A 111313-nucleotide genomic window follows, 5' to 3' on the forward strand; every position below is an offset into this window, starting at 1 on the left:
ATGACCCGAAGTCGCCGATCGCGGGCATGCCGATCATCGAGGCGTACAAGGCGCGCACGATCATCGTGAACAAGCGCTCGATGGCGGCGGGCTACGCGGGCCTCGACAACGAGCTCTTCTACATGGACAAGACCATGATGGTGTTCGGCGACGCGAAGAAGGTGATCGAGGAGATGGTGAAGGCGGTGGAGTAAGCGGGAGCTAAAGGACGAATCATGACGACTGAGAATAGCAATAGCGGTATCGCAGACACAACCGAGGTAGAAGTCGGGTATCTCGAAGCGGGCGGGGATGCTTCAAATAGTTCACGCCTGCATCAACGATCGGACGCTGCCCAGCGCGGTGGAAAGTCACCCCAGTGGGCATGGGCCGTCTGCCGCAGCGAATACGACTGGATGGACGTGCACTTGCCGTTCTTCACATCGGAATGGTTCTAATTGCTTTCTTGAAAAGCGGCATCGAGATCGCAATTTTCACAACTCGCTTGAACCGCTAGCACAACGCCTGACCGTTGGTCAGGCGTTGTGCATGGAGTTCGGTCTGGTAAGTTTCCGCGTGGACTGCAACGTGCCGTGCTCGAAGTTCCCGGCCGACTCGGTCTGTCTTGGTGAGTGTCCTCCTCGCCGTCGCCCAAAAAATCCGTTCGTCGCTTTACGGCTTCGGGTGCGTCTCGACGTCGCGGTGTCCCCGCTGAAAATTGCCTAACACAACGGCGCAAAAAAAACCTTGGCTCGGTGTCCCGCAGCCAAGGTCAAACTCCACACGCTCTCGCGAAGTGTGCCGGAGGAGAAATATGTGACCACTTTCGATCTTCTTGGTAGGCGTCTCGTGCGAACTCGCCCTCGGATCGAGGTATCCCAATTAATGCAACGATTAGTTCAATTAAATTCTCTGCGACCGCTGAAAAATGCAACTTCCTGTTTCATATATTGCAACTGTGTTCAAAAAGACGCACTAAAGCATTGACTGTCCGCCGTCCACACTGATAGTCTGCCCCGTTATGAAATTAGCGTCGTCACTACACAGAAATGCAACTGTTCGTCCAATATCGAGCTCAGGATCGCCGAAGCGGCCAAGTGCGATTTCACCGAGATAGCGCGTGCGTTCCTGGGGATTGGCTTCGAGGTAGGCTTCAGCGGCTGGCGTGAGCGCTGCCGGGCAAATGACGTTGACGGTAATGCCATAGGCACCCCATTCGCGCGCGGCAACACGTGAAAGTCCACGAATGCCCTCCTTGGTTGCGGCGTACGCGCCGAATCCCTTGAGCCCTTCGATGCCTGTGCGCGAGCCGAAGTTGACGATGGCGCCGCGGCCCTGTGCCTTCATGTGCGGCAATACGGCCTGCATGAAATACAGCGTGCCGTACAAGCCGGACTCGAGTGTGTTGCTCCAGTCGTCGTCAGTAACGGATTCGAGCGGCACACCTGGGCTGCTGCTTTGTGCGTTGTTAATAAGCGCGTCTACGCGACCGAAACGCTCAATGGCAAGTTCGCCCGTGCGCACGGCGTCGGCTCGATTGCGCGTGTCACCAGGCACGACGAGCACTTGCGAGCCGAGGGCGCTCAATCCCTCGGCAGCATGCGTGAGTTTGCTCTCCGTGCGGCCAGTCAGCACCAGACTCGCGCCCTGGGTGGCAAGCGCGCGGGCAATGCCGAGTCCAACGCCTTGCCCGCCTCCGGTCACGATGACGACCTTTTCTGCCAGTTTTTTCGTGTGCATGTGTGATCCAGAAGTGAAGTTTGATGCCGCAGTTCGACACGCGAGCGTGCCACGTGGATGGTCCGGAAAGCGTTGCTCCCGCATTGCAATTTTGTGAACGTCGTTCAACTATATCTCAACCTTAATGCGGAGGCGCCCTGGCGTATTCCCGAATTCAGGCGGTGCAAAAGTGTGCCAAATTGTGATCGTTGTAAAACTATGTGAATAGTTCCCGTATAATCGATACAGTCAATTCATGGGGAAAATCATGTTAAAAGAGACCTCAGCGCCGGCGGACCGGGATGTCAGCGGGCCGCGCTCGCTGACCCGACTCCTCGGAATTTTCGATGTGCTGGCGAAGTCTCCGGAAGGGATGTCGCTGGCAGAACTGAATGTTGCCCTCGAGTCGCCGAAGAGCAGCCTGCTCAATCTACTGAGGCCTCTCGTGGCGGAAGGGTTTTTGATGCACGACGCAGGCCGCTATCGCCTGGGGCCTTCGATCTTCCGCTTGTCCGCCGGCGTGATGGCCGCGTGGAATTTCTCGAAGATGCTGCGCCCATTCCTGGTGGATCTCTCGAAGAGCACCAATGAAACCGTGTATATCGGCGTCCTTGATCACGAGCACAAAGAGATCACATATGTCGACGTGATCGAGAGCGAGCAATCCGTGCGCTATTCGATGCACATCGGTTTGCGTCGTCCGCTCTATTGCACGGCCGCGGGCCGCGTGCTGCTCGCCCATGCGCCGGACGCTTTCGTTGCCGACTACATGAAGACGGTCAAGTTCGAGCGCCGCACACCGCAAACGATCGCCACCAAGAAGGCACTGCGTGACGAACTCGATCACATCCTCGAATCCGGTTTGTCGGTGAGCCGTGGCGAATTGCTGCCGGACTCCGCGGGTGTGTCGTCACCGATCTTCGGGCCGAACGGTAACGTGATTGCGGCGATGGCGATTGGTGCGCCGCTCGAGCGTTTCGATCGCGAACGCCCGCAACTCGAGCAGAACATGATCAGGGTGGCGCAGCGTGCGTCTGCATTGGGTCAAGCCGAAGATGAGTGACCGGCCAGCGTGCCGAACATTGAAGCACATGCTTCAATGTTCGGCACGCAAGGCGAATTTGAAGAAGCGTTGGACCGGCGCGTAACAGATCGTTCGCAACGACGATCAACGGGCGTGACGCTTCGGCAGCATGCAAGCGATCAACAGTCCAACAATCGAACTGCAGGCAATGTAGACGAACACCGAAACATAGCCACTGTCGGCGGGAAACGACGCACCATCATGTTCCCCCGTCGCGCCGCGTAGCAGCACGAATACCACCTGGGCGCCTATCGCGAAGAAGCACGAGAAGAAGACATAGAGCATGCCCGTTGCCTCGCCTGTCTGATGCGCAGGGGTCGTTTCCACGATCTGGTTGTACAGCGCCGTGCTCGCGAAGGCGAGCCCGAACGAGCACAGGACCGCGCCTGGAACGAAGAGCAGCAGGCTGCGATGAAGCACGATCAGTGCGGCCCAGGCAAAGACCAATATGACCATGCCGATCAAGGCGGCGCGACGCGCCTTGTAGCGGGCCGCGACGCGGCCGCTCCACGGGCTCGCGACCATCGCGACGATGTTGACGCTGAACATCAGCAATCCGGCCGCTGTTGCGCTCAGCCCGAATCCGGCGTGCGTGCCGGCAGGCTGCTGGGCGAGCAGCGAGAAAACCTGTCCCAGTTGCATGGCGCCTGCCGCGAGGAATGCCATGCAGGCATTCGCCAGGATGACCTCGCGCGCCTTCAGCAGACGCACGTTGATGAGCGGATGACGCGCCTTGAGTTGATGCCGCGCCCATAGTCCCAGCACGACCATGCCGCCGACGATCAAACCCCAAAGCCGCGCATCGCCGAGCCCCCACGCGCGGATCTGTTGCACCGCGAAGAGGATCGCGCAGAGTGCTGGAGCGAACGCAAGGCTTCGAAGGTAGTCGATCCGGACGCTGGGATGCTGTGGCGACGCCGGCGTCCACGCGCGCACGGCAGCGACTGCCACGATGCAAAGCGCGACTTTGAACCAAAAGCCGCCTTGCCAGGAATAGTGATCCACGACGACGCCCGCACAAATGTAGACCAGCCCCGCGGATACCATGCCTGCAGCACTGATCAGGCCCACCGCGCCAGGCAGCCTCGCTGGTGGCAGGTTCTCGCGGACCAGGCCGATGGAGAGCGGCGTAATGCCTGCCGCGATCGATTGCATCGCGCACCCAGCGACGAGCATGCCGACATGGGTTGCACATGCGGCGACGACCGCGCCGGCGGCAGCGACCGACATCACCACGAGCAGGATGCGACGGTAGCCCAGCAAGTCACCGAGCCGCCCGCTCACCGCGGCGAAGACGGCCGAGCCGAGCCAGTATGCGGTAACCGTCCAGCTCACGGAGTTCGAAGCGGGAAAGGCTTTGTAGAGTGTGACCAGCACCGTATAGATAACGGTGATTCCCGACGAGGCTGCCACTGCGGCCAGCAGGATCGCCGTCGTGAACCCGCGCGGCGGACCGGCTACGGGTTGTGCTCGGTGTGCCTGCTGCGAGAGGACTTCAACTTGCATGAGCGTCTCCGGTTGTATGTATCGTTTCGAGTATACTCATATACGAACGATGTTCGTATTGATGATTTTCGGAGGATGCCATGTGCGAGCTTCGGAAATGGCGAGGGCGCCGACCGATATCAATTCGATATCGACGTTTCTGGGTTCGATATGAGAGTTTTTGGGCTGATGGCTTGAGCCGATACTTCTCTCAAGGGCGCACGTTCAGCAGCGCTCCCCCACAATCAGGAGAGAGTTCATGCAAGCGTATCAAGGGAAGATCTACGACGCGGACACGCACTTCTACGAAGTCGAGGACGCATACAGCCGCCATTTGCCCGAAAAGTTCAAGAAGGACTGGTCGTTTACCAGCCGTGTCACGGCCGACGGCAACCGCTGCATGTATGTCGGCGACCGCAAGGTGGAAATCAGCGAAGGCTACACCTCGGCCGAGGGGCACGTGCCGCCGCCGGGCAAGCTGCATGAATGGCTGCGCGCGATGAAGGACGGCAAGGACAACGTCGACATGCGTGTCGCCCCGACGCCGGACATGTTCAATCGCGACGCACGCCTGAAGAAGATGGACGAATTCGGCGTGGAGGCCTGCACGATGTACATCGGCGAAATGGTCGCGTGCATTTCGTACCTCAACGAGCCTGCCGCCGCAAATGCCGTGTTGCATGCGTATAACCAGTGGATGCTCGACGACTGGGGCTTCAACTACAAGGACCGGATCTACACGACACCGGTCGTCACGCTCGACGATCTCGACGCCGCTGTAGCCGAAGCAAAATGGCTGGTCGCGAACGGTGTCCGCGTAATCCTGATGCCGATGGGGCCGTTCAATGGCCGTGCGCCGGCCGACCCGTATTTCGATCCGTTCTGGTCGATCCTCAATGAAGCGGGCGTGCGTGTCACGTTCCACGTGTCGGAAGCGATCTACATGAAGGATCACATGGCGGTGTGGGGCGAGCCGGTGCAGCAGTCGCGCCAGCGTCAAACCGCCTTTGTCTGGATGCACGGTTACGGCGAGCGTCCGGTGATGGAAACGCTGTCATCGTTCATCTTCTACAATTTCTTCGAGCGTTTCCCGCGCGTCAAGCTGTGCAGCGCGGAAAACGGTGCCGAATGGGTGCCGTCGCTGCTCGTGAAAATGGACAAGTGCCGGGGCATGGCGAAGAATGGTTACTGGCCGTGCGGTCAACTGAAGAAGCGCCCGAGCCAGATCTTCAAGGAAAACGTGTTTGTAGTCGCGTATCCCGAGGACGACATCGGCCAGATCATCGCGCAAACCGGATCGTCGGACTTTCTGTTGATGGGCTCCGACTATCCGCACGCGGAAGGCGTGCCGGAGCCGAAAGACTTCGCGGCGGAAGCGCTCAATGGGCTTACCGAAGAAGACACGCGCAAGATCATGTACGACAACGGCCGCAGGTTCATTCCGCTGCAGGTGTAATCGAAGTCGCGCGGGGCGCCGGTGCAGCGGGAATCGCATCCGGCGTTTGCGCGGCGGCGCAACCCGTCGTCCCGCGCGGTCTCTTCTTTGTGAACAGGTAAGCCATGAATATTTCGGACTATAAGGCGTTAATGCTCGAACGCGACGGCGGCGTCCTGACCGTCACGCTCAACCGCCCCGAAACGCTGAATGCGTTTGACGAGCAGATGGACATCGAGATGTCGCGGCTCTTTCTCGATGTCGCGGAGGACGACGAGACCCGTGTTGTCGTGTTGACGGGCGCTGGGCGCGCATTCAGCGCGGGCGGTGATATCGAGCACATGCAGCAGGTCATCGACAACCCGGCGTTGTTTCTGGAAGGCATGCAGCGCGCCAAGAAAATCGTCTTCTCGATGCTCGATTGTCCGAAGCCGGTCATCGCGAAGATCAATGGTCATGCAATTGGTCTGGGCGCGACGATCGCGTTGTTCTCGGATCTGAGCTACGCGGCCAATCACGCGAAGATCGGCGATCCGCACGTGAAAGTCGGCTTCGTAGCGGGCGATGGCGGCGCGGTGATCTGGCCGCAGCTCGTCGGCTACGCGAAGGCCAAGGAATACCTCCTGACGGGTGACCTCCTCACCGCAGAAGAGGCGGCGCGTCTGGGGCTCATCAATTACGCCGTGCCGGCTGACGAACTCGTTGCCGTTGTCGATGCCATGGCGAAGCGGCTGGCAAACGGAGCCGCGCGTGCGATTCAATGGACCAAGGCTTCAATCAACATCGGACTCAAGCAACTCGCGCATTCGATTCTCGATGCGTCGATCGCCTACGAGGCGCTGTCGAATTTGACTGAAGACCACCAGGAAGCGGTCAACGCGTTTCGCGAGAAACGTGAGCCGGTTTTCAAGGGACGTTGATTTTTTCGCGCCCGAAGCGGCGAGGGAGTGATCGGACATGCAACGGGTAGTAGTGGTAACCGGTGGCTTCGGCACATTGGGACGCGCGGTGGGCCGGGTATTTGCCGACAATGGCTGGAAGGTCGCGCTGATCGACAAGGCGCCTGCGCCGGAGGGCGCGAGCGCGGAGCAACTACACGCCTCCTGGTGGCGAGGCGGCGTGGAACTGACTGACCTGGACGCGGCGCGCGCGGCGTTTTCGGCGACTGTCGAGCAGCTTGGCAAGCTCGATGCCGTCGTCAACATAGCCGGCGGATTTCGCTGGGAAACACTGGCGGACGGCTCCCTCGAGACGTGGGATTTGATGTATCAGATGAACGTGCGGACGGCCGCAACGGCATCGAAAGCGGCGTTGGACTATCTTGCTGTCGGCGCGCACGGCGGTCGCATTGTCAACATTGGCGCTGGCGCCGCACTCAAGGCAGGTATGGGAATGGGTGCGTACACGGCGTCGAAGTCGGGGGTGATGCGTTTGACGGAGGCGCTAGCCGAAGAGCTCAAGGATCGTTCAATTACCGTGAACGCGATCCTGCCGGGCGTTATCGACACGCCGCAAAACCGCAACGACATGCCCGATGCAGACTTTTCACGTTGGGTACGGCCCGAGGAAATCGCGAACGTGATTCTTTTTCTCGCTTCCGAAGCTGCGTCGGGGGTAACCGGTGCATTGATTCCGGTTACTGGGCGCACCTGAAGATTGGCAGGCCACCAACAGCAGTTGACGCCTGATACAGGGGCGTCAACTGCAAAACTGCATTTCAGGTGAGGCGCGCGAGCGAATCGTTGCTGAATCCGAGAAACGGCTCGCCAAGGCGGGCACGCCGGGCCCAGTTCGGGTCGTGCAGAAGCGAACGTCCTACGCCAACAAGGTCAAACTCGTTGCGCGAGAAACGATCCAGCAGTGGTGTTAGGTCGGGTTGTGCCGATGTCTCGGCTCCGGCCATGGAATCGTAGTATCCCTTATTAATGCCGATTCCGCCCACCGCCATAGAATACCGGCCGGTCACTTTCTTTACCCAGCCTGCGAGATTCATCTCCGAGCCCGGGAATTCCGCGCGATTGAAATAACGCGTACTCGCCTCGAAGATATCGACGCCAGCATCTGCGAGCGGTGCGAGGATCTGTTCGAGCTCGTGCGGATCGTTGGCGAGGCGCGCCCGGAAATCCTGCTGTTTCCACTGTGAAAAGCGGAATGTAATCGGCATCGTATAGCCGATCGCTTCGCGTATCGCGCGCACGACTTCGGCGGAAAAGCGGCTGCGCGCCACGAGATCCTTACCCCATTTGTCCGTGCGTTGATTGGTCTCAGCCCAAAGGAACGCATCGATCAGATAGCCGTGCCCTCCGTGGATGGCAATGCCGTCGAATCCGGCGGCCTTCGCAAAAGTTGCACTTCGACCGTAGGCGGCGATGACGTCCGCGATCTCGGTGTCGGTCATTGGCCGGGTTGGTGGCATCACCCGCTCCATGTAGCCCGCGTTGAGAGAAGTCGTGCATCCGGACGGCCCCCACAGTCCCGATGGCCGTAGTGGCGCGACGGCGGGGAAGGGCCCTGTGTTCGCCTCTTTCATCGGTCCCATATGCCACAGTTGCGGAAAGATGACGCCGCCGCTTGCGTGAACTTCATTCGTCACACGCCGCCACGCGGCAACCGATTCTGCTCCGGCGAGTACGGGAATTGAATTCTCGCCGAGTCCGGCTTCGCCCAGGGCTGCCGGATGATCGACACCAACACCTTCCGTGATGATAAGGCCAGTCTCGCCCTGCGCGCGACGCTTGTAGTAGGCGGCAACGTCACTGCCGGGCAGTCCATTGGGCGAAAAACCGCGAGTCATGGGTGACATGACGATGCGGTTGGCAAGCGTGACGCCTCGAACAACGAGTGGCGTAAAGAGCGATCCGATGTCCATATTCATTCAGATAATTGACTTGCGTACGAATAATGATACGCTATGTCTCGCCCATGAAAAAGCAATTATTGGTGCCGGTCACCTACGGCGCGAAGAGGAGAGTGGCATTGGAACAAGCACACGCACTGGCGGTAGAGGCGCTTGAAGAGAGCGAGGAAAAGCCCATTCCGGAGGGCTTTGCATTGATGCCGGAATTTGGCCCCTTCCATCAGATGTTCGGTCCTACTTATTTTCGCAAGAGCGAGCGTGGACACGTCGTCGGTATGTACGTGCGCGAAGCGCATCGGAATCTCGGCCAGATGATGCACGGCGGCGCCGTTTGCATGCTGGCGGATACGGCCATTACGTGGGCAAGCAAGTATTCGCGTCAACCGGCCGTAAGGGTGTTGACGACGGGCTTGATGGTCAACTTCATGGGCAACGCTGAACCGGGCGACTGGGTGGAAGCCCATGTCGACGTTCTGCGTTCTGGGAAACGGGTGATCTTCTCGGACTGCCGGATCTGGGCCAATGCGAAATGCATTGCCCAGGCATCCGGGCAGTTTCAGGTGATGGGGGAAGTCGGCAGCTAGTCTGCCGGCGAGGCAGGCGCGCGACGAACGTTACTGCATTGCCCTGGCCCGAACCTTATCGAGCGTTGCGCGATACTTCCAGGCGGTCAACAGGATCCGATGAATCCTCTCGGCCCTACGCTTGCGTTCAGCGCGCGTAGTCTGGATCGCAAGGTGCACTTCGGGGGCGCCAGTGACCAGCGTGAGGAGATCACGTGCCGCGTTCGCAGGATCGTCGATGTCGATCGTTCCATTGGCCGCTGCCGCTTCCAGAACGGCCGTAAGCGGCTCCAGCATCGTCACCACGAACTGCAGAAACTGCCTTGCGACATCCGGAAAACGTATCGCCTCGCCAATGACCATGCGTGAAGTGTGAATGCTGTCCGGTATTGCCATGTGTTCGACGAGCGCATCGATCAGGGATGCCAGGTTGGTCGAAAAATCGCGGCCGGGCTCCAGGTGCTGATCGATCTTGCCGCGCAAGTCGGACATACCGCGCCAGACGATAGAGCGAAAAAGCTCTTCCTTCGTGCCGAACTGGCGGTAAACGGTAGTTTTGCTGACACCGGCCAGTGATGCGATTTCATCGACCCTGGCGGCACCGAAACCTTCCCTCATGAAGACCGTTTTGGCGGCGTCGAGCAGGCGCTCGCGCAACTGGACCGCGTCGTCGTGGGTGGGCCGGCCGGCCGTTCGAGGTTTGCCCGCCGCAGCGAGCCGCGAGGCTCCGTCGGGAGCCTGAACTGCCATAGGTTTGGACATCGTTGAGCTTTTGATGACGGAATTAGTGCATCAGTATACTCACGAGCGCCAGGGGGTGCCAATACTGGCACCCCCTGGACCCCGCAGTTGCTCGCGGCCGAAATCAAACGTTGATCATCCCACGCACATACGATTCCATCGTGCCCGCGCAAGAGAGCTTGTCTTCGCCTTCTTCGAGGTCGGCATAGCGGCCGACCCGCCTGACCAGCGGTCCCTGGAGTCCGTCGGTGCTCCCCTCCGGCGAGAAGTCCACAGTGACTTTGTCGCCGGTGATGAAGCCGCCCCAGTATCCCTCGGCAAGCAGGTCAAAAAACGCGAAACGGCCCTCGGCAACGCCGCGCCCATCCGACGGATTCAGTAGTTGCTCGCCGGCTTTGTCGAGCACGAACGGAACGATCCAGGGGCAGATTGCGTAGCCCTGTGCCACCTCCGACCAGGGGCCAGTCCCGATCATTTCGGACATGCCATAGCTATTCTGGACGTTCTCCGGGCGGATGCCATAGAAGCGTGTGATCTGCTCCCGATAGTCGGTGGGTGCCGAGGTGCCCTTCAATCCGCCGCCGGTCGTGATCACCGTGTCGGGGTGGCAGATTCCATCGGTGATGCCGCGATGGCGGGCGCGCTCCACGAGCGTCCAGTGTAACGACCAGTTGCCCTGTACGAGAACGGGGACGTTGCGCTGCGCGACAAGCTTGTCGAGAAAGCTGTCGATCATCGCGCCAGTATGGCGCTGGCGCGCCACCGCATGCTCCTGAAAAGCCGCGACTTCACTGGGTTTGGCGGAACCGTCGGCGATTGCGCGACGCATGCGACCCATCGAGATCGTTGCGGAAGCAAGCACAGGTTCGTCGAACATCAGCGTGTTTTCGGCGCCAAGTCGCTTCGCAGCGCCAAGTACCGGTTCGATGTGACGATGCGCGCCGGCAGGCGGCATCATCAGGAATACGGGGCGCTTGCCGAAATCGCGGCGGATCAGTTCGTTACCGTGAACGCCGAGTTTCACACACGACTCGGTGACGTTCTCAAGATCGGCTCGCGTCTGGTTGATGAAGCTGCATTTCCCGGATGTGCCGCTCGAGCTGAACACGTAGTGCCCCGCTTCGCGCAACCGTTCCATCCACGCGTCGACGTCTTCCACGCCCGTCATATCCACTTCGCTCACCGGGGTGCTGGAAAGCGTCTGCAGCCAGGCCGCCAGGTGCTTCCAGCGGCCGTTGTCGATGAATTGCTCGGGGTAGCTCTTGTAGATCTGATGCGCGAACAGGAGAGGAACCATGTCCTCATGGCGGTTGATGGTTTCAACGCCCATATCGTCCGCGCGGCGGCGCAGCAGCCTGATCTGGTTGCGGCGCTCGGCGAAACGCTCCTTCATGGCGGCGAGCTGAATCTCGCGAAGGTTCTCAGGGTGATTGCGGAACGGATCGGCGTCACCGCGAAGCATTGCGTAAAATGAGTCCAGTGCGGACATGTCGTCTCCCGGGCAACGAGCTTCTGCGGCGTTAGTGATCAAAGTCAGTGGAACTCGACACGTCGAGCCACGCTTCAAGATTGTCCTGTACGGACGCGAGCTTCTTTCGGACGACGTCGACGGCATCCGGGCCGAGCGGCAACCGCAACGGCGGGTTCTCCGCAGACACCGCGCGCACGACGGCGGCGGCGGCCTTGGCTGGATCTCCCGCCTGCGTGCCGTGGTAGCCACCCATCATCTGGCGCATTTTGCCCACCGTTTCAGCGTAGGCAGGCGATTCGATCTCGCTCCATTTCAGCGAGCCACCCGCGAAATTCGTGCGAAAACCGCCGGGTTCGACGATGGTCACGTGAACTCCGAACGGCTTCAGTTCTCGTGCGAGCGATTCGGACAGGCCTTCGATCGCGTGTTTCGAGGCGCAATAGAAACTGCAACCCGTGATGCCGATAACTCCTGCCACCGAGGAAAAGTTCACGATATGCCCGCGCTTTCGCTCGCGAAAATGGGGCAGCACGGCGCGGATCACGTTGACCGTGCCGAACACGTTGGTATCGAAGAGCTGACGCGCTTCCTTGTCCGATACTTCTTCGAGTGCACCAAAGAGGCCGTAGCCCGCATTGTTCACCAGAACGTCGATGGTGCCCGCCCGGCCAAGGGCCTGCTCGACGGTGCAGGGCACCGAAGCGGCATCGGTGACGTCGAGTAACACGCCGTAGGCGCGCCCGGGCGCGAGATTTTCGAAAGGCGCTATCTGCGTGTCGTTACGCACGGTGCCTACCACCTTGTCACCGCGTGCGAGGACCGCTTCCGCAAGGGATCGGCCGAAGCCGGACGAAACGCCTGTGATGAACCACACGGCCGGATTTGTCGTTTGCTCAGTCATTGTTGAATAGGTCTACGTAGTATGGGGAGGAGTTGGCTCATTTCGCGGTACGGGCTTCGGTCATATCCGCGATCTCTCCGCGGACATAGGCGTCGATCGTTCCGGCACACGACAGCTTGTCATCGCCGCCGGGCAGATCCTTGTAGCGCACCACGTCGCGTATGACGGGTGTTCGCACGCCGTCGATGCCATGGCCGAACTCCACGGTGACCTTGTCCCCGCTGATGACACCGCCCCAGCGGCCGTCGGCGAGCAGATCGATCATCGCAAGCCGTCCTTCGACGACACCTTTTCCGTCACGCGGATTCAGCAACTGCTCGCCGGTGGAATCGAGCACCAGCGGGACGAGCCAAGGCGGTACCGTCCACGCCTTCGCTTCATGGAACCACGGGCAGAACCCCGATACTTCGCCCATGCCGTATCCATCGTTGAAATTGGTCGCGTTGAAATTGAAGAAGCGTTCGCACTGCTGCTGGAAATCTTCCGGCAAATTCGCACCCTTCTTGCCGCCGCCGATACTGATGATCGTGTCGGGGTGGAAGTCACCGTCGGGAATGCCTCGTTCGCGCGCCGTGGCTACGATCTGGTAGAGCATGCCCATCATGCCCATGATGAACATCGGTTCGTGACGCCGCTCGAGCAACTCGTCGATGAAGCGCCGGAAGTCGGCTTGCACACGCTCGGTGCGTTCACGATTTTCGTTCTGGAAGGCTTCGATTTCGCTAGGCAACGCGGTGCCGTCCGCAATCGCTCGACGCATGCGCGCCATGCGTGTGGTCTGGGCGGCGCTTTGTGGCACGTCCGACATGTAGTGAATGTCGCCCGGCAGGGCAATCGACTCGGCGAACTTCGCCATGCGCTCAGTGCCGGTGTAGGACCCGGAAGACGGCGTCAAAAGGTACGCGGGATAACGGCGCGACCGGTCGTGCATCGCGCTTGCCGCCCAGCGAATACCCTGGTCGAGCAGGCGCCAGCCGAGCTCACGGTCGGTTTCACTCTGGTAGATGAACGACTGCTTCCCCGAGGTGCCGCTCGAACTCATTACGTAGTGGCCGTTGCGGCGCAGCTCGTTGATCCAGCCGTCGAGATTGTCGACCTTACTGTAGTCGATCCCATCGATCTTGTTCGTCGTAAGGGTTTGAAGCCATGCCGTGAGGTGACGCCATTTGCCGTTTTCGATGAACGAATCGGGATAGCTCTTGTAGACGGCGTCGGCGAATAGCAGCGGAACTGCGTCGTCCAGCGTGCCAAGTTCCGTTACGCCTGCTTCGCTGGCCCGCTTGTCGAGAATGCGAATCTGTTGGCGGCGCTGCGCGAAGCGTTCCCGTACGGCTTGCAGCTGAACGGTATGGAGGTTCTCGGGCGCATTGCGAAAGGGGTCGTGAAGATCCGTGTATTGCAGGAGGGAGGAGAGGGCATTCATTATCGCGTCTCCTGCTGGTTCGGCCCCGATTCCTCCGAGACCCATTTCATGAATCGGTGGATCGGGAACATGCCGTCATGGGGGTAGCCACCCACGCCATCCGAAATCGATTCGCCCAAAGCGACCATGCGCTGTACGCCTGCGCATGCAAGGGCGTCGCGCACCTCGGTTACCCGATGCGGCGGATAGATACCGACGGTCTGCGTCGCGACAGTCGCGTAGCGCGCCCCGTCGCGCAAACTGCCCACGGGAACGACGTTGACGGTCTTGCAGATTGGGTGGAAGTCAACCATCTCGTCCGAGCGAATGACGAGACCCTTGCCGTCGTAGCCACCGAACACGCGATAAAGCGGCTCCATTTCACGCAGCACGTCGACGGCTTCGCGAATGTCGCTCGGCACCAGCGGGCCTTGGCCATCGCCATAACGGTAGTCCTCGCCGAGTGCGAGCGCGAGTTGCTCGCAGTAGCGGTCGGCGTCGTCTTCGCCGCCTTCGATGAACTGATAGCGGCTTGCATTGCACGCATCTTGGTTGAACGACAGCACATCGGCGGCGCCCGCACGTGCGACCTCGCGCAGAACCTCGTCGGAGCTGAACGCTTCGCGGCCGATCAGGGAGATGGACACCTTGGGGTCGAAGGCAACCAGTTCCAGACCCGGCCCCGCGTAGCGCATGACGTGGCGTACCGCGCTATCGCCTCCCCAAACGACGATCTTGTCGAAGTACTGCGGGCGATAAAGAATGGACTCGACGTTCTCGTCGCCTCCGCGCCAGTAGGCAGCGGAAAAGGACTGCGTGACGGGATGGTTCGGATCGATTTCGGCCATCGTGCGCAAAATCGCGGTGGCCGTAAACAGGTCGTTCGATGGCAGTTTGAGCAGATGCACGCCTTTCGTCAGCGCGGCGCGCATGACGGTCATAGCCGCGACCATCGGTGAATTTCCCGCCAGAATATGAACGAGCCTCGGCGGGAAGGCGCGCAGACGGCTAGGACGGCCGCGCAGCGTGCGTTCCACCCAGCCGTCGACGAGTCTCGCGTCGCCAAGGCTCACACGCAACTCGTCTTCGATTACCTCGCGCAAAAACAGGTTAGGTATGTCCCGATAGCAGTTTTCGAGGATCCGGCGTCCCAGGGGACTCACCTTGATCATCGATTCGAGTGCGGCCTGCATGAGCGGATTGACGTCGAGATGCAGGCGGGGACCGAGCTCGACGAGAAAATCAATAATCTGCTCGACAGGCACATCAAACGCAGGCCCCGACTCCGCACGCGGCCAGACGAGATCATCCAGTTCGATTTTGGGCGTGCAGAAACCCTGACCGAGATCTCGCGATACGTGCTTGATCGCATTTCCGGTGATCATACGGCCGCGGTAGACATGCGGAACCGGCAGCGGCGCGGAAGCCGACGCTTGCGTCGATGTCTCGGCCGGTCTTGCGGTCGTTTCAGTGTGCTCCATGAACTGCTCCTTTTTCAATTGGGTCAAGCGCTGAGCTTTGGAGGATTCGTCGCTCAATTCGGGCATGGACGTAGCCGTTCAGCTCAGGTTGACGATCATTCGCTCGAGAAGACGTTTGACGGTTGCGACTTCGTCCATCGTGAAGCCGTGAAGCTGGCGGTTGCTCGTTTCCACAATGTGCGGCAGGGTCTCGCGCAGCAATCCACGGCCGTTTGCCGTCAATGCGAGTTCGACGCTGCGTCTATCGGAAATGCTTCGGATGCGCTCGATCAATCCACGCTTCTCGAGTGAATCGAGCTTCCGGGTCATTGCCCCGCTGTCCGCGAGAAGAATGCGGCAGAGGGCGGTGGGCGTGCGTGCGCGCTCGTCGTAGAGCGCTTTCAGCACGCCCCACTGGAGAGCCGAAAGTCCGCTGGCGGCAAGCTTCCGGTCGATTTCGCTGCCCAGCAGAAGGTGAACCAGATTCATCTTGAAGGCCACGCTCTCTTCGGTTCGGTATTCCTCCGGGGCGAGCATTCTTGCTGGTTCGGCACCGGCGAAGTCATCGGCCAGTGTGGGTGAGTCAAGAAGATTCATCAGGTACCTGCCAAAAAAGTATCTGCATCTGGAGGCAACTATATGCACGCCATTCAAAATATGCAACGCTCGACGAGGTGTGGTTTTCCCCATGTTGCGGTCGAACGACTCTGTGCGCGACGATGCGCACGCGTCTTGCGTATCTCAATCGCCGGGGGGAAATCTTGTCTGCACTTGCTGTGATGAGTGACATGGCGTTGCCGGTCACGGTGGAAGGCGTGACCGCGCAATGGCTCACGTCGGCGCTCGCGTTTCGCTTCGTCGGCGTGGAAGTGACTTCGTGCAGCCACGTAGCCGTGCTGCCTGGAACCTCGACGAAAGTGCGCGTGGCGCTCGAGTACAACGATGTGGGCAGGGAGATGGCGCTGCCTTCGCGCATGATCGTAAAAGGTGGCTTTCAGGATCACAGCGAGTTAATGCAGGACATGTACCGCAACGAAATGCGCTTCTATCGTGATGTTTTGCCATTCATAAATATGAACGCGCCGAAATGCTTCTATGCGGGCGCGGATCCCGATCGATGGCAATCTGTCGTTGTGATGGAAGACCTCGAGCAGCGCGAAGCGCGCTTTTGCAGAGCGCAGCGATCGCAACGCTACGAAGAGGTGGGGCGGCGTCTGAGTGCGATGGCGCTCTATCACGCGCAAACATGGAACGGCGCCGAATTTGAAATGGGCGGCCGCTTTGATTGGGTCGGGGAGCGATTTTCCGACTGGTCGCTGGAATATCAGAATCGCTATCTGGAACCGGATGTGTGGGCCCACTACGTCTCGCTACCGCGAGGTGCCGCGGTGAGCCGATACCTGCACGATCGTGAATGGATGGTCGCAGCGCTCGCAGACATTGCGAGCCAGCACAAAGGCAAGCCGGTGTGTCTCATTCATGGCGACACGCATCTGGGCAACTTGTACGTTGAATCAGACGGAACGCCAGGCTTTTTCGATGCTCAGGTAAGCAGGGCGCCGTGGAGCCTGGAGGTCGCCTACCACATAGGCTGCGCGCTCGATATCGAAGACCGTCGCGCGTGGGAGCGGCCGCTGCTCGAACACTATTTATCGCAGTTGGCAGCCGGCGGAGTCGAGGCGCCCTCGTTCGACGAAGCTTGGGAGGACTATCGACGCGATCTCGCATACGGCTACTTCATCTTCGCCATCAACGAGACACGCTTCCAGACGGAGGCGGTGAACACGGCCTACGCGGCGCGCTTTGGCGCGGCATTGGTGGATCACGGCAGAGTAGGACCAGGTGATCGCATAGGCTGATAATGCAACTATATGTTGCATTATCAGCCTCATGAGACTAAGCTTGATCGAAAATGCCGACTCCAGCGCGCGCGGATGGACAGCCATACCGGGTACGTAAGCGCGCGAATGCTTTGAGTGGCGAGCGACCACATCATTCGACTACAGCATGCCTTCTCCAAAAGTCTTTTATCAGCGTTTGAGCGGCAAGATCGCGATCGTCACTGGCGCGGGGTCACTCGGGCAGGGTTACGGCACGGGCAAGGCTATCGCCTGTCTTTTTGCGGCTGAGGGCGCGTCCGTTTGCCTGGTCGATCAGCAGTACGAAAGGGCTGCCGAGACACTCGCGTTGATTACCGAATCCGGCGGCGAGGGGTTCGTCTGTACAGGTGATATCACGGACGCGGCCGTGTGCACGCGAATCGTCGAAGAGACTGTTGAGCGATATGGCCGCCTGGACATACTCGTGAACAACGTCGGAATTTCAGGTGCGCCGGGACGGTTGCAGGATATCGACGAGGCGTCGTGGGACCGTGTGATGAATGTGAACCTGAAGAGCGCGTTCCTGATGAGTCGCAGTGCGGTGCCAAAGATCGTGGCGCGCGGAGGCGGGGCAATCGTCAATATTAGTTCGGTTGCTGGCATACGCAGTCACGGGTCAGCCGCGTACGGTTCATCGAAGGCAGGCATGGTTGCGTTCACGCGCGAGTTAGCTGTGATGTACGGCCGTGATCATGTGCGTGCCAATGCCATCGCGCCGGGGCACATCTTTACACCCATGGTGCAGAGCATGCTCAATGAAAAGGCGCGCGAGCGGCGCCGCAAGATCGCACCACTTCCACTGGAAGGAGACGCGTGGGACGTTGCGTCTGCCGCGCTGTTTCTCGCCAGCGACGAGTCGCGGTTTATTACTGGCACATGCCTGCCAGTGGACGGCGGCGTGACGGAGGTTGCGGCACTTGCTGCTTACGACCTCGTTGGACAATAGCTGGGCCGTGCGCGCTGGGCGTGCACGCCGATTTGTTGTGTTGTTCTGCGGGCGGATTTTTCTGGTAACTTAGCGTTGCCGAAATGACCCCGCTACAGGAAACGGCACCTGTATGGCGTTGACGCGAGCCGTAGAGCTACCGATCACGTCATGTCGCCCATGGCTCGTTACGAGCATTTGCCATCTGGCACGCGGGTCTCGACCGATCGATGATGGTATGGGTGCCCGCAAGACCGCCGATTCACTTTTTGCCGCACTCGCGGACGCTACCCGGCGACAACTGTTGTCGTTGCTGGGCGCAGGCGCGCAAAGCGCGCCCGCGCTGGCGCGCGGACTGAACATATCGCGCGCGAGTGTGCTCGATCATCTGCGTGCACTCGACGAGGCGGGCTGGGTCGATGTGGCTCAGGACGATAGCGGCGAGGCGCTCTATTCGAAGCGCGCGCACGCCGAAGCGCAATTCCTCGCGGAGTGCGTCGCGTTGCAGACACCGGCAAGGCCCGAAGCAGGCGACGCCCTCGACGCTCAAGCCGCGGCGTGGGCGCGCGAGTGGCCGGCCGAAGACGCGAACGTCTATCTTATCGGGCAACGGCTGCTTCGGTTGTCGACACACATCGACCAGGCGCTCAAAGAGGCCGCCGCGAGCCAAGGCATCCGGGCCGCCGAGTTGTTGCTGCTGGACGCGCTGCTGGTTTCGGGGCCACCTTATACTCAGTCCCCGACGCAGCTTCAGAAGCCGCTGGCGATGACGCTTGGCGGCATCACGAAGTGCGTGAGCCGCTTGGAGCAGATGGGCTTGGTGGAGCGAACGCCGGACCCGGCGGATGGACGCGGAATTCTCGTGCGAATGAAGCCGCGAGCGCGTAAAGTCCTGGAGAACATTCTCCGCGAAGGGGCATACGGAACCGACTGGGTGGCGTCCAGCCATATGGCGCCGGCACGGCGGGCGGCGCTCTCGATTCTATTGCGCGAACTTCAGCTTTTCGCCGACGCGGAGGCTGCGCGTCGAAGCCGCGAGCGCCGCTGATATCTTCTCGTCGATCGCGGTCGCGCCAATATCTCGTTGTGCTGCGCAGCTGTTCGCTACGCAGCACTCACGCCGGCACCCTTTGCCGGCCATCTCCCTCATCTTCCTCCTGCCACGTTGAGCTGACCGGGCCTGCGCCGCATGTCTTTTGCAGCGCGATCGCTCGTCAGCAACAGCCGCCGAGGCGATTTTCCTACGCATTCTCCGTAAAAACACCTGGTGGAATCTAATTACTTTCCCAGTAAAGTAAATTCCATGTGCTCGACATGAGCAAATCACTCACGCAAAACGGAGATGCGATCGATGAGAGCCGCATATTTCACGGGCGTAGGTTCGCCGCTAGAAGTTAGGAGTCTTGCAGATCCAACCCCGGGTGTAGGCGAAGTTGTGTTGAAGATTCACCGCTGTGGGATTTGCGGATCGGATCTTCACATGACGGACGGGCACGCGCCGCACTTCACTCTTCCGGAAAATTCGACACTGGGTCATGAATTTGCCGGAGAAGTGATTGCGGTTGGAAAGGGTGTGGAGAAGCTGAGGGTCGGAGATCCTGTTACGGCGCTCCCGTTCACGGGATGCGGACATTGCGTTACCTGTCTTGCGGGAAAGCCTAACTTTTGTGCGGAGTTCAAGGGCGCCGCGGCGGGGTTTGCGCAGTATGCCGTCGTAGCGGAGCGTGTCGCGACGAAGCTTCCCAAGACGCTGAGCATGGAGGACGGTGCACTCATCGAACCGATGGCGGTTGGCTTGCACGGCGTCTCGCTCGCGAAACTGACGCCGGGCGCGAAGGTGCTGGTGATTGGCGCAGGCCCCGTGGGGCTCGCAGCGACTTTCTGGGCGCGGCGACTCGGAGCGGGGCGCATCGTTGCGACCGCTTCCTCACGACGTCGCGAGGCGCTCGCGCGGCATATGGGCGCCGATGCGTTCGTTGTACCTGACGCCGGGCAAGATCTGTCGACACTGGCCGCCGATGTGCTTGAAGGTGCACCGGACGTCGTATTCGAATGCGCGGGACAGAAGAAACTGATCGCGCAGGCGATTCAGTGTATCAAGCCGCAGGGCGACGTGATCGTGCTCGGCTTTTGCACGGTCCCCGATCAATTCATTCCCGCTGCGGCGGTGTGGAAGGAAGTGCGGATCCAGTTCGCTGTTACATACAGCATGCAGGAGTTCACGCATGTCGCGAACGTGTTTGACGCCGGCCATGTCGAACCGCGCATGATGATCACGGATCGCATTTCGCTCGACGCACTACCTGAAGCTTTTGAAGCACTGCGCAATCGCTCGACGCAATGCAAGGTGATGGTGAATCCATGGCTCAGCTGAAATCGTGGAGGGACTATCTTGCCAGGCTCGGCGAGGCCGAGAGTTTGCTCGAGTTGACCGAAACGCCTGACGACCCTCAAACGCGGGCGGATTTGTATCGTCAGTTCCAGATGAACCTCTCGCTTGCGTACTTCATCTATTTCCAGTCCGATCCACTTCATCCCGACTGGCTGCCCTTCCTGAACTCGGTGTTCATGCTGCAGCCAAATCCGGACGACACGTACTTCATCGCCCCACTACGCGGCGACCTGCGATACCGGCTGGTGGGAGAGCGTGGAAGCGTGCATCTGCTGACGCTCGATATCGGCCGCGGCACCATGGGAACCACCGACGAAATCCATCCTCCGCTCGGTCAATTCGATCTCGACGATCTGGAGATCGACGACGACGGGAACTTCGAGGTGCTGTTGAGTGCGGAGCGGCCGGCCGGTTACGAGGGTAACTGGCTACCGCTACATGGCGACGCCGACTTTGCGATGCTGCGCCAGCGTTCCTATGCGTGGGGTACGGAGCGCGACGCGCGTGTCGCCATCGAGTGTCTTGACGCCCCGTTCACGAAGCCACCGATGGGGTACGAGGACATCGCGCAGCGAACCGGCGAACTGATGAACTATGCGGGCCGGTTGTCACGCCGTTGGCTCACACATATGCAGCAACTGCGTACACGTAGCAAGGTGAACGAATTCGAGTTCTTTGCCTTCGGCGGCGGTCTCGCGAAACAGGCTTACTGGCAAGCGATTTTTGACTTTGGTCCCGACGAGGCGCTGATCCTTGAAACGGCATTGCCGCAGACACAACGCTACTGGAACGTGCAGTTGAATGACGCGCTATTCAACACGCTCGACTTTATCGATCATCAAAGCAGTCTCAATGGACATCAGGCTCACGTCGACGAAGACGGGCATTTTCGCGCTGTGATTGCTCATCGTGATCCGGGTGTGCCGAACTGGCTCGATACCTGCGGTATCAATCGCGGCACGGCGATAGGCAGATGGTATGCATGCAGTTCGGAGCCTGTCCCGACGCTCAAGCGTGTGTCATTGGCCGACGTTCGCAATTACCTGCCAGCGAAAACTCCTGTTGTTGACGAGAGCGAGCGTGAGAGGCGCTTGCGGGAACGGCGCATCGGCGCGCAGTTGAGGCGGCGTTGGTAAGTAGAACAAATGTTTTAAGGAGATGCCATATGTCATTGCGTGGACAATTCACAGGCGCGGAGGATGCGCTGCATGATGCCGCTAGTGGCGCAGCCGGCTTGAACGATTTCGGAGTCGGCGCGGAGTACATGCCGGGTCTGACGCAGCTTTTGATTGCGCTCGACGACGACGGTCCGCGCTTCGCACTCGGAGGGCGCGAGTTCGTCTGGAATGCGCTGGTCGGCGCGCTGATTTCGCGCCTGGTGCTCGTAGAGGGCTTACGCAAACATGCCGGCGCCGTGCAGAAAATTCCGCGGCGCCCGCTCGTCATAACCGGAATACCCAGAACAGGCACAACAGCGTTGCATAAGCTGCTCTCGGTGGATCCTCAGTTCCAGGGGCTGGAAAAATGGTTGACGGTCTTTCCGCAGCCTCGCCCCCCGCGGGAGACGTGGAGCGGCCATGCACAGTTCCAGGCGACCGCGGCCGGGCTCGAAGCCTTCTTCAACGCCGCGCCTGAAATGCGCGCAGCGCACAACATCGTGGCCGATGAGGTGGACGAATGTCTTGAGATCCTCAAGCAGGGATTCTGCAGCAACCTCTGGGGGTCGTCGTTCCGCGCGCCCCAATACGATAGCTGGTGGCGCGAGCAAAGTGAGTTGCCCGCATATCGCTACTTCGCGAGGGCCATCGGCTTGATTGGAGCGCGCGATAGCGAGAAGACGTGGCTGTTGAAGAATCCCGGTCACATCATGCAGTTGCCGACGCTCTTCGAGGTCTTTCCTGATGCTTGTGTCGTACAGACGCACCGCGACCCGATGCAGGCACTCCCTTCGCTCGCAAGTGTGCTGACGATGGCGCGCCGCGTCTCCGAGGGCAAGCGGGTCGACAAGCACGAGATCGGCCGGCGGGAAGTGGAGAACTGGGCGAGAGCGAGCGAAGCGGCAATCGAGGCGCGTGCGCATTTACCAAAGAAGCAGTTCATTGATATCCGGCAGAAGGACTTTCAGGTCGACCCGATCGGCACGGTGAGGCGGATCTATAGTCACTTCGGTTTCAGACTGAGCGCGGAAACAGAGCAAGCGATGCGCGAGCGTGTCAAGCAGAATCCGGAGCGTGCTCACGGCGCCCACGGCTACACACCTGACGAATTCGGTCTTGCAGCGGGAGCGATCAGGGAGCGCTTCTCCCGCTACATGGCTACCTACGGACTGGACAGATGAGCATTCCTTCCCTTTCACCATTTTCCGGTTTCCTCCAGATTGCCTATGTCACGACTGATGTGGACGAGGCGATTGCTCGCTTCGCTGCTGAACACAATGTCCCGGCATGGGCGCGGTTGCCGAGAATTGAAATCGAGTCGATGGGCGGGCGCCACTGCAAGCTGAATATCGCGCTCGCGTTCGTAGGACAGACGCAACTGGAGTTGATCGAACCGCTTTCCGGCGACGATCGTATTTACCGCGAGGCGCTGCCTCAAACAGGCTTTGCAATTCGCCACCATCACTTCGCGCAGTTAATCGAAAGCGAAGCCGCATTCGATACGCAACGTGAGCAAATGGCCGCGAGCGGCGTGCCCATCGTTGTCGACGGCCAGTCGCCGGGCGCGGCCCGCTACTTCTACACGGATCACCGCGCGACGCTGGGGCACTATATCGAGCACATCTGGTACACGCCCGCGGGCCTCGCAGGAATGAAGCAATTGCCGCGCAACGGGGAGGTGCGATGAACGTACTCGAAGAGGCGCTCGCGCTGGATGACGACCATCGTCTTGCTGCTCGCATCGCGACGGCGGCCGGGGATGCGTTGAACGCGATACGCGCATCGGCGGTGCTTGCCGGCAAACCGCTGGGTGCAGTCGGCGACGCTACGGCGAATGAGCTTATCGCGCGAATCATCGGCCACGCGCGCCCTGACGATGGTTTTCTCTCGGAGGAATTCGCGCCGGACCCGAAACGCCTTACTTGCGATCGCGTGTGGATCATCGATCCCCTCGATGGCACCCGCGAGTATGGCGAGCGCATCGAAGGGCGTAGCGACTGGGCGGTTCACGTTGCTTTGACTGTCGGCGGCATGCCGGACGCATGCGCGGTCGCGCTACCGGCCCTGGGGATGACGTTCGCAACCGGATCGCCCGCAACCTTACCCGCAGCGCCACAAGGGCGCCTGAAGATTCTCGTTAGCCGCACCCGGGCACCTGAGCTGGCGCGGAAGGTGGCGGAACGCCTGGACGCCGAACTCGTGCCGATGGGCTCGGCAGGCGCCAAGGCGATGGCGGTCGTGCGAGGGGAGGCTCACGCCTATCTCCACGCCGGTGGCCAATACGAGTGGGATTCGTGTGCACCGGTGGGGGTGGCGCTCGCAGCTGGACTTCACGCAAGCCGCATTGACGGCAGCCCGTGCGTTTACAACGGCGCAGACGCCGCGATGCCGGATCTGCTCATCTGTCGTCGCGAGGTCGCCGAATCGATACTGGGCGTTATCGCGGCCTCGCAATGAATCGTTCTTCCAGAAGGACCTGTCATGCCTACTTTGACTCACCTGCGACGGCTCGAAGCCGAAAGCATCCATATCATGCGAGAAGTCGTTGCAGAAGCAGAGCGACCGGTGATGCTTTATTCGATCGGAAAGGACAGCGCCTGCATGCTCCATCTCGCGAAAAAGGCTTTTCATCCCGCACCGCCACCGTTTCCGCTGTTGCACGTGGATACCACGTGGAAGTTTCGCGACATGTACGCGATGCGCGATCGCATGGCGCGTGAGACGGGAATGCAAATGATCGTTCACCAGAACCCGGAAGCAAAGGCACTAGGAATCAATCCGTTCGATCACGGATCGCAAGTCCACACGGATATGTGGAAGACCCAGGGTCTCAAGCAGGCCCTCGACAATCACGGTTTCGATGTGGCCTTTGGCGGAGCACGCAGAGACGAAGAAAAGTCGCGCGCGAAGGAACGCATCTTTTCGTTTCGCACTGCAACACATCAATGGGACCCGAAGAACCAGCGGCCCGAGCTATGGCGCCTGTATAGCGTGCGCAAGAGCAAGGGCGAGTCGATTCGTGTGTTTCCGATCTCGAACTGGACTGAGCTTGACATCTGGCAGTACATCTACCTTGAGAACATCCCGATCGTGCCATTGTATTTCGCGGCGAAACGTCCGGTAGTGCAGCGGGACGGTGTGCTCGTAATGGTCGACGACGACCGTATGCCACTCAAGCCGGGTGAAAGGCCTGAGGAGAAGATGGTGCGCTTTCGCACGCTCGGCTGTTATCCGCTAACCGGTGCGGTGGAGTCGTGCGCCACGACTTTGCCGCAAATCATTCAAGAGATGCTCCTGACGACAACCTCGGAACGGCAGGGCCGCGTCATCGATCATGATGGGGCGGCTTCGATGGAACGAAAGAAGCAAGAGGGGTACTTCTGATGGCACACGTCTCCGAGCTCATTGGAACCGACATCGAGCGGTACTTGAAACAGCACGAAACGAAGAGCCTGCTTCGATTCATCACATGCGGGAGCGTGGATGACGGCAAGAGCACACTGATAGGCCGTTTGCTGTACGAGTCGAAGATGCTGTTTGAGGACCAGCTCGCGGCACTCGAAGCCGATTCCAGGAAGGTAGGTACGCGTGGCGGCGCGATAGACTACGCGTTGCTGCTGGATGGCCTGGCGGCCGAACGCGAGCAGGGCATTACCATCGATGTCGCCTACCGGTTCTTCTCGACGGATCGCCGCAAATTCATCGTTGCCGATACGCCAGGCCACGAGCAGTACACCCGCAACATGATCACGGGTGCGTCGACGGCCGACCTGGCCATTATCCTGGTCGATGCCCGCAAGGGCATGCTGCAGCAAACTCGCAGACACAGCTATCTTGTGTCGCAAATCGGTATCCGCAACGTGGTGCTCGCGGTCAACAAGATGGACCTCGTCGACTACTCGCGCAAACGATTCGATGAAATATCGTGCGAATACTGTGACTTTGCGGAGAAGATCGGTATTCGAGGGGTAACGGCCATCCCAATCTCCGGCGTGAACGGCGACAACATCATCGGGAAAAGCGGAAAGACTGCGTGGTACGACGGGCCTTCATTGATGCATCACCTCGAGACTGTCGAGATCGACGAGGCGCGCTTGCAAGCTCAGCCCTTCCGGTTGCCAGTCCAGTGGGTCAACCGGCCCAACCTCGATTTTCGTGGTTTCGCTGGAACGATCGCATCCGGCGCTGTGCGTAAGGGGGATCGCGTGCAGATACAGCCCTCGGGACGGGAGAGCACCGTCGCCCGAATCGTGACGGCAGATGGCGAGCTCGACGTGGCCTACGCTGAACAGTCCGTCACGCTCGTGCTTGCTGACGAAGTGGACGTTTCTCGCGGCGACCTGATTTCGACAGTCGATTCACCCGCACAGGTCGCCGACCAGTTTGAAGCGACACTCGTGTGGATGAGCGACGAGCCTATGCTGCGCGGGCGCAGCTATTTGCTCAAACTCTCCACGCGGACCGTTACGGCAACCGTAATGCCGCTCAAGTACAAAGTGAATGTCAATACGCTCGAACACGTGGCTGGCGAGACGCTTACTTTGAACGAAATTGGTGTCGCGGAAATTGAGCTTGACCGCACGATTGCCTTCGATCCGTACGAGCATAACCGCGAAACGGGCGGTTTCATCGTGATCGATCGCATGACCAACAATACGGTTGGCGCGGGCATGTTGCGGTTCGCGTTGCGCCGCGCAAGCAACATCCATTGGCAGGCGCTTGAGGTCGACAAGCGCGCGCGGCGGGTGCTGAACGGGCATCAAAGTGGCGTTGTCTGGCTTACCGGACTATCGGGGGCGGGCAAATCGACCATTGCCAATCTGCTGGAGAAGCGCCTGCATGCAATGGGAAAGCGCACCTATCTACTCGATGGCGACAACGTCAGGCATGGGTTGAACAAGGATCTCGGATTCACGGCCGAGGATCGCGTGGAGAATATCAGGCGCGTCGCCGAGGTGGCGAAGTTGATGGCCGATGCGGGCGTAATCGTGATCACTGCCTTCATTTCGCCGTTCCGTTCCGAACGAGGCTTGGCGCGTGATCTCATGGAAGATGGCGAATTTATTGAAGTTTTCATCGATACTCCCCTCGAAGTGGCTGAACAGCGCGACCCGAAGGGCCTCTACAAGAAGGCCCGCCGCGGCGAGCTGAAGAACTTTACCGGCATCGATTCGCCCTACGAGCGTCCGCAGAATCCGGAAATGCGCATAGACACCACGAAATCGTCTCCTGAAGCGGCCGTGGAAGCGATCTTCGACAAACTCCAGACGGTGGGCTTCCTCGACGTATTTCGAGGTGCCCCACTCTGAGCCGGCGGCGGTGTGTGCGCGTGGAGGCGCTTGTTCATGTGGCGCCTTCACCACCGTCCAGCGTTCATATTGTTATACGTCATTCATTTATATATACTCCTCGCTGTCACCTACGGGAGATTCTGGAAGCGATTCCCGTGTTGATGGCGCCCTCGACGGGCGAGAGTCCAACAAGCATGGCGGCGTCACGAGGCCAGGGAGAGAGAGTGGGGATGGCGGAGGAGAATCAGCAAGGGCACGGCCCACGCGAGTCGATGGAATACGACGTGGTGATCGTCGGTGGCGGCCCCGCCGGGCTGTCTGCCGCGATCCGCCTGAAGCAGCTGGCCGCGGAGAAAGGCGCTGAGATCGGCGTCTGCGTGCTGGAGAAAGGCTCGGAAATCGGGGCGCATATCCTCTCGGGCGCGGTCATGGATCCGCGTGCCCTGAACGAGCTGATTCCGGACTGGAAAGAGCAAGGCGCGCCGCTGAACGTGCCCGTGACCGAGGACAAGTTCCTTTTTCTTTCCGAAACGGGGGCTAAGGCTGTGCCGAACTGGGCGCTGCCCGACAACTTCAAGAACCACGGCAACTACGTCATCAGCCTCGCCAACGTCACGCGCTGGCTGGGCCAGCAGGCCGAGGCGCTGGGCGTCGAAATCTTCCCGGGCTTCCCCGCTGCCGAAGTGCTCTACAACGACGACGGGTCGGTCAAGGGCGTCGCCACCGGCAACATGGGGGTCGGCAAGGACGGCGAGCCCACCGAGAACTTCCAGCTCGGCATGGAGCTGCACGCGAAGTACACGCTGTTCTGCGAAGGCTGCCGCGGGCATCTGGGCCGTCAGCTGAACGAGAAGTTCAAGCTCGGCAAGGATTCGGATCCGCAGGTCTACGGCATCGGCATCAAGGAACTGTGGGAGATCGATCCCTCGAAGCACCAGCCCGGCCTCGTGATCCACACCGCCGGCTGGCCGCTGGAAAGCGACACCTATGGCGGCTCGTTCCTGTACCACATCGACAACAACCAGGTGATGGTGGGCTTTGTCGTGGGGCTCGCGTACCAGAACCCGTATCTCTCGCCGTTCGAGGAATTCCAGCGCTACAAGACGCATCCGGAAATCCGCAAGTACCTCGAAGGCGGCAAGCGCGTCTCGTATGGCGCGCGCGCGATCACGGCGGGCGGCCTGATGTCGCTGCCCAAGCTCGTGTTCCCGGGCGGCGCGCTGGTGGGCGACGATGCGGGCTTTCTGAACGCCTCGCGCATCAAGGGCAGCCACGCGGCGATCAAGACCGGCATGCTGGCAGCGGACGCCGCATTCGAAGCCGTGCAGGCGGGCCGCCAGAGCGACGAACTCGCGGCCTACCCGGAAGCGTTCAAGCAGTCGTGGCTCCACACGGAGCTGTACAAGGCGCGCAACTTCAAGCAGTGGATGAGCAAGGGCCTGTACCTGGGCACGCTCATGGTGGGCATCGAGCAGAAGCTGCTGGGCGGCAACGTGCCGTGGACGCTGCATCACCAGCATCGCGACCACGAGATGCTGAAACCGGCTTCGCAGTGCAAGCCGATCGAGTATCCGAAGCCGGATGGCAAGCTCACGTTCGATCGGCTCTCCTCGGTGTTCATCTCGAACACGAACCACGAAGAGAATCAGCCCGCGCACCTCACGCTCAAGGACATGACGGTGCCGGTCGGCATCAATCTCGCGACTTACGCAGGTCCCGAGGCGCGCTTCTGTCCCGCAGGCGTGTATGAGTTCGTAAAAGACGATCAGGAAGAAGATCGCCTGCAGATCAACGCGCAGAACTGCGTGCACTGCAAGACCTGCGACATCAAGGACCCGACGCAGAACATCGTGTGGGTCACGCCTGAAGGTGGCGGCGGGCCGAACTATCCGAACATGTAAGCAGTACGTGGTTAAGTCTCAGAGGCAAGATCCAGCATGAAACTGATTCGGTCTGTCGAGGAACTGCGAGCTCAATTGCGCGGGCAAAACCGCACGGCATTCGTGCCGACAATGGGCAATCTGCACGAAGGACATCTGTCGCTGATTCGTCTCGCACGACAGCATGGAGATCCTGTCATTACCAGCATTTTCGTGAATCCGCTGCAGTTTGGACCGGGTGAAGATTTCGAGTGTTATCCGAGAACCCTCGAGGCGGACATGGAGAAGCTTCAGAAGGAGAATGTATACGTCGTCTTTGCCCCTACGGAACGGGACCTCTATCCGCAGCCGCAAGAGTATCGCGTGCAGCCTCCAAATGGGCTTGGCGACATGCTAGAGGGGGAGTTCCGGCCGGGCTTCTTTCAAGGCGTTTGCACGGTCGTAATGAAGTTGCTGTTATGCGCGCAGCCGCGCGTGACAGTGTTTGGAAAAAAGGACTATCAACAATTGATGATAGTTCGGGAAATGTGCAAACAGTTCGCAATGCCCACGGATGTCGTGGCCGGCGAAACCATCCGCGACATCGACGGACTTGCGCTGTCCTCTCGCAATCGCTTCCTGACGCCGGAGCAACGCGTGGAGGCCCCCACGCTATATCGGCTCCTCAACGAGGTGCGCGAGGACATTTTGAGCGGTCGACAGGATATCCAGCGAATCGAACGGCGCGTGTTCTCAACGCTGGTCGATCGCGGCTGGAAACCCGACTACATCTCGGTTCGAAAGCAGGCCGATTTACGCTCTCCAATGGAGCAGGATGTAGTCGATCAAAAGCTCGTCGTGCTGGCGGCAGCGCGCCTCGGCAGCACACGCCTTATTGACAACCTTGAGATTTGAACCCTTGATGCTATGCCTTGCCACGGTGACTGGGGGGTAGGGCGAGAGCGCAACTCAAAGGCGCACCCTGCGCCTGTCTGACATTGGCGTTTCGTTATGACTGAACCAGCAATTCATGATGGCGGCTCTCGCAGGCAGTCGGTTCTTGTGACCGGAGCGGGCCGGCGAATCGGTCGCGCGCTCTCCCTTGGCTTTGCCGCGCGAGGATGGGACGTTGCCTTGCACTATCACGAGTCGAAGCGCGAAGCGCAAGAGGTTGTCGATCAGATCGCGGTGCGAGGCGGAAGGGCAATTTCCCTTTGCGCGGATCTTTCGAAAGAGGAACAGGTGAGGCAGCTTGTACCCGCGTGTGTGCAAGCATTCGGACGTCTCGATTGCGTCCTGAATTGCGCGTCGCGGTTCGAGGAAGATACGGCACAGACTTTTACTTACGATCTCCTGCTGGCGCTCATGAAGATCAACGTCGCTGCGCCGCTGGCTTTGGCGCGCGGACTCTACGACGCGATACCGGACTGTGCAGTTGCCGACGAGGCGCAGCGAGGCGTTGTTGTCAACGTTCTGGACCAGAAGCTTTACAACATGAATCCAGACTACATCTCCTATACCTTAACGAAAGCAGCGTTGGCGAATGCAACGATAGCGCTTGCGCAGGCGCTAGCGCCAAAGGTCAGAGTGGTCGGATTGGCTCCCGGACTTACGCTTGTCTCCGGCGATCAAACGCAAGAGCAGTTTGAGACGGCTCACCGAATGACCCCGCTTCGGCGCGGGTCGCGGCTTGAAGACATCGTCGATGCAGCCGTCTATCTTGCCGAGGCACGTGGAGTGACGGGGACGACCTTGGTCGTCGACGGAGGTCAACATCTTGTATCCAGCCAGCGCGACGTGATGTTCGCGAATATTGAGTAGGCGCGCGGGACAAGACCTCACAACTCGCGGCGAACAGGGCGGATAGCGGTGCAGCGCGACAAGAGAGCGCGTGGAAGGCCGAGGGACATGATGAAGCGAAAAGTACAGGGACTCGTAACGCGGGAAAAGATCCTCGACAGCGCGGAGATTTTATTTTTTGAGCGTGGCGTCAGTGCTACGTCTCTTGAAGACATCGCTCACGCGGCTGGTATGACCAGAGGCGCAATCTATGGTCACTTCTCAAACAAATGGGCCCTCGTGACGGCTTTGTTCGAGCGATCAGCTTTGCCTCTGGACCCGTTCACAATTCCGCCCGAGAAGTCTAATGGGGCAACGCTTGGCGCATTGCGTTCAAAACTTGAGAGGAGATTGGCCGACGTCCTTCACTCCGGCACACAACGGCGCCTGTACTCCATCGCATTCTCCACAGCAAAATCTGAAGGAGATACCGTTGTTTCCACATCGACGCTGGGGGAAGCTGCGCGAATCGCGCAGTCATCTATCGAGTCCGCGTTAAGACTCGCAGCGGCAAATCGTGTGGCCACTGATCACGTCGACTACGCTGTGGAAGCGGTATGCATTCACTCACTATTGACGGGTTGCTTTCACCTGAGTTTGCTTATGTCATCGCATCAGGGCGCGGAGCAAGCCCTCGCGTCGGCTGTTGTGGGAAGGGCGCTTTCGACCCTGCTCTGACAATCTTGGCGGGCCGTTCTCTTACTACTTCTTCGAGCAGCAGAGCCGTTTGCCGGTCAACGACCGATGTGATCCAGCTGAGCCGATGTGTATCGATGGATCCCCAGCCTAGAGAAAGCATCATCGATCGCCGTGTGAGGTGAATTGCTATGAGCTGGCCGGTAATGGTTAGCGCGCGCAATAAAGCCTCTTCGTCGCCGGCATCTCTGCCCATCAGGCGGGCAACTATTTCGCTGCACACAGGTATCAGGCGCGTCTGAAGACGATCGCGCAATTGAGCCTCGGGAAACTGGGGTCCCAGGCCTGCCTGTTCCCGCGCCATGAAGAGCCTCCAGCTATCGGGCTCAGCCGAGGTGAACAGGTATTGAGCAAGATGTTTCTGGATTTCACGGAACGCGCGGATTAATTGATCGTCCTCCCCGTCTGTATCAAGTACGGCCCGCGCCGCGTCGACGGGGCTGGCGAGGTGATCAGAGATCGTGGTGGCGATGTGATCGACACACGCCAGATACACGCCTTCCTTGTTCGAAAAGTAGTAGCGCAATGCGGGTGGATTGACACCTGCTAGCTCCGCAATGTCTCGCGTCGAGGCTCCTTCAAATCCGCGCAAACCGAAAAGCGTGAGTGCTGCAGCAATGATTCGGGCTCGCGTTTCATTGCCGCATACATAGCCGGTCGCTGTTCCGGAACGCCCTCGACTCTTGGTCATTGCCACAAGTTATCAGTCTTGTAAAAGGAGCGGGAAGTAAATCGGCTTGATCCGTTGGCAATTGGCCGTGGACAACAACCTCCGGCAAGTCGATCTGAATGAATTCCAAAGACGGTACGCATGTTCCACCCGCAATGATGTGACCGGTTAAGCAACCGGCCAATCTGCACCAGGTTTGAGCGGATTTGCGATGTTGTAATAATAGAACGACATACGCATAATCGCACTTAGGGCAAATCTCGACCCCGTTGGCTGTGTTCGCCTGGTGATGGACGATAACCTTGCGTGTGCTTGCCGAAGAATGCGGTGCAGTTAATTCGGCTTAGGCGGCCGCCCCATAAGGCTTTCGGGCGCCTGCAAGTTGGCACACCAAGCCGAAACAATTGACGTCACTAAGCCGATATTTTTGCGTCTTGCAGCTGGGAGAGCGCTTGCATGGCATGCAAGAGGTGAGCGGTTCGATCCCGCTTACCTCCACCAACAGAACGCGCGGCCTTCGGGCACGTTGCTTCATCATCCTGATTCACTTCCCCACGCCGCATCGAAATTCACGCAGCCATTTTCAATGGATCGCCTTCGCGCGCGCACCGTTCACAGCGGCAACGCATGCGTCGACAGAATCTCCTTGAGCACCATGAAGCTGCGGACCTGCCGCACGCCCGGCAAATACAACAACTGCTCCGCATGCAGCTGGTTGAAGCTTTCGTTGTCGCGCGTGCGCACCAGCATGAAGTAATCGAATTCGCCGGTCACGACGTGGCACTCCACACAGCCTGAAACCTTCTGGGCCGCTTTCTCGAACGCGGCGAACGCTTCGGGTGTCGAGCGGTCGAGCACGAAGCCGATCACGACGAGCATGCCTGCGCCGAGCGCCTTCGGATCGAGTAGCGCGACGATTCCGCGTATCAGCCCCAACTCCTTGAGCCGTTCCACACGCCGCAGGCACGCGGGCGCGCTGAGCTTCACTTTGGCCGCGAGGCTGACGTTGGAAATCGATGCGTCCTGCTGCAAATGCCTGAGGATCGCGCGATCGATGCGATCCAGTGCGGGCGGCTCATGCGGTGTAGCGGGAGAGCGTCTGGTTAATTTCATTGCGTCCTTAAGCCGTTTTACAAATTAAAAGTGTTCAGAAGTCAACGCGAATGCTTTAAACGTAGGTCGTCGATATTTTTTTAGCAAGCTCATTTCGCGGCAACGCGCCTAACATTTCTCCATCGGATTGCGCGCACCAGGCGCGTACCGACCGTTGACCACGCCCCGCATGAGCCGACCTCCCGGAGATATTCGATGAACCTCCAGCGTTTCCCCCGTTATCCACTCACGTTCGGACCCACGTCCATCCAGCCACTCAAGCGCCTTAGCCAGCATCTGGGCGGCAAGGTCGAGCTCTACGCGAAGCGCGAGGACTGCAACAGCGGACTCGCGTTCGGTGGCAACAAGACGCGCAAGCTCGAGTACCTGATTCCCGACGCGCTCGCTCAAGGTTGCGACACGCTGGTCTCGATTGGCGGCATCCAGTCGAACCAGACGCGTCAGGTTGCAGCCGTCGCCGCGCATCTCGGCATGAAGTGCGTGCTGGTTCAGGAGAACTGGGTCAACTACTCCGATGCCGTCTACGACCGCGTAGGCAACATCCAGATGTCGCGCATGATGGGCGCGGACGTGCGGCTCGTGCCAGACGGCTTCGACATCGGCATTCGACCGAGTTGGGAGGAGGCGCTCGAGAGCGTGCGTGCGGCGGGCGGCAAACCGTATGCGATACCGGCGGGCTGCTCGGAGCATCCGCTCGGCGGCCTCGGCTTCGTGGGCTTTGCCGAGGAAGTGCGGGCGCAGGAGGCGCAACTGGGCTTCAAGTTCGACTACATCGTCGTGTGCTCGGTGACGGGCAGCACGCAGGCGGGCATGGTGGTCGGCTTTGCGGCGGATGGCCGGGCGGACCGCGTGATCGGCATCGACGCTTCGGCCACGCCGGAGAAGACCCACGCGCAGATCACGCGCATTGCGCGTCATACCGCCGGGCTCGTCGATCTCAGCTGCGATATCGGCGAGAAGGACGTGATTCTCGACACGCGTTACGGCGGCCCGGAGTACGGGTTGCCGAACGAAGGCACGCTGGAGGCGATTCGCTTGTGCGCGCGCCTGGAAGGCGTGCTGACCGATCCCGTGTATGAGGGCAAGTCGATGCACGGCATGATCGACAAAGTGCGCCGCGGCGAATTCGAGCCGGGGTCGAAGGTGCTGTACGCGCATCTGGGCGGCGTGCCGGCGTTGAGCGCGTACAGCTTCATCTTCCGCGACGGCTGAGTTCAAGCGTGGGTTTGCTGGCGCGCGAGGCGGGCGCCACGGTCTTTGACTTTGATCACGGCGTGCAGGGCGAAGCGCATCGACAATGGCGCCCTACACGTCGTGGGAGTGCCGGGCCCTGTTGCCTCTCCTGCGAACTCCGCGCCGGGCTTTTTAGCCCGGCGCTTTTTTTTTGCAGGATTCGAATCGATCTGACAAGAGCCGTTCAAGCGACTTCACTCGGGCAAGCACCAACGAGCGGAAAACCTGACGTTGTTGAAAGGCGTTACGACATGAGGCCGTAAGCGGTTCGATGGCTGCGGCGTTGGTGACCGTCGTCGGAATGCGGCCGTAACGTGAAGCACTTCACGCATAAGGAGTGCTGTGTAGTGTTTGATTAACGCGGTGGGTGCCACCACAATCATGAGGTCAGGTCGGGAACAGGCGCCGAGTGACTCACGGACTGACGGGCGGCTCCCTCCGCGTTCACCCCCAGGGAGCGCGTAGCGTATTCGCACTCCGGCTTCTGGATTGGAAGCGAAAATGGCTACCATTCGGGACACTTCCAGATTCGGCCTCTTCCTGTACACCGGAATGGTTGCCCTGGCGTATTTCGCCGGTGCAAAGCTGGGCCTTTCGTATGCGGTAGTGGGCGGTGCAATCTCTCTCGTATGGCCTTCCAGCGGCATCGCCCTCGTTGCGCTGCTCGCACTCGGTATCGAAGTCGCCCCGGGGATTGCCGTTGGGTCCTTCCTCGCCAACGTGTCGGGCGGCGTGCCTGCAGCCGTGGCCGCGGCGATAGGCATCGGCTCCATGGCCGGGCCGTTGACGGCGGCGCTGTTGCTCAACCGCGCGACACGATTCCAGATCACCCTCGCGCGCATCAACGATGTGCTGGCCTTCATCGCCCTCGCTGCGGTGACGAGTACGGCAGTCAGTGCGCTGGTCGGCACGACCGCCCTGCTGGGAGGGGGACTCGTGCCTGCCGCCGGGTACCCCGCAGCCTTTCTGAAATGGTGGCTCGGCGACATGATGGGGGTTCTCGTCGTGGCGCCGGCCCTGTTCAGCTTCCTCACGTATTCGAACCCTCTCCGCTCCGCACGGCGGATCATGGAAGCGTGCGGACTGATTGCTGCGACCTTTTGGGTCAGCTACCTCATCTTCGGTGCCCCGCAACTTGCCGGGCACGGCTACTACCCCGCAGCGCTCGCGATATTTCCATTCGTTATCTGGGCGGCGCTGCGCTTCGATCGCCTGGGCGCCAGCATCGTGACGCTGATGGTCTCGGTGGTGGCCATCTGGGGCACGACCCACGGCACGGGGCCCTTTGCTGCCGAATCTGCTGTGGACAGCCTCGTGAGGTGGTGCGCCTTCGCGAACGTCGTGGCGGTGACAGGACTGTTGCTGGCGGCGGCACGCGCTCAGGAACGGGGCGCCCATGACCTGCTGCAGGCGGCCCACATCGAACTCGAGCGACGCGTCGAGGAGCGCACCGAAGACCTGGAGAAGGCAAACAACGAGCTAACAGAGGAGATGGAGCGACGCCGTTTGCTGGAAGGGGAGCTGATCCGGATCGGCGATCAGCAGCAGAGACTCATCGGCCAGGAACTGCACGACGGACTTGGGCAACACCTGACCAGCCTGGGACTGTACTGCGCGGCCTTGAATCAGAAACTGCAGACCCAGGGCCACCCGGCCGCCGCCGACGCCGCTATCGTCGTCGGCCTGGTGAAACAGGCGTCCCTGATGACCCGCAGGATCGCCCATGGCCTCGATCCGGTCGCGATGGAATATGGCGGACTTGCGGACGCACTGCAAGCGCTGGCGGAGACGGCTCGCGCGCTCAACGGCGTGGACTGCAAGCTGCGGATCGCGCCGGATGTGGACTTGCTGGACCCGCTGCTGCAGATCAACCTGTACCGAGCCGCACAGGAAGCCGTCAACAACGCGCTGAAATATTGTCATGGCCACCGCATCTGGATCGACCTCGAGCGGGCGGGCGGTCTGCAGACGCTCTCGATCAGTGACGACGGGGTCGGTATCGGCCCGGAGGAAATGGAGCGAGCGTCGGGTCTTGGACTGCACAACCTGCGCCACCGGGCGAGTCTTCTGGGCGGCTCCTGCACGGTGACCCGCAACGGCCTGGGCGGCACCACGGTCGCCATTAGCTATCCGCTACCGGAGGGCACTGGCCATGCACAGGAAATGCGCTAGCCCAGGCCGTGCGACTCAAATCCTGATCGTGGATGACCACCCCATCATCCGGGACGGGATGACGCTCCTGCTCAATCTGCAAGAGGACCTGCACGTCTGCTGTGCAGCGGGCAGCGCCGACGAAGCGCTCGCGGCGATGGCGTGCCTGCCCGACATGGCCATTGTGGATATCAGTCTGCAGACCGACTCCGGCCTCGAACTGGTCAAGACGCTGCGGCACCGCTATCCCGATCTGGCAATCCTCGTCCTCAGCATGCATGACGAAAGCTTGTTTGCCGAACGCGCACTGCGCTCCGGGGCAAACGGGTATCTGATGAAACTCGAAGCCACGGAGCATGTCGTGAGCGCCATCCGCGAAGTGCTGGCGGGCAATATCTACATGAGCGCCGCCATGCACGGAAAGCTGGCGCGGGCGCTTGCCGTCCCACATAAAAAGCCCGAGGGCCAAATTGCGAACCTTTCGGAAAGGGAATTCGAAGTTCTGCACCTGATCGGACTCGGCTTCAGCACCCGCGATATCGCAGAGAAGCTGAGCCGGAGCGTGAAGACGATCGAAGCGCACCAGGCCAATATCAAGGAAAAGCTGAGCATCCGCAGCGGCAAGGAACTGACGCGGTTCGCAATTCAGTGGATCGAGAACCAATAGGGCTGAGCCTGCCCGCTGAATAAGGCAATCCCCTAGCCTCTTTTAGGACGGGCGCCTGGTTCATGCACATGGGGTCGGCGCTTACAGTCGTATCTACCCAACACCGAGCACTCTGCCGCCGGTGCGTTTGCCGAAGCCGTACAACAGCAAGCGCATGGCGATGCGAGCCTGCGCGACGCTCGCCGTCGCAGCCCCCCAAGCGCGGATCGTTTGCATATGTTCAACCCAGTCGTGCTCAAGGCAAGGGGGTTCGCTTTGAGCATGACCTTGTTCGTTACAGGAGGAAATCAGCGGAGTTGTGCGGCCAGCTCGCTTGAACGCACCCTGCTTCACTGCATCGATGGGTCGTTGACGCCGGTGCATACACGAAGACTTGTCGAACCGTACGTGGCAATCGTTGGAGGTAGCTCATCATGAAATACCTTGCTCAAACTGTCGTTATCCTTACTATCGCGGCTGCTCCGGTTCTCTCGTTCGCACAGTCGAACGGCCCCGTGACGACTGAACAGGTTCGCGCCGAGCTGGTCCAGCTCGAACAGGCTGGCTACCACGTCGGTGACGGCGACAACGCAAGCTATCCAGCTGATATCCAGGCTGCCGAAGCACGTGTGGCCGCGCAGAACGGCGGGAGCAGTTACGGCGGGATGGTCAGCGGATCGTCAGCGTCCGGCGCGCCAGCGGCGGCCATTACCGGTTTGAAGCCGGTTTACTTCGGTCAGTAAGACACTGCGTTGACGGACTGTCTTGCGCGGTCTCGCAGCACGTCGCACTAAAGCATCACACGTTACGCGAAAGCCCCTCTCCCGAATCGAGAGGGGCTTTTTGATTGCTTCGCGGAGTTTGGGGGAGAGAAGGCAGGGATCGTCTAGGCGAGCAGCAGCAAGGCGTCCGCGAGCGAGAGTACCGTGGTGCGCGAATCGAATGCGGTGGAGAACAGGTGTTCATGTACCACCGGATCTGGGTCGTAGCAGCAGTCCTTGACCGTGTACAGGCGGAAGTCCGCGTCGCTTGCATACGCGACCGACGACAGCACAACACCGGTCGATGCAATGCCGACCATGATCAGCGAATCGATCCCGTGTGCGAGCAGTCGCGCCTGCAAATCGGTGCCGAAGAACACACTGGCCCGGTGGGCAACGATGACCGGTTCGCCAGCCCGCTGGCCCAGCTCCGGCGAGGTCTGGTCGTCGACGAAGAGACCGAGTTGCTTGATTCCTTGCCCGTTCTTGTTCAATGGGCTGACTTCCGGATAGCCCGGACTGAAGCGGAGGTTGGCGAAATAAACGCTGACGCCTTTGGTCCGCGCCGCGTCGCAGAGCTTGCGCGTATTGGCAAGCAATGCCGGCGCGACCGAAGGAAAGAGCCCGAGAATGTCGGTCTGATAGTGCATGACGAGAAGCGCGGTTTGGGCCGGCGCGATTGCCGGAATCGACTCCATTCACAATTCTCCTGTCTTTCGACACGCGGTTCCTGTTCACGACGCGAGAACGTCGAACGCGGAGAATCATCCATTGGCAAAACGACGCTCCGCTGCCGTGGAAATAGTACTTTATGTCGTCACGCATGGTTAGCCATGCAGACGAAGTATCGTCTGCGTGTCATCCTCAAGCATGAGAATGGGCGTTGACCAGGCTTCGATCGGGCCGGCTTATGCTTTTGTTGCATGATGTGCGCTTCCGAGGCTGCGACGTCGGCCCGAGCGTGGGAGAATGCATGGTCGAGTTGGACTGGACGCCATAACCTACGGTGGGTGGCGCGCGTGGTTTGTTTTGCTGTGTGTTTCCTTCACCGGGCATACGCGGCCCGACTTTCTAGCGAGTGCAATCATGCACCAGGACCTGATCAACGCCTTGACCATCATTGGCGCCATTTCCCCCGTCGGTCGCCTGAAAATCGAAACTAAATTGCGCGATCTGTCGCAGCAGGAACAATTGCAGATCGTCGCCTTGATCAAAAGCGCCGATAACCTCGCGTACTTCTGGCAGGGCAGCTGGGTGCAGGCGGCGCGCGCCTGGCTGCTGGTGCGTGTGGTCGAGTGGATCTCGCTGGGCTCGTTCGTGCCGCCCAATGACCAGACGCAGATGATCGGGTGGGTCGGGCAACTGCGCACCATGGCAGAAACGGTGGTACGCCAGCAGTTGCTCGAGCTGGTCACCGGCCGCGCCACGCTGGATGCACTGGCGCTGGCGCAGTGCAATCTCGACCGGCAGTCATGGCAGCCGAAGGTGGCCTTTACTGAACCGCTGAAGCACAACGATAACAAGTTCTGCTATCTCGTCCATGCCATGCGTCCCAGCACCGGGTTGATCGCGCCGACCAGGGACACGCTCAAAATGCACGAGTACACGGTGAAAAAGCTGGGGCGTTTCATCGAGAAGGGCAGCGACGGCACGCTAACGCTGAAATCGGCCGAGCTTTACCTGACTACCCCCAGCACGATCGAAGCCGAGATGCTCAGTTGCTCGCTGATCTGCGAAAACCGCAAAAAGCTATATGGCAACTTCAGCTTCGGTTTCATCCTCCAGGCACCGAGCACCAATATCTGTATCGCCAGTCCGAGTGATCTGGCGATTTCCAACTCCCAGGCGCGTGCCGCTGTGCTGGCCATGCAGCCCACGCCTTTGCACCGGCTGGTACAGGTGGACGCCTTCCTGGAGTCGCTGCTTGGCCTGTATCAGCAGCCGCTGAAGTCGCCGTCGCAAATCCTGGCGCTCAGTTCGCCCACCGGGCACAACGAAGTCGTGGTGCTGGGCTTTGCCGGCAAGGAGCGGGTGAAGATCGCCGGCATCTTCATCAAGGTCACCAGCAAGAACATGCTATGGCAGTCCTTCGTGAATGACGATGCCGCGCACTGCCTGCGCGGCATGATTCTGACGTGTGCCGATATGTGTGGGGTGCCCATCGTGCCGATTCAGGACGATAACGACAAATGCCCCGGCTCGGAGATCGGCTTCCACGAATGGCTGGAAGGGAGGAAGACCTCGCCGAGGCCCGGAAGCAGTCCGTCGATCCAGGCGGCGCCTTCGCTGTCGACCGCCGGTTCCTCGTCGCTGGTGCTTGGTGACACGGTTTCGGTCTACCGCGATCGGGACCTTATCCGCGAATATGACATGATCGCTATTCGTCAGGATGCCAGAATGTACTTGCAGCAAGGCATGACTCCGGAGCAGGTGCATCGGCACTTGCACGATCAAGGTGGGTTGCCGCATCAGGTGGTGGAGCGTGTGCTGGAGTTGCTGGGGCATCGCAATTACATGTGAGCGGTGTGTGCGCAGGGATCTTTGCCGGCCGTTGTGCAGGTTTGAGTCGGTCCGCATTTCGCCTGCCCCTATGACACTGGAAATATCAACAGGGGTACTCATGACAAACAAAGTCTTGCTGATTCCCACGCCGACGGCAGCAATTCGTGCGTCAGGATTGACACACATTGATTTCGCCGATGGTTATTCCGGCCAGGCAGATCGAACCTACGTCGACGCCGAACAAGCCGCGCGCGCCGTGTTCGCCGATCCGCCACACATGCTCCGAAGTCTGATGGCCTTGCGCAACGGAATCGTGGCGCCGTTCGGACTAAGGGCAAGTGTTGACTTTAGCGATCGCGGGCTCGGGAAAATTGACGTGTTTCCGATTATTTCAAGTACGGGCACAGAGGTCGTCGTCGGTGGTAACGACAAGCATCTGGATTTTCGGATCTGGATAAGCATTCAACCGAGTCCGAAGGGATCGGAAGTGACGATTTCAACGTTGGTAAAAATCAACAATCTCCTTGGACGAGCCTACTTGTTTGTCATCATGCCCTTTCATAAGCTCCTGTCTCGCTCGATGCTGCAACGGGCGGTCAATCGGCGCGAGAACGCGTCTACGGGAGCCATGTAGGTCGAGCGGAAAGTAGCCTGGGCTTGCGTCGAGCATTGAACGCCGAAGATTGCACCGGGGGCAACGCCGACAACGTCGTTGCCCCAACCGGTCAGTCAATCGTAGGCAAGACGAACCGTTCATTGAACGTAAGATTGACGCCCACGAGCGGTCCGCCGGTTTGCTGGAGCCTGCCGCCAGCCGCGAGGGAGCCGAGATCGAGGCTGTAGAAACCGATCTCCTCGATCAGGTCGCTCACCCGCTTTTTAGCGTCCGCATCGTCCCCGGACACGAAGAACGCGGTCTTGCGCTTCGACGGCGAAAAGTCAGAGATCCACGACATCGGAACCGTGTTGAACGCCTTGACGACCTTCGCTCCCGGCGCGAGATCGGCGACGATCTCGCTCGACGTGCGACCGGTGGTGTCGCCTAGCGTCAAAGGCTGAATGCTGGCAACGCGGTTGGTCGTATCCACCAGGATCCGGCCCTTCCAGTTGCCGACTGAAAACAACGCTGCCTGGACGTTCCACCATTTGGTGGCAAGCACGACGAGGTCCTGCTCGGCAGCCTCCTGCGCCGTTCCGGCGGCGGCACCGGAACCCAATTCCGCCACAAGCCCGGCGAGCGACTCAGGCCCACGCGAGTTACTAAGTACAACCTGGTGACCAACTGATAGAGCGTGTCTGGATATCGTCTGTGCGACAGGGCCGGCGCCGATAAAGCCAATTTTCATTTCGAAATCCCTTGCTGTCATGGGGTTGATTGTTCGTGGGGTGCGATCCAGCAACCGCACTCAACATACAACCCATGCTAGCCATGTTACTTGCAAAACACAAGTAAACTGGAAAATTCACTTGTAGCATGCAAGCGATGTTAAGATCCAGTCATGAAAACGACGTGCAAAGAAGACGTTCGGTCCCATTGCGCAGTGAACTACGGCGTGGAGATCTTTGGCGACAGGTGGTCGCTCCTGATCGTCCGCGACATCGTTTTCACTGGCAAGAAAACGTATGGCGAATTCCTGAAATCGGAAGAAGGAATCGCGACCAACGTCCTGGCTTCCCGCCTCGCCTTTCTCGAGGAGCAAGGCATTCTCGCGAGGGCGCCCAACCCCGACGATAGACGGAAGGACTTCTATACGCTGACCGAGAAGGGTCTGGATCTCATTCCCATCCTGCTCAACATCGCTCTTTGGAGCGCGAAGCACGATTCGAAGTCGTACTTGCGGCGACAAAAGGAGTTCGTTGCTCGATTGAATCGAAGCCCCCTGGAAGTGAGCGAAGAGATGAAGTCGCTGGTCCGCAAGGGCGGGTGTTTCTTTCCTGAGGGCGAGCAGTAAGCAAGACAGTTGGTGCGCCCAGTAGTGGTTGGACCTGGAAGTGGCCGCTACAGCTCGGCTAGGGTGATCGTCCGCTTCGGATCGACTACGGGCGCCCGCTCCGGTCCGCAATATTCTTTTCGCATACTGCGCATGCCCGCGACGATCATCGCACTCGATGGAGTGCACTCGCCGCGGCCACTTTCGCCATTTCGGCGCAGGCCATATGCGATGATGCCAATACTCCTTACATTTGCGCATCGCCATGCCATCCTCCAGCGCAACACGAACTACATCGCTTGCGCTCAACAGCGTGGCCACCATACTGGCTTCGATGTTTTGCTTTGCCGTGGTGGATGCACTGGCGAAGACGGTCGCGCTGCAATATCCCGCCAATGAAGTCACGTTCTTCCGAATGCTCTTCGGTCTGGTGCCCGCTGTGGCGATGTGCTGCCGGGGGCGCCGTTCATTAACGGAGCGCCTCGCCAACATCGACATCAAAGGGCAGACTGCGCGTGCGCTGACGCTCCTCGGCGCATCGGGACTCTTCTTTGCCGGCTTGCCTTACGTCCCATTGGGAGAAGCGGTTGCACTCGCGTATTCGGAAACGCTCATCGTCATCCTGCTCGCCCCTTTGATTTTGCGAGAGCGATTGACGGGAAGTGGCGTCGCCGCGGCGCTCGTCGGATTCTGCGGCGTGCTGCTCGTGGTGCGCCCGGGTGGCGGTCAGTCAAGCTGGCTCGGTCCATTGTTCCTTCTTCTCAGCGCTTTCTTCGGGGCGCTCTCCATCGTCCAGATCAAGCGCATACGATCTACCGACGACTCGGTGACGACGGTTCTGTTTTTCACCCTCGTAGGGACGATCGTTACCGGTCTTACTGTCGTGTTCAACTGGCGCCCCCCATCTGTGGAGGCGCTCTTGATCATGGCACTCCTTGGCGCTTTCGCGACCGCAGGTCAGATCTTGATGACGGTCGCTTTCCGCCAGGCGGACGTCGGGAAACTCGCACCGTATAACTACACGAGCATCGTCTGGGCGGCGCTATTCGGTTACGTCATTTGGGGCGAACTGCTTCAGCCCCTGTCCCTCGTGGGAATTGCACTTATCGTCGGCAGCGCCATTTCGGTTTCGGTTGGCCGGAAAGACAAGGAGGGGCCGCTCGCCTGATGAGTCATGCGCCGGCGTTCGGCCAGGACTTATGACGTCGGGTAGAAGAGGTGCATACTGCATTTTTACCAAATGAATATGCACAGTATGCACGCCGCTCTGAGACGCCTCGATCTGAACCTGCTGCTCGTGTTCGACGCCCTCTATCGCCATCGCAGCGTGGCGGCGGCGGCCGACGAACTCGCCCTGAGCGCGTCTGCGTGCAGTCACGCGCTGTCGCGCCTGCGCAGCACGCCCGCGCTGTAGACAATTCAGCACAGGGATTCGTCCCGAATCTTATGATCCGGGATTGCTATTTTGCTGATCGACGCCTTCCATGACGAACGACATCCACTTTCGCGCAGCCTCGCCAGCCGACGCTGACCGCTGCTACGAAATCGAGATCTCCGCCTACGAAGGCGACGAAGCGGCAACGCGGGAGAAAATCGCGACGCGTATCGCCCAGTACCCCGAAGGTTTCCTCGTCATGGAACGGGGCGGCCGGATCATCGGCTTCATCAACTCGGGGTGCGCCTACGATGTCGTGATGTCGGACGAAGCGTTAAAGGAACTCGTCGGGCACGACGCAGCGGCGCCAAACGTCGTCGTCATGTCCGTCGTCGTCGACCCCGCGGAGCAAAGCAAAGGCTACTCGTCGCTGCTGATGGAGACCTTCGTTGACCGCATGCGAGCGCTGGGCAAAGCCACCATCCACCTGATGTGCAAGGACCGGCACGTCGATCTGTACCGGAAGTTTGGCTACGAGTACGTGAGGCCGTCCGCATCCGACCACGGTGGCATGGCGTGGCACGAGATGATCCTCGTGCTCTGACTCAGCGATTCTGCTCGGAAACCTCTCCGGCATCGGCATCGGTCGCGCGCGCATCGTTGCGCGAAACCCCTGCGTTCCCGGCTGACGCTGTTGCCGCGCCCGTCTTCGCCGGCGGCAGCGGTCCGGCCGGCTCGTCACCGAGCAAGGGACGCTCGGGATGCACGAACAGCCATAGCAGCGCACCGCAGGCGGCCGCCGCGCCGATCACGATCATGCCGCTCGCCCAGCTGTGCGTGACCTTGACGATCAAAGCCAGCGTCATGGGGCCTGCGACGTTCGAGAGGGCCCCCCACACGTTCGTCCAGCCCGACATGACGCCGGCGAACGCGCGCCCGAGATCCTGCGTGGCCGACCACACGACCACCTGCACGAATCCCACCGCGGCAAAGGACAGGCACAGCAAGCCGATGACCATCGCGATCGAATCCGCGCGCGAAGCCGCCGTCAATGCGAGCGCGCTCACGACGAATCCGGTCATCGCAACGGGCGTGCGCGCCCGATAGATCGAGCCGGTCTTCCGAAGCAGCCAGTCGCTGAACGCGCCCGCGACGAATACCGCCACGAACACGGCGACCCAGGGCAACGATGCGTACAGACCCATCGCCTTGAGCGAGAGTCCGCGCGCACGCATGAGGTAGGTTGGCAGCCACGTCGTATAGAAGCTCTGGATCAGCACCAGCAGGAAGTACTGGACACCGAAGACCCAGAAGCGCCACCGCCTCAGGCAGCGCCTGAGCGCACCCCTGGCCGCCACGCGCTCGGGTGGCTGGCCGGCTGCGATGGACTCGACTTCTGCCTTCGTGATGAGCGGATGTGCGGCCGGCGTGTCGCGGTAGCCGAACCACCAGATCGCGCCGAGCAGCAGGCCCAGTGCGCCGAACCCGAAGAAAACGGCATGCCAGCCGAACCGCGCGATGGTCCACGCCGTGAGCGGCGCCGAGACGATCGGGCCGAGATAGAGTCCCGCGAGCAGCAGGGCGTTGCCTTTTGCGCGCTCGCGGGCCGGGATCCAGCGCTTGAGTGCGACGACGCTGCTCGACCAGTCCGCCGACTGCGCCCCGCCCAGCACGAGCCGGCAGCCGAAGAGCCAGGCGAACGAGGTGCCCAGCGGAGTGGCGAGCATCATGAGCGACCAGAGCGTGCTCGTGCCGAACAGCACCTTGCGCGAGCCGAAGCGTTCGGCAGCGCGGCCGGCCGGTATCTGCCCGATTGCATAGGCCCAGAAGTAGATCGTGAGAATCATCGACATCTCGACGATCGACAGGCCCAGTTCGTTCTGGATCGTCGGGGCCGCGACAGCCATGGCCGTGCGGTCGAGCGTCATCACGAACGTCAGTGGCGCAACGAGCAATGCCACGATCTTCCAGCGGAGATGGTTCACGGTGTGCAACATCCCTTGAATGAGAGACCGCGAATTACGCCTCGCGGTCGGCGTGATCGGGATCGGCGGCTTCGAACCCTACTGGATCGCGCTCGGCCCACTGACGCGCCCAAGCCAGCAGCGGCTGCAACGCGGCCAGAAGCTTCCTGCCTTCGGCTGTCATCCGGTAACCGCCGTCGCCATGCTCGACGAGACCGGACGCCCGCATTTCCGCGAGCCGCGTATTGAGCAGGCGGGCATTGGTGTCGCATGCTTCCTGGAGCGCGCGAAACGTCAGCGCCTCGCCGCGAAGTTCCCACAGGATCCGCAGTGCAGTACGCCGCCCGAGCAGGTCCAGTACGACCATGATCGGCCGTCCGGTGGTCGAGCCGCGTACGGGTTGTCCTGGCCGTGGAATTTTCATGCTTTACTTTTTAAAGCATCGAATCCAGGCTGTCAACCGGTGAGCGCGCAACAGGCGAGGCGCCGATCCAGCGCTATGCATGATGCGAAAAGCGCTGGCCGAGTTCGCGCAACCACGTGAGAAAGGTGTTGATCGCAGGATCGTCGAGGCGTGCTTCGCGGACATAGCTGCAGTAGCACCATGCCGGTAGGGCGGGGCCGTCGAACGGAAACACGAGACGGCCCTCTTTGACGTCGAGCGCGACCAGTGCGGTAGGACCCATTGCGATGCCCAGACCGTCGATGGCGGCTTGCAAGGTCAAATAAAAGTGATCCAGTTGCTGGGAATGGCGCGTGGCAAGGCCCGGGTGGCCGCTCGCCGCAAGCCACTCCGCCCAGAGGCCGGGATAGGTCGCCGTGTGCAGCAGGGTGTGGTGCGCCAGGTCCGCAACGCGGCGTATCGGGTGAGACTCCAGCACCCTGGGTGAACACACCGGCAGCCGGACTTCCGATAAAAACTCCTTGACCGCATACCCCGCCGACTTCTGCTCGCTGCCGCGAATCGCCACGTCGCACTCGTCGCCGAGCTTTTCGATGGGCTCATCCGAAGTCGTCAGCCGGACTTCCACCGCCGGATTGGTCAGCTGGAAGCTGGAGAGCTGCGGCAATAGCCAGCGCAACGCGAACGTCGTTGGCGCGTTGACCCTCACGATCTGCGCGCGCGTGGCCCGAAGCTGCTCACTGGTGGCCAGGGCGATGCGATCCAGCGCCGCCGATACCTCGGCCAGGTAGGCGCGCCCCGACGCGGTCAAGACGACCCTGCGGCCGCGACGCTCGAACAGGTCGAGTCCAAGCCAGTCCTCCAGTTGCCGAACCTGTCGGCTAACGGCTCCGTGCGTGACGCAAAGCTCCTCGGCCGCCATCGAAAAACTCTCCGCGCGGGCGGCGGCTTCGAATACGCGCAGGGCGTTCAACGGCGGCAGACGACGCGACATCAGCCCAAACTCCTATGTGACTTTTCCTGACAAGTCCCGTGAGTTTACATCGCTTTTCGTGGCAGCAGCGTAGCCCTATATTGAGGCCCTTTGCAGCAGTTCCGGTTCTGGATCTGTTCGATTAACTCACCAGGGGAAATCTCGCATGTCGAATGTCGTCGTGGTCGGCGCGCAGTGGGGCGATGAGGGAAAGGGCCGGATCGTGGACTGGCTCGCGGAGAAGGCGGATATCGTCGTCCGTTACAACGGTGGCCACAACGCCGGGCACACGCTGGTGGTGGACGGCCGGACCTACAAGCTGGCGCTGCTGCCCAGTGGCGTCGTGCGCGGGAAGCTGGGCCTGATCGGCAATGGCGTCGCGCTCGACCCCGAGGCGCTGTTCGCGGAAATCGACCGTATGGCGGCGCTGGGCGTGCGCGTCACGCCGGAGGTGCTGCAGATCGCCGAGACGGCCACGCTGGTCCTGCCGGTGCATCGCGCGCTCGACGCTGCCCAGGAACGGATGCGCGCGAAGCCGCTCGGCACGACCTTGCGCGGCATTGGTCCGGCATACGAAGACAAGGTCGGGCGTCGCGGCCTGCGCGTGTGCGACCTGGCCGAACCGGAACTGCTGGCCCAGAAGCTCGACGTTCTGCTCGAGCACCACAACGCCTGGCTGCGCGGCTCGGGCCAGGCGCCATTCCCGCGCGAGCCGATGCTGAGCGGCCTGCTTGCCATGGCGCCGCGCATCCTGCCGTTCGTGGGCCGCGTCTGGGAGCAGCTCGATCGCGCTCATTCGTCGGGCAAACGCGTGGTATTCGAAGGCTCGCAGGCGGTCATGCTCGATGTGGATTGGGGCAGCTACCCCTACGTGACGTCGTCGAGCACCGTTGCCGCCGGCGCGGCCAGCGGTGCCGGCATCGCGCCGTCGCAACTGGGGCGCGTGCTTGGCGTCAGCAAGGTCTATGCGACGCGGGTCGGCGAAGGCCCGTTCACGTCGGAGCTGGACGGCGCACTCGGCGACGTGCTGCGGCAGCGCGGCGGCGAGTACGGGGTCAACACGGGTCGCCCGCGCCGCTGCGGCTGGCTGGACACCGTGCAACTGCGTCAGAGCTGCAAAGTCGCGGGCATCAACCAGCTCGCGCTGACCAAGCTCGATGTGCTCGATGGCTTCGAGTCGGTGCAGCTCTGTGTGGGCTATCTGCTCGATGGGGAGCGGATCGACTACATGCCATCCACGAACGCCGAGCAGCAGCGCCTGCAGCCGGTTCTCAGGCGCTTCGATGGCTGGGCCGGTTCGACCCGGGGCATCCGCTCCTATGGCGACCTGCCGCCACAGGCAGCGGCGCTGATCGAAGCGATCCAGAACGAAGTCGGCGTGCCCGCGGCGATGGTCACCACCGGTCCTGAGCGCGACGATGCGATTGTCCTGCAGTCCCCATTCGCGTAACGCCCGAATGTCGGGCTAACCTTCGCCGGCCATCCTCGAACGGATCTCGGCAGCCGAGAGGTCGCGCTGATGGGTGGCGATCTGCCAGGTGTTTCCCCACGGATCCCTGACCATCGCGCGCCTGTCGCCGTATGGCAGGTCGGCCGGAACCTCGAGCGAGACCGCGTTTGCCGCAATCGCGCGCTGATAGGTCGAATCGGTGTCCTGAACGTAGACGTACAGAAATGCCGGCATCGGCTCGCGCAGGCCGTCCGAGCCGCTCACCATCACGACGGAATCGCCGATCCTGATTTCGGCTGGCCGGCCGTCGCGGAACGCGCCCTGCGCCTGAAACACCTTCTTGATGAAGGCGACCAGGTTCTCCGCGTCGCGTACGACGATCCGGGGCGTCACGGTGTGCCATCCATCGGGCTGAAAATTCGCCATGTCGGGCAGCCTCGCAAGAGATTCGCCCGGGCATTGTCCGCCGGGTGCCGGCTTGGCGCTAGCCGCGTTTGCGCAGCGGCTCGAGCAAGCCCTTCAGACCGTTGTGGTCCAGCTCTTGCATCAGCGCGAGCAGACGGCCGATCTCGCCCGGCGGGAACCCTTCGCGGGCGAACCAGTTGAGGTAGTGCCCCGGCAGGTCGGCGATGAGCCGGCCCTTGTATTTGCCGAAGGGCATGGCGAGGGTGACAAGGCGTTCGAGGTCTTGGGCTTGCATGACGGTATTGTGCACGGCCTCGCGTTTGCGCGCGAATGCCACTTCCGGCGCGAAGCTCGGACGGATCGAGGAAAAAGTCCCGGTTGCCGCCCATGCGCTCGACCATGAAGTTGATGAACGTCTTCACACGCAGGGACTGTTCGGTTCGATGCCGGTAGTAGATATAAATCGTGCCGTACTCGGTGACGTGCTGCATCAGCAACGGAACGAGTCAGCATCGCTGCACCGGGTACCGGCGCAACCAGCCCGGCGACCCGACGAAGCTGGCCGCCGCCTTGATCACGCTCGTCGACGCGCCGGAACCGCCATTGCGCCTTCCGCTCGGCACGGACACGCTCGCCGCCATTGCCGCGAAAAACGCTTACGTAACGCAGGAAATGCAAACGTGGCAGACGCTGTCGGCATCGACTGACTTCACTGCCTGAGTGCCCTGGCAAGTCGGCCTGCGGCCCGTGCCGTTCCTCACGGCGTCCCGTTTGCGCAATGCACGGCAAACCCGGGCCGTTCGGCCAGCCGTTCGAAATAGGCAGAAACAGCCGGCAAATGCGGATGCTCGAACGGCGTGCCGAACCAGCGGTTCACCGACAACCCGACGGGAATATCGGCAAGCGAGAATTGCGCGCCGGCGACGAACGCGCCGGTCGCCTGCAGCCGCGCGTCGAGAATGCGCATGTGCCGGGTCCAGTTCTCGATGGAAAGCGCGATTTCGCCGGGTGTCTGGTGAGCCGGCGACGCTCTGACCAGGGCGAGAAATGCATAGCTCCACGAACGGTTCAGGTCGGTCGCCTGCCAGTCCATCCATTGATCGACGCGAGCCCGCTCAACCGCATCGACAGGATAGAGATGCGCGCCGCCATAGCGCGACGCCAGATAGCGGATGATGGTGTTCGACTCCCACAGAACGAAATCGCCATCCCTGATGACCGGCACGAGCGCGTTGGGATTCAAGGCGAGGAACTCCGGCGTATACGTCGAGCGAAAGCCCGAGCCCCAATCCTCACGCTCGAAGGGGAGGTTCAGTTCGACACAGGTCCAGAGCACCTTGCGAACGTTGATGGACGATGCTTTGCCGAGGATGTTGAGCATATCGAGAGGAACGAAGAGGGAGCCGCGCCCGTGCACGATACTTCATGCATGTGGCCACGGCCATGTACAGTTCCCCGAACCTGCGCCGCTGCAGTTCCCGGCAACGCTTGCAATCCGCACGCAAGCGGTGCATGGTTCAACGACTTCCCCCGGCTCGAACCAGGAGACTCAACGATGTCGCTCGCGCTATATGGTCACCCGTTTTCCTCGTACACGCAGAAGGTGCTCATCGCGCTATACGAGAACGACACGCCTTTCGAGTTCCGCGGCGTCGGTCCGGATTCGCCCGAGCATACGGCGCAGTGGCTGCAACGCTGGCCGCTGCGCAAGTTTCCGGTGCTCGTGGACGGCGAGCGCAACGTTGCGGAAACCAGCATCATCATCGAATACCTGCAGCTCGCGCATCCCGGGCCGGTGCGCCTGCTGCCCGCCGATCCCATGGCCGCGCTCGACGTGCGCTTTCTCGACCGCTTCTTCGACCTGCATGTCATGACGTCCGTGCAGCGCGCCGTGGATGGCGCGTTGACTGGCAACCCGGCGAGGCGCGACGAAGGGCGCGCCTTCGCGGAGGAAAAGCTCGAACTCGCCTACGCATGGCTCGAAGGCCACCTCGCGGGCAAAACGTGGGCGGCGGGCGAGGACTATACGATGGCCGACTGCGCCGCGTCTTCGTCGCTTTTCTACGCGGACTGGACGCATCGCATCGCCCCGGCGTATCCCGTGCTGCGTGCCTATCGCGAGCGTCTGCTCGCGCGGCCCTCCTTCGCGCGGGCCGTGAACGAGGCGCGGCCGTATCGTCCGCTCTTTCCGCTCGGTGCGCCGGATCGCGATTGATGCGACTTCACTAAGGGATGCGAAGTATACGGGGCAGCATTGTGAAAGAGGCTTGCGCGATGCCATGCAAGCCTCTTTCGCTTTACAGACAGCGGAATCAACCCACCGAAGGCTCCCCCTCGCCGGACTGCTTGCCGGGGCGGTCGGCGGGCGACTGCTTGCGCGACTTGTCATCGCGCTCGGGCATCGCGCTGCGCTGGTCGTCGCTGTGCTCGGTATGTTTCTGCTGCGGTTTTTCGCTGGCCTGGCTGGCGCCATGTTCATGGGGCTTTGGGGTGCTGGCGGTCATCGTTCCTCTCCCGTTCCGGTAGACCCGCCTGACCCCGCAAGGCCCGCGCCCGGCGCGTGAATCGGCCCTAAGCGCTTTCGCGCTCCTTGAGCCGTTTGCGGTGCGCGGCAACTTTCGCGCGATTCCCGCAGATCGCCATGCTGCACCAGCGGCGCGCGTGCCCGCGCGTGTGGTCGGCGAACAGCAGCGTGCATTTCGGGCCTTCGCAGGCTTTCACGTGCGTGAAGTCCTGCTCGCAGACGAGTTTCGCCAGCGCCTCGGCAATGGGCATCAAGAGCGATTCCGGCGCATTCCAGCGGCGATCCACGCGGTATTCGAATGCCGCCGCGCCCTCACTGCCGGCCGCAACGACTTCGCCATAGCGGTCGTCACGCGCGAGCAACTCATTGAGCGGCGCGAGTTCGCCCAGATCGGCGCCAGCGAGCGGCCGGCCTTTTCTTTCCCGCACGAAGGACCTGAACCACTCGCGTAGCGCGCGCGCCTCGCCCGCCACGGCGTCGAACTCACCCGCGGTGAACTGCGCGCGCAGGGCGGCAAGCACCGGTGCGGGGACCATGCCCGCCTGTTCGAGCCAGGACAGCAAACCTTCGCCGTCGGCGATCCAGTCGATCGGTACGTCTACCGGTGTAGCAACCGAGTTCAGGAAGTCGAGCCCCGGCGCGTCGGCCACGAATATCGCCGGTGTGGGACGGAAGTCCATTTTCTTGCCGCAAAAGGGTAATCAGGGTGCATTCAGTGTAACCATCCAAATCGCCCTTGACAAGTTACAACTCTGGTTAGTAACCTCTAAAATATCAACAATGAGGTTACAAAAGGAGCGAGGCATGTCTCACGGCAAAACGAACGTGGTGCTGGCGCACGGCGCCTGGGCGGATGGGTCGAGCTGGAGCAAGGTGATCGAGCGGCTGAACCGGCAGGGCATCGAGGCCGTGGCAGTGCCGCTGCCGCTCGCTTCGCTGGGGGACGATGTGGCGGCGCTCGAGCGCACGCTCGAACGGGTCGAGGGGCCGGTCGTGCTGGCCGGCCACGCGTACTCGGGGGCCGTGATCGGCGCCACGCGTGCTGCGAACGTCGCGGCGCTGGTGTACGTGGCGGCGCTCGCGCCCGACGAAGGCGAAACGGTGGCCGACGTGTTCTATCGCGGCAAGACGCACCCGCAGGCACCGCAACTCGCGCCCGACCGGCACGGCTGGATCTGGCTGCCGCAGGAGGCGTTTGCGAACGCGTTCGCGCAGCACGCCACCGCGCACGAGGCGGCGGCGCTCGCCGCGATCCAGCGCCCGATTGCGGCGGCGTGTATTGGCGAAGCGGTGGCGCGGCCGCTCTGGAGAAACCGGCCGGCCTGGTTTCTCGTCGCGGGCGAGGACAGCATGATCGATCCCGCTACGCAGCGCTTCATGGCCAGCCGGATGAACGCCCAGATCCGCGTCCATGAAGTCGATCACACGCCGAGCGTCACGGCGCCCGACGCCGTGGCCGAGGTCATTGCCGAAGCCGTTCGGTCCGTCTCTTCGCGCTAAACGCGCGGTTTTCCGTTCACCTCTGGAGGAATCCATGACTGCCATTGCCTACCGCCGTGCCGATGTCGACGGCTTCCACGTGTTCTACCGGGAAGCCGGGCGCGTCGGCGCGCCGAAGCTCCTGCTGTTGCACGGCTTTCCGAGTGCCGGCCACATGTTCCGCGACCTCATTCCGAAGCTGGCCGACCGCTTTCATATCGTCGCGCCGGATCTGCCGGGCTTCGGTCAATCGGACCTGCCGGACCGGGAGCAGTTCGCGTACACGTTCGAGAACATCGCGAAGGTGACGGGGCGCTTCACCGAGCGCATCGGCTTCGACCGGTTCGCGGTGTACGTGTTCGACTACGGCGCACCGACGGGCTTTCGCCTCGCGCTCGCGCATCCCGAGCGCATCACGGCGATCATTTCGCAAAACGGCAACGCCTACGAGGAAGGCCTGAGCGACGGCTGGAATCCGATTCGTGCCTACTGGCAGGACGCGTCGCCGGCCAATCGCGAGGCACTGCGTGCGATGCTCTCGCGCGAAGCGACGATCTGGCAATACACGCACGGCGTGCCCGATGCGTCGGCGGTGTCGCCGGACGGCTATTCGCTCGACGACTACTATATGAACCGCCCCGGCGCGCACGAGATTCAGCTCGATTTGTTCCGCGACTATCGGAACAACGTTGCGCTCTACCCCGAGTTTCAGGCGTATTTCCGCACACATCGGCCGCCGTTTCTCGCCGTGTGGGGCAAGAACGATCCGTTTTTCCTGCCTCCGGGCGCGGAGGCATTCAAGCGCGACTTGCCGCAAGCCGTGGTGCGCTTTTTCGACACCGGCCACTTCGCACTGGAAACGCACGCCGACGAGATCGCCACGGCGATCACGGAATTTCTCGCATGATGGTTGGCAATACTGATCGAACGAGGAGCGGGAAGATGGCCGAAAAAGTCACAATCGTAACGGGCGCAAGCCAAGGCAGCACGGCACGCGTGGGCCGGTCTGCTGCTCGTGGCGCTGCCGCTCGCGCTGGTTGCGCACGCAACGTCTGCCGTCAGCTACTTCAAGGAGAAGATCTCGCAATGGATGCGGCCCGAACTCGCACATGCCGGTCTCAACGCTTTATTTAAGCTGCGGTTACAGACCGCCGTCCTTCATTCACGTTGCATTGGGTGTCTTGCGCCGACAACGGCACCAATTTCACGCGGGGGGCATTCCGGAGCAAGCGACTAATATAGGAATACCGATTACCCGGTGCGTGAAGGAGTTGCAAACATGAAAAAGCTTGCGCTTATGTTGCTTCCTGTTCCGCTCACCATGCTGGCGCCGGTCGCTCAAGCGCAAAGCAGCGTTACCCTGTACGGCGTGATCGACGAAGCCTTTCAGTTTGTCCACAACGCCGACGCTCAGGGCAACAACCTGTATCGGATGCAAGGCGGCAATCTGCAAGGGTCCCGCTGGGGCTTGAAGGGAACGGAGGATCTGGGCGGCGGCCTGAAGGCGATCTTCCAGCTGGAAAGCGGATTCGATATCAATAGCGGCAAGATGGGCAACTACAACGGCAATACCTTGCTATTTGGCCGTCAAGCCTTCGTTGGATTGACGCACCAGCAGTATGGAACGCTGACACTGGGTCGCCAGTACGACCCGGTCGTCGACATGGTCCAGCCGCTTACCGCAGACAACTACTGGGGCAGCACCTTCACCACGCCGGGCGACGTCGACAACAACGACAACAGCTCTCGTACGAACAATGCGATCAAGTATCTCTCGCCGCAATTCGCGGGCTTCCAGATCGAAGGCATGTATGCGTTTGGCGGCGTGGCGGGCGCGACCGGTTCGCAGCAGACCTGGTCGGCGGCGGCGAGCTATGTGACTGGCCCGTTCAGCATCGCGGCGGGCTACGTCCGTATGACTAACGCCAACTCCACGATTCCTCGCACCGGCTGGACCAGCACTTCGGACGGCACGTTCGATGGTGGCTTTCAGAACCTCGCTTACGAAACCGCCAAATGGGTCGGCATTGGCTCCGTCGCGCTGCAATACGTGGCCGGACCGTGGACGTTCGGCGGCCGGTATAGCAATGCGCAGTACAAGGCCGACGCGCAATCGCTTTTCCCATCCAACCAGCGCTACAACGTCGCTGGCGGTTTCGTGAACTATGCGGTTACGCCGGCGTCGCTCATCGGTGTCGGCTATACGTGGACGCACAGCGCGGGCGACACCTCGGCGACCTATAACCAGGTCTCGCTGGGCGGCGACTACAACCTCTCCAAGCGCACCGACGTGTACCTGGTCGGCGCGTGGCAGCACGCCAACGGCACGCAGCGCGTACCGACCGCAACGGGTTCCATTCTGACCACCGCGGTCGCTTCCGTGGCGGACTACGGACTGAACGGCAGTTCGAGTTCGCAAATCATGGTGAGCCTCGGCATTCGCCACAAGTTCTGATTCCCCGCCGTCTCTCTTCTACGCCCGCCACACCGCATGGCCGTACCGGCCGTGCGGCGGCGGGCGCTTCATGGCGCCTGTCAGCCGCTGTGGCTGGCGGTAGGACCATGGTCTGATTGTCTTCGCCGTGCCACTCCCGCATCATTGAATGGACCACTGCGCCGGTCGCACGGCGCGGTGCTTGCCCGCATTCGGGCGTCGTGCCGTCGGCACGACTGTCGCTTCCCAACCTCCCGCCGATAGCAGCAGGCGTATTCGGCGCGCTCTCGCACGCGCTCAAGGAGTTGATATGGATACCTATATAAATCGTCGGACCGGCGCCCTGTGCGCCGCCGTGCTGCTTGCGATGAGTGCCGCGCAGGCAACGCCTATCGCCTATCCGGCGAAAGGGCAGAGCGCGCAGCAACAGCATGCGGACGAATCGGCGTGCTACTCGTGGGCGAAGAGCAACACGGGTATCGACCCGAAGCAGGTTGCGTCGACGCCACCGCCGCCTTCGGGCCCGGCCGTGGGCGGCGGCCAGCGTGTCCAGGGCGCGGCGCGCGGCGCGGCGGGCGGCGCGGTGATCGGCGCGATCACCGGCGACGCGGGCAAGGGCGCTGCAGTGGGCGCGGCGGCCGGCACGATGGTGGGCGGCTCGCGTGCGCGGCAGGAACGGCGTGCCCAGCAGGCCAACGCCCAGCAACAGCAGCAGGGCGCAATCGACACGTTCAACCGCGCCTTTGCCGCGTGCATGCAAGGGCGCGGCTACACGGTCCAGTAGCGGCCGCGATGCTTGCTGTGGCTCGCGGCGGCGTAAGACCAAGGTCCGATTTGTCCTGTGTGCCGCGTCTGCGACTATGTAACTGAACGATGAGCAACGATGTGCGAGCAACGTCTCATTTCCGCGTGACGTTCGATCCGCATGCGTGAGTGCCGTATCCGGGCTGTCTAAACTCAATGGAGGACAACAATGAAGCGACGGATTTTTGTGCTTACGGCGGCGGCCGCGGCTGGGCTGGCTGCAGCGGGTTGCAGCACGACCACGAGCAGTGGGACGAGCGGCGCGACCGACGCGGCGAAACGCCAGGAGATCGATGCGGCCGTGGACGGCACGATGTCCCGGCTGTTCTCGACGGTCCCGGGCTCGCAGGAACTCGTGTCCAAGTCGCAAGGCGTACTGGTGTTTCCATCGGTCGGCAAGGCAGCGTTCATTATCGGCGGGTCGTATGGCCAGGGGGCGTTGCGCGTAGGCGGATCGACGGTCGGTTACTACAGCACGGCGGCCGCTTCGTTCGGCTTGCAGGCAGGGGTGCAGTCCACCGCCGTGATCTTCCTCTTCATGACGCAGGAGTCGCTCGACAAATTCCGCAACTCGAAGGGCTGGTCGGTGGGCGGCGACGTTGCCGTTGCGCTCGTCAAGGTCGGTGCGAACGGGCAGATCGACACGAGAACCGCAACGGCGCCGGTCCAGGCGATCGTGATGACCAATACGGGCATCATGGCCGATGCGTCGGTCGCCGGCACCAAGGTGACGAAGCTCGATCTGTAACAGGAGGTCGCGATGTCGTACCTCAAATGGATTGTTTCAGCAGTCGTCGTTGCCGCGGCGCAGCTTGCCGCGGCCCAGGGCCAGACGACGGCCAACGTGACGCACGAGCCGGGTAAGGCGACCGTCACCGGCATGCACAAGGTGACGGCGACCATCACGAAGATCGACGCCGACACCCGCACCGTCACGCTCAAGCGTCATGACGGCAAGCTGGTCGAAGCCGAGCTGGGACCGGAAGTCAGAAACTTCGACCAACTAAAGGTCGGCGATGTCGTGACGATGACCTATAAGGAATCGCTCACGCTGAGCCTGAAGAAGGGCGGCGGCGAGACCTCGGTGCAGGAAACGCCGCAGGTCGAGCGGGCGGCTGCCGGCGAGAAGCCCGGCGGCATGGTCGGGCGTGAGGTGAAGGTCACGGCCAATGTCGTTGCGGTCGACACCAAAACGAAAACGGTCACCCTGATGGGACCGGAAGGGGGGACGATGGACCTGCGGGTCGAGGATCCGCAACAGCTTGCAAACGTGCAGGTCGGCGATCAGGTCGAGGCAGTGTATACGGAAGCGTTCGCCGTATCCGTCAAGCCTGCACAACACAAGTAGTCGCGCATGGGGCAGCCGCTTGCGCTCAGGATGCCGGTCGGCGCGCACGGCGGCGCCGCTCTGGCTGTCCTCATCAGTAACCGAACGCTAAGTCAAATGAACAACGTGACACGATCCGTGGCCGTCGTCGACGACGAGGAGTCGGTCGGGCGGGCGATCCAGCGCCTGTTGAAATCGGTCGGCATCGACTCCGACGTGTACACCAGCGGCGAGGCCTTTCTCGACGCGCTGGCGGCCGCGGCGCCCCACGCGCCGGCGTGCGTGGTCCTCGATATCCAGATGCCCGGCATCAACGGTATCGAGGTACAGCGCCGGCTGGGCGGCACCGGCATCCAGTGCATCGTGATCACGGCGCACGACGATGCGCGCGTGCGCGAGCAGGCACAGGCGGCCGGCGCGGTTGCGTACCTGCGCAAGCCGTTCGACGACTCCGCGCTCATCGGCGCGGTCCATGCAGTGCTTGGCGTGCCGCCACCGGGCTGACGCCCCCGCATGCCGAATCGGTACAGCGACGATGAATCGACCACGCCACGACCGGATTCCGGGAGGCCCCGCAATGAAGCGCGCCGAGCTTCTTGTCTGCCACGACTGCGATCTCATGCAGCGCGGCGCGCCTTGCCCGCCGGGGGGCACGCTGCGCTGCCTGCGCTGTAACGCCGAACTCGAAAGGAATCTGCCGGAAAGCCTCGGCCGTGCGCTCGCGTTCGCGTTGGGCGCGCTCGTGCTGTTCGTGATTTCCAACCTGTATCCGATCGTCGGGCTCTCGGTGAACGGCAATCTCGTGCGCACGACGCTGTGGCACGCGGTCGAGATTCTCTATCTCGACGGCATGTGGCCCATCGCGGCGCTGGTGTTCGCCACGACGATCTTCATGCCGGGCATGCAGGTCGTGTGTCTGCTCGCCCTCCTCGTGCCGCTCGCGATGAATCGCGCGCCGTGGCAGGCGCCGCTCCTGTTTCGTGCGATGTACATCGCACGGCCCTGGGGCATGACCGAGGTGCTGATACTCGGCCTGCTGGTCGCGCTCGTGAAGCTGTCCCATATCGCCACGGTCGTGACGGGTGTTGCGTTGTGGTCGTTCGGCGCGTTGATGCTGGTGCTCGCGGGCGCGAGCGCGGCGTTCGACGCGCGCCAGTTCTGGTCGCGCGTGGCGCGGGCGACGCAGCCGGCCAGCGCGGTCAGGGTGCCCGACGCGCCCGGCGTGACGACGAACTTCGCGTCTGGCGAGGCGGCCGGAACGCGCGGGGAGCACGCCGCAGGCCCGCTCACGGGCGCCGCGTGCGGCATCGCGCGCTGCCATGCATGCGGGATGCTCGCGCGCATGCCTGCGGCGGCGCATGCGGCGACGTGCCCGCGCTGCGGCAGCGCGCTGCATATGCGCAAGGTCGCGAGCCTCTCGCGCACGTGGGCGCTGCTGGTCGCGGCGATGGTGCTGTACGTGCCGGCGAACGTACTGCCCGTCATGGACACGAGTTCGCTGTTCGGCACGCAGAAGGACACGATCATGAGCGGCGTGGTGTATCTGTGGGTGTCGGGGTCGTGGCCGCTTGCGCTGCTCGTGTTCATTGCCAGCATCGCCGTGCCCATGCTGAAGATCCTCGGGCTTTCGTATCTGACGTGGACCACGCAGCGCCGCTGGACATGGCTGCCCGAGCAGCGCACGCGCATCTACCGGCTGATCGAACTGGTCGGCCGCTGGTCGATGCTCGACATCTACGTGATCACGATGCTCGTCGCGCTGGTGCAGTTCAACGCGCTCGCCACGATCAAGGCGGGCCCCGCGGCGATCGCTTTCGGCGCCGTCGTGATCCTCACGATGTTCGCCGCGAACATGTTCGACTCGCGTCTCATCTGGGACGCGATGGAGCGCGAAAATGGCAGCGCCCGGTAACGACAATTCCTTGCCGGACCTGCCCGAGGCGAAGCCGGTGCGGGGCTCGCGCTGGCGCATGCAGATCGTCTGGCTCGTGCCGATCGTCGCGGTGCTGATTGGCGGCTGGCTCGCCGCCAAGGCGATCATCGAGGAAGGGCCGACCATCACGATCAGCTTCAAGACCGGCGACGGCCTCGAGGCCGGCAAAACGAAGATCAAGTACAAGGACGTCGATATCGGCGTGGTGAAGGCGGTCACGCTCTCGCCCGATCACAAGCGTGTGATCGCGACGGGCGAGCTCGTGAAAGATGCGGCGAGCATGCTCGTCGACAACACGCGCTTCTGGGTCGTGCGTCCGCGCATTTCCGGCGGCACGGTTTCGGGCCTGGGCACGCTGCTCTCCGGCTCGTTTGTCGGCATGGATGAAGGCAACTCCAGCAAGGCGCGCCACGACTTCGTGGGGCTCGAAGTGCCGCCCGTGATCCCGAGCGATATTCCGGGGCGCGAATTCGTGCTGCACAGCGTGAACATGGGCTCGCTCGATGTCGGCTCGCCGGTGTTCTTCCGCCGTCTCCAGGTCGGGCAGATCGCTTCGTATGAAATGGACCCGAACGGCAAGGGCGTGACGCTGCGTGTGTTCGTGAACGCACCCTACGACAGGTTCGTGCGCAGCGATACGCGCTTCTGGCACGCGAGCGGGCTCGACGTCTCGCTCAGCCCGGATGGCGTGCAGATCAACACGCAGTCGGTGGTGTCGATGCTGATTGGCGGTGTGGCGTTCGAAATGCCCGACGACGCCAGCAGCGAATCGCCCGAGGCCGACGCCGAATCGAAGTTCGAGCTTTACGCCACGCACGCCGACTCGATGAAGGTGCATGACCGCATAGTCGACACCTACGTCGTGACGTTCTACGACTCGGTGCGCGGGCTGACCGTCGGCGCGCCCGTCGATTTCCGCGGCGTCGTGATCGGCGAGGTCACACGCATCTACACGCGCTTCGACCCGGTCAAGAAACAGTTCAGCATTCCTGTCGAAATCAATCTGTATCCGGAGCGCTTTACGTCGCGCTTCGAGAACGGCCAGCCGGCCGGGCGCCTCACTGCGCAGCCGCGCCAGCTTGCCGAGTTCCTCGTTGCCAGCGGCTTCCGGTTCCAGCTGCGCTCGGGTAATCCGCTCACGGGACAGCTCTACGTCGCGTTCGACGTTTTCCCGGACGCGCCGAAGGCGAAGATCGACTGGGCGAGAACGCCGCCCGAGATGCCGACGGTGCCGCGCACGTTGCAGTCGCTGCAGGATTCGCTCACGCGGCTGCTCGCGAAGCTCAACAGCATCCCGTTCGAGGCGATCGGCGCAAATGCGCAGCGTACGCTGCAAAGCGCGAACGACGTGATGGCGAAGCTCGGCACCGACGTCGTGCCGCAGGCGCACGACACGCTCTCGGCGGCAAAATCCACGCTCAACTCGGCCACCGACGCCTTGCAGCCCGACTCGCAACTCCAGCAGAACACGAGCGACGCCATGCGTGAACTGGCCCGCACCGCCGCGTCCGTGCGCATGCTCACGGATTATCTCGAGCGCCATCCCGAGGCCGTGGTGCAAGGCAAACCTGGAGGCAAGCAGTGAACCGCCGCAACCCGACCCTGCCTGCCGTTCTCGTCGCTGCGATAGCGTGCCTCGCCGGCTGTTCTTCGCAGTCGCCCACGTTCTATGCGCTGCGCGCCGACGAATCGGGCGCCGCAACGGCCAGCACGTCGCCCGCCGTGCCGACGAGCGCCGCTGCACTCGATGTCATCGTCGGTCCCGTGACCGTGCCCGACATGGTGGACCGGCCGCAAATCGTCACGCGCAATCCGGACAACACGATCCAGATGAACGAGTTCGCGCGCTGGGCCACGCCGCTCAAACTGGACGTCGGGCGCGTCGTTGCCGCGGACCTTGCGCAGCGGCTCGGTACGGCGCACGTCTCGACGTTCGATGGCGCGGCCACCCCGCCGGTCTGGCGCGTTCGCGTCGATATCACGCGCATCGACAGCGTACTGGGAGATTCCGTGACGATCGATGCGCAATGGGTCGTGCGCCCGCCGGGTCACCAGGCGCTGACGCTCGGGCACACGGTGGCGCACGAGCAGGTGACGGGCCAGGACTACGGCGCGCTCGTCGACGCGCACGATCGCGCGCTCGCCACCATCAGCGCCGACATTGCGGCCGCGATTCGCGCGGACCATGCAACCGTTGGCAGCGCGACGGAGTGAGCGCGCCACGCGGGATCTCATGAAGACGTTGCATTGTGCGTGGCTCGCACTGACCGCGGCGCTGGCGCTGGCCGGCCACGATGCGTCGGGCAGCGTGCCGCGCAACGAGGACACGCCAGCGGGACTCTTCGCGGTGCTCGATTACGTGGTCGCGCCCGCCGAGCCGACGTCCGCGCAGAGCGCTGTGGCGTTGCGCGAGGCCGGCGTGGAGCAGGAGACAATCAAGGCGCGCATCGTCGAAGCCTGGTTCTACCGGCTGCGTGCCGACCCGGCCGTAGCGGTGGCGGTGCCCGGCGGCGTGGCGGGCCTCGAGGCGCGGCTGCGCGACGACGCGGCGCGCGAGCGCCTGATCCGCGGCGGCATTGCGCGCCTGACGCCGCAGGACCGGCTCGCGTACTTCACGCTGCTCGCGAAATACATGGGCCGCGCGGCGCGCGGCAATTGCCAGGGCATGGCGAGCGTGCAGGACATTGCTCAGGGCATTTCGATCGGCAGCATGAGCGATGCCGACACGGCCGAATATTTCTCGTTGCTTTATCGCGTGGTGGTCCGTTCCGTGCTCGCCGCGCCGGTCACGCTGCCCGCGCCCGTGGCGTACGAGCGGGCGCTGCGGCATCTGGACGACGCGGTCAACGCCGCGCTTGCTGGCGATCCGCAATCCGTGGCGCGTCTCGAGCGCGTCACGAACGGCGGGCCGGGCGCCACGATGGCCGATATCTGCTGGGCGAGCGCGGTGCTCATGCGCTCGACGGCTGCGATGAGCGCACCCGACCGCGATGCGCTACTGCTCTACATGCTCGGCGAAGACGCACCGGCGCGAACGCCTGCCCCCGAACCCGCCCACGCGCCCTGACACGCAGTGGCGCTGTGGCGGTGTTGCGTGTCACGGCGAAGCCTTCGACCAGCCCGGACCCGGATCGAACGACGTCATCGCTTCGGCCTTCGCCGCGCCATCCGGGCCGAGATCGCGCTCGTAGACCTGGCCGTCGTGGCTCACCATGAATGTCTTGATACCCGTGTCGCCGTACCGCACCGGCCACGCAACGACGCCGAAGCCGCCGAACAGCTTGTTGTCGACCATGTAGTTATACGCGCCGCCGGGCGCGTGCGGACCCTGCGAGGTCAGCAGCTTGTAGTGGTAGCCGTAATAACCGGCGTTTTCGGAGTTGCGCGCGCCGGCCTTGAGGAATGCGACGCCTAGCGGGCTCGGTGTGGCGTCGGGGCCGGTCGGCCAGTACAGCCCGTCCTGCTTGCCCGGCGAACTCGCGAGCTTGCTGGCGTAGACCAGCATGTTGCTGCCGTCGTGATAGGTTTGCGCATATTCGCGCTGCGCGTCGTAGACCGCGAGCATCGTCTGCATTACGGCAAGTTCGTTGCGGCCGATGCGGCGCACGCGCATTTCCTCGACTCCGGCGTGGGTGTCGAAGTGCCAGCCCTGGGCGGTTTTGACGAGCGGGACCGGAAAGGTCCAGCCGTCGTCGCCAACGGCGATCATCGCGTGATTTGCATCGGTATCCTGAATGGCGTGCGAGGTCTGCCATTCACTCAGGAATTTGTCGCGGATCTCCGCACCGACCGGCGGGATGAGCTGGCGGAAATCGGCGCCGAAGAGCGTGCGCAGTTCCGCTTCGTCGTTGCCGGCCACGGCGTCGCCGAACGCGGCCATCGCCGCGTCGGGCGTAGCGAAGGTGTTTTGTCCGGCGGCCGCGCAAGGCCGCGGCGCGTACGCGAGGAGGGCAATGGCAATCGCCGCTGCGACTGCAGCCGATGCAGCCGGACGGAGAAACTCATGTCTGTTCATGGCCGTTCTCCCTAGCGTCTGCCGCCGCCACGACCGCCGCCACCGCCGCGCATCCCGCCGCCGCCGCTCGGACGATTGAACCCCGAAGACTGCACGCTGGAGCGGCCGCGACTCGCGTCGCGCTGGGTGGCGCCGCCGCCGCCCACACCCTGGAAGGCGCCATCGCGGCCGCCTCCGCCGCCGTAGCTCCCGCCACCGCCGCCGCCATACCCGCCGCCTGCCCCGGTACTCACGCGATTGCTCACGCCGGCATTGTTCGCCATGCCGCCGCGATTGCCTGCGGCACCGTTATTACCGATGTTCCCGCGATTGCCGCCCGCTCCGTTGTCGGCGATGTTCCCGCGATTGCCTCCGGCGCCGTTATCGCCGAGATTCCCGCGGTTACCTCCGGCGCCGTTATTGCCAGGATTTGCGCGATTGCCGCCCGCTCCGTTGTCGGCGAAGTTCGCGCGGTTGCCCACACTCGCGTTATTGCCCGCGCCCCCGCGATTGCCGGGATTGCCCTGATTCCCGCGGTCGCCATTGCCCAGGCCCTGGCCGCCTGCACCGCCGCTCGTGCGGTTGCCGCGGTCGGCCACGCTGGCGCCGTTCTGGCCGTTGCGGCCGCGATAGTCGCGGCGGCCGTCGGCGCCCGCCACGTTGTTGCCGAATTTCTCGCGCGTGGCATTGTCACGGTACGCAACGCCCTGGCGGTGGCTCGAATCATGCTGCCACTTGCCTCCCTGGACCTTCGTGCTGTCGAAGTTGCGATTGACGTTGCGCGCCTTGTCCACGTTGATGTTGACGTCGCCGCCGCCCCAGTTGCAGTTGCCGAAGATCGCGCCGGCGGCGGCGAGCCCGACGCCCCACGCGAAGCCGGTCATCAGTGCGCCGCCGGGATAGTAGGCGGGATAGGGCGGCCAGGCGTACGGCGGGTAGGCCGGGTAGCTCCACGCGCCGTACACGACCGTGGGGTTGTACGCGGGCACGTAGATCACCTCGGGGTTGGCGGGCTCGATCTTCACGATGGTCTGGCTGGTCTGGCCGCCTTGCGCGGGCGGCTGTTCGACCACGACCTTCTGCTGCTCGTTGCTCTTCAGGTTGCCCGAGTCCTGCGCGCGTGCACGCAGGCGCTGCACCGCGGCGAGCACATCCTTTTCCTGGGCGAGGAAGGCGTCACCGAGCTTCTGGGTCCAGTCGAGCTTGTCGTTCATGGGCTCGAGCGCCTGCGGGAACGCGACGAGCGATTTCACGCTCGTGTCCCACGGCTGGTCCTGCACGGCTTTCACGGCTTCGTCGCCCTTCAGCTTCGGGTGTTCCTTGACCCAGCGCGCCGCGTGCACGATCTCGAGCGGGTAGGTCGATGCCATCAGGACTTGCGCGAGCACCGAATCGGGATAGAGCGCAATGGGCGCGACCAGCGCCTCGAGCTCCTCGGGTTTGTAGGGGGCGGGCTGCGGCGCGTCTTGCGCGCGCACCGCCTGAGCGCCTGCCACGAGCAACGCGAGCACGAGCAGGCAGAGCGTGTACGTGCGTTGTTTGATCCATAAGGTCATGGCCGATCCTTCCATTCGTTTGCTCAACCGGACTGCGGGACGGATAGCGACAACGTGAAGGGGCGAGCGCGTGCGCGCATTCTTGTTCGAGTGTGGCGAGGCGGAGGGCCCCACGGGTATGGTCCGGTAAGCCACTCTGTGCTGGCAATCGGACCAGAGTCCTATTGACACCGCATTGGCGGCGCAATGATGCTATTCACTCGTCGAGGCTGGCAGCGCCGCTACCTGGAGATCCAAATGAAGATGCGTTTTGCGCTGTGTGCGATGGCGCTCCTGCTGTATGCGCCCGCCTTCATGTCTGAAGTATTTGCGCAAGCGGGAACGATGGGTACGAAGCAGATGCGGGACGTGCAGCGCAAAGCGGAGCACAAGGCCCGTTCGAACCAGTCCCAGCAGCACGGGCAGCAAAATTCGACGCAGCATCATGCGGCGAGTGCAGCCGCCCCGGCTTCGGCGCCTTGATCGACAACGGCACCCAACGATCCGTCACGCGTTCGAGCTGTGACGGATCTTGCACGGCCATTTAGCGCATTCATTTCCAGATCGAAATAATGGCCGCGGCTATTTCATAAAAAACAGCATAGATAATTCAAGATACAAACTGCATGATCACTATTCATATTGAATGGAAGTGATTGCGCGAGCCATTTACAGAAATCAAATAAAACGTTCGCAAATATTTCCGGCTAATAGTCAGTGTATATAGGCCGGTGCAAGCGCATTCAAGGCATGGGGCGCTTGAAAGGCGTTGTATGCGGGAAAAGTTATCGAAAACAATTGCGCATGGAACGAATCATCGGCAATTTCTTTCATATAATTAACGCGCGGTGAAAGCGCACAGTGACGCGGTTCCGCAATCATGATCCCATCCGTTCTTTTCTTCAACGACTGACTCAGTCTCCGCAACTGCCGGAGCGTTCTTCGAAAATCAAAAGTAGGCGGTAGTCAGTATTGGGGCGCAGCCTGCCCCGCGAATGGCCGGAATTCTGGTGCTCGTCAAATCCGCCCCGCCTGGGCGCTGAAGCGTTTGAAAACGTTTCGCAGGCTGCCGCAGCAGGGCAGCGTAGCCGGAGGACACCGTGATCAGGGCAGACATGGGGAACGAAAAACTAAAACTGAACAGATCGAGAGCCGAGCACGCAGCGGCCAGCCTGCTGGCGTGGCTCGACAGGATCAAGCCACGCACGCTTCCGAACGGGAAGGCTTTGGCCGCTCGCAACACCGGCCACACAACGGCGCAGGCCACGCAGGCCATTGCGCAAAGCCTGCATAGCGTTCTCGAAGTCGTGCCCGCGGCGGCGCTCGTGATCGACGAAGCGGGCAGCGTCGCATGGGCCAATGGCATGGCCACCCGCGTGCTCGGCTACGCCCTGGGCGAGTTGACCGGCATGCGCATCGAAAACGTGCTCGTGGCCTGGCGTAGAGACGCGCGCCCCGTATCGTTCGGCGCACTGAAGTCCGCGGACGGGCTGCCGCATAGCGTGACGCGCGTGGCCATCGCGCGCTCGAAGAACGGCGCCGATATCGACGTGCATGTGAGCGCTTCGGCGTCGCTCGCGGCCGGTCCCACGGGGCGCATGGTGGTCGTCATCGAACCGGAAAGTCACGACACGACGCTCGCGGAGTCCAGCAGCGAGCCACGCCGGCTGCGTCGGGAACGGGCGTCCGAAGTGGGCGACATGGCCGCCGCGCTGGCGCACGAAGTCGACCAGCCGCTCACGGCCATTCTCAGCAACGCGCAGGCCGCGCAGCGGTTTCTCGCCCAGAGCCCGCCGGCCATGAGCGACCTGCGGGAACTGCTTGGCGAAGTCGTATCCGACAGCACGCGGGCGCACGCGATCATCCGCAAGATGCGCCAGTCCGCGCGCTGCGAGCCGCCCGAACTGTGCCCGGTCGATGTCGGCAGCCTCGTGCGCGACGTGGTGCGCCTGCTGCGCCGCGAGACGGAGACCTGTGGCGCGGCAGTGGGCGCGCGCATCGACGACGGCCTGCCGCAAGTGCATGGCGATGCGGTTCAACTGCAGCAGGTGCTCGTCAATTTGCTGCTGAATGCACTCGATGCAGTGCACGACTGCCGCGCCGAAGATCGCCGGGTAGGCATCGTCGTCACGACGAGCGAGGATCGCGGCAAGGTGCGCCTCGCCATCCGCGATCATGGGCCGGGTGTCGACGCCGACCGGCTCGTCACGCTGTTCAAGCCGTTCATGACGTCCAAGCCGCAAGGGCTGGGTCTGGGCCTCTCGATCAGCCGCACCATCGTGATGGCGCACGGCGGCCAGCTCTGGGCCGAGCGCAACGTCGATAGCGGCCTGACGTTCCATATCGAACTTCCCGCGGAGGGCGCGTGCGTGCAGACGACTACGCGTTTTTCACCATGAATTCGCCAGCTTCCATCGTGTTCGTCGTGGACGACGACGAGCACGTTCGCAACGCACTCTGCCGCTTGCTGCGATCCGGCGGCTACACGGTGGAGGCCTACGGCAGCGCCAGCGCCTTCCTGCACGGCGCGGATCTGGCGAGCGCGCCTGCCTGCCTGCTGCTCGATCTCCAGTTGCCCGACTTGAGCGGCATTGAATTGCAGCAGCAGCTCGAGGGCAGGGTGCCGATCGTCTTCGTTTCGGGCCACGGCGACATGAATACGGCGGTGCGGGCGATGAAGGCGGGCGCTTCGGATTTCCTGACGAAGCCGATCGACGCGCAGGTGCTGTTCGAAGCCACGTCGCGCGCGCTCGAACTCGCCTGCCATCTGTTCGAACAACGCGAGCAGCGCGCGGAGATCCAGCGCCGGGTGGAAAAGCTCACGCCACGCGAGCGCGAGGTCATGGCGCTCGTGGTGACGGGCCGGCCGAACAAGCTCGTGGCCGACGAGCTGGGCGCGGCGGAAAAAACGATCAAGATTCACCGGGCGCGCGTCATGGAGAAGATGAAGGCGAACTCGCTTGCCGATCTGGTGCGGCTCATGACCACGTTCGATGCCGACGCGACTGAGCTGCACCCGCTTCCGCATACGGGCTGAGGGGCCAGGGGACCAGCGCGCAGGGCACGCGCGCCGTCGTCCCGTCACTTCAAATGGCTATTGCGCCAGTCGCGCGGCGTCATGCCGAAGCGCGCGCTGAACCAGTTCGTGAACGAGCCCTGCTGGGCGTAGCCGAGCAGGTCGGACACACGTCCAATGGGATAGCGCGGGTTGCTCATGTAGCGCACGGCAAGTTCGCCACGCACTTCCTCCACGAGCCGCGTGAAGCTCGTATCGGCGACCCCGAGCTGGCGCTGCATGGTGCGCACGCTCAGCCGCAGATGCGCGGCCACGCCTTCGACGCTGGCCTGCTCGAGCGGCAGCAGCAGGTAGATCGCCTTGCGCACTTCGAGCGCCGTGGAATCGACGCCCGTCGCGTTGAGCGATTCGGCGAGGCTCTCCGCGTAGCGCACCAGTTCCGGGTCGGCGGCGGGGTTCGGGTAGTCGAGGTCGGCGGCCGTGCAGACGATGCCGTTGAAGTCGCTGCCGAATTCCAGCGGACAGCCGAAAAAACGCCGGTGAAACGTGAGGCTGGGCGGCGACCGGTGAACGAAGTGCACCGCGCGCGGTTTCCAGTGCTCGCCCAGCAGCGCGCTGGAGTGGCGCGCGAGCACGCCCACGGCGAGTTCGATGGCCTGGTAGGTCGGCGTGCCCGGATCGACGACCAGTTCCTCGCGGATCGTGACGGTTGCGCCCGCGTCTTCGACGTACACCGCGAGCGCTTCGTTGAGCAGGTGCCGGTATTCGGCCGTGGCGAGCAGCACCTCGCGCAGCGTGCGCTTGTGCGCGAGCAGAATGTTGACCACGCCGCTGCCGAACTTGTGGCGCGTCTCGGCCATTTGCAGCGCGAAGGTCGGGCACGCCGCCTTTTCCGCCGAACGCTCGAGCAACCGGCACGCGGCGGCGGCGGGAATGCGGTGATCGGGGTTCGCGAGCGCTGCGGCGTCCACGCCCGTCTCGTGGGCAAGCTCGACCGGGTTCAGTCCCACGCGCTTTGCCACGTCGAAATAGCCGCTCAGCGAGACCGAGCTCAGCGTCGTTTCCATTGTCGTGTCTCCTCTTTGCTGCAGCCTCGTTGCGCTTCTTCAGCCCGCCAAACATGGGCTTGCGCTTATCTCGGTGTTAACGCCTGGTGGCGCGAAAAGCTAAAACGATGGCGTGCGATCAGAAAAGTGTAGCGCAGGATTGCCGTATCGTGCATCTCAACGGTTCAGCCACGTTCCGAGCGGTATTTCAGGCTCCTGGCCACGTTGCCAAACGTTGAAATCCCGTCACCCATATTGGAGAACACGATGCAATTCCTCGACGATTCGCTGCACCCCGAGAACCAGGACAAGGTTGTGATTACCACCGCGCCGTATGGCCCGGAATGGATGCCCGAAGACTTCCCGGAAGACATTCCGGTGACGATGGAAGAACAGATCCAGAAGGCCGTGGACTGCTACAACGCGGGCGCAACGGTGCTGCACCTGCACGTGCGCGAACTCGACGGCAAGGGCTCCAAGCGCCTGTCGAAGTTCAACGAGCTGATCGCAGGCGTGCGCGCTGCGGTGCCGGACATGATCATCCAGGTGGGCGGCTCGATCTCGTTCGCGCCGGAAGACGATGGCCAGGCCGCCAAGTGGCTTTCGGACGACACGCGCCACATGCTGGCCGATCTCGAACCGAAGCCGGACCAGGTGACTGTGGCGATCAACACCACGCAGATGAACATCATGGAGCTGCTCTATCCGGAATACCTGGAGGGCACGTCGCTGGCGCATCCGGCGCTCATGGCCGCGTACAGCGAAATGACGGTGCCGGCCGGCCCGGCATGGGTGGAGGAGCATCTGCGCCGCCTGCAGGCTTCGGGCATCCAGCCGCACTTCCAGCTTACGGGCATCCACGCGCTCGAAACGCTCGACCGCCTCGTGCGCAAGGGCGCGTACAAGGGTCCGCTGAACCTCACGTGGATCGGCATCGGCGGCGGCTTCGACGGCCCGAACCCGTTCAACTTCTTCAACTTCGTGCATCGTGCGCCCGATGGCTGTACCGTCACCGCCGAGTCGCTGCTCAAGAACGTGCTGCCGTTCAACATGATGGCGATGTCCATGGGCCTGCACCCGCGCTGCGGCATTGAAGATACGATCATCGACCAGCACGGCAAGCGCTTCACGTCGGTGCAGCAGATCGAGCAGTGCGTGCGCGTGGCGCGCGAACTGGGCCGCGAAATCGCCACGGGCAAGGAAGCGCGCGAGATCTACCGCATTGGCGTGCAGTACGAGACGGTCGACGAAACGCTCGCGGCCAACGGCATGGCGCCGAACCGCGTGGCCGGCGTGAAGAACCTGCCGCTGCGCGCGGCGTAATCGAAGTGAGGCCCGGCGCCGCGGGCGCGGGCCTCGAAACGGATGTCTGGCGCTTGCCTTGCGGCCGCCGGCCGACCTGAGAGAACAACGGAACCCGACGAAGAGCGGGCTAGCACGGAGACAACCCATGCTTACAACGCATGCCGAGCCCACCGCGGGCGAATTGACGACGACCGGAACGAGCGTGCCCGCTTATGCGTGGGTGGTGTTCGCCTTGACGGTCGGGCTGCTGCTTTCGGATTACATGTCGCGGCAGGTCCTGAATGCCGTGTTCCCGCTGCTCAAGACCACATGGAATCTTTCTGACACGCAGCTCGGCTCGCTGAGCAGCGTGGTCGCGCTGATGGTGGGCGTGCTGACGTTTCCGCTGTCGGTGCTCGCCGACCGCTGGGGCCGCGTGAAGAGCATCGTCCTGATGGCGGCGCTGTGGAGCATCGCCACGCTTGGCTGCGCGCTCTCGACGAACTACGGCGAAATGCTGCTTGCACGCGCGTTCGTCGGCATCGGCGAAGCGGCTTATGGCAGCGTGGGGATTGCCGTTGTGTTGAGTATTTTCCCGGTGCGTCTGCGCTCCACGATTACGGGCGCGTTCATGGCGGGCGGCGCGTTCGGCTCGGTGCTCGGCATGGCGCTGGGCGGTGCGGTGGCGGCGCAGCTTGGCTGGCGCGCGGCGTTTGGCGCGATGGCGGTCATGGGGATCGTGCTGGTCGTGATCTATCGCATCGTCGTGACGGAAAAGCGCATTGCCCCGCTGCAGCCGGCAAGCGTGAGCCGCGAGGCGAATGGCCTCGGCATGCGCATGAGCCTGCGCGCGCTGCTCAAGGGCCTGTTTTCCACGCGCTCCGTGGTGTGCGCGTATGTGGGCAGCGGCGTGCATCTGCTCGTGCCGGCGGCCGTGTGGAGCTGGCTGCCGAGCTTTTTGAACCGCTACTACGGCATGGCGACCGGCAAAGCGGCCGCGACCGCCGCGCTGTTCGTGCTGGTGACGGGCATTGGCATGGTGGTGTGCGGCAACCTCGCGGACCGCTTCAGCAAGGATAACGGCGCGCGCAAATGGAGCATCGCCATCGCGTACTGCCTGATCTGCTTCGCGCTGCTCGCGGTCGGCTTGCGCATGCCGGCGGGTCCGGCGCAGCTGGTTCTGATCGGCGCGGCCATGTTCTTCTGCGCAGGCGCAGCGGGCCCCTCGGGCGCGATGGTGGCGAACCTCACGCCGCCCTCGATCCACGCCTCGGCGTTCGCCACGCTCACGCTGGCGAACAACCTGCTCGGCCTCGCGCCCGCCGCGGTGCTCACGGGCATGGCCGCCGACCATATCGGCCTGCTTGGCGCGCTGCAACTCGTACCGTTTGCGCCGCTCGTGGCGGCAGTGGTTTTCCTGATCGGCAAGCGCAATTACGCCGTCGATCTGGATCGTGTGAACGCACTGCGCGAAGAAGCCGGTGGTCACGCACAACGATGAAATTGAACAGGCAGTTTGAGTCCGCTTGACCGGGTTCGAGTCAATGCGTTTGAGTAAAGGATAGGAGATTGAACATGGCGAAAGCAGTGCGCTTCCACGAAACCGGCGGCCCCGAAGTCTTGCGCTACGAGAGCGTCGAAGTGGGCGATCCCGGCCCCGGACAGGTCCGCCTGCGCCATGAGGCAGTCGGCCTGAATTTCGCGGATACCTACTTCCGCTCCGGCCTGTACCCCGTGCCGCTGCCTGCCGGCATGGGCGTGGAAGCCGCGGGCGTGGTCGAAGCCGTGGGCCCCGAAGTGAGCAACGTGGCGGTGGGCGACCGCGTGACCTACACCGGCTTCATCAACACGCTCGGCGCGTACAGCACCGAACGCCTGATTCCGGCGGCCCCGCTCATCAAGCTGCCCGACGCGATCGCGTGCGAAACGGCGGCCGGCATGACCATGCGAGGCCTCACCTCGTCGTACCTCATGCGCCGCATCCACGACTTCAAGGCCGGCGACACGATCCTGTTGCACGCGGCGGCAGGCGGTGTCGGTCTGATCGTCTCGCAGTGGGCGAAGCTGCTGGGCCTCACGGTGATCGGCACGGTGTCGAACGAGGCGAAGGGCGAAGTGGCGCGCGCGCATGGCTGCGATCACATCGTGTACTACGGTCGCGAAGATGTCGCGAAGCGCGTGCGCGAACTGACCGACGGCGTGGGCGTGAATGTGGTGTTCGACAGCGTGGGCAAGGACACCTTCGAGGCGTCGCTCGACTCGCTCAAGCGCCGCGGCCTGATGGTTTGCGTCGGCACGGCTTCGGGTCCGATTCCGCCGTTCAATCCGCAGATCCTCGCGATGAAGGGCTCGCTCTATCTCACGCGCCCGGCGCTGGCGGACTACATCGCCGATCCCGCGGAGAAGAACGAGCTGGCCGGCGAGCTGTTCGGGCACGTTGCGGCGGGCCGCATCAAGATCGAACTGAACCAGCGTTACGCGCTGGAAGACGCGGTGCAGGCGCATCGCGACCTCGAAGCACGCAAGACGACGGGGTCGTCGGTCTTCGTCATCTGAGGAGCGCAGCATGAAAGTCGAACAACTGACCTATGCCATCGGTGCGGAACTGACCAGCGTGAATCTCGCCGATGCCGTTCACGACGACGGGCTCTTTGCCGAGATTCGCGCGGCGCTGCTCAAGCACCGCGTCCTGTTCCTGCGCGACCAGAACATCACGCGCACCGAACACGTGGCGTTCGCGCGCCGCTTCGGCGAGCTGGAGGATCATCCGGTGGCGGGCAGCGACCCTGACCATCCGGGCCTCGTGCGCATCTACAAGAACCCGGAGCAGCCCAACGACCGCTACGAAAACGCGTGGCACGCGGACGCTACCTGGCGCGAGGCGCCGCAGTTCGGCGCGGTGCTGCGCTGCGTGGAGTGCCCGCCCGTGGGCGGCGACACGATGTGGGCGAACATGGTGCTCGCCTACGAGAAGCTGCCGGAACACGTCAAGGCGCAGATTGCCGGCCTGTATGCGCGCCACAGCATCGAGGCGAGCTTCGGCGCGGCCATGCCGATCGAGAAGCGCCATGCCTTGAAGGCGCAGTTTCCCGATGCGGAACACCCGGTGGTGCGCACGCATCCGGAGACCGGCGAGAAAGTGCTGTTCGTGAGCGCATTCACGACGCACTTCACGAACTATCACACGCCCGAGCGCGTGCGCTTCGGGCAGGACGCCAACCCGGGCGCGGGCGACCTGCTGCGCTATCTCGTGAGCCAGGCCTATATTCCGGAGTACCAGGTACGCTGGCGCTGGAAGCCGAACAGCATCGCGATCTGGGACAACCGCAGCACCCAGCACTATGCGGTGATGGACTACCCGCCGTGCCACCGCAAGATGGAACGCGCCGGCATCGTCGGCGACAAGCCGTATTGAAGCGCGCAGGAGACCATTACAAATGACGCTGAAGACCACACCGACCATCCTGATGGTCCCGGGGTTGCGCGACCACGTGGCGGAGCACTGGCAAACGCTGCTGCAGCAAAAGCTGCCCAACGCCGCTTCGGTGCCGCCGCTCGAGCACGACAAGCTCAGCTGCGCGGCGCGCGTAGCCGCGCTCGACGCGGCGCTCGCGAAGATCGACGGTCCCGTCATTCTCGTCGCGCACAGCGCGGGCGTGATGATCACCGTGCATTGGGCGCAGCAGCACAGCCGCAAGATTCACGGCGCGCTGCTCGCCGCGCCGGCCGACCTCGAAACGCCGCTGCCGCCGGGCTACCCGGCATTCGATGCGCTCGCCGAGAACGGCTGGAACCCGATTCCGCGCACGCCGCTGCCGTTCCCGAGCATCGTGGGCGCGAGCCGCAACGATCCGCTCGCGCGCTTCGAGCGCGTCGAGGCCATGGCGAAAGACTGGGGCAGCAGCCTCGTCGACCTGGGCGAAGTCGGCCACCTGAATCCCGCAGCGGGTTTCGGCGAATGGCCGATGGCGGAGATGTTGATTCATGAACTTGTCTGATCAAAAGTGGGCGGCGCAGGCGAGTCGCGACGCGGGCGAGCAGCCCGTGCTGACGATCGAAGCCTTCTTCGACTTCATCTGCCCGTGGTGCCTGATCGGCAAGCGCAATCTGGACGAAGCGCTCGCGCGTTTCGCGAATTCGCGGCCCGATGTGCGCGTGCGTGTGCAGTGGCGCTCGCATCAACTGCTGCCGTGGACGCCGCTCGACGGCCTGCCGTATCAGGCGTTCTATCGCGACCGTCTGGGCAGCGCCGAAGCGGTGGCGGCACGGCGTGCGCAGGTGCAGCGCGCGGGACGCGACGCGGGTGTCGAGTTCGCATTCGAGCGCATCGAGCTGATGCCGAACACCGCGGCCGCGCACGACCTCGTCACGTTTGCCGTTAGCCGCGGCACGCGCGAACAGAGTGCGGCACTGATCGACCGCGTGCTCAAGGCCTATTTCATGGAAGGCCAGAACATCGGCGATTACGCGGTGCTCGAGCGTCTCGGTATCGAATGCGGCCTCGAGCGCGAGAGCCTGGCGGCGCACATCGCCGCGTCGAAACGCCTCGCGGACCCGACCGGTCAGCGCGTGCCTTATGCCGAACCGCAGGTGAACGGCGTGCCGTATTTCGTGTTCAACACGGGTTATTCGCTCTCGGGCGTGTATTCGCCGGTGGCGATGGCTGGCGCGATGGCGCTGGCGGTCGCGCACTGAGGCGAGCTGAAGGAAGTCGAGGGGAAACAGGAATGACACGTGAAGTACCGGTCGGCATGGCCGACGAACTTGCGCCGGGCGAGCGCAAGCTGGTTTTCGTCGATGGCCGCAGCATCGTCCTGTTCAATATCGAAGGACAGCTGCACGCGATCGACAATTCGTGCCCTCACAACGGCGCCTCGCTCGCGAGCGGCCCGCTCGAAGGATGCGTGGTGCGCTGCCCGGCGCATGGACTGCGCTTCGACGTGCGCAGCGGCTGTATGCCGGGCGCGGGCGGGCTGAAGCTCACGACATTTCCTGTGCGGACCGCGGAAGGAAAGCTGCTGGTGAGCGTGATGGAAACGCCGGCTTCGAGCCAGGCATAGCCGCGCGGCATCGCACTCAAGAACCGCATACGTACCAAAGTCACTTAGGATAGCAAACCATGCAAGGTCTGATGATGGAGCAACCGCTCCTGGTTGCTTCGCTGCTCAAGCACGCAGAACGCCATCACGGCGCTCGGCAAATCGTCTCGCGTCGTGTGGAAGGCGATATTCACCGCTACTGTTATCAGGATCTCGCGCAGCGTGCGCGCCGCATGGCGAATTCGCTCTCGAGCCTCGTCATTGCGCCGGGCGAGCGCGTGGCGACGCTGGCATGGAATGGCTACCGTCACATGGAGCTGTACTTCGCGGTATCGGGTTCGGGCGCCGTGCTCCATACGCTGAATCCGCGCCTGCATGCCGATCAGCTCGTGTACATCATCGAGCATGCGCAGGACCGCGTGATCTTCTTCGATCTCACGTTTCTGCCGCTCATCGAAAGCGTCGCGTCACGCGTGACGACGCCGAAGTTCTTCATTGCCATGACCGATCGCGCGCATATGCCGCGCAACCATGGCCTTGGATCGAGACTCCTCTGCTATGAGGACCTGATCGACAATCACAAGGACGTTTTCGAATGGCCGCTGCTCGATGAAAACAGCGCCTCGTCGCTCTGCTATACGTCGGGCACGACCGGCAACCCGAAAGGCGTGCTCTATAGCCACCGCTCGACGCTGCTGCACACCTTTGCGGCGGCGCTGCCCGACGCGCTGAACTGCTCGGCGCGCGACACGATCCTGCCGGTGGTGCCGATGTTCCATGTGAATGCGTGGGGCCTGCCGTACATCGCCTGCATGACCGGCGCGAAGCTCGTGTTTCCGGGCCCGGCGCTCGATGGCAAGTCGCTGTATCAACTGATCGAGGAAGAGCAGGTCACGGTGTCGGCTGGCGTACCGACGGTCTGGCAAGGGCTGCTTTCGCACGTCGAGTCGGTAGCAGGTTCGTTTTCCTCCATGCGCCGGACGATCATCGGCGGCGCGCCGTGCCCGACCGCAATGACCCGGGCGTTCCAGAAGCGCCATCACGTCGACGTCCTGCATGCATGGGGTATGACCGAGCTGAGCCCGGTCGGCACGGTTTGCAGCTTCAAGGCGCATCAGACCGAACTGGCCGAAGACGAGCGCTATGCGCTGCAGGCGAAGCAGGGGCGCTCGGTGTTCGGCATCGACATGAAGATCGTCGACGCTGCGGGCGAGGAGCTGCCCTGGGACGGCAATGCCGCCGGCGACCTGCAGGTGCGCGGCCACTGGGTCGCGAGCGAATACTTCGGCGGCGACTACGCCTCGCCGCTGCAGGACGGCTGGTTCCCGACCGGCGACGTGGCGAAGATCGATGCCGACGGTTTCATGCAGATCGTCGATCGCAGCAAGGACGTCATCAAGTCGGGCGGCGAGTGGATCAGCTCCGCCGACATCGAGAACGTCGCGAGCCTGCATCCCGAAGTCGCGACGGCGGTGTGCGTTGCGGCGCGTCACCCGAAGTGGGACGAGCGGCCGCTCTTGCTGATCGTGAAGAAGCCGGGCAGCGCGCTCGAAGCCGACGACCTGCTCACGTTCTTCGACGGCCGCGTGGCGAAATGGTGGAAGCCCGACGCCGTGCTGTTCATCGATTGCGTTCCGATCGGCGCGACGGGCAAGGTGCTCAAGAACCAGTTGCGCGATCAATATGGCGGCCACTACTTGCAAGCTGGTTAAGGTCCCAGGTCACAGCGTTTCATTCAGGCAATACCCTTCAGGCTATACCCATCAGGCAACAACAAAAGACGCCGGGTCCACCTGGCGGCCACACACACGGAGAGAGGCAATGAAATTGAAGTTCGGCAGCGTGGCAGCGCTGATCCTGTTCGCCAGCGCGGCGCATGCGCAATCGTCGGTCACGCTTTATGGCGTCGTGGACTCCGGTCTGCTTTACCAGAGCACGTCGGCGCAGCATGCCTTCGCGCCCAAGACAGTGGGCGGCAAACTATTCAATGGCAACGCGGGCTCTATCTTTGCGCTCAAGGACGGCGGCATCTACTCGAGCATCTTCGGCATGAAGGGCAGGGAAGACCTGGGCGGCGGATACGCGGCCAACTTCAAGCTCCAGGGATCGTTCAACAGCTCCAACGGGCAGACGGGATTGAACAGCTCGGCAACGGCGAGCGCGATTTTCAACCAGGTCACCACCATCGGCCTTTCGGGTCCGTTCGGCAAGATCGACTTCGGCCGCCAGTTTGCGCCGATGGCCTACGCCATGGCCGAAACGGACGTGCGCAATGCGCAGTACTTCGGCAGCACGCTGACTGCCTGGCTGACCATGAACACGATGTCGGGCTGGGCGGGGAACAACACGAATGCCCAGATTGGCGCGCTTTACGACGACAATGCGATTGTCTATAACTCGCCGTCGTTTTACGGTCTTTCGACTGCACTCGAATACGCGCCCGGCGGCGTGGCAGGGCAGCCCCAGGGCGGCACGCGCGAGTCGGCCATCCTCAAGTACTCGGGCTTTGGCCTGAACGCCGATGCCGTCTACTACAACGGTCACGATGCGAACCCGTACGGGTACTCGAATCCGCCGACTGCGGCGCCGGCAACCGGCCAGAACAACAACCGCTTCATCTATTTCGGCGCGAAATACACGTGGCACGGGCTCTCGGTCTCGGGCTCGTTCGCCAACGGCCGCAATCCGGCCAACACGAACGGGGTGCCGAAGTCACTGGTTGTCTCCGGTGATTTTGACATGTGGACGGGCGGTCTTGGCTATCGCTTCTCGCCGGCGCTCAACGTCACTTCGGGCGTTTACTACCTGAAGGACAACCGGAACAACTCGAACCAGTCGACTGCCTACGTACTCGGCGCCGAATACAACATCTCGGGACGCACGCTGGTTTATGCCCAGGGCGGCTATGTGTCCAACCGCGGCCAGATGAACCAGGAGCTTATTTACGGCACGCCTGTCGCCCCGGGTCGCAACACCACGGCTGTCAACGTCGGCCTGCGCCATACCTTTTAAGCCGCGAGCAGAAGCCACCATTGGAGTATGGAATGAACACATTTAACAAGACCCTCAGCCTTGCACTCGTCACGCTGCTCGCCGCGGCGTCCCTGAACGCTTCGGCCCAAACCGAGGCCAGCGCGCCCAGCGCTACGGCCTCGGCGGCGGCCAGCACCGAGGCACCCGCGACGCCGAGCAACACCAAGCTGCGGCGCGCGGTGTACCGCGCGCTCGCGAAGCACAAGGAAATTCAAGGCGGCAGTATCGGCGTCAGTGCCAAAAATGGGGCGATTACGCTCAATGGCACGGTCACGGATGCGGCGCAGGTCGACAGAGCCGCCGAGATCGCCAGGGGCGTTCCTGGCGTGACCTCGGTGACGAACAAGCTGACGGTTCAGAAACCTTTAGGCGGCATGTGAGCCGTCACCAGAGGCGCGGAGTGCGGTGAGGCCGGGAGTCCCCCCGGTCGCGCCGGGCTTCGCCCAGCAGCACGGAGGTTGAATCCAGTCGGCCTCCTGCTGTTACTCCGGATTGCCAGTAACAGTCCGGAGCGTCGATCAGACTCGTGTGCAGGCGCGAGTCTGGAGGCGTGAGTTCGACGTTAGAGTCGGAGCGTTTTATCGCCGTTTCGCGAGTGCGGAACGGCGATTTTTTATGCAGCCAACGCCCGCACCAGCATCACCAGGCCCGCCGCAATCGCAGCCGCGCCAATCCCGCGTGCGACTCTTGTGCCGCCCGGCATCCACCGCTCCGCCGCGATCGCCGCCGCGACCAGCGCCATCGCAGGCCGATCCATCACGCCCGCCGCAAGCAGCGCCGCCATCAAATTTCCGCAGCAGTACAGGCAATGCCGGCCGAGCTTCAGGCCGTGACGCAGCGCAGCCTGCATATCGAACCGCGCATGCCCGCACGACGGCACGTTCCCGCAGCACGCAAGCCACCGCGCTTTCCACGCGGAGAACTGCAGCACGCCCGCCATCACGACGACCACACCGGCCAGGGCCGGCGCGCTATGCGCTAGCGCTGGCGCCTCGACGGCCAGCGCGGTGAGTCGCGCCCCCGCCGCGTACACGAGCCCCCCGACTACGAGCCACACGAAGAAGTAACCCGCACCGGCCATCACCGTCATCCCACCCGCACGCGCCGCGCGTGCGTCGCCCAGCGCCTCGAAATACCGCCACAAAGCGGGCGCGACCGCGGGCAACATCATTGCGACCATCATCACATTCCACATGCCGGCAAACGATACGGCGGCGTCGAACCACGTGCGTCCGCACATGGGCGTCCAGAGCGTGGACATCGTCCAGCCGCCAGGCATCGGCGTGCCGCCCATCGCCTGCATCGAAGCGCACCAGACGAACGTCGCCGCCGCGCTCGCCGCGCAGACCAGCGACGCAACGCCGAAGAAAATCGCGCGCGGTGTACCGCCGCGCAGCCGTACCGTCATGCCGACGTTATCCATGATGCGCCTCAGCTCTCTGCGTACTCGTCATGCCGGTGCCACCAGATGCCGGCCTCGTTGCGTCCCTTCGGCGCGCGGTCGAGCCACTGGTACATGCCCCACACGCCATCGAGGCCGCGCGCATAGGTCGAGTACGTGTGATAGACCACGCCGTCCTCGAGCACGAACGCGCTCAGGCCCGGACGGTCGCGCGTGTAGGTCGCCGCGTCGGTGCCGCAGCTCGCCGCGAACTCGGCAACGGGCGCGGGCGGCGGATTCATGTCCATGGCGTGGCCGCTGCGCGCATAGTTGTATTCGATGTCGCCCGCGCGCTGCTGCGCGGTGGTGAACGCCACGTTGAAATCGAAGTTGAAGTCGTTGCCGCTCGACGAGGCCCACGGGAAATGCCATCCCATGCGCTTGCGGTAGCTGAGCAGCTTCGCGAGCGGCGCGCGCGAGACCGCCATGAGCCGCACGTCGTGATTCGCGAGATGCACGGCGATGCCTTCGAAGCCATCCGCAATCGACGAGCACGACGGACAGCCCGCCGCGTAATCCGGTCCGAACATGAAGTGATAAACGAGCAGTTGCGAGCGCCCCTTGAAGAGATCGGCGAGCGTGGCGCCGCCCTCTTCGGTTTCGAAGCGATACGTCTTGTCGACGCGCACCCACGGCAACGCCTGGCGTTGCTGCGCCAGTGCGTCGCCGCGGCGCGTGTGTTCTTTCTCGGCTGCGAGCAGTGCGATGCGCGCCGCAAGCCAGTCTTCGCGCGTTCCTGTGGTATGGGTTGCCATTGCCTGGTCCTCCTATGGATTCACTATGGTGGCGGCGCGCTGTGCGCATCGCCATGCCGTTCGATCGATGATTCGTTTGATCGCCGTGTTAGATTAGGTCCGGACCGAGGAGGAGGGGGAGTGACAAGTGTGGCGGGATTCCCATGACCATGGATTCGCTGATCACGGCGGCGGCGCGCGCGCTCGCCGCCGGTGATCCGTTCGGCGCGCTGAACCGGGTCGCGTTGCGCGACGACGCGCCCGCGCTCGCGCTGCGCGGCATCGCCATGGCGCAGCTCGGCGACTTCGCGCGCGCCAAAGCGCTGCTGCGCAGCGCGGCGCGCGGCTTCGGCTCGCGCGAGGCCGTGGCGCGTGCACGCTGTGTCGTCGCCGAGGCCGAAATCGCGCTTGCTTCACGCGATCTCGGCTGGCCGACCGATACGCTCGCTGCGGCGCGGCAAACGCTCGAGGCCCATGGCGACCGTCTCAATGCCGCGCACGCACGCTACCTGGAAATACGCCGTTTGCTGCTCATCGGCCGGCTCGACGAGGCCGGCGGCATGCTTGCCGAAGCCGATCCCGCGCCGCTGCCGCCCGCGTTGCGCGCGGCGCACGAGCTGATCGCCGCCGGCATTGCCATGCGGCGCATTCAGACGCAGGCGGCGCGGCGCGCGCTCTCCGCGGCCGCGCGCGCCGCGCGTGACGCGGGCATCGCGGCGCTGAGCGCCGAGATCGAGAGCGCCGCGCGGCTGTTGACCTCGCCGGCGGCGCGCCTCATCGCGCGCGGTGAAGAGCGGGTGCTGCTGCTGGAAGACGTCGAGGCGCTGCTCGCCTCGAAGGCGCTCGTCGTGGACGCGTGCCGCTACGTCGCGCGCGAGGGCCCGACCGTCATCGAACTCGCAAGACGGCCCGTGCTGTTCGTGCTCGCCCGCGCGCTCGCCGAGGCGTGGCCCGCCGACGTGCCGCGCGACGCGCTCATCGCCCGCGCCTTTCGCACGAAGCACGCCGACGAAACGCATCGCGCCCGCCTGCGCGTGGAAATCGGCCGCTTGCGCACGCTGATGCGCGACGTGGCGGAGATCGGCGCGACCCAGCAGGGCTTCGCGCTGGCGCCGCGCCACGCGAGCGAAGTGGTGGTGCTGGCGCGGCCCGTGGAAGAAAAGCACGCCGCCGTGCTGGCTTTTCTCGCCGATGGTGAATCGTGGTCGAGTTCGGCGCTGGCGCTGGCGCTTGGCGCGAGCCAGCGCACCGTGCAGCGCGCGCTCGATTCGCTCGCCGCGGCGGACAAGGTGCAGTCGTTCGGCTACGGCCGCGCGCGCCGCTGGACCACGCCGCCCGTCCCCGGATTCGCGACGACCTTGTTACTCCCCGCGCCGCTGCCAGGCGAATAGGATGAACGCCTGTCCCGTCATTCAAGGAGGAAACCATGAAACGAACGACTGCCGAAATCGTCCGCGAGTACGGCCCTTTTCCCGGCATCGAGAAGGTGGGCGGCGTCTCGTACGACGGCAAGCAGGTGTGGTTCGCCGTGGGCGAGCGCATCGCGTCGCTCGATCCGCAGAGCGGCCAGACACAGCGCTCGATCGACATTGCGGCACACGCGGGCACGGCTTTCGACGGCCGGCATCTGTTTCAGATCGCCGAGGACCGCATCCACAAGATCGACCCTGAAACGGGCCGCGTGCTTGCCACGATTCCCGCGCCTGGAGGCGGCGGCGACTCGGGACTCGCGTGGGCAGACGGCACGCTCTGGGTCGGGGTGTATCGCGAGCGCAAGATCCATCAGGTCGATCCGCAGACGGGCGCGATCCTGCGCACGCTCGAATCGAGCCGCTTCGTCACGGGCGTGACGTGGGTGGACGGTGAACTGTGGCACGGCACCTGGGAAGGCGACGAGAGCGACTTGCGGCGCATCGATCCGGGCACGGGCGAAGTGCTGGAACAGCTCGACATGCCGCCGGGCACCGCCGTTTCGGGGCTGGAGTCCGATGGCGACGAGCAGTTTTTCTGCGGCGGCGGCAACAGCGGGAAGATTCGCGCGGTGCGGCGGCCGAAGCGCGAGGGCTAGGCGAGCGGGCGCGCGAAACGCTTGAACGCACCCGCTCGCACGCAACGCTCAGAACGTATAGGTCACCTTGCCAAACGCCGTGCGCCCCAGCGTGTTGTACCCGTATGCAGTCACGTACTGCCGGTTGAACACGTTCGCCAGCGTGGCCGAAAGCGCGAGATGCGCATTGACCTTGTACGACGCGCGCAGGCTCACCGTGGTCCACGAAGGCAGGTAGATCGTGTTGAGCTGGTCGTCGAACGTCGAGCCGTTATACAGCAGCGAAACGCCGGTACTGAGCGCGTGGAGCTGGAACTCGTCCCACGTGTGATCGACGCTCAGGCTCGCCGTCTGGCGCGGGCGGCGATTGAGCCAGGTCTGGTCGGTCACGTCCTGCGGATTCAGGATCCCCACCGTGAGGCTCACTGGCGTGGACTTGCCGAGCGTGCCCTTGTACGAGAGGTCGAGCCCCTGAATGTGCGCGCGGCCCACGTTCACGGGCAGGAAGGTCTGCGAGTTGTACGTGATGAGGTCGTGCACGCGCGTGTCGTACACGGCCGCCGTGAACGTGCCGATCGACGTGGTGGCGTCGAGCGCGGCTTCGATCGAATCGCTGCGTTCGGGCAGCAGGTTGGGATTCGAGTAGCCCGGATAGTAGAGGTCGTTGAAGGTCGGCAGGCGGAACGCGTTGCCGTACGAAACGCGCGCGGTGTAGACCGGCGTGATCGCCCACGACAGTGCGACGTTGCCCGTATTCACCGATTGCCCCTGCACGATCTCATGCCGCCCCGCCAGAAACAGCGTGACGGGTCCGAGCGTGGTGGACTGATGCATCGACACGGCCGAATCGTTGCGCGCGGGCAGGCCGCCCGGCACATCCACGGGCAGGAACGCCATCTCGCGCGTGTAGTCGTAGGCGAGCTTGGTCTCTCCGTCGAGCGGCATGCCGAAGAGCGTGTGGCCTCTTTCCTGATGCGTGATCGACGTGGAGGTGGAAAAGCGCGTCGAGTCGATCTCGTCGGTCGGGATCGCCGGGTCGTTCGAATAGAGGAACTGACGGTCCGTCGCGTAGCCCACCGACTGGTCGAACTGCGTGGTCGGCGTGATGTCGAGGTGGAACGCGAGGCCGGTCGTGAGCTGGTTGTCGCGCTGGCGGTCGTTGCCCCCCGCGTTGTCGTACGAGAGATCGGAGCGGTGGTAGAGCGCGAAGGTCGAGATCGACCAGTTGTCGTGCGCGTAGCCAAGGCGCGCGTCCAGGTTCTGCGCGTGGTATGGATTGCGGCCGTCTTCGTGGCCGTAGGCCCCGGGCTGCGTCGCGTCGATGCCCGCTGTGTTGTAGTCGTGCAGGCCCAGCGAGTAGGTGAGGCCGCTCAGTGCGGAAAGCGGCCCGGTCGAGCCGATCGTGCCCGAGGTGCGCACCTGCGTGTCGAAGGTCTTGTTCGAGCCGCCGCCGAACGAGACGGTGGTCTGGTTCGGCTGGTTCGACGCATGACGCGTGAAGAGCTGCACGACGCCGCCCACGGCATCCGCGCCGAACGAGGCGGCTGCGGGGCCCGAGATCACTTCGACGCGGTCGAACGAGGCGGTCGCCAGATCGGCCCATTCGGCCGTGCCCGTGGTGACGGAGCCAATGCGTATGCCGTCGATGAACACGGCCACCTGGTCGGCCGACGACCCGCGGATGCTCACCCCCGTGTACGACCCCGGCCCGCCGGTCTGCGAGACGGTGACGCCGGGCAGCGTGGCGAGCGCCTGCGCGATGCTGGGGTCGGCGGGGGAGACGCGGTCGAGGTCCTCGCGCGTGAGCACCTGGGTGCTTGCGTAGCGCTGGTCGAACGATTGCGGCAGATGCTGCGCGTCGCCCACGACGAGGATATTGGGCAGCGTGGTGCCGTCGCCGGCTTGCTGCTGTGTCTGGGTCGGCGATGCGTCGGCGGCCTGCGCGGTTTGCCACGCACAGGCGAGCGCGGCGGAAGTCAATACGAATTGGCGAAACTTCATGATGCGGTGGCTGGAAACAGCTCCTGAAAAACGGGCTGTCCGTGCAACGGGCGATCGCCGCGTGGGCGGTGCTTTTGCGCATTGGGGATCCCCGCCCGCTGCGGCTGCTGGACTCGGCTGATGGCAGGTCTCCTGGCTCGCGGGTCGACGTCCGTTGCCGGCCTTCCCGGTTTCCCAGTGGCACGCTCTGGCATGGACTCGCCGCTAACAGTTGCGGGGGCAGCCGCAGTCTTGCACTGCGTTCCCTTTTGATCCCGTCGCCGGGAACCATCAGCGCGCAAGGGTAATGGCCGCGCATTCGCCGCGTCAACCTTTGACGTGTGTCGTGTGGCGAAAACACCCGGTTTGGCCGCTCCCGCAACTTACGCTATCCTTGCAGCTGTTTTTCGCGCGTAGGCGCTGCACGAGCGAAACGCAGCAGGGAAGCCGGTGAGAATCCGGCGCGGTCGCGCCACTGTGACTGGCTGTCAATCGAGCCAGAAGTCAGACCCCGCTACGTTTATTTCACGACTCATTCCCGGGCGCGTAACCCAAGGAGCCGTCAATGCACACCCTCCCACCTTGGAAAAGCGGGCCAATCCGGCCACCACCACCGGCCCTGATGCGGCGTAGACCGCTCACGGGCCACCAGGCGTTCGCTGTTCAAAAGCACGCTGGATATTGACGGATTAACGACGACGTCGGGTCACCTCGCCGCAACAAGCGAGGGCTGACGGCGCTCGTCCATGCATTCTTTACTAGCACAAACAAGAAGACTCATGAACAAGCACATTCTGGCCGCCCTCGGCGGGGCGGCGTTGGCATTCACAGGCGCTGGCGCCTCGGCGCAGCAGGTCACGTTGTACGGTGAGATCGACGCTAGCGTCGACTATGTCAGCGACGTTGCGGGCCGCAGCCAGTATCGCGCAGGCTCGGGCCTGATCGACGGCAGTTTTTGGGGCCTGCAGGGCAGCGAGGATCTCGGCGGCGGCAACGCCGCGATCTTTCGCCTCGAGCGCGGTTTCTCGGTCACCTCCGGCGAAGCCTTCAACGACCATCCGTTCTATGTTGGTCTGCAATCCGAACGATTTGGCACGATCACGCTGGGCCGCCAGTACGACACGATGCACGACTACTTCGCCCCGTTCACGCTGACGGGTGGCGCGGCCGGCACGGCATTCGCGCATCCGTTCGACAACGACAACGCCAACAATTCCTGGCTCGCCTCGAATGCGGTGAAGTTCGCGAGCGCCACATACGGTGGTTTCAGCGCCGGCGCGATGTACGCGTTTTCGAACGCGGCGGGGCGCTTCGCGCAAAACCGCGCTTACGGCTTCGGCGCGCATTACGAGGGCGGCCCGTTCAGCGCCGGTGTGGCTTGGATGCACATCGACGGACGCGGCGCCTCTTCGGTGGGTGCGTACGACACGTCGGTGCTGCCGGGTGCGGGCCTCGTGCCGACCGAGGTCGCGGTGCAGCGCGAAGATACCATTGGCGCGGGCATGAGCTACGCGCTCGGCGACGTGACGCTCGGCGCGGCCTGGTCACGTTCCATTCATACGGGTGTGAGCGAGGCCGATGGCGGCGTGCCGCTCCCGTCGATCGCCTTCAGCAACTACGAAGTGAATGCGCTGTGGCAGGTGACGCCCGCGTTCTCGCTGGCGGGCATGTATGCCTATACGGGCGCGACCTCCGCACATTGGCATCAAGGTGCGCTGCAGGCCGACTATCAGCTGTCGAAACGCACGGACGTGTATACCGAGGCGGTCTATCAGCGCGCGTCGTCCGGTGCGTTTGCGATGATCAACACCTGCGACCCGTCGGGCGGCCGCAACCAGGTGCTCGTGGCGGCGGGCATCCGGCATCGCTTCTGATTCACACGCAAAACGGCCCCGAACCATCGCGATTCGGGGCCGCTTTGCTGAGTGACTACATCACGAAGCCGAGAGCTTCACCGAAACGCCGGTCGAAGAATAAACGGGCGTGGCCTTGAAACCATCCACCGTGACCGTTGCGAATTTCACCGATGCGCCGCTGCCGTCGATCACGTCGATCGAGTCGCCCGCTTTCGGCGTATAGCCGTTCACGAACTTCACATGCAGCGTGCCGCCCGCCACCGTGAGCTGGCCGCCCACGCGCAGGCGTCCGCCGCCGTTGCCGTCGATGTCGAGTTCGAGCGTCGTGCCGTTGAGCTGCGTGTACTTGCCCGCCACCGTCAACGGTGCGCTCGTCGCCACGGCCACGCCGCCGCCGGACCCAACGTACACGTCGCCGTTGCCGAAGGCCGTGGTCGACGCCGCCGCTCACCTGCGAGCCGCCCGTGTAGCTGTTGTTGCCCGCGAGCGTGAGTGTGCCGCTGCCCTGCAGCGTGAGCTTGCCCGAGCCGGCGATGTCGTTGCGCCAGGTGTCGGCGGCGTTGAAGCCACCCTGGGTCGCGTCCATGGCCACGATCACGTTGCCGCTGAACGCGCCATAATCGGTGCGTTGTCCACGAAGCCGGGGTCGGCAGGCGGCGCGGGAATGGCGGCAGTGGTGGCGGGATCGCTATTGCCGCCTCCGCAGGCGGTCAGCGCGGCAACGCTGGTAAGCACTGCCAGGTAGACCGGCAGTGCAATTCGACGGCGTGATGCGGGCATGCTGAGGGCTCCGTCGTCGTGATTGATGCTGTGTGATTATTTGTGACTGACGGCGGCGAATTATGCTTACCGTCGATTACTCCCTAATTACTAATTTATTACGCAGATGTTAAACGGTAGTGGAAATGAAGTACCGGTGAAATATTTTGCGTCGTTCATTTACGGCTGCGCCTCGAGATAACCGACCTGCACGGGCGGCACGAACCACGCGAGACACAGGCCGGCCAGCGCGGCCACGGCTGCGACGATGAGGCCCATGTGGATCGAGTCCACGAGCGCGCTGCGCGCCGAATTCATCATCGCATCGCCGGCATGGCCGGCGCTCACGAGACGGCTGATCAGCGCGGCCTGGTCGGCGCGGTCCACGAGCAGTTCGGGACTCGCAAACGACTTGAACCACTGCGTCGCCTGATACGAGTCGAGCGAGCGATTCACGCCCATGGTGTAAACATGCCCGAGCAGTGCGCCGGTCATCGCCGTGCCCAGCATGCCGCCGAACGTGCGCAGCGATTGCAGCATCGCCGTGGCGGCGCCGAGATGGTCGCGCGAGACGATCTGCTGCGAGCAGACCGTGAGGCTCGTGCCCACGAGGCCCAGCCCCAGGCCGCTCGCGCCCATGCACGCCATCCACACGAGATGCGGCTCGTTGCCTCGCAGCACGACCACCGCGAGGCTCGCGAAAGCGGACAACGCGAAGCCGACGTAGAGGATCGCGTTGGCGCGCCGGATGCGCGTGACCACGCGATTGTTCACGAAACTGCCGACCGTCGTGCCGAGCAGCAGCGGCGTGATCAGCATGCCCGAGGCGCGCGGCGACATCGCATAGCCGCCCTGGAACAGCAGCGGCACATAGAACACGAGCGAGAACAACGCAAACCCGCCCAGCACCGACATCGCGAAGAGCGGACCGAGCTTGCGGTCGAGCAGCATGTCCACGGGGATGATCGGATAGCCCATGCGTTTTTCCCAGAAGAAAAGCGTCAGCGAACAGACCACCACAATCACCGCGAGCACGATCGTCGAAGTCGTCCAGCCCTGCCTCGGCAAAAGCTCGATGGCGAGCTGCAGCGCGCCGAACGTGACGGCGACGACGCACGCGCCGAGCCAGTCGAGACGCAGCCGCGCGCCTTCGCGGGCATGGTGCAGATGCGGCAGGAAAGCATTCACGAAGAAGAGCGCTACCACGCCCACCGGCACGTTGACGAAGAAGACGAGGCGCCAGCTGCCGTGCTGTGTCAGCATGCCCCCGAGCGTTGGCCCGACCACGTTCGCCAGGCCAAACGCTGAGGAGACGAACACCAGCCAGCGCAGGCGCAGCCGCGGATCGGGGAACAGGTCGGCGACGGTCGCGAATACCGTCCCCATCATGATGCCGCCGCCGATGCCCTGCAGGCCGCGCGCGAGCACGAGAAACAGCATGTTGGTCGCGATCCCGCAGAGTACCGAGGCGAGGGTGAAGAGGAGGATCGCTGCGAGCATGAAGGGTTTACGGCCGAACAGATCGCCCAGACGCCCGAAGATCGGAATCGTGATGACCGACGCAAGCATGTAGGCCGTCGCGACCCATGCATAAAGCTCGAAGCCCTTGAGCTCCGCGACGATGCGGGGCAATGCGGTGCCGACGATGGTCTGGTCGAGCGCAATCAGCATCGAAACCGACGCGACGCCGAGCATCGCCAATACCGACTCGCGAAACGGCAACAGCTGCCGCGCTTGATCGTGAAGCCCAATGCTCGTGGCCATGTAGCGCTCCTCACCGCGGCGACGCGGCTAATCTGCTATGCGGTGCCCGGCAAAAGATCATTCGGTCGGGCCCGCGCGTGCGACCTTCATGCGCTGTGCAATGATGGTACGCCCGCTTACGCGAATGTCACGGGGCGAACGCGCTAGCAAGGAAGTTATTCCACCCGGCCCGCGCGAGGCTCGTGAGTCGGGAAGCGTTTGCCAACGTTTCGCGGTTCGTCGATCCGCACTTCAATTTCGCCAGGCATGGAGTAAATCGGCGAGTCCGTTGTTTGCCTTCACGTCGAACGGGATTCGACCGATACGGAGGGGACGTCATGAACGCTGCAATTCGACTCGTTTTGCGGGCAACGGTGAGCGGTGCGGCCGTGCTTTCCCTGGCCGGTCTATGCGCCGCGTCGTCGGGTGACGCGGGATCGTCTCGCGATAGTGAAGAAGGCTCGTTTCTCTCTGAAAACGACGCCGCCATGACGAAGATGATGGCGGGGATGGCGGCCAGGCCCACGGGCGACATCGACCGCGATTTCGTCGCAACAATGATTCCCCATCACCAGGGTGCCATCGATATGGCCATGGCGGAACTGCGGCATGGACACAACGAACAGTTACGCCGGATCGCCCAGGCGATCGTGGTCGAGCAACAGCAGGAGATCGTTGCCATGCGCCTCGCGGTGCATGACGCGAACCCGGCGCCGGCGCCGATGTCGCACTGACCCACTCGCATCAAAACGCAGGAGACAACGTCATGAAAACCAACGCCATGCTTGGCGCGGCCCTGACCGCCGTCGCGCTTGCCGCCGCCACGCTCGCCGAGGCGGGGCAGGTCCCCGGTTCGCTCGCGGCCGCCGATATTCCGGTGAGCCATCGGGACCGCGTTTATTCGTCTGATCAGTTTTCGAACACCGTGTCGATCATCGACCCCGCGGCCAATCGTCTGGTCGGTGTCATCCGCCTCGGTGAACCGACTCCGGCCAACTTCAGCCCGCTCTATCACGGTCAGTTGCTCGTGCACGGGATGGGCTTTTCTCCCGATCACCGCATGCTGGCCATTGTCTCCATCGGCTCGAACTCGGTGAGCTTCATCGATACGCAAACCAATGCGGTCAAGCACGTGACCTATGTGGGCCGCTCCCCGCACGAGGCCTTCTTCACACCCGACGGCAAGGAGGTGTGGGTGACCGTGCGCGGTGAGAATTACGTCGATGTGCTCGACGGCAAGACCTTCGAAGAGAAGACGCGCATTGTCGTGCCAGCCGGGCCGGGCATGCAGATCTTCTCGCCCGATGGAAAGTACGGGTATATCTGCTCGTCGTTCAACCCGGAAACCGATGTCGTTTCGGTAGCCGATCACAAGGTCGTGGCCCGCGTCACACAGGCGAGCCCGTTCTGCCCGAACATCGCGGCGACGCCGGATGGCCGGCAGGTCTGGTTCACGTTGAAGGATGTGGGCAAGACGCAGGTGTTCGACGCCCGCCCGCCGTTTGCGCTGCTGAAAACGCTCGATACGGGGCCGATCACCAATCATGTGAACATCGTGCAGAACGCCCACGGCATGTTTGCGTACGTGACAGTGGGCGGCCTGAACCAGATCAAGGTGTTCCGTACCGACGACTTCTCGCAGGTGGCGACCATTGCGGTTGGCAGCCTGCCGCACGGCATCTGGCCGTCGGGCGACGGCACGCGTGTCTACGTGGGCCTCGAAAACGGCGATGCGCTGACGGCAATCGACACGCTGACCAACCAGGTCGTCGCCACGGTGCCGGTCGGCCAGGCGCCGCAAGCCGTGGCGTACGTGCCGGACGCCGTGCCGGAAGGCGACGGTACGGCCAACACGCAGCCGCTCGGCGCGGCGGGCGAGGCAACACACGTCATGCTGGTTCCGGTGGGTGACGCCGCGGCCGATCGTGGCGCTGCGCCCACTTCGGTGGCGTTGTTCGATCAGGGATTGCTGCAGGTGCTGCAGGCTGCGGTGACGGGATTGCAGGCGGGCCAGCCGTATTTCCTCGGACTTTCGGACCACGCCGACGGCAGTGGCCGCATCGACGTCCTCGCGAGCTTCAAGGCCAACCCGGCCGGCTCCGCGATCGTCAACACGCTGGGGCAGATTCGACAGGTCGTCGTGCCCGGCACGCCGGGCGTGTCCGATCACCGACGATATCTCGTGATCGCGCCGAGCGTGGGCGGCGCGCCCGGACCGGCAGTGCAGGTGCAGGCCTTGTGAAGATCCCAGGAATCGTCTTCTTCATTTCGAATTCCTTAGTAAGGACTTACGGCTCGCGGGCGACACTGTTTGTTTGCCGACGTACGGAAGCGCCCCACGCTTGACGCCTGCTTCTGCGGGACGCTAACTGACGGTGATCGGTACCCGAAAGCGAGGTGACGCAATGAGCGCTTCCCGCAATCTGGCTAACAGCCAGCTTACCGTCCTGCTCCTGATCCTTCTGGTGCATGGCACGGCCAATGCCGCCGGCGATCGCGCGGCGCCCACCGCCTCACCTGGTTTCGAACCGAGCGAGCTTTCGACGGACTGCGTCGACCGGGAATATCGCGGGAAAAATGCCAGACTGGGACTCGACTACATCGACCTGATCAACAACTGCGGCGCATCGGTCATCATCACGTGGCAGTCGTTCAACAACGGCGCGCCGCAAACGGAAGGCGGGGGAATGGGGCAATCGGAATGCATACCGCCCGGCGGTTCCATCACCACCGCGTCGCGCGAGCGGCTCGGCACGGCGAGTGAGAACCTGCCCGTTAGCGTCGTGACCTGCCAGTGATGGCAGCTTGCTGGTTCAGTCGGTAATGGCTCTCACCCTTCGCGAGGCCACGTCGATTCGCTGGTACTTCATGGCTTCCAGCCACTGCAATGACTTCTCGACGATGTCGGCAGGCACCTCGTCGAATGTCGTGTTGCGGATCAGGGTCTCGCTCGCGGCAATGTCGTTGAACTCCCCTAGCGTCTTTTGCACGGACGTCAGCTCCTTGATGGTGCGCTCGTGCCCGCCTTTGATCACGGGTTGAAAAAACTCGAGCAGATAGCGCAGCTTTTTACCGGCCTTGCGCACGTCATGAAGACTCTCCTCGTGGCCGGCCTCGCTTCGCGCGGCGCGTCTGCTGCGCTTTCGAAGCGTGCGCTGCGCCATGCGGACTCGCCGCCTGGCAAACGCGCGGATCGGCAGATCATCGCAACTCGACTGCAGCGTGGTTTGCGCGCGCAGCACGGCGTCGTTCAGAAATGCCTCGACGGCGTCGCTCTTGATCATGGCCTGGCTATGCGCCACCGCTTGCGCGCGCTTCTCGCGCGCCGCGCTCACGAGCAGTTCGATGGAGGCGTCTGACTTCTGTGCGGTTTTGAGGAGATCGCCTGCGATGTCCCAGTCGCGCGTTCCGCCCGCCACGGCGGCCAGGCGCTTGAATTCTTCGCTGGCGTGCGCGGTGGCTTCCACGCCGAGCCAGGGTGAGTACGCCCAATACAAGGCACGAAGTTTTCTGAAGGCCACCCGAAGCTGATGAAACGCTTCGGGGTCGACTTCCGTTGCGAGGGATTTCGTTCTTTGCACCACCTCGACGACCACTGGCATGGCCAATGACGAGAAGGTGCTGGCGATGGAGGTCTTGCTGGTGAGTGACGCGGCGGAGCGGCGCCGATCGATTCTGAGGCGAGTGCGCGGCCGTGGCAGCGGCCAGTCACCGTCCATATCCATTTCAACCTCGAGTCTCACAAAAACAGGTTGGCCCAAACCATACCATATGGCCGGTTGGCAATCTAATCTTCGTGACGATTTGATGAAGTGTGCAAATTCTGACAAGTTGACAGCCTTTGCGTCGCTGGCGGGTTGAACTTCTGATTTTCTGTATTACGATGCTTACCTACGTCAGGCGTTGCTTTGCGGATGCAGCGAGAAGCGCCCCCCGGGAACGAAGTGGGAGTTCGAGTTGAAGAAACGGGCCACCGTGATCTGTCGTAGAGGTAAGCGAATACTCCTGGTAGCACGCAGTCAGTCGAAGTGGGCACTACCGGGTGGCATGTTGAAGCGCGGTGAGCATCTTACGCAGGCCGCGCTTCGGGAACTCAAGGAGGAGACGCGGCTGCTGGGCAAGTCGGCCAGGTACCTGTTCGACATTCGCGGCAAGCAGAAACACCATCACGTGTTCTCCTGCGAAATACCGAGGCAGGCCAAGGCACGGCCGAGCAGCGAGATAGCCAGGTGTCGATGGGTCCATCTCGACGACATCCCGCGCCTGCTCACCAGCGGTCCAACAACCGATATCGTGCGGCTGATCAACCAGCGGCGCAGGAAGTAACACCACGGCCCTCGTGGTGAGGGATTGAACGCCCACGGCGTTCAATCCGGATGCATCTCCCTTCCCCAGGCAGATACCCCAAGCCCAACATCACCAACGCTTCGCGCCCATCAGGCGTTTTCGTCGCCTTTGGCCGGACGGCCCGTCTTGACGGTCTCGAGCGCTTCGATCGCAGCCAGCAGCCGCTTCTGCGGGGCCGCTTCCAGCAGTTGAAGGCCGGCGCGCAAAAGTTCGCTCTTTCTCACCGCAACACCGGCCTCGAGGCACTTGCGCTTGAGGAGCGCGATGCGCTGGTAGTCCGTCTTGGGCATCGTGAAGCTGTCGCGCACGACCTTGTCTTTCTTCACGCGCTTGGCCTTGACCTTTTCGGCGGGTGCAGCCGCAGGTGCAGGAGCCGGTGCCTCCGCAGCGCCGTTAGCGGGCTTCGCCGCCGCTTTGGATACGGCCTTTTTGCGTTTGGACTTTACCGCCGCTTCTGCTGCAGCTGCCGCAGCGGGCTTTGCTGCTTCGCTTTGCGTCTCCGCGGTTGCCTCGGCTGCCGCGGACTTCGGGAAGTGGAACGCCTTCTTGGTGGGTTTGCGTGTGGTCGCTACAGTCATGTCGATCTCCGGTCTGAAAACGGTATAAACAGTATATACGGTTTATCGCGACATTCCACCCGCGCCGCGATCTGCCTTCGAACCTGTTCAGTGAGTCCTTGCTAACACGTCTGCTGAATGGTGACGTCAGCATCCATAAGTTCTCTTTTGCGATCGACTGCAGTGTCACCCAATCGTCACATTGCGAACGTAACGTCCAGCGCATCAATAACGATTTTAAGGAGTACGGGATGAGAGTCAGTCTCTTTGCGATTGTCATTCTCGCGCTGGGCACGGGCATCGCCCAGGCTGCGGATATCACGGGCGCGGGCAGCACCTTCGCGGCACCGATCTACACGAAATGGGCGGATGCCTATCAAAAGTCGGGCGGCGGCAAGGTCAACTACCAGGGCATTGGCTCGTCGGGCGGCATCAAGCAGATTCAGGCCAAGACCGTCGACTTCGCGGGTTCGGATGCCCCGCTCAAGGATGACCAGCTGGCCAAGGACGGCCTGTTCCAGTTCCCGACGGTGGTCGGCGGCGTCGTGCCGGCGATCAACGTGCCGGGCGTGAAGCCGGGCGAGATCACCCTGTCGGGCCCGGTGCTCGGCGACATCTACCTCGGCAAGATCAAGAAGTGGAACGATCCGGCCATCGTCGCACTGAACCCGAAGGTCAAGCTGCCTGATCTCGACATCGCCGTGGTCCGCCGCGCCGACGGTTCGGGCACCAGCTTCATCTGGACGAACTACCTTTCGAAGGTCAGCCCCGAGTGGAAGAGCAAGGTCGGCGAAGGCACGACCGTGAACTGGCCGACCGGTACGGGCGGCAAGGGCAACGACGGCGTCGCAGCCTTCGTGCAGCGTCTGCCGGGCGCGATCGGCTACGTCGAGTGGGCGTACGCGAAGCAGAACCACATGGTCTACGCCGCGATGAAGAACGAAGCGGGCACGGTCGTTCAGCCGGACACCGAAACGTTCAAGGCGGCGGCCGCCGGCGCGGACTGGAAAAAGTCGTTCTACCAGATCCTCACGAACGAGCCGGGCAAGGACGCATGGCCGGTCGTCGGCGCGACCTTCGTGCTGGTGCACACGGCGCAGGACAAGCCTGAGCAGGGCAAGGAAACGCTCAAGTTCTTCGACTGGGCTTTCAAGAACGGCTCGTCCGCCGCCGATAGCCTCGACTACATCTCGCTGCCGGAGTCGGTCGTCAGCGAAATCAAGTCGCAGTGGAAGGAGAAGGTCAAGGACGCGAGCGGCAAGCCGATCGCACCTTGATCTGCAATGGAATGCGGGCGCGCGCATGCATGGCGCGCGCCTGCATCTCCAGCCACTCAGAGCGCTCGGGGCTGTACGAGCCTAGTGCGCGTCTGTGCGCAAGCTCCGCAGATTTTCGCGCACGCGCCGCGCGACCAGCACGGTCAGGTAATCCATGATGCGCGCGCCGTCGCTGAATGCCGCCCAGGTTTCTTCGTACATCCTGGAAACGGTCTCCATGGGAGCATGGGTCTCGGCTGCAATCGCCTTTACGAGTTCTTCTGCGGCGTGCTGGTTCATCGATGCCTCCATGCGTATAGAGGGGAACGCGGGAAGGCCATTAGACTGCATCGCGCGTCCGGCACGCCAATACATTTAGCCTATCTACCGGCGCCTCTCGTTCGATGCGGATTCGTCGGTGTACAGCCTGTCAAATTCATTCGCCGGCAGGCGCGATCTCCAGGCGATAACCCACACCGTAAATCGAGCGGATCATGTCCTGCTCGGGCCGGATCGACTGGATCTTGCGCCGCAGGTTCTTGACGTGCGAGTCGATCGTGCGGTCGGCCACGACCCGATGATCGTCGTATAGCGCGCGCAGAAGAAAGTCGCGCGCGTAAATGCGGCCCGGGCCCGAATGCAATAGCGCAAGCAAACGAAATTCGATGGGCGTGAGGTGCAGATCGCGGCCGTCCAGGCGCGCGGCGTATTGCGTAACATCGATCGAAAACGGCGAGGCCACGGTGCCTTGCGCCTCCTGGTGTGCGCGCGCCAGCAGTTCGGCACGACGCAGGATCGCTTTCACACGTGCTACGACTTCGCGCGGACTGAACGGTTTGCACACGTAGTCGTCGGCACCCAGTTCGAGCCCGAGCAAACGGTCGATTTCGTCCACGCGCGCCGTGATGATCATCACGGGAATGGCGGAGAACGTGCGAAGTTCGCGGCACACGTCGAGGCCGCTGCGTCCGGGCAGCATCAGGTCGAGCAGCACCATCGACGGTTGATGTTCGCGCACGTAGGGCACGACCTCGCGGCCGTCGGCCACGATCGCCGTGGCGAAATCCTCCTTCGCGAGGTAGTCGGCGAGCAGGGCCGCGAGCTTCGGCTCGTCTTCGACGATGAGGATGGACGGCCGCATGGTCGGATCAATCATGTTGCGTGTGTAGGCGAGGAAGTTGGACCAGGATCCGCAGCCCGCCGAGCGGGGAGCGCGATGCCTCGATGGTGCCGCCGTGCTGCTCCACGATGTGCTTGCACAATGCGAGCCCGAGACCCGCACCGCCGATTTGACGACTGCGCGATGGGTCGACGCGGAAGAACCGGTCGAACAGATGCGGCAGCAGCGGCGCAGGAACCGGCGGAAACGAATCTTGAACGTCGACATGGATGTCGTTGTCGTTCGACGTGACCGAGAGCCTCACGCGGCCACCGGCATTGGTGTAGCGCAGCGCGTTCTCCAGCAGGTTTTTCCACAGTTGCGTGAGGCGATAAGGATCGCCCGAGAGCGTGGCGTGCGCGTCGTCGGGATCGAATTCCAGCGCGATGTCCTTGGCGGCGAGGCGCTCGCGAAATACGTCGCACGAAGCTTCGACGATAGGCACGAGGTCGAGCGGCACTTTCTCGAATGAGAGCTGGCCGATGTCAGCCAGCGACAGTTCGTAGAGGTCGTCGATCAGCTGGCTGAGCATCGCGACTTCGGACTGCAAAGAAGCGATGGTCGCCGCGTCGGGTCGGCGCACGCCGTCCTCGATCGCCTCGAGCTCGCCGCGCAGCACCGAGAGGGGCGTGCGCAACTCATGCGAAATATCGGCGATAAAGTCGCGCCGGTCGCTTTCGGCCTTTTCGAGCGACGCCGCGAGCCGGTTGAAATCGCTCGCGAGCATCTGCAATTCGTCGCTGCCTTTGGCCGGCACGCGCGTGGCGTAGTCGCCGCCCGCGAGGCGATGCGTGGCCGTGACGATCCGCTTGATGGGCGTGAGCAGCGTACGCGCGAGGATGATCGACATGGCGGCGGAGAGCAACGCGGTAAAGCCCACGATGATCCACGTCGCCTGCAGCTGGCGGTCCTTGAAGCGCTGCTCCGCCTGGTTGATGAGCGAGTTGGGTCCCGCCACTGCGATCCAGCCGACCGTTTGGCCCTTGACACGCAGCGGATGGCGTACGGCGTCGGGCGGCGGGGGCGGCCCCGCGCTCGTGACGCGCTTCATGTTTGCGTCGTAAAGCGTGTAGGGCGGGCGAAACGGCCGCGGGCGTCCGCCAAGGCCGGGGGCGAAGGGACCGCCGTTGCCGTCGTCGCCGTGGAAGCCGCCCGGCGGCGCGCCTGGCGGCGGCCCGCCATCGAATGGAGGCCGGTCCTGCGTGGACTCGCGAGCGAAATCCCAATTGCCATGCTGGGCGTACGAGGCTTCCAGTTCCTGCTGGAGCGCCGCCAGCTCACTCGCACTTTGCTCCTGCAGAAAATCCACGAAGCCGAATTCGAAACTCGTCCGGATCGCGACGCCCATGGCCACCGCAGCGAGCACGCAAGCCGAAAGAATCGCGAGGAAGAGTTTGGAGGTGACGCTGACTTTCATGACGGGTTCAGCAGGGAGCAATAGAGGCGAGTGCGAAATTATTCGGCACTATTTTCGCCCGAAGCGTACCGTAAGGGGTACGTGGCCCGTCCGAATCCACATTTTCTCCAGATTTCCCTTCTTTTTCCTGCACCGTTGTTCCGTATGATCCGCTGCAGATCGAAGCGCATCCATGCGTTCGTGCGCGGGATCCGGATGGAATGACGTGCATCACAGAGGAAGGGACAGATCGATGGACATTCACGTGCTGCTTGTCGAGCCCGATCAGGCGTATCGGGACGACCTGCGTACTTATTTGCAGCGGCAGCAGATCGCGGTGTCGGTGCTGTATGGCGTCGAGCGGCTGGAGCAGCGTCTCGCGCGCGAAACCCCTTCGCTCATTATCCTGCGGCACGATGCGCTCAGGATCGACGGCATCGCAGCGCTGCGCACGCTGCGTGAGCGAGGGTGGCTGACGCCCGCCATCATCGTGAGCGAGTCCGCCGACGTGGCCGACAAGGTGCTCGCCTTCGAATTCGGCGCCAACGACTATATGGTCGATCCGTTCGATCCTCGCGAACTGCTCGCGCGCCTGCATCATGCATTGCGCTGCAAGATCGATTACCCTGCGTCGCCGCGTAGAGAGACGAAGTACGTCTTCGACGGCTTCGAACTCGACGCCATCGACAACCAGCTGTTCAGGGACGGCCTCAAGATTCCCGCGCCTCCGCTGGTGCTCGCGGTGCTCGCGGTGTTCGCCGCGAACCGCCTGCGGCCGCTTTCGCGCGAGCGCATCGTGAGCATGATCGATCGCAATTCGTCGCTTCACGCGCGCAGCGTCGACGTCGTCGTCTTTCGTCTGCGCAAGCTGCTCGGCCTGTCGCCCTGCGGCCGCCAATATATTCAAACGCGTTATAGGGATGGTTATGTGTTTTGCCCTGACGACGCGCTTCCCGATCTGGACCAGGCTGCTGCCCGCGCGTGAAAAAAACCCGGCGATGCGCCGGGTATGCAAAGGGTTGAAGGTAAAGCACCGTTCATCCGCGGTCGAGGCTTCCCGCGCAATGTCAGGCGAAGACCAGCGTAGCAGGTGACGTCGCATTCACGAAGCCCAGAAACATTGCTAATTCTTTACGTGTAATCGGGCGCGTAACGTTCGCGCGCGCCGGCGTGGCGCGAAAGAAATGCGCAGAAAGATCACGTAACCCGCGAATCGCGCCACAGTGGCACCATGCGTGTCCATAGCCGAAACCCGATCAGACACGCAACCGATGCCACAACCCGCCCGTGTGAGTCACGCACAGCACGACACGCCAGCAACGGGTCCCTCCATTGCGCACGCGAAAGCACCCAACGCGGCGTTCGTGATGTCGCCGGCGCTAGGGGATTCGCTGAATCTGCTGGTCATCGCGCACAACCTCGTGCGAGCGGGCTGGCAGGTGGAAATATTCGGAGATCATGCGTGGTCGCTTGCGCTCTGGTTCCCGCACCTGTCGATGAACCCGGCGCTCGGCGAGGAAGCAGCGCGCGACAGGCTGGCGAGCTTCGGCGTCGTGGTGCAGATGCACCGCGAGCGGCCGTTCAAGCATCTGCGCACATGGCATCCGGGCTTCGTCGACCTGCACGACATCGAATATGCCGATGACGGCCGGTGCATGGCGCAGCGTTTTGCGGCGTTCGCAGCGGCTCATTTCGGATTGCAAACCGTCGAGATTTCGAACGGCATTCGTGCGCCGCTGGATTTTCAGCGCCGCCGTTACGCCCAACGCGTGGCGGTGCATCCGGAGGCCAGTACGGCCGACAAGCGCTGGCTGGCGCAGCGCTTCATCGGCTTATCCCGGCGTTTGAGCGGGGAAGGCTTTGCGCCCGAGTTCGTGGTTGCCGACAGCGAGCGCTCGCACTGGCTGCCGCTTGCCAGCGTAGCGCCGCCGTTGCGCTCGTTTCGCGATACGGCCGGGCTTGCGGCGTGGCTCTACGAATCGGGCTGGTTCATCGGCAACGATTCGGGCTTGGGGCATCTCGCTTCGGCGCTCGGCATACCGACGCTGACCGTATTTCGCCGGCGACGTATCGCGCAACGCTGGCGCCCGGGATTTCAGCGCGGCGAGATCGTGCTGCCGCCGTGGTGGGTGCCGACCGCGGTGCTCAAGGAAAAGTGGTGGCGCGAAAGCATCTCGGTGAGACGCGTGTACCGGGCCTTTCTGACATTGCGGGCGCGCGTGGCGTCGATGACCTGAAGCCTGCATCGCGATAAACGCATAGCGGGGTCCGCTACGCATGCCGAATATAAATTTAGTCTTGCTAACGTATAAGCCTTTGCACAAAAATGAAAATTCAGATCCAGGGCAATGTTGCGGTGGCGTTGCCGCCGCCGATCGGCGACAGCCTCATCGGGCTCGTGCTCGTCAACAATCTGATTCGCAACGGCTACCGTCCTATCGTGTTTGGCTGGGTCGCCGAGCAGCTTGCCGACTGGTTTCCCCATATGACGGTCGGCTATCAGGCGGCGTATGCAGGCGCCTTCGATACGGTGATCGAACTGCGTCCGACCGAGTTCGGGCCGATGCTGAGCCGCACCGGCAAGACGTTGCGTCTGGCTGACCTGCCCGAATATGGCGGCGGGAAGCACATGGTCGACCGCATCGTCGATATTGCAGCGAATGTGTTCGGGCTGCGCGACGTGACGCATTCGAACGGGCTCGTCGTGCCGCCTGGCGTGCAGCGCGGCCGTTTCGCGGATCGCGTCGTGATCCATCCGACGGGCAGCCACCGCGAAAAAATGTGGAGCCGCGAGAAGTTTCTCGCGCTCGCCGACGAACTCAAGTGCGCTCACTTGCATCCGGGCTTTCTCGTTGCGCCCGGCGAGTTCGCCGCCTGGCGGCAAAGCACCATGCAAGGCCACGAGGTTCACTCGCTGCCGCGACTCGAAGACGTGGCGACATGGATCGCCGAGTCGGCGTGGTTCATCGGCAACGACTCGGGTCTGGGCCACCTCGCTTCATCGATCGGCGTCCCCACGCTCACGCTTTTCATGCGGCGCGGCCTTGCCCGTACGTGGCGCCCGTGCTGGGGACCCGGTCAGGTCGTATTGCCGCCCAACGTCATCCCGTTCGGCAATCTCAAGGAGCTGCTATGGACGAAGCTGCTCAGCGTAAGGCGTGTGATGGCGCATTTTCAGGCGCTGCAGGCGCACTCATGAGCGCAAGCCGTCAAACGCGGCCCGGCGTAAAGGACTGGATCGGCCAATATTGGAGGAGCGGATCGCCATGAAACTCGGTGTTTCCTGCAATGTCATGAAGCATAGCGGCGGCATGGAGCGTTATGCGAGAGACCTCGCGCGCGGCATTGCCGAGCGCGGCTTTCGACCCGCCTATTTCGCGCGCAAGCTCGACCACGCGCTGCCGGAGTATGCGATGGTCGAGCCGCATCGCATCAACGTGTCGTTTCTGCCGGGCAAATTGCGCGATGCCTGGTTCTCGTGGCGGCTGCGCCGTGCGAAGCGTGTTGCGGACGTCGACGTCATGATCGGCTGCAACCGGGTCGACAGTTCGGATATCGCGGTGTGTGGCGGCACCCATCGCGGGTTTCTGCGCGCAACAGGCCGCAGACTCAAGCTTGCCGACCGTTGGCAGATTGCGCTGGAAGAACGCCTGTATGCCAATGCGGCGATCATTCTCGCGCACTCACCGTTGATGCGTGACGAGCTGATCGAACTGTACGGGATCGATGAAGCCAGGGTGCGCATTCTGCGTCCCCCGGTCGATACGGCGCGCTTCACGCCCGTCGATGCGGCTGCGCGCGCTTCGCTGCGCAAGCGGCTCGGCTTCCAGGACAACGAGCGCGTGCTGCTCTTTCCGTCGAGCAGTCATGTGCGCAAGGGACTGCCCCTCATTGAAGCCGCCGTGCGAGACCTGAAGGAACCCGTCGTCGTCGCGGTGGCGGGCCGCCCGGTAGCCAGTCACTCGCCGCACGTGCGCTACATCGGCTTTCAGCGCGAAATCGAAGACTGCTTTCGCGCGGCGGACTTCTCGATCCTCGCTTCCGCCTATGAGCCGTTCGGGCTGGTGGGGATCGAATCGGTCATGTGCGGCACGCCGGTGATCATGCCGTCGACGATGGGTTGCGGCGACGTGATCGCCACGCATGCGAAACACGTGTTCGAGCGGGGAGATGTGCGGTCGCTGCGCGAGACGATCAGGCGCGCAGTCGCGAGCCGGCTTGTCGGAGAGAACCATAACGAGAACGGGCAAGCCGTCCTCTACGACGCCAGCGTGGCCGGGCACGTCGACTCGCTGCTTTCGCTGGCCAGCCAGGTTCACACCAGATGGAGCATCAGCCCGTTGGCGCCTTATACGGCGCCGCTTCGACGCCGGGTCTGAGCGCGGCCGTCATTCCGCGCTCACGTTGACCGCCACATCCACCTGATGCGCGCCGCCGCCAAGAATGACGCCGCGCAGGAGCGACACGTCGGTGTAGTCGCGGCCGATGGCGAGCGTCACGTGGCCCTGGTCGGCGAGCACGTCGTTGGTCGGATCGAGATCGATCCAGCCAGCAGGGGGGGCAGACGGCGCCGAAGGCACGTAGAGCGACACCCACGCATGCGAGGCGTCCGCGCCGATCATCGGTTGGGCGCCTTCAGGCGGGTCGTTGCGCAGATAGCCGCTCACGTAACGCACGGCGAGCCCGATCGAGCGCAGGCAGCCGATCATCACCTGGGCGAAGTCCTGACACACGCCGTGGCGCAGTTCGAAGGCGCGCGCGGCGGGGGTGTCGAACGACGTCGCCGAGGGGCGGTACGCGAAGTCCGCGTGGATGCGATGCATCAGGTCGATCGCGCCAGCCAGAACCGGGGCGGCGGGCGCGAAACTCTCCAGCGCGTAGGCACGCAATTCCGGCAGCAAGGCGATATTCGGCGAGGCGCAGCAGAATTCCGACTCCGCATGGAAGGCGCCGCCCGCCGTGTAGCGCAGCGTTCGCGCGATGTCTTCCCAGGCCGGCGTGCCGTCTGCGTCGAGCGTCGCGTAGCGCGGCGAGAGCAGCACGCTCGTTTCGCTCGTCATCTGCAAGTAGTCGTGCGGCGCGTCGAACGAGAAGTAGAGCACCTCGTTGCCGAAGGCGTCGCGGCGGCTCGTCTGATACGAGGGCGCGGGTTCGATACGCTCGCGGTGCGCGAGCACGCGCTGCCAGGGCAGGTCGAGCGGGCGGATGGTCGCGAGATGCTGCGCGGTCTCGACGAGCGTCGAATAACGGTAGGTCGTGCGGTGCGTGACCGCGAGGCGCGTGCCGTTCATGACCAGACCTGCGCGGCGAGCGGCGCGGCGTGGCTGAACCAGCGCGCGCTGATCTCGTTCGACATCGCGGCCATGCGCTCGGCGAGGCTGTCGCACAGTGCGGTGAGCGCGGGGTAGCGGCCGTCGTCGCCGGGCTCGCAGAGCGCCTCCAGCGTCGGCAGCGCCTCGACGGACGCGAGCTGCGAGGCGAACGGCTCGCGTTTCGGGCCGCGCGCCGCCTGGGCGATTTCGTCGAGCCGCGCGCGCAGCCGCGCATAGACGCCATAGAGCCCGCGCGGATTGGTCGGGTCGGTCACGATCACGTCGAGCAGGGCGGGCACTTCGAGTCGCCCCGGATACAGCGAGCGATACGTGAGCGTGCTGTCGAACAGTTGCAGCAGCACGTCGAAGCCCGCGGGCGTGGCGAGCGTGCGTTCGTGTGCGGCGATGCGGAGCATGGTGGCCAACGCAGCCACGCGTTCGATATGGCGCCCCGCGAACAGCAGGCGCCAGGCTTCGTCGCGAGTCATGCGGTCGCCCTGGCAGCCGCTCATGGCGCTCAACTGGGTGGCGAGCGCATCGAGTGCGCCCATCAGCGCCATGCGGTCGTACGGCGTGGGGCGCCTGAATTCGATCGCCGCGCCCTGACGCGCCGCCGCGGGCACGAGCGAAAGCGCGTGGAGCGCGTCGCGGAAGTCGTTGCGTGAGGCGAGCACGGTGCGCCAGTGATCGTTCGACAGCCGGCCGCGAATCTCGCCGCACGCGTACGCCTGGCTCGCGAGCGTGCGGCCGATGCCCGTTGCGCCCGCATTCTCGTGCAGATTGGCCACGAGCACGCGCTCGAAGTCGTCGAGGCTGCGCCGGGCTTCGCTGACCGTGGCGGGCACGAGCCCGTTGGCGGCGGCCAGTTCGATGAAGGTGCCGAACAGCTCTTCGGCGTCGCTGCCTTCGAGCGAGCCGAGAATCAGCCGGCACAGGCGCACGCCGTTTTCGGCGCGTTCGCCATAACGCCCCGCCCAGAACAGGTTCTCCGCCGAGCGGCTCGGCACGCGGCGGCGCTCGCGGCGCAGCTCGCCGGGCTTGATCGGGCTCGGCAGGAGCGTGAAGGTCGAACCGGGCTGGCTCGACAGGACCCAGGTATCCACGCTGCTGCCGCCCATCTGCATCGATACGGATTCCTGATGTTCGGCCGCGAGGCGCGTGAAGCCGCCGGGCAGCACGCGCCAGCCGCATTCCTGGTCGGCGATCGCGTAGACGCGCAGCCCGGCAGGCCGCGCGCCGAGCATGCCCGCGCCGGTTTCATAGCGCGGCGTATAGCTGTAGCACAGCGGCTGCTGGACCGTGAAGGCGTCGGGCAGCTGCTCGATGCGCTCGCGCCAGTCGGCGAGCGTTTGCATGCCGGCGGCGAGTCCGGGCGGCGCGGACGGCGCGTTCGCCGCGCCCGGCCACGTCGGCACGAGCAGCGCCTCGGGGACCTGCGCGAGCGCATCGCGCCAGGCCGCGTCTTCGCCGCACCACCAGGTCGCGATGCCCGGCAGCGCCAGCTCCTCGCCGAGCAGCGCCTGCGCGATGCCGGGCATGAAGCCGTGCAGCGCGGGCGATTCGACGAAGCCCGCGCCGGGCACGTTCGAGACCATCACGTTGCCCGCGCGCATGACCTGCAGCAGGCCCGGCACGCCGATGGTCGAGTCGGCGCGAAGCTCGACCGGGTCGCAGAAGGTGTCGTCGAGGCGGCGCAGCACGGCGTGCACGCGCTCCAGCCCGTCGAGCGTTTTCAGGTACAGCATGTCGTCGCGCACCGTGAGGTCCTTGCCCTCGACGAGCGTGAGGCCGAGGTAGCGCGCGAGGAACACGTGCTCGAAGTAAGTCTCGCTGAACGGCCCCGGCGTGAGCAGCACGATATGCGCGGACGCGCCGCTCACGCTGCGCTCGTCGGCGCTCATGATCGCGCGCGCCGCGGCGGCGAGCGTGGCGACGAGCTGCGAGTAGGACGGCGCGAGCCGGTGCACCCGCATGGTGCGAAACGGCTCGGCGAAGAGGCTCGAGACGATGAGCCGGTTTTCCAGCAGATAGCCGAGTCCCGAGGGCGCTTCCGTGCGGTGCGAGACGACGGTCCACAGGCCTTCGGGCGAGCGCGCGAGGTCGAGCGCGACGATCTGCAGATACTGGCGGGCGGGCGGCACGAAGCCTTTCACCGCGCGCAGATAGCCCGGGTGGCCGAACACCAGTGCGGGCGGCAGCAGCCCGCGCGCGAGCAGGGTTTGCGGCCCGTAGATATCGGCGACGATCTCGTTGAGCAGGCGTGCGCGCTGCGCAGCGCCGCGCTCGATCTGCGCCCATTCGGCTTCGTCGATGATGAACGGCAGCACGTCGAGCGCCCACGGCCGCGGTCCGCCCGCGTCCGCGTAGACGTTATAGGTGATGTCGTTCTCTCGCACCTGGCGCGCGACCGACGCGGCCGCGCCGTCGAATCCCGCCACGCCCGGCTTGCCGAGCAGCCCGAAGAACTGCCGCCACGGCTCGCGCAGCTCGCCTTCCGCCGTTTGCAGTTCGTCCCAGTGTCCGGCGCGCACCGGCAGCGTGCGCAGCGGCGCGCTCGCCGGCTCGTCGCTGGCGGAGGAATCGAACGGCAGGGTGGATTGGGTGGGCAAGATCGTGGGTCGTGGCAGCGCGCCTCGTTCATGAGGCGCGCCTTCGGTTAGGGCTCTTGACGGGTTATCGGCCGCAATCAGCCGCGGCGTAGATCCAGTGTGAACGGAAATTCGAGGCTGCGCTCGGGCGGCGCCACGTCCACGGGTCCCGGCGTGTGGCCGGTCGTGAAGAAGCGCGCGCGCCGCCGGCTTTCGGCCTCGTAGGCGTTGACCGGAAACGTCTGATAATTGCGGCCGCCCGGATGCGCAACATGATACTGGCATCCGCCGATCGCACGCGCGCTCCAGCTGTCGACGATATCGATCGTGAGCGGCGCGTGCACGCCGATGGTGGGATGCAGCGACGCCGCCTGCTGCCACGCGCGAAAGCGCACGCCCGCCACGCTCTCGCTCACGCGCCCGGTGGGCTGCAGCGGCAGCGCGCGGCCGTTCACGGTGACGACGTGGCGGCTTTCGTTGATGCCGAGCACGCGCACTTCGAGCCGCTCCACCGACGAATCGACATAGCGCACCGTCGCGCCGGCCCCGCCTTCTTCGCCCATCACGTGCCACGGTTCGAGCCCATGGCGCACCGAGAGCGCGATGCCGCTCGTGTGCAGCTCGCCGACCAGCGGGAAGCGGAATTCGAAGTGCGGCGCGAACCAGGCGGGATCGAGCGCGAATCCCGCCGCGGACGTTTCGGCGAGCACGTCGTCGAAATCCATCTGCACGAAGGTCGAGAGCATGAAGCGGTCGTGCAGCTCGGTGCCCCAGCGCGTGAGGCGCTGCGTGTACGGCGTCTTCCAGAAGCGCGCGACGAGCGCGCGCAGCAGCAGTTGCTGCGCGAGGCTCATGCGCGCGTGCGGCGGCATTTCGAAGCCGCGCAGCTCGAGCAGGCCGAGTCGGCCGGTCGGGCCGTCGGGCGAGTAGAGCTTGTCGATGCAGAACTCGGCGCGATGCGTGTTGCCGGTCACGTCGATGAGGATGTTGCGCAGCGTGCGGTCGATCAGCCAGGGCGGCACGCGCGGTCCGTTGTCGAAGGGGCTGCCGAAGCCGCGCAGCAGATCGACCTGACGCTGGATCTCGGCGAACGCGACTTCCAGTTCGTAGACCTGATCGTTGCGCGCTTCGTCCACGCGCGGCGCCTGGCTCGTCGGCCCGATGAAGAGGCCCGAAAACAGGTACGACAGCGACGGATGGTTGTGCCAGTAGGCCACGAGGCTAGCGAGCAGGTCGGGGCGGCGCAGGAACGGGCTGTCGGCGGGCGTGGCGCCGCCGAGCACGAGGTGATTGCCGCCGCCAGTGCCGGTGTGGCGGCCGTCGAGCATGAACTTCTCGGTGGAGAGCAGCGTTTCGTGCGCGGCCTGATAGAGGAATTCGGTGCGCTCGACCAGTTCGTCCCAGTTCGACGACGGGTGGATGTTCACCTCGATCACGCCGGGGTCGGGCGTGACCTGGAGCATTTTCAGGCGCGGGTCGCGCGGCGGCGGATAGCCTTCGATCACGACGGGCAGCGCCAGCTCGGCAGCGGTGGCTTCGACGGCGGCCAGCAGGTCGAGGTAATCGTCGAGTTCGGCGAGCGGCGGCATGAAGACATGAAGCTGGCCTTGCGCGCGGCCGAAGGCGGCGGCTTCGGCTTTCGGCCCGGCGGCGCGCGCGGGGTCGCGTGCTTCGACGCACAGTGCGGTGCGGTGCGTCCAGGCGGCGGATTCGCCGCGCTCGGGGTAGCGGTTTGTTTCGGGTCCGTTCGCGCCCCCCGCGCTTCCCGCGTTTTCTTCGCGCCGCAACGACGCGGCAGCATCGAATCCCGCCTCGTACTGCATGCGCAACTCGGCCGCGCTGCGCAGCGGCGCAGGCGCGGCGAACGGATCGCGCGCGTGCTGCCACGGGTAGTCGCCCGCCGCGATCCACGGCAGCGAATCGAGCGGCAGACGGTAGCCCATCGGCGAGTCGCCGGGAATCAGGTACATGCGATCGTCGCGGAAGAACCACGGGCCGCTCACCCAGCGCGGGCCCTGCAGGGCGGGTTGTGCCGCAGGCGGCTCGCCGCGCTCGCACGCGAGCGGCAGCACGTAGCCGGTCACGGTGTCGAGGCCCGCATCGAACACGCGGCGCAGCCGCATGCGCTCCAGCTCGTCGTCGAGACGCGAGTCGAACGGATCGACGTTCACGGGCAGGCGGCGCTCGCGCCACAGGTAATACCAGGTGTCCTCGTAGCCGGGCTGCACGTGTTGTGGATCGACCGCGAGCTTCGCCGCGAGGTGTTCGATGAAGCGCTGGGCGTCCGCCGCGGTGTGGTGGGTCGGCGAGCGCTCGTCGGCGAAGAGCGCGGGATCGCGCCAGCAGGGCTCGCCGTCCGCGCGCCAGAAAAGCGAAAGCGCCCAGCGCGGCAGCTGCTCGCCTGGATACCACTTGCCCTGGCCGATATGCAGAAAGCCCAGCGCGCCGTAGTGCGCGCGCAGCTTGTCCATCAGCGCGATGGCGTAGCGGCGCTTGGTCGGGCCGAGCGCATCGGTGTTCCATTCGGGCGCGTCGCGGTCGCCCGCCGCCACGAAGGTCGGCTCGCCGCCCATCGTGAGCCGCACGTCCTGGCCGGCGAGCGCGGTGTCCACCTGGACTCCCATCGCGTGCATATCGGCCCATTGCGCTTCGGTGTAGGGCTTCGTCACGCGCGGCGTTTCGAGCACGCGCGAGATCGACATTGCATGCGAAAACTCGACTTCGCATTCGTCGAGCGCGCCCGAGATCGGCGCGGCGCTGCCGGGCTCCGGCGTGCATGCCACCGGAATATGGCCTTCGCCCGCGAGCAGGCCCGAGGTCGGATCGAGCCCGATCCAGCCCGCGCCCGGCAGATAGACCTCGCACCAGGCGTGCAGGTCGGTGAAGTCGGCCTCGGCGCCGCGCGGGCCGTCGATCGCCTTGACGTCGGGCGTGAGCTGCAGCAGATAGCCCGACACGAAGCGCGCCGCGAGCCCGAGCTGACGCAGCGTCTGCACGAGCAGCCAGCCCGTGTCGCGGCACGAGCCGGAGCCTTTCTCCAGCGTTTCCTCGGGCGTCTGCACGCCCGGCTCCATGCGGATCAGGTAGCCGATCTCGCGTTGCAGGCGCTGGTTCAGCTCGACGAGGAAGTCGATCGTCACGCGCGGCGTGCGATCGATCGTCTCGACGAACGCGGCAAAGCGCGGTGTCGGCTCGCTGTGCGCCAGATAAGGCGCAAGCTCCGCGGCCAGCTCGGGCGCGTACGCGAACGGAAAGCGCTCGGCGCTCGGTTCGAGAAAGAAGTCGAACGGGTTGTAGACCGCCATTTCCGCGACCAGATCGATCGTGACGCGGAACTCGCGCGTCGGCTCGGGAAACGCGAGCCGCGCCTGATAGTTGGCGAACGGGTCCTGCTGCCAGTTGACGAAGTGACCGGCGGGCTCCACGCGCATCGAGTACGAGAGGATGGGCGTGCGGCAGTGCGGCGCGGGGCGCAGGCGCACCACGTGAGGCGCGAGATGCACGAGCCGGTCATAGCGATACTGCGTGACATGGTTTAACGCGACACGGATGGACACATCCGACTCCTCGATCGACATGGATGGAACGGCGGAAAAGGCGCAGCGCGCAGCGCGCCTATGATGCGCATGGCGCGAGTGCAGGATGTGACAGCGGCGGCCACGCGAGTGCGAGGCACGCGGCGTGCTGCGCGAGGCACAGCGAAGCGCGCGGCCATCACAGGAATGCGGCGATGAAGACCTTTCACTGCGATCACTGCAGTCAGCTGGTGTTTTTCGAAAACGAGCGCTGCGAGCGGTGCGAGTCGCGCCTGGGCTACGTGCCGCAGACGGGCGAGATGCACGCATTCGAGGATGCGGGCGAGGGGCGCTGGCGCAGCCTGAATGCGCAGGCAAACGGTGCGCTCTTTCGCCAGTGCCACAACTACGCGGTCGAAAACGTCTGCAACGGCATGATCCCGGCCGACTGCGACGACACGCTGTGCCGCGCCTGCCAGTTCACGCGCACGATTCCCGACCTCTCGCGGCCCGAAAACCGCCTGTACTGGTATCGCCTCGAGACGGCCAAGCGGCGCCTGCTCTACACGCTGGGGGCGCTCGGCCTGCCGCTCGTCACGCGCGCCGAAGACCCGGAACACGGCCTGCAATTCGAATTTCTCGAAGAGACGGGCGACGGCCAGCGCATCATGACGGGCCACGATCACGGGCTCATCACGATGAACATCGCCGAGGCCGACGACGCGCATCGCGAGCGCACGCGCATTTCGCTGCACGAGCCGTATCGCACCTTGCTGGGGCATTTCCGTCACGAGGTCGGCCACTACTATTTCGACCGTCTCGTCGCGCAGGAGCCGACGGGGCGTTGGCTCGAACCGTTTCGCCGCCGCTTCGGCGACGAGCGCGCCGACTATGCCGCCGCGCTCGCCGCGCACTACGCCGACGGCCCCGCGCCCGACTGGGCCGAGCGCCACGTGAGCGCGTATGCGTCCGTGCATCCGTGGGAGGACTGGGCCGAGACGTGGGCGCATTACCTGCATATCGCCGATACGCTCGATACGGCCACGGCCTGCGGCCTCGCACTGCTGCCCGACAGCCCGGACGAGCCCACGCTGGTCGACCAGACGCCGGTGGACGAGGCGAGCTTCGACAGCCTGCTGGCGCGCTGGTTTCCGCTCACCTATGCGCTCAACAGCCTGAACCGCAGCCTCGGCATGCCCGACGGCTATCCGTTCGCACTGGCTTCGCCCGTCATCGACAAGTTGCGCTTCGTTCATCGCGTGATCTCGGCTTCGTCTTCGCGGCCGTGAACGCCCACGCGCCGCGCGAGTTCGTTGCTGCGCGGGCTCAGCGCTCCAGCACCCAGGTGTCCTTCGTGCCGCCGCCCTGCGAGGAATTGACCACGAGCGAGCCCTCGCGCAGCGCCACGCGCGTAAGCCCGCCCGGCACCATGCGCACTTCCTTGCCCGAGAGCACGAACGGACGCAGGTCGATGTGGCGCGGCGCGACGCCCGATTCGACCCACGTCGGGCAGGTGGAAAGCGAGAGCGTGGGCTGCGCGATGTACTTGTCCGGGTTCGCGACGAGCGCGGCGCGAAACGCTTCGATCTCGGTGCGCGTGGCAGCGGGACCGATCAGCATGCCGTAGCCGCCCGCGCCGTGCGTTTCCTTCACGACCAGCTCCGGCAGATGGTCGAGCACGTAGCGCAGGTCGTCGGCCTTGCGGCACATCCACGTGGGCACGTTCTTGAGCAGCGGTTCCTCGCCCAGATAGAAGCGCACCATGTCGGGCACGTAGGGGTAGATCGACTTGTCGTCGGCCACGCCCGTGCCTACCGCGTTGCACAGCGTCACGTTGCCCTTGCGGTAGACGTTCATGAGGCCCGCCGCGCCGAGCGCCGAGTCGGAGCGGAAGACGAGCGGGTCGAGAAAGTCGTCGTCCACGCGCCGGTAGATCACGTCCACGCGCTGCCGGCCCTGCGTGGTGCGCATATAGAGGTGATCGTTCTCGACGAACAGGTCCTGGCCTTCCACGAGCTCGACGCCCATTTGCTGCGCGAGGAACGCGTGCTCGAAGTAGGCCGAGTTGTACATGCCCGGCGTGAGCAGCACGACCGTCGGATTGTCGGTGCCGGACGGCGCGGCGGCACGCAGCGTGTCGAGCAGCAGGTCGGGGTAGTGCGCAACCGGCGCCACGCGATTGCGCACGAACAGATCGGGAAAGAGCCGCATCATCATCTTGCGGTTTTCCAGCATGTACGAGACGCCGGAGGGCACGCGCAGATTGTCTTCCAGCACGTAGAACTCGCCCTCGCCGGCGCGCACGATATCGATGCCCGCGATATGCGCGTAGATGTCGTGCGCGACGTGCACGCCCTGCATCTCGGGGCGGTACTGCGCGTTACGCAGGATCTGGTCGGCGGGCACGATGCCGCGCTTGACGATTTCCTGCTCGTGATAGATGTCGTGGATGAAGCGGTTGA

The 111313-nt window shown here is 63.3% G+C and carries 108 protein-coding genes, 4 pseudogenes and 2 riboswitches (1 of these 114 cut by a window edge); of the genes and pseudogenes, 71 read left to right on the forward strand and 41 right to left on the reverse strand.

The annotated features are described in order from the left end of the window. A partial coding sequence (locus tag AB4Y42_RS30365; RefSeq protein WP_368696217.1) for an NAD(P)(+) transhydrogenase (Re/Si-specific) subunit beta occupies nt 1-194 on the forward strand: 194 nt, incomplete at its 5' end. Nucleotides 195-215: 21 nt separating this feature from the next. Then, the gene (locus tag AB4Y42_RS30370) at nt 216-437 is read left to right on the forward strand and encodes a hypothetical protein (protein WP_368689875.1); all 222 of its coding nucleotides are present in this window, start codon (nt 216-218) and stop codon (nt 435-437) included. Nucleotides 438-954: 517 nt separating this feature from the next. Here the strand turns inward: AB4Y42_RS30370 and AB4Y42_RS30375 are convergent. After that, entirely contained in the window at nt 955-1719 is a 765-nt protein-coding gene (locus AB4Y42_RS30375; protein ID WP_368689876.1) for an SDR family NAD(P)-dependent oxidoreductase, read from the reverse strand. Between the two features lie 247 nt (nt 1720-1966). Between AB4Y42_RS30375 and AB4Y42_RS30380 the strand changes: the two genes are divergently transcribed. Beyond that, on the forward strand, nt 1967-2761 hold the full coding sequence (locus tag AB4Y42_RS30380) for an IclR family transcriptional regulator (RefSeq protein ID WP_368689877.1): 795 nt from the start codon (nt 1967-1969) through the stop codon (nt 2759-2761). Nucleotides 2762-2866: 105 nt separating this feature from the next. Here the strand turns inward: AB4Y42_RS30380 and AB4Y42_RS30385 are convergent, their stop codons facing one another. Further along, complete coding sequence (locus AB4Y42_RS30385) at nt 2867-4288, reverse strand: MFS transporter (protein ID WP_368696218.1); 1422 nt, start codon at nt 4286-4288, stop codon at nt 2867-2869. Nucleotides 4289-4526: 238 nt separating this feature from the next. On the opposite strand from AB4Y42_RS30385, the gene AB4Y42_RS30390 reads away from it, so the two are divergent. The 3 genes from AB4Y42_RS30390 to AB4Y42_RS30400 all read left to right on the forward strand — a co-directional run bounded on the left by AB4Y42_RS30390 (nt 4527) and on the right by AB4Y42_RS30400 (nt 7355). After that, nucleotides 4527-5723 carry an amidohydrolase family protein gene (locus AB4Y42_RS30390; protein ID WP_368689879.1) on the forward strand — a complete coding sequence of 399 codons (1197 nt, stop codon included), beginning with the start codon at nt 4527-4529 and terminating at the stop codon, nt 5721-5723. A 104-nt stretch (nt 5724-5827) separates the two neighbouring features. Then, nucleotides 5828-6622 (forward strand): enoyl-CoA hydratase/isomerase family protein, encoded by a 795-nt coding sequence (locus AB4Y42_RS30395; protein ID WP_368696219.1) that lies wholly within the window; start codon nt 5828-5830, stop codon nt 6620-6622. A gap of 37 nt (nt 6623-6659) precedes the next feature. Further along, the gene (locus tag AB4Y42_RS30400; protein WP_368689880.1) at nt 6660-7355 is read left to right on the forward strand and encodes an SDR family NAD(P)-dependent oxidoreductase; all 696 of its coding nucleotides are present in this window, start codon (nt 6660-6662) and stop codon (nt 7353-7355) included. 64 nt (nt 7356-7419) lie between these two features. On the opposite strand, the gene AB4Y42_RS30405 is transcribed toward AB4Y42_RS30400, so the two are convergent. Next, nucleotides 7420-8571, reverse strand: coding sequence for an NADH:flavin oxidoreductase (locus AB4Y42_RS30405; RefSeq protein WP_368696319.1), 1152 nt, complete (start codon nt 8569-8571; stop codon nt 7420-7422). A gap of 53 nt (nt 8572-8624) precedes the next feature. Here AB4Y42_RS30405 and AB4Y42_RS30410 point away from each other — a divergent pair, with 53 nt between their 5' ends. Beyond that, nucleotides 8625-9143, forward strand: coding sequence for a PaaI family thioesterase (locus AB4Y42_RS30410; RefSeq protein ID WP_368696220.1), 519 nt, complete (start codon nt 8625-8627; stop codon nt 9141-9143). A gap of 30 nt (nt 9144-9173) precedes the next feature. Here AB4Y42_RS30410 and AB4Y42_RS30415 read toward each other — a convergent pair whose 3' ends face one another. The 6 genes from AB4Y42_RS30415 to AB4Y42_RS30440 form a co-directional block, all read right to left on the reverse strand. Continuing rightward, the gene (locus tag AB4Y42_RS30415; protein WP_368689882.1) at nt 9174-9872 is read right to left on the reverse strand and encodes a TetR/AcrR family transcriptional regulator; all 699 of its coding nucleotides are present in this window, start codon (nt 9870-9872) and stop codon (nt 9174-9176) included. A 115-nt stretch (nt 9873-9987) separates the two neighbouring features. Further along, nucleotides 9988-11352 (reverse strand): hypothetical protein, encoded by a 1365-nt coding sequence (locus AB4Y42_RS30420; protein ID WP_368689883.1) that lies wholly within the window; start codon nt 11350-11352, stop codon nt 9988-9990. A gap of 31 nt (nt 11353-11383) precedes the next feature. Further along, the gene (locus AB4Y42_RS30425) at nt 11384-12235 is read right to left on the reverse strand and encodes an oxidoreductase (protein WP_368696221.1); all 852 of its coding nucleotides are present in this window, start codon (nt 12233-12235) and stop codon (nt 11384-11386) included. Nucleotides 12236-12272: 37 nt separating this feature from the next. Continuing rightward, nucleotides 12273-13658: a hypothetical protein gene (locus AB4Y42_RS30430; protein WP_368696222.1), complete on the reverse strand. Its 1386-nt coding sequence runs from the start codon at nt 13656-13658 to the stop codon at nt 12273-12275. Further along, on the reverse strand, nt 13658-15184 hold the full coding sequence (locus AB4Y42_RS30435) for an acyl-CoA reductase (RefSeq protein ID WP_368696223.1): 1527 nt from the start codon (nt 15182-15184) through the stop codon (nt 13658-13660). The genes AB4Y42_RS30430 and AB4Y42_RS30435 overlap by 1 nt, the downstream gene beginning before the upstream one ends. Nucleotides 15185-15196: 12 nt before the next feature. Continuing rightward, complete coding sequence (locus tag AB4Y42_RS30440; protein WP_368689887.1) at nt 15197-15694, reverse strand: MarR family winged helix-turn-helix transcriptional regulator; 498 nt, start codon at nt 15692-15694, stop codon at nt 15197-15199. Between the two features lie 122 nt (nt 15695-15816). Between AB4Y42_RS30440 and AB4Y42_RS30445 the strand changes: the two genes are divergently transcribed. The 14 genes from AB4Y42_RS30445 (at nt 15817) to AB4Y42_RS30510 (ending at nt 31118) form a co-directional block, all read left to right on the forward strand. After that, on the forward strand, nt 15817-16956 hold the full coding sequence (locus tag AB4Y42_RS30445; RefSeq protein ID WP_368696224.1) for a phosphotransferase: 1140 nt from the start codon (nt 15817-15819) through the stop codon (nt 16954-16956). 148 nt (nt 16957-17104) lie between these two features. Beyond that, nucleotides 17105-17923, forward strand: a complete 819-nt coding sequence (locus tag AB4Y42_RS30450; protein WP_368689889.1) for an SDR family NAD(P)-dependent oxidoreductase — start codon at nt 17105-17107, stop codon at nt 17921-17923. Nucleotides 17924-18140: 217 nt separating this feature from the next. Further along, the gene (locus AB4Y42_RS30455; RefSeq protein ID WP_368696225.1) at nt 18141-18950 is read left to right on the forward strand and encodes a MarR family transcriptional regulator; all 810 of its coding nucleotides are present in this window, start codon (nt 18141-18143) and stop codon (nt 18948-18950) included. 303 nt (nt 18951-19253) lie between these two features. Then, complete coding sequence (locus AB4Y42_RS30460; protein WP_368689891.1) at nt 19254-20276, forward strand: alcohol dehydrogenase catalytic domain-containing protein; 1023 nt, start codon at nt 19254-19256, stop codon at nt 20274-20276. Then, nucleotides 20264-21430 (forward strand): DUF1214 domain-containing protein, encoded by a 1167-nt coding sequence (locus AB4Y42_RS30465; protein WP_368689892.1) that lies wholly within the window; start codon nt 20264-20266, stop codon nt 21428-21430. Before AB4Y42_RS30460 ends, AB4Y42_RS30465 begins: the two co-directional genes overlap by 13 nt. A 29-nt stretch (nt 21431-21459) precedes the next feature. Further along, nucleotides 21460-22632: a sulfotransferase gene (locus AB4Y42_RS30470; protein WP_368689893.1), complete on the forward strand. Its 1173-nt coding sequence runs from the start codon at nt 21460-21462 to the stop codon at nt 22630-22632. Then, nucleotides 22629-23138: a VOC family protein gene (locus AB4Y42_RS30475; protein WP_368689894.1), complete on the forward strand. Its 510-nt coding sequence runs from the start codon at nt 22629-22631 to the stop codon at nt 23136-23138. Before AB4Y42_RS30470 ends, AB4Y42_RS30475 begins: the two co-directional genes overlap by 4 nt. Then, nucleotides 23135-23908 carry a 3'(2'),5'-bisphosphate nucleotidase CysQ gene (locus AB4Y42_RS30480; protein WP_368689895.1) on the forward strand — a complete coding sequence of 258 codons (774 nt, stop codon included), beginning with the start codon at nt 23135-23137 and terminating at the stop codon, nt 23906-23908. Before AB4Y42_RS30475 ends, AB4Y42_RS30480 begins: the two co-directional genes overlap by 4 nt. Before the next feature lie 24 nt (nt 23909-23932). Then, a complete protein-coding gene (gene cysD / locus AB4Y42_RS30485) occupies nt 23933-24835 on the forward strand; it encodes a sulfate adenylyltransferase subunit CysD (RefSeq protein WP_368689896.1) in 903 nt (300 codons plus the stop codon). Then, the gene (cysN, locus tag AB4Y42_RS30490) at nt 24835-26760 is read left to right on the forward strand and encodes a sulfate adenylyltransferase subunit CysN (RefSeq protein WP_368696226.1); all 1926 of its coding nucleotides are present in this window, start codon (nt 24835-24837) and stop codon (nt 26758-26760) included. The genes cysD and cysN overlap by 1 nt, the downstream gene beginning before the upstream one ends. A gap of 212 nt (nt 26761-26972) precedes the next feature. Next, nucleotides 26973-28643, forward strand: coding sequence for an electron transfer flavoprotein-ubiquinone oxidoreductase (locus tag AB4Y42_RS30495; RefSeq protein WP_368696227.1), 1671 nt, complete (start codon nt 26973-26975; stop codon nt 28641-28643). Nucleotides 28644-28679: 36 nt separating this feature from the next. Next, on the forward strand, nt 28680-29516 hold the full coding sequence (panC, locus tag AB4Y42_RS30500; RefSeq protein ID WP_368696228.1) for a pantoate--beta-alanine ligase: 837 nt from the start codon (nt 28680-28682) through the stop codon (nt 29514-29516). Between the two features lie 96 nt (nt 29517-29612). After that, nucleotides 29613-30422, forward strand: a complete 810-nt coding sequence (locus tag AB4Y42_RS30505) for an SDR family oxidoreductase (protein WP_368689900.1) — start codon at nt 29613-29615, stop codon at nt 30420-30422. Between the two features lie 90 nt (nt 30423-30512). Further along, nucleotides 30513-31118 (forward strand): TetR family transcriptional regulator, encoded by a 606-nt coding sequence (locus AB4Y42_RS30510; RefSeq protein WP_368696320.1) that lies wholly within the window; start codon nt 30513-30515, stop codon nt 31116-31118. Here AB4Y42_RS30510 and AB4Y42_RS30515 read toward each other — a convergent pair. Together AB4Y42_RS30515 and AB4Y42_RS30520 are read right to left on the reverse strand one after the other, a co-directional pair. Then, nucleotides 31042-31827, reverse strand: a complete 786-nt coding sequence (locus tag AB4Y42_RS30515; protein WP_368696229.1) for a CerR family C-terminal domain-containing protein — start codon at nt 31825-31827, stop codon at nt 31042-31044. The two genes, AB4Y42_RS30510 and AB4Y42_RS30515, sit on opposite strands and share 77 nt — an antisense overlap. Before the next feature lie 591 nt (nt 31828-32418). Continuing rightward, nucleotides 32419-32919 carry an Lrp/AsnC family transcriptional regulator gene (locus AB4Y42_RS30520; RefSeq protein ID WP_368696230.1) on the reverse strand — a complete coding sequence of 167 codons (501 nt, stop codon included), beginning with the start codon at nt 32917-32919 and terminating at the stop codon, nt 32419-32421. Nucleotides 32920-33114: 195 nt separating this feature from the next. Between AB4Y42_RS30520 and AB4Y42_RS30525 the strand changes: the two genes are divergently transcribed. The 4 genes from AB4Y42_RS30525 (at nt 33115) to AB4Y42_RS30540 (ending at nt 37692) form a co-directional block, all read left to right on the forward strand. Then, the gene (locus AB4Y42_RS30525; RefSeq protein ID WP_368696231.1) at nt 33115-34131 is read left to right on the forward strand and encodes a 1-aminocyclopropane-1-carboxylate deaminase; all 1017 of its coding nucleotides are present in this window, start codon (nt 33115-33117) and stop codon (nt 34129-34131) included. Between the two features lie 522 nt (nt 34132-34653). Next, complete coding sequence (locus AB4Y42_RS30530) at nt 34654-36324, forward strand: MASE1 domain-containing protein (protein WP_368689904.1); 1671 nt, start codon at nt 34654-34656, stop codon at nt 36322-36324. 28 nt (nt 36325-36352) lie between these two features. Beyond that, on the forward strand, nt 36353-36970 hold the full coding sequence (locus tag AB4Y42_RS30535; RefSeq protein ID WP_368696232.1) for a response regulator: 618 nt from the start codon (nt 36353-36355) through the stop codon (nt 36968-36970). A 413-nt stretch (nt 36971-37383) separates the two neighbouring features. Then, complete coding sequence (locus tag AB4Y42_RS30540) at nt 37384-37692, forward strand: DUF4148 domain-containing protein (protein ID WP_368696233.1); 309 nt, start codon at nt 37384-37386, stop codon at nt 37690-37692. Between the two features lie 143 nt (nt 37693-37835). Here AB4Y42_RS30540 and AB4Y42_RS30545 read toward each other — a convergent pair whose 3' ends face one another. After that, nucleotides 37836-38408 (reverse strand): isochorismatase family cysteine hydrolase, encoded by a 573-nt coding sequence (locus AB4Y42_RS30545; RefSeq protein ID WP_368689908.1) that lies wholly within the window; start codon nt 38406-38408, stop codon nt 37836-37838. Nucleotides 38409-38796: 388 nt separating this feature from the next. On the opposite strand from AB4Y42_RS30545, the gene AB4Y42_RS30550 reads away from it, so the two are divergent. Both AB4Y42_RS30550 and AB4Y42_RS30555 read left to right on the forward strand, forming a co-directional pair. Then, the gene (locus AB4Y42_RS30550) at nt 38797-40230 is read left to right on the forward strand and encodes a hypothetical protein (RefSeq protein WP_368696234.1); all 1434 of its coding nucleotides are present in this window, start codon (nt 38797-38799) and stop codon (nt 40228-40230) included. 100 nt (nt 40231-40330) lie between these two features. After that, on the forward strand, nt 40331-40846 hold the full coding sequence (locus tag AB4Y42_RS30555; RefSeq protein WP_368696235.1) for a DUF2867 domain-containing protein: 516 nt from the start codon (nt 40331-40333) through the stop codon (nt 40844-40846). 91 nt (nt 40847-40937) lie between these two features. Here AB4Y42_RS30555 and AB4Y42_RS30560 read toward each other — a convergent pair whose 3' ends face one another. Beyond that, nucleotides 40938-41558, reverse strand: coding sequence for an NADPH-dependent F420 reductase (locus AB4Y42_RS30560; protein WP_368696236.1), 621 nt, complete (start codon nt 41556-41558; stop codon nt 40938-40940). A gap of 153 nt (nt 41559-41711) precedes the next feature. On the opposite strand from AB4Y42_RS30560, the gene AB4Y42_RS30565 reads away from it, so the two are divergent. The 4 genes and pseudogenes from AB4Y42_RS30565 to AB4Y42_RS30580 all read left to right on the forward strand — a co-directional run bounded on the left by AB4Y42_RS30565 (nt 41712) and on the right by AB4Y42_RS30580 (nt 44122). After that, nucleotides 41712-42164 (forward strand): winged helix-turn-helix transcriptional regulator, encoded by a 453-nt coding sequence (locus AB4Y42_RS30565; protein WP_368696237.1) that lies wholly within the window; start codon nt 41712-41714, stop codon nt 42162-42164. Nucleotides 42165-42408: 244 nt separating this feature from the next. Then, nucleotides 42409-43311, forward strand: a complete 903-nt coding sequence (locus AB4Y42_RS30570) for a DMT family transporter (RefSeq protein ID WP_368696238.1) — start codon at nt 42409-42411, stop codon at nt 43309-43311. An 87-nt stretch (nt 43312-43398) separates the two neighbouring features. Continuing rightward, nucleotides 43399-43539 (forward strand): annotated as a pseudogene (locus AB4Y42_RS30575) (LysR family transcriptional regulator); the annotation flags it as partial. 88 nt (nt 43540-43627) lie between these two features. Continuing rightward, nucleotides 43628-44122, forward strand: a complete 495-nt coding sequence (locus AB4Y42_RS30580) for a GNAT family N-acetyltransferase (protein WP_368696239.1) — start codon at nt 43628-43630, stop codon at nt 44120-44122. Nucleotide 44123: 1 nt separating this feature from the next. Here the strand turns inward: AB4Y42_RS30580 and AB4Y42_RS30585 are convergent, their stop codons facing one another. From AB4Y42_RS30585 to gcvA, 3 genes are all read right to left on the reverse strand, one after another. Next, nucleotides 44124-45503 carry an MFS transporter gene (locus tag AB4Y42_RS30585; RefSeq protein ID WP_368696240.1) on the reverse strand — a complete coding sequence of 460 codons (1380 nt, stop codon included), beginning with the start codon at nt 45501-45503 and terminating at the stop codon, nt 44124-44126. A 34-nt stretch (nt 45504-45537) separates the two neighbouring features. Beyond that, nucleotides 45538-45849, reverse strand: a complete 312-nt coding sequence (locus AB4Y42_RS30590; RefSeq protein WP_368696241.1) for a winged helix-turn-helix transcriptional regulator — start codon at nt 45847-45849, stop codon at nt 45538-45540. Between the two features lie 130 nt (nt 45850-45979). Next, nucleotides 45980-46879, reverse strand: a complete 900-nt coding sequence (gene gcvA, locus AB4Y42_RS30595) for a transcriptional regulator GcvA (RefSeq protein WP_368689917.1) — start codon at nt 46877-46879, stop codon at nt 45980-45982. A 145-nt stretch (nt 46880-47024) separates the two neighbouring features. Between gcvA and AB4Y42_RS30600 the strand changes: the two genes are divergently transcribed. Next, entirely contained in the window at nt 47025-48308 is a 1284-nt protein-coding gene (locus AB4Y42_RS30600; RefSeq protein ID WP_368696242.1) for an adenylosuccinate synthase, read from the forward strand. Nucleotides 48309-48323: 15 nt separating this feature from the next. Here the strand turns inward: AB4Y42_RS30600 and AB4Y42_RS30605 are convergent, their stop codons facing one another. The 3 genes and pseudogenes from AB4Y42_RS30605 to AB4Y42_RS30615 form a co-directional block, all read right to left on the reverse strand. After that, nucleotides 48324-48734, reverse strand: a complete 411-nt coding sequence (locus tag AB4Y42_RS30605) for a VOC family protein (protein ID WP_368696243.1) — start codon at nt 48732-48734, stop codon at nt 48324-48326. Nucleotides 48735-48792: 58 nt separating this feature from the next. Next, nucleotides 48793-49008, reverse strand: coding sequence for a DUF3820 family protein (locus AB4Y42_RS30610; protein WP_028208077.1), 216 nt, complete (start codon nt 49006-49008; stop codon nt 48793-48795). A gap of 46 nt (nt 49009-49054) precedes the next feature. Beyond that, nucleotides 49055-49219 (reverse strand): annotated as a pseudogene (locus AB4Y42_RS30615) (LysR family transcriptional regulator); the annotation flags it as partial. A 28-nt stretch (nt 49220-49247) separates the two neighbouring features. On the opposite strand from AB4Y42_RS30615, the pseudogene AB4Y42_RS30620 reads away from it, so the two are divergent. After that, nucleotides 49248-49433: pseudogene (locus tag AB4Y42_RS30620) on the forward strand (short-chain dehydrogenase/reductase); the annotation flags it as partial. Nucleotides 49434-49470: 37 nt separating this feature from the next. Here AB4Y42_RS30620 and AB4Y42_RS30625 read toward each other — a convergent pair. Further along, a complete protein-coding gene (locus AB4Y42_RS30625) occupies nt 49471-50094 on the reverse strand; it encodes a glutathione S-transferase family protein (RefSeq protein WP_368696244.1) in 624 nt (207 codons plus the stop codon). A 174-nt stretch (nt 50095-50268) separates the two neighbouring features. On the opposite strand from AB4Y42_RS30625, the gene AB4Y42_RS30630 reads away from it, so the two are divergent. Beyond that, on the forward strand, nt 50269-50928 hold the full coding sequence (locus AB4Y42_RS30630; protein ID WP_368696245.1) for a glutathione S-transferase family protein: 660 nt from the start codon (nt 50269-50271) through the stop codon (nt 50926-50928). Nucleotides 50929-51025: 97 nt separating this feature from the next. On the opposite strand, the gene AB4Y42_RS30635 is transcribed toward AB4Y42_RS30630, so the two are convergent. Further along, on the reverse strand, nt 51026-51217 hold the full coding sequence (locus AB4Y42_RS30635) for a hypothetical protein (protein WP_368696246.1): 192 nt from the start codon (nt 51215-51217) through the stop codon (nt 51026-51028). A 67-nt stretch (nt 51218-51284) separates the two neighbouring features. Next, complete coding sequence (locus AB4Y42_RS30640) at nt 51285-51917, reverse strand: ABATE domain-containing protein (protein WP_368696247.1); 633 nt, start codon at nt 51915-51917, stop codon at nt 51285-51287. Between the two features lie 124 nt (nt 51918-52041). On the opposite strand from AB4Y42_RS30640, the gene AB4Y42_RS30645 reads away from it, so the two are divergent. The 11 genes from AB4Y42_RS30645 (at nt 52042) to AB4Y42_RS30695 (ending at nt 62281) form a co-directional block, all read left to right on the forward strand. Next, entirely contained in the window at nt 52042-52737 is a 696-nt protein-coding gene (locus tag AB4Y42_RS30645; protein WP_368696248.1) for an alpha/beta hydrolase, read from the forward strand. A gap of 34 nt (nt 52738-52771) precedes the next feature. Next, the gene (locus AB4Y42_RS30650; protein ID WP_368696249.1) at nt 52772-53623 is read left to right on the forward strand and encodes an alpha/beta fold hydrolase; all 852 of its coding nucleotides are present in this window, start codon (nt 52772-52774) and stop codon (nt 53621-53623) included. A 372-nt stretch (nt 53624-53995) separates the two neighbouring features. Continuing rightward, on the forward strand, nt 53996-55171 hold the full coding sequence (locus tag AB4Y42_RS30655) for a porin (RefSeq protein ID WP_368689926.1): 1176 nt from the start codon (nt 53996-53998) through the stop codon (nt 55169-55171). A 289-nt stretch (nt 55172-55460) separates the two neighbouring features. Then, nucleotides 55461-55934 carry a glycine zipper family protein gene (locus AB4Y42_RS30660; RefSeq protein ID WP_342919814.1) on the forward strand — a complete coding sequence of 158 codons (474 nt, stop codon included), beginning with the start codon at nt 55461-55463 and terminating at the stop codon, nt 55932-55934. Between the two features lie 189 nt (nt 55935-56123). Then, the gene (locus AB4Y42_RS30665) at nt 56124-56702 is read left to right on the forward strand and encodes a YSC84-related protein (protein ID WP_368689927.1); all 579 of its coding nucleotides are present in this window, start codon (nt 56124-56126) and stop codon (nt 56700-56702) included. A gap of 12 nt (nt 56703-56714) precedes the next feature. Next, a complete protein-coding gene (locus AB4Y42_RS30670) occupies nt 56715-57302 on the forward strand; it encodes a hypothetical protein (protein ID WP_368689928.1) in 588 nt (195 codons plus the stop codon). 96 nt (nt 57303-57398) lie between these two features. Next, complete coding sequence (locus AB4Y42_RS30675) at nt 57399-57785, forward strand: response regulator transcription factor (RefSeq protein WP_028208093.1); 387 nt, start codon at nt 57399-57401, stop codon at nt 57783-57785. A 73-nt stretch (nt 57786-57858) separates the two neighbouring features. Continuing rightward, complete coding sequence (locus AB4Y42_RS30680) at nt 57859-59193, forward strand: paraquat-inducible protein A (RefSeq protein WP_368696250.1); 1335 nt, start codon at nt 57859-57861, stop codon at nt 59191-59193. After that, entirely contained in the window at nt 59177-60799 is a 1623-nt protein-coding gene (locus AB4Y42_RS30685) for an intermembrane transport protein PqiB (protein WP_368696251.1), read from the forward strand. The genes AB4Y42_RS30680 and AB4Y42_RS30685 overlap by 17 nt, the downstream gene beginning before the upstream one ends. After that, nucleotides 60796-61428 (forward strand): membrane integrity-associated transporter subunit PqiC, encoded by a 633-nt coding sequence (locus AB4Y42_RS30690; protein WP_368689932.1) that lies wholly within the window; start codon nt 60796-60798, stop codon nt 61426-61428. Before AB4Y42_RS30685 ends, AB4Y42_RS30690 begins: the two co-directional genes overlap by 4 nt. A 19-nt stretch (nt 61429-61447) precedes the next feature. Beyond that, nucleotides 61448-62281, forward strand: a complete 834-nt coding sequence (locus AB4Y42_RS30695) for a hypothetical protein (RefSeq protein WP_368696252.1) — start codon at nt 61448-61450, stop codon at nt 62279-62281. A gap of 30 nt (nt 62282-62311) precedes the next feature. Here the strand turns inward: AB4Y42_RS30695 and AB4Y42_RS30700 are convergent, their stop codons facing one another. After that, the gene (locus tag AB4Y42_RS30700; protein WP_368696253.1) at nt 62312-63229 is read right to left on the reverse strand and encodes a DUF2950 domain-containing protein; all 918 of its coding nucleotides are present in this window, start codon (nt 63227-63229) and stop codon (nt 62312-62314) included. An 11-nt stretch (nt 63230-63240) separates the two neighbouring features. Continuing rightward, nucleotides 63241-64764, reverse strand: a complete 1524-nt coding sequence (locus AB4Y42_RS30705) for a DUF3300 domain-containing protein (RefSeq protein WP_368696254.1) — start codon at nt 64762-64764, stop codon at nt 63241-63243. Between the two features lie 237 nt (nt 64765-65001). On the opposite strand from AB4Y42_RS30705, the gene AB4Y42_RS30710 reads away from it, so the two are divergent. After that, a complete protein-coding gene (locus tag AB4Y42_RS30710) occupies nt 65002-65226 on the forward strand; it encodes a hypothetical protein (protein WP_368696255.1) in 225 nt (74 codons plus the stop codon). A 231-nt stretch (nt 65227-65457) separates the two neighbouring features. Here AB4Y42_RS30710 and AB4Y42_RS30715 read toward each other — a convergent pair whose 3' ends face one another. Next, nucleotides 65458-65625 (reverse strand): hypothetical protein, encoded by a 168-nt coding sequence (locus AB4Y42_RS30715; RefSeq protein ID WP_368696256.1) that lies wholly within the window; start codon nt 65623-65625, stop codon nt 65458-65460. Nucleotides 65626-65969: 344 nt separating this feature from the next. On the opposite strand from AB4Y42_RS30715, the gene AB4Y42_RS30720 reads away from it, so the two are divergent. Together AB4Y42_RS30720 and AB4Y42_RS30725 are read left to right on the forward strand one after the other, a co-directional pair. Further along, nucleotides 65970-67142: a nitrogen regulation protein NR(II) gene (locus AB4Y42_RS30720; protein WP_368696257.1), complete on the forward strand. Its 1173-nt coding sequence runs from the start codon at nt 65970-65972 to the stop codon at nt 67140-67142. Next, complete coding sequence (locus AB4Y42_RS30725) at nt 67139-67780, forward strand: response regulator transcription factor (RefSeq protein WP_368689938.1); 642 nt, start codon at nt 67139-67141, stop codon at nt 67778-67780. Before AB4Y42_RS30720 ends, AB4Y42_RS30725 begins: the two co-directional genes overlap by 4 nt. 44 nt (nt 67781-67824) lie before the next feature. On the opposite strand, the gene AB4Y42_RS30730 is transcribed toward AB4Y42_RS30725, so the two are convergent. Beyond that, entirely contained in the window at nt 67825-68826 is a 1002-nt protein-coding gene (locus tag AB4Y42_RS30730; RefSeq protein ID WP_368696258.1) for an AraC family transcriptional regulator, read from the reverse strand. A gap of 246 nt (nt 68827-69072) precedes the next feature. Here AB4Y42_RS30730 and AB4Y42_RS30735 point away from each other — a divergent pair, with 246 nt between their 5' ends. The 10 genes from AB4Y42_RS30735 to AB4Y42_RS30780 all read left to right on the forward strand — a co-directional run bounded on the left by AB4Y42_RS30735 (nt 69073) and on the right by AB4Y42_RS30780 (nt 78541). After that, on the forward strand, nt 69073-70128 hold the full coding sequence (locus tag AB4Y42_RS30735; RefSeq protein ID WP_324140444.1) for a 3-keto-5-aminohexanoate cleavage protein: 1056 nt from the start codon (nt 69073-69075) through the stop codon (nt 70126-70128). A 127-nt stretch (nt 70129-70255) separates the two neighbouring features. Then, nucleotides 70256-71590 (forward strand): MFS transporter, encoded by a 1335-nt coding sequence (locus AB4Y42_RS30740; protein WP_368689940.1) that lies wholly within the window; start codon nt 70256-70258, stop codon nt 71588-71590. A 74-nt stretch (nt 71591-71664) separates the two neighbouring features. Next, nucleotides 71665-72645, forward strand: coding sequence for a quinone oxidoreductase (locus AB4Y42_RS30745; protein ID WP_368689941.1), 981 nt, complete (start codon nt 71665-71667; stop codon nt 72643-72645). Between the two features lie 10 nt (nt 72646-72655). Further along, a complete protein-coding gene (locus AB4Y42_RS30750; protein WP_368689942.1) occupies nt 72656-73504 on the forward strand; it encodes a TauD/TfdA dioxygenase family protein in 849 nt (282 codons plus the stop codon). Between the two features lie 22 nt (nt 73505-73526). Further along, nucleotides 73527-74087, forward strand: a complete 561-nt coding sequence (locus AB4Y42_RS30755) for an RBBP9/YdeN family alpha/beta hydrolase (protein ID WP_368689943.1) — start codon at nt 73527-73529, stop codon at nt 74085-74087. Next, entirely contained in the window at nt 74074-74784 is a 711-nt protein-coding gene (locus AB4Y42_RS30760) for a DsbA family oxidoreductase (protein ID WP_368696259.1), read from the forward strand. Before AB4Y42_RS30755 ends, AB4Y42_RS30760 begins: the two co-directional genes overlap by 14 nt. 32 nt (nt 74785-74816) lie before the next feature. Further along, a complete protein-coding gene (locus AB4Y42_RS30765) occupies nt 74817-75149 on the forward strand; it encodes a Rieske (2Fe-2S) protein (RefSeq protein WP_368696260.1) in 333 nt (110 codons plus the stop codon). A 59-nt stretch (nt 75150-75208) separates the two neighbouring features. Beyond that, nucleotides 75209-76840 carry a 3-(methylthio)propionyl-CoA ligase gene (locus tag AB4Y42_RS30770; RefSeq protein ID WP_368696261.1) on the forward strand — a complete coding sequence of 544 codons (1632 nt, stop codon included), beginning with the start codon at nt 75209-75211 and terminating at the stop codon, nt 76838-76840. Between the two features lie 109 nt (nt 76841-76949). Next, complete coding sequence (locus AB4Y42_RS30775) at nt 76950-78140, forward strand: porin (RefSeq protein ID WP_368696262.1); 1191 nt, start codon at nt 76950-76952, stop codon at nt 78138-78140. Between the two features lie 32 nt (nt 78141-78172). Further along, nucleotides 78173-78541, forward strand: a complete 369-nt coding sequence (locus tag AB4Y42_RS30780) for a BON domain-containing protein (RefSeq protein ID WP_368689948.1) — start codon at nt 78173-78175, stop codon at nt 78539-78541. 233 nt (nt 78542-78774) lie between these two features. On the opposite strand, the gene AB4Y42_RS30785 is transcribed toward AB4Y42_RS30780, so the two are convergent. Further along, nucleotides 78775-79584: a DUF2182 domain-containing protein gene (locus tag AB4Y42_RS30785; RefSeq protein ID WP_368696263.1), complete on the reverse strand. Its 810-nt coding sequence runs from the start codon at nt 79582-79584 to the stop codon at nt 78775-78777. A gap of 8 nt (nt 79585-79592) precedes the next feature. Then, nucleotides 79593-80357, reverse strand: a complete 765-nt coding sequence (locus AB4Y42_RS30790; protein WP_368696264.1) for a DUF899 domain-containing protein — start codon at nt 80355-80357, stop codon at nt 79593-79595. 149 nt (nt 80358-80506) lie between these two features. Between AB4Y42_RS30790 and AB4Y42_RS30795 the strand changes: the two genes are divergently transcribed. Both AB4Y42_RS30795 and AB4Y42_RS30800 read left to right on the forward strand, forming a co-directional pair. Further along, complete coding sequence (locus tag AB4Y42_RS30795) at nt 80507-81727, forward strand: helix-turn-helix domain-containing protein (protein WP_368696265.1); 1221 nt, start codon at nt 80507-80509, stop codon at nt 81725-81727. Between the two features lie 35 nt (nt 81728-81762). Beyond that, a complete protein-coding gene (locus tag AB4Y42_RS30800; protein WP_368696266.1) occupies nt 81763-82404 on the forward strand; it encodes a glutamine cyclotransferase in 642 nt (213 codons plus the stop codon). 48 nt (nt 82405-82452) lie between these two features. On the opposite strand, the gene AB4Y42_RS30805 is transcribed toward AB4Y42_RS30800, so the two are convergent. Further along, on the reverse strand, nt 82453-84384 hold the full coding sequence (locus AB4Y42_RS30805; RefSeq protein ID WP_368696267.1) for a TonB-dependent receptor: 1932 nt from the start codon (nt 84382-84384) through the stop codon (nt 82453-82455). Between the two features lie 104 nt (nt 84385-84488). After that, a riboswitch (cobalamin riboswitch) is annotated at nt 84489-84671 on the reverse strand. Between the two features lie 90 nt (nt 84672-84761). Beyond that, nucleotides 84762-84896, forward strand: a riboswitch (cobalamin riboswitch). Nucleotides 84897-85142: 246 nt separating this feature from the next. Here AB4Y42_RS30805 and AB4Y42_RS30810 point away from each other — a divergent pair. Further along, the gene (locus AB4Y42_RS30810) at nt 85143-86237 is read left to right on the forward strand and encodes a porin (protein WP_368696268.1); all 1095 of its coding nucleotides are present in this window, start codon (nt 85143-85145) and stop codon (nt 86235-86237) included. A gap of 60 nt (nt 86238-86297) precedes the next feature. On the opposite strand, the pseudogene AB4Y42_RS30815 reads toward AB4Y42_RS30810, so the two are convergent. The 3 genes and pseudogenes from AB4Y42_RS30815 to AB4Y42_RS30825 form a co-directional block, all read right to left on the reverse strand. Next, nucleotides 86298-86838 (reverse strand): annotated as a pseudogene (locus AB4Y42_RS30815) (autotransporter-associated beta strand repeat-containing protein); the annotation flags it as partial. Further along, nucleotides 86814-86999: a hypothetical protein gene (locus AB4Y42_RS30820; protein WP_368696269.1), complete on the reverse strand. Its 186-nt coding sequence runs from the start codon at nt 86997-86999 to the stop codon at nt 86814-86816. The pseudogene AB4Y42_RS30815 and the gene AB4Y42_RS30820, both read right to left, overlap by 25 nt. 159 nt (nt 87000-87158) lie before the next feature. Beyond that, nucleotides 87159-88742 carry an MFS transporter gene (locus AB4Y42_RS30825; RefSeq protein ID WP_368696270.1) on the reverse strand — a complete coding sequence of 528 codons (1584 nt, stop codon included), beginning with the start codon at nt 88740-88742 and terminating at the stop codon, nt 87159-87161. Between the two features lie 317 nt (nt 88743-89059). Here AB4Y42_RS30825 and AB4Y42_RS30830 point away from each other — a divergent pair, with 317 nt between their 5' ends. From AB4Y42_RS30830 to AB4Y42_RS30840, 3 genes are all read left to right on the forward strand, one after another. After that, nucleotides 89060-89455: a DUF305 domain-containing protein gene (locus tag AB4Y42_RS30830; RefSeq protein ID WP_368696271.1), complete on the forward strand. Its 396-nt coding sequence runs from the start codon at nt 89060-89062 to the stop codon at nt 89453-89455. Nucleotides 89456-89487: 32 nt separating this feature from the next. Next, a complete protein-coding gene (locus AB4Y42_RS30835; protein ID WP_368689955.1) occupies nt 89488-90963 on the forward strand; it encodes a YncE family protein in 1476 nt (491 codons plus the stop codon). Between the two features lie 163 nt (nt 90964-91126). Further along, on the forward strand, nt 91127-91519 hold the full coding sequence (locus AB4Y42_RS30840; protein ID WP_368689956.1) for a hypothetical protein: 393 nt from the start codon (nt 91127-91129) through the stop codon (nt 91517-91519). A 15-nt stretch (nt 91520-91534) separates the two neighbouring features. Here AB4Y42_RS30840 and AB4Y42_RS30845 read toward each other — a convergent pair whose 3' ends face one another. Next, nucleotides 91535-92446 (reverse strand): CHAD domain-containing protein, encoded by a 912-nt coding sequence (locus AB4Y42_RS30845; RefSeq protein WP_368696272.1) that lies wholly within the window; start codon nt 92444-92446, stop codon nt 91535-91537. A 232-nt stretch (nt 92447-92678) separates the two neighbouring features. Here AB4Y42_RS30845 and AB4Y42_RS30850 point away from each other — a divergent pair, with 232 nt between their 5' ends. Beyond that, the gene (locus AB4Y42_RS30850; protein ID WP_368696273.1) at nt 92679-93047 is read left to right on the forward strand and encodes an NUDIX hydrolase; all 369 of its coding nucleotides are present in this window, start codon (nt 92679-92681) and stop codon (nt 93045-93047) included. A 110-nt stretch (nt 93048-93157) separates the two neighbouring features. Here AB4Y42_RS30850 and AB4Y42_RS30855 read toward each other — a convergent pair whose 3' ends face one another. Further along, nucleotides 93158-93646: a hypothetical protein gene (locus AB4Y42_RS30855; protein WP_368696274.1), complete on the reverse strand. Its 489-nt coding sequence runs from the start codon at nt 93644-93646 to the stop codon at nt 93158-93160. Between the two features lie 230 nt (nt 93647-93876). Between AB4Y42_RS30855 and pstS the strand changes: the two genes are divergently transcribed. Beyond that, on the forward strand, nt 93877-94902 hold the full coding sequence (pstS, locus tag AB4Y42_RS30860; RefSeq protein ID WP_368689960.1) for a phosphate ABC transporter substrate-binding protein PstS: 1026 nt from the start codon (nt 93877-93879) through the stop codon (nt 94900-94902). 81 nt (nt 94903-94983) lie between these two features. Here the strand turns inward: pstS and AB4Y42_RS30865 are convergent, their stop codons facing one another. The 3 genes from AB4Y42_RS30865 to AB4Y42_RS30875 form a co-directional block, all read right to left on the reverse strand. Next, entirely contained in the window at nt 94984-95181 is a 198-nt protein-coding gene (locus AB4Y42_RS30865) for a DUF3562 domain-containing protein (protein WP_342919853.1), read from the reverse strand. Between the two features lie 136 nt (nt 95182-95317). Continuing rightward, nucleotides 95318-96022 carry a response regulator gene (locus tag AB4Y42_RS30870; RefSeq protein ID WP_368696275.1) on the reverse strand — a complete coding sequence of 235 codons (705 nt, stop codon included), beginning with the start codon at nt 96020-96022 and terminating at the stop codon, nt 95318-95320. A 7-nt stretch (nt 96023-96029) separates the two neighbouring features. After that, a complete protein-coding gene (locus AB4Y42_RS30875) occupies nt 96030-97457 on the reverse strand; it encodes an ATP-binding protein (RefSeq protein ID WP_368696276.1) in 1428 nt (475 codons plus the stop codon). 232 nt (nt 97458-97689) lie between these two features. Between AB4Y42_RS30875 and AB4Y42_RS30880 the strand changes: the two genes are divergently transcribed. From AB4Y42_RS30880 to AB4Y42_RS30895, 4 genes are all read left to right on the forward strand, one after another. Continuing rightward, nucleotides 97690-98421 (forward strand): response regulator transcription factor, encoded by a 732-nt coding sequence (locus AB4Y42_RS30880; RefSeq protein ID WP_342919856.1) that lies wholly within the window; start codon nt 97690-97692, stop codon nt 98419-98421. A 286-nt stretch (nt 98422-98707) separates the two neighbouring features. Continuing rightward, nucleotides 98708-99673: a glycosyltransferase family 9 protein gene (locus AB4Y42_RS30885; protein ID WP_368696277.1), complete on the forward strand. Its 966-nt coding sequence runs from the start codon at nt 98708-98710 to the stop codon at nt 99671-99673. Nucleotides 99674-99762: 89 nt separating this feature from the next. Continuing rightward, on the forward strand, nt 99763-100635 hold the full coding sequence (locus AB4Y42_RS30890; RefSeq protein WP_368696278.1) for a glycosyltransferase family 9 protein: 873 nt from the start codon (nt 99763-99765) through the stop codon (nt 100633-100635). Between the two features lie 67 nt (nt 100636-100702). Then, nucleotides 100703-101815, forward strand: coding sequence for a glycosyltransferase family 4 protein (locus AB4Y42_RS30895; RefSeq protein WP_368689966.1), 1113 nt, complete (start codon nt 100703-100705; stop codon nt 101813-101815). Nucleotides 101816-101824: 9 nt separating this feature from the next. Here AB4Y42_RS30895 and AB4Y42_RS30900 read toward each other — a convergent pair whose 3' ends face one another. The 3 genes from AB4Y42_RS30900 to AB4Y42_RS30910 all read right to left on the reverse strand — a co-directional run bounded on the left by AB4Y42_RS30900 (nt 101825) and on the right by AB4Y42_RS30910 (nt 108893). Beyond that, the gene (locus AB4Y42_RS30900; RefSeq protein ID WP_368689967.1) at nt 101825-102727 is read right to left on the reverse strand and encodes a transglutaminase N-terminal domain-containing protein; all 903 of its coding nucleotides are present in this window, start codon (nt 102725-102727) and stop codon (nt 101825-101827) included. Next, entirely contained in the window at nt 102724-105357 is a 2634-nt protein-coding gene (locus AB4Y42_RS30905) for a circularly permuted type 2 ATP-grasp protein (RefSeq protein ID WP_368696279.1), read from the reverse strand. The genes AB4Y42_RS30900 and AB4Y42_RS30905 overlap by 4 nt, the downstream gene beginning before the upstream one ends. A 77-nt stretch (nt 105358-105434) precedes the next feature. Further along, nucleotides 105435-108893 carry a DUF2126 domain-containing protein gene (locus AB4Y42_RS30910; protein ID WP_368696280.1) on the reverse strand — a complete coding sequence of 1153 codons (3459 nt, stop codon included), beginning with the start codon at nt 108891-108893 and terminating at the stop codon, nt 105435-105437. Nucleotides 108894-109066: 173 nt separating this feature from the next. On the opposite strand from AB4Y42_RS30910, the gene AB4Y42_RS30915 reads away from it, so the two are divergent. Beyond that, nucleotides 109067-110140, forward strand: a complete 1074-nt coding sequence (locus tag AB4Y42_RS30915) for a putative zinc-binding metallopeptidase (RefSeq protein ID WP_368696281.1) — start codon at nt 109067-109069, stop codon at nt 110138-110140. A 37-nt stretch (nt 110141-110177) separates the two neighbouring features. Here the strand turns inward: AB4Y42_RS30915 and AB4Y42_RS30920 are convergent, their stop codons facing one another. Continuing rightward, nucleotides 110178-111313: the 3' portion of a circularly permuted type 2 ATP-grasp protein gene (locus AB4Y42_RS30920; protein WP_368696321.1), read on the reverse strand. The gene runs 313 nt beyond the window's last position; 1136 of the gene's 1449 nt are visible here — the last part of the coding sequence; its start codon lies off the right edge, out of view; it ends in the stop codon at nt 110178-110180.

It is taken from the genome of Paraburkholderia sp. EG286B, assembly GCF_040965655.1.
GTDB lineage: Bacteria > Pseudomonadota > Gammaproteobacteria > Burkholderiales > Burkholderiaceae > Paraburkholderia.

Bases quoted from the DNA above. Each gene is read 5' to 3' on its own strand.
- AB4Y42_RS30370 (WP_368689875.1), top strand. From the start codon at position 216: ATGACGACTGAGAATAGCAATAGCGGTATCGCAGACACAACCGAGGTA.
- AB4Y42_RS30375 (WP_368689876.1), bottom strand. From the start codon at position 1,719: ATGCACACGAAAAAACTGGCAGAAAAGGTCGTCATCGTGACCGGAGGC.
- AB4Y42_RS30380 (WP_368689877.1), top strand. From the start codon at position 1,967: ATGTTAAAAGAGACCTCAGCGCCGGCGGACCGGGATGTCAGCGGGCCG.
- AB4Y42_RS30385 (WP_368696218.1), bottom strand. From the start codon at position 4,288: ATGCAAGTTGAAGTCCTCTCGCAGCAGGCACACCGAGCACAACCCGTA.
- AB4Y42_RS30390 (WP_368689879.1), top strand. From the start codon at position 4,527: ATGCAAGCGTATCAAGGGAAGATCTACGACGCGGACACGCACTTCTAC.
- AB4Y42_RS30395 (WP_368696219.1), top strand. From the start codon at position 5,828: ATGAATATTTCGGACTATAAGGCGTTAATGCTCGAACGCGACGGCGGC.
- AB4Y42_RS30400 (WP_368689880.1), top strand. From the start codon at position 6,660: ATGCAACGGGTAGTAGTGGTAACCGGTGGCTTCGGCACATTGGGACGC.
- AB4Y42_RS30405 (WP_368696319.1), bottom strand. From the start codon at position 8,571: ATGGACATCGGATCGCTCTTTACGCCACTCGTTGTTCGAGGCGTCACG.
- AB4Y42_RS30410 (WP_368696220.1), top strand. From the start codon at position 8,625: ATGAAAAAGCAATTATTGGTGCCGGTCACCTACGGCGCGAAGAGGAGA.
- AB4Y42_RS30415 (WP_368689882.1), bottom strand. From the start codon at position 9,872: ATGGCAGTTCAGGCTCCCGACGGAGCCTCGCGGCTCGCTGCGGCGGGC.
- AB4Y42_RS30420 (WP_368689883.1), bottom strand. From the start codon at position 11,352: ATGTCCGCACTGGACTCATTTTACGCAATGCTTCGCGGTGACGCCGAT.
- AB4Y42_RS30425 (WP_368696221.1), bottom strand. From the start codon at position 12,235: ATGACTGAGCAAACGACAAATCCGGCCGTGTGGTTCATCACAGGCGTT.
- AB4Y42_RS30430 (WP_368696222.1), bottom strand. From the start codon at position 13,658: ATGAATGCCCTCTCCTCCCTCCTGCAATACACGGATCTTCACGACCCC.
- AB4Y42_RS30435 (WP_368696223.1), bottom strand. From the start codon at position 15,184: ATGCCCGAATTGAGCGACGAATCCTCCAAAGCTCAGCGCTTGACCCAA.
- AB4Y42_RS30440 (WP_368689887.1), bottom strand. From the start codon at position 15,694: ATGAATCTTCTTGACTCACCCACACTGGCCGATGACTTCGCCGGTGCC.
- AB4Y42_RS30445 (WP_368696224.1), top strand. From the start codon at position 15,817: ATGCGCACGCGTCTTGCGTATCTCAATCGCCGGGGGGAAATCTTGTCT.
- AB4Y42_RS30450 (WP_368689889.1), top strand. From the start codon at position 17,105: ATGCCTTCTCCAAAAGTCTTTTATCAGCGTTTGAGCGGCAAGATCGCG.
- AB4Y42_RS30455 (WP_368696225.1), top strand. From the start codon at position 18,141: ATGGGTGCCCGCAAGACCGCCGATTCACTTTTTGCCGCACTCGCGGAC.
- AB4Y42_RS30460 (WP_368689891.1), top strand. From the start codon at position 19,254: ATGAGAGCCGCATATTTCACGGGCGTAGGTTCGCCGCTAGAAGTTAGG.
- AB4Y42_RS30465 (WP_368689892.1), top strand. From the start codon at position 20,264: ATGGCTCAGCTGAAATCGTGGAGGGACTATCTTGCCAGGCTCGGCGAG.
- AB4Y42_RS30470 (WP_368689893.1), top strand. From the start codon at position 21,460: ATGTCATTGCGTGGACAATTCACAGGCGCGGAGGATGCGCTGCATGAT.
- AB4Y42_RS30475 (WP_368689894.1), top strand. From the start codon at position 22,629: ATGAGCATTCCTTCCCTTTCACCATTTTCCGGTTTCCTCCAGATTGCC.
- AB4Y42_RS30480 (WP_368689895.1), top strand. From the start codon at position 23,135: ATGAACGTACTCGAAGAGGCGCTCGCGCTGGATGACGACCATCGTCTT.
- cysD (WP_368689896.1), top strand. From the start codon at position 23,933: ATGCCTACTTTGACTCACCTGCGACGGCTCGAAGCCGAAAGCATCCAT.
- cysN (WP_368696226.1), top strand. From the start codon at position 24,835: ATGGCACACGTCTCCGAGCTCATTGGAACCGACATCGAGCGGTACTTG.
- AB4Y42_RS30495 (WP_368696227.1), top strand. From the start codon at position 26,973: ATGGCGGAGGAGAATCAGCAAGGGCACGGCCCACGCGAGTCGATGGAA.
- panC (WP_368696228.1), top strand. From the start codon at position 28,680: ATGAAACTGATTCGGTCTGTCGAGGAACTGCGAGCTCAATTGCGCGGG.
- AB4Y42_RS30505 (WP_368689900.1), top strand. From the start codon at position 29,613: ATGACTGAACCAGCAATTCATGATGGCGGCTCTCGCAGGCAGTCGGTT.
- AB4Y42_RS30510 (WP_368696320.1), top strand. From the start codon at position 30,513: ATGAAGCGAAAAGTACAGGGACTCGTAACGCGGGAAAAGATCCTCGAC.
- AB4Y42_RS30515 (WP_368696229.1), bottom strand. From the start codon at position 31,827: ATGACCAAGAGTCGAGGGCGTTCCGGAACAGCGACCGGCTATGTATGC.
- AB4Y42_RS30520 (WP_368696230.1), bottom strand. From the start codon at position 32,919: ATGAAATTAACCAGACGCTCTCCCGCTACACCGCATGAGCCGCCCGCA.
- AB4Y42_RS30525 (WP_368696231.1), top strand. From the start codon at position 33,115: ATGAACCTCCAGCGTTTCCCCCGTTATCCACTCACGTTCGGACCCACG.
- AB4Y42_RS30530 (WP_368689904.1), top strand. From the start codon at position 34,654: ATGGCTACCATTCGGGACACTTCCAGATTCGGCCTCTTCCTGTACACC.
- AB4Y42_RS30540 (WP_368696233.1), top strand. From the start codon at position 37,384: ATGAAATACCTTGCTCAAACTGTCGTTATCCTTACTATCGCGGCTGCT.
- AB4Y42_RS30545 (WP_368689908.1), bottom strand. From the start codon at position 38,408: ATGGAGTCGATTCCGGCAATCGCGCCGGCCCAAACCGCGCTTCTCGTC.
- AB4Y42_RS30550 (WP_368696234.1), top strand. From the start codon at position 38,797: ATGCACCAGGACCTGATCAACGCCTTGACCATCATTGGCGCCATTTCC.
- AB4Y42_RS30555 (WP_368696235.1), top strand. From the start codon at position 40,331: ATGACAAACAAAGTCTTGCTGATTCCCACGCCGACGGCAGCAATTCGT.
- AB4Y42_RS30560 (WP_368696236.1), bottom strand. From the start codon at position 41,558: ATGAAAATTGGCTTTATCGGCGCCGGCCCTGTCGCACAGACGATATCC.
- AB4Y42_RS30565 (WP_368696237.1), top strand. From the start codon at position 41,712: ATGAAAACGACGTGCAAAGAAGACGTTCGGTCCCATTGCGCAGTGAAC.
- AB4Y42_RS30570 (WP_368696238.1), top strand. From the start codon at position 42,409: ATGCCATCCTCCAGCGCAACACGAACTACATCGCTTGCGCTCAACAGC.
- AB4Y42_RS30580 (WP_368696239.1), top strand. From the start codon at position 43,628: ATGACGAACGACATCCACTTTCGCGCAGCCTCGCCAGCCGACGCTGAC.
- AB4Y42_RS30590 (WP_368696241.1), bottom strand. From the start codon at position 45,849: ATGGTCGTACTGGACCTGCTCGGGCGGCGTACTGCACTGCGGATCCTG.
- gcvA (WP_368689917.1), bottom strand. From the start codon at position 46,879: ATGTCGCGTCGTCTGCCGCCGTTGAACGCCCTGCGCGTATTCGAAGCC.
- AB4Y42_RS30600 (WP_368696242.1), top strand. From the start codon at position 47,025: ATGTCGAATGTCGTCGTGGTCGGCGCGCAGTGGGGCGATGAGGGAAAG.
- AB4Y42_RS30605 (WP_368696243.1), bottom strand. From the start codon at position 48,734: ATGGCGAATTTTCAGCCCGATGGATGGCACACCGTGACGCCCCGGATC.
- AB4Y42_RS30610 (WP_028208077.1), bottom strand. From the start codon at position 49,008: ATGCAAGCCCAAGACCTCGAACGCCTTGTCACCCTCGCCATGCCCTTC.
- AB4Y42_RS30625 (WP_368696244.1), bottom strand. From the start codon at position 50,094: ATGCTCAACATCCTCGGCAAAGCATCGTCCATCAACGTTCGCAAGGTG.
- AB4Y42_RS30630 (WP_368696245.1), top strand. From the start codon at position 50,269: ATGTCGCTCGCGCTATATGGTCACCCGTTTTCCTCGTACACGCAGAAG.
- AB4Y42_RS30635 (WP_368696246.1), bottom strand. From the start codon at position 51,217: ATGACCGCCAGCACCCCAAAGCCCCATGAACATGGCGCCAGCCAGGCC.
- AB4Y42_RS30640 (WP_368696247.1), bottom strand. From the start codon at position 51,917: ATGGACTTCCGTCCCACACCGGCGATATTCGTGGCCGACGCGCCGGGG.
- AB4Y42_RS30645 (WP_368696248.1), top strand. From the start codon at position 52,042: ATGTCTCACGGCAAAACGAACGTGGTGCTGGCGCACGGCGCCTGGGCG.
- AB4Y42_RS30650 (WP_368696249.1), top strand. From the start codon at position 52,772: ATGACTGCCATTGCCTACCGCCGTGCCGATGTCGACGGCTTCCACGTG.
- AB4Y42_RS30655 (WP_368689926.1), top strand. From the start codon at position 53,996: ATGAAAAAGCTTGCGCTTATGTTGCTTCCTGTTCCGCTCACCATGCTG.
- AB4Y42_RS30660 (WP_342919814.1), top strand. From the start codon at position 55,461: ATGGATACCTATATAAATCGTCGGACCGGCGCCCTGTGCGCCGCCGTG.
- AB4Y42_RS30665 (WP_368689927.1), top strand. From the start codon at position 56,124: ATGAAGCGACGGATTTTTGTGCTTACGGCGGCGGCCGCGGCTGGGCTG.
- AB4Y42_RS30670 (WP_368689928.1), top strand. From the start codon at position 56,715: ATGTCGTACCTCAAATGGATTGTTTCAGCAGTCGTCGTTGCCGCGGCG.
- AB4Y42_RS30675 (WP_028208093.1), top strand. From the start codon at position 57,399: ATGAACAACGTGACACGATCCGTGGCCGTCGTCGACGACGAGGAGTCG.
- AB4Y42_RS30680 (WP_368696250.1), top strand. From the start codon at position 57,859: ATGAAGCGCGCCGAGCTTCTTGTCTGCCACGACTGCGATCTCATGCAG.
- AB4Y42_RS30685 (WP_368696251.1), top strand. From the start codon at position 59,177: ATGGCAGCGCCCGGTAACGACAATTCCTTGCCGGACCTGCCCGAGGCG.
- AB4Y42_RS30695 (WP_368696252.1), top strand. From the start codon at position 61,448: ATGAAGACGTTGCATTGTGCGTGGCTCGCACTGACCGCGGCGCTGGCG.
- AB4Y42_RS30700 (WP_368696253.1), bottom strand. From the start codon at position 63,229: ATGAACAGACATGAGTTTCTCCGTCCGGCTGCATCGGCTGCAGTCGCA.
- AB4Y42_RS30705 (WP_368696254.1), bottom strand. From the start codon at position 64,764: ATGACCTTATGGATCAAACAACGCACGTACACGCTCTGCCTGCTCGTG.
- AB4Y42_RS30710 (WP_368696255.1), top strand. From the start codon at position 65,002: ATGAAGATGCGTTTTGCGCTGTGTGCGATGGCGCTCCTGCTGTATGCG.
- AB4Y42_RS30715 (WP_368696256.1), bottom strand. From the start codon at position 65,625: ATGATTGCGGAACCGCGTCACTGTGCGCTTTCACCGCGCGTTAATTAT.
- AB4Y42_RS30725 (WP_368689938.1), top strand. From the start codon at position 67,139: ATGAATTCGCCAGCTTCCATCGTGTTCGTCGTGGACGACGACGAGCAC.
- AB4Y42_RS30730 (WP_368696258.1), bottom strand. From the start codon at position 68,826: ATGGAAACGACGCTGAGCTCGGTCTCGCTGAGCGGCTATTTCGACGTG.
- AB4Y42_RS30735 (WP_324140444.1), top strand. From the start codon at position 69,073: ATGCAATTCCTCGACGATTCGCTGCACCCCGAGAACCAGGACAAGGTT.
- AB4Y42_RS30740 (WP_368689940.1), top strand. From the start codon at position 70,256: ATGCTTACAACGCATGCCGAGCCCACCGCGGGCGAATTGACGACGACC.
- AB4Y42_RS30745 (WP_368689941.1), top strand. From the start codon at position 71,665: ATGGCGAAAGCAGTGCGCTTCCACGAAACCGGCGGCCCCGAAGTCTTG.
- AB4Y42_RS30750 (WP_368689942.1), top strand. From the start codon at position 72,656: ATGAAAGTCGAACAACTGACCTATGCCATCGGTGCGGAACTGACCAGC.
- AB4Y42_RS30755 (WP_368689943.1), top strand. From the start codon at position 73,527: ATGACGCTGAAGACCACACCGACCATCCTGATGGTCCCGGGGTTGCGC.
- AB4Y42_RS30760 (WP_368696259.1), top strand. From the start codon at position 74,074: ATGAACTTGTCTGATCAAAAGTGGGCGGCGCAGGCGAGTCGCGACGCG.
- AB4Y42_RS30765 (WP_368696260.1), top strand. From the start codon at position 74,817: ATGACACGTGAAGTACCGGTCGGCATGGCCGACGAACTTGCGCCGGGC.
- AB4Y42_RS30770 (WP_368696261.1), top strand. From the start codon at position 75,209: ATGCAAGGTCTGATGATGGAGCAACCGCTCCTGGTTGCTTCGCTGCTC.
- AB4Y42_RS30775 (WP_368696262.1), top strand. From the start codon at position 76,950: ATGAAATTGAAGTTCGGCAGCGTGGCAGCGCTGATCCTGTTCGCCAGC.
- AB4Y42_RS30780 (WP_368689948.1), top strand. From the start codon at position 78,173: ATGAACACATTTAACAAGACCCTCAGCCTTGCACTCGTCACGCTGCTC.
- AB4Y42_RS30785 (WP_368696263.1), bottom strand. From the start codon at position 79,584: ATGGATAACGTCGGCATGACGGTACGGCTGCGCGGCGGTACACCGCGC.
- AB4Y42_RS30790 (WP_368696264.1), bottom strand. From the start codon at position 80,357: ATGGCAACCCATACCACAGGAACGCGCGAAGACTGGCTTGCGGCGCGC.
- AB4Y42_RS30795 (WP_368696265.1), top strand. From the start codon at position 80,507: ATGGATTCGCTGATCACGGCGGCGGCGCGCGCGCTCGCCGCCGGTGAT.
- AB4Y42_RS30800 (WP_368696266.1), top strand. From the start codon at position 81,763: ATGAAACGAACGACTGCCGAAATCGTCCGCGAGTACGGCCCTTTTCCC.
- AB4Y42_RS30805 (WP_368696267.1), bottom strand. From the start codon at position 84,384: ATGAAGTTTCGCCAATTCGTATTGACTTCCGCCGCGCTCGCCTGTGCG.
- AB4Y42_RS30810 (WP_368696268.1), top strand. From the start codon at position 85,143: ATGAACAAGCACATTCTGGCCGCCCTCGGCGGGGCGGCGTTGGCATTC.
- AB4Y42_RS30820 (WP_368696269.1), bottom strand. From the start codon at position 86,999: ATGCCCGCATCACGCCGTCGAATTGCACTGCCGGTCTACCTGGCAGTG.
- AB4Y42_RS30825 (WP_368696270.1), bottom strand. From the start codon at position 88,742: ATGGCCACGAGCATTGGGCTTCACGATCAAGCGCGGCAGCTGTTGCCG.
- AB4Y42_RS30830 (WP_368696271.1), top strand. From the start codon at position 89,060: ATGAACGCTGCAATTCGACTCGTTTTGCGGGCAACGGTGAGCGGTGCG.
- AB4Y42_RS30835 (WP_368689955.1), top strand. From the start codon at position 89,488: ATGAAAACCAACGCCATGCTTGGCGCGGCCCTGACCGCCGTCGCGCTT.
- AB4Y42_RS30840 (WP_368689956.1), top strand. From the start codon at position 91,127: ATGAGCGCTTCCCGCAATCTGGCTAACAGCCAGCTTACCGTCCTGCTC.
- AB4Y42_RS30845 (WP_368696272.1), bottom strand. From the start codon at position 92,446: ATGGATATGGACGGTGACTGGCCGCTGCCACGGCCGCGCACTCGCCTC.
- AB4Y42_RS30855 (WP_368696274.1), bottom strand. From the start codon at position 93,646: ATGACTGTAGCGACCACACGCAAACCCACCAAGAAGGCGTTCCACTTC.
- pstS (WP_368689960.1), top strand. From the start codon at position 93,877: ATGAGAGTCAGTCTCTTTGCGATTGTCATTCTCGCGCTGGGCACGGGC.
- AB4Y42_RS30865 (WP_342919853.1), bottom strand. From the start codon at position 95,181: ATGAACCAGCACGCCGCAGAAGAACTCGTAAAGGCGATTGCAGCCGAG.
- AB4Y42_RS30870 (WP_368696275.1), bottom strand. From the start codon at position 96,022: ATGCGGCCGTCCATCCTCATCGTCGAAGACGAGCCGAAGCTCGCGGCC.
- AB4Y42_RS30875 (WP_368696276.1), bottom strand. From the start codon at position 97,457: ATGAAAGTCAGCGTCACCTCCAAACTCTTCCTCGCGATTCTTTCGGCT.
- AB4Y42_RS30880 (WP_342919856.1), top strand. From the start codon at position 97,690: ATGGACATTCACGTGCTGCTTGTCGAGCCCGATCAGGCGTATCGGGAC.
- AB4Y42_RS30885 (WP_368696277.1), top strand. From the start codon at position 98,708: ATGCCACAACCCGCCCGTGTGAGTCACGCACAGCACGACACGCCAGCA.
- AB4Y42_RS30890 (WP_368696278.1), top strand. From the start codon at position 99,763: ATGAAAATTCAGATCCAGGGCAATGTTGCGGTGGCGTTGCCGCCGCCG.
- AB4Y42_RS30895 (WP_368689966.1), top strand. From the start codon at position 100,703: ATGAAACTCGGTGTTTCCTGCAATGTCATGAAGCATAGCGGCGGCATG.
- AB4Y42_RS30900 (WP_368689967.1), bottom strand. From the start codon at position 102,727: ATGAACGGCACGCGCCTCGCGGTCACGCACCGCACGACCTACCGTTAT.
- AB4Y42_RS30915 (WP_368696281.1), top strand. From the start codon at position 109,067: ATGAAGACCTTTCACTGCGATCACTGCAGTCAGCTGGTGTTTTTCGAA.